This window comes from Croceibacterium xixiisoli (genome assembly GCF_009827305.1).
Taxonomy (GTDB): Bacteria; Pseudomonadota; Alphaproteobacteria; order Sphingomonadales; family Sphingomonadaceae; genus Croceibacterium_C; species Croceibacterium_C xixiisoli.
This window is the reverse complement of the sequence record NZ_WTYJ01000002.1, coordinates 339953-455295: the sequence shown is the minus strand read 5'-3', so window position 1 is coordinate 455295 and position 115343 is coordinate 339953. Positions and strand designations below refer to the sequence as shown.

Here is a 115343-nt window from a genome sequence, read left to right as displayed (position 1 = left end):
GGATGAGCCGGCTGGACGACATGGCCTGGGCCTATGCCTATGAAAACGCGACCGGCACAGAGATCGATCGGGCCAATGTGCCGCTCGACGCGGCATTCATCGCCGAACGCGATGCCTGCACCGATGTCGATTGCCTGCATCAAGTGCTGATCCGTCATACCAATGACAGCCTTGGTGGTGAAACACCCTATCGGTAATCGACAGGCCTACAGAGGGAGAATGCTTTGATGAACCGACATCTGCTTGCCCTGGCGCTGACCGGCGCGCTTTTTCCCCTGAGCGGCTGCAGCGCCGCCGAATCCGCCGCAGTTGCGCCGGTGAATGAGGAAGAGGCGCAGGCCGTGCGCGAAGCGGCCAATGCCGCGCAGGCCGCACGCGCCCCCAGCCGTGCCGAAGCTCCGCCGCTGACCGAATATGTGGGCAAATATCCGTTCGATGAAGTTGCCGGGATAGCCTGGAACGATCACCCGCTGGTGAAGGCCGGTATCGCCAGGACGGTGACCGACCCTGCGGTGCGCGACGCCATGGCCACGGTCAAAGGCCCGTCCGCCCCGATCGCGCTGCAGGATGGCAAGGTGGCGGCATGGTCATGCCAGCAGCACCGCTGCGGCGAACATTCCTGGTCGGTCATGGTCGATCCTGCCAGCGGCGCGACCGATGTCTGCTATATGAAGGACCCAGCGATGGAGAACCAATCCCGCTGGTTCCTGGCCGATGGGACGCAGGAAACCCGCCAGACCGATTGTTCGCTCAAGAGCTGACGCAAGGGGAGCGGATGGCCGGCAAGCCATCCGCTCGATGCTATTCCGCAGCACTCACCGGCGGTTCAACCAGCCATTCCAGCCGCAGACTGCCCGCCGCAGCGCCGGCTTCCGCCTGGCCGCCGCGCGTGACGATGCCCGCTGCCACAGCCTCACGCTGCGCCGCCGTGCCGCCCAGCACGGCAATCCGCCGCCCCAGCCGCGCCGATCCCCAGCCTGCCAGATCAAGCGCCAGCCCGTCGACCACGCCCTGATCGATGGACATGGCCGGCGGTTCGACATTCGCCGGTGGCGCCAGTTGCACCGTCCAGCCCGGCAGCCCGCGCGCGCTGCGCTGTTCCAGCGCACGATAGCCCTCCAGCCCCAGACCGGGCAGCGGCGCGGCGACGGCCTGCAGGTTGCGTGCAGTCTGGTCGGCCCGCACGGCTGAGGGTTCGATCCCGGCAATCAGCGCCAACTGGGCTGCTGCCGCCTGCTGGCTGCCGGCGGCACCACGGCCAGCCTGATCCGCAGCGCGCGCAATCTGTTCCACCTCGGCAGAACTGCCTTCCGGGGTGATATGCAACTGATCGACATGCAGATCGACCTTGCGCGCCAGCCGCTCCGCCAGGGCAGCGGTGATGGCGTGATCCGCCCGCCCGTCCAGCCTTGGTGTCAACATCACCGCCCTCACCCGAATGGGGTCGGTGGTGTAATCGATTTCCAGCTGTGACAGTCGCGATCCATCAGGGAAATGCCCGCGCACGGCATCGCGCACCTGCCTCTGCGCCACCGCTTCGAACGCGATCTGCTTCAGCGCGGCCACCAGCGGCACGGACAATATGCTCAGCGCGCCGATGAACAGCACCAGCTGCCAGCCGGTGTGATGCGGCGAAAGATGGCTGCCGAAGCCATAGACCCGCGCCACCAGCGCCGCCGTCAGCGCGATGGTGACGGCATTGGTCAGGAACAGCAGCAGCGAGCCGGAAAACACCGTCCAGTTCCAGGTCGCAATGCCGAAGCCGACCACGGCCAGCGGCGGCATCAGGGCAATGGCGATGGCCACGCCCACCACAGCGCCGCCCCGGCCCCGGATCAGCGCATAGGCCCCGGCGACGGCCGACAGCAGCGCCACCAGCAGATCGAACAGCGTGGGCCGCGTGCGGCCGGCAATCTCGCTGGTGATGGTCTGCACCGGCGATATCGAAACCAGCACCACCGACAACACGATGGCAATGGCCGAACCCAGGGCCAGCGCCAGCGCAGCACGGCGGATCTCGACGAAATCGAAGGTCGCAATACCGAAACCCAACCCGATGATCGGCATCATCAATGGGGAAAGCAACATGGCGCCGATCAGCACCGCGACCGAGGGCATCAGCAGCCCGAGCAGCGACAGTGCCGCAGAGATGACGATCAGGAACAGATAGCGCCCGCTCCAGCCGGAATCCTCGGCAATCTGGCGCAGCGTGGCATCATGATCGACCCCGCCGACCACCCACATGTTCCACCACCGGCGCATGCGGCTGCGGCCCCGTTCATCAACCAGGTCGTTGTTTTCCGTCAGTTCCATCGGTGCTCCCTCGTGCGTGACGTCAGGGCGCTATGGCGACAGGAATCCTGTGTGTCATCCCCGCATGTCGTACCAGGGGCAAGCGCAGCGGTGCACCGGCTAGGCCATGCCGGGGGGCGCGGGGCGTTCCGCGCTTTCCAGCAGGAAAAGAAAATCGGCCCTCCGCCCCAGCACATCGGCCAGCGTATAGCCGTCCAATACAGCCAGAAAGGCCCGCAACGCCTCTGCCATCACACCTGTCAGACCACAGGCCGGCGCGATCACGCAATTGCCGCATTCCAGCAGGTCAAAGCCATCTTCCGTATGGCGGACCAGCGCGCCGATGTTGATCTGATCCGCCGGGCGGGCAAGCCGGATGCCGCCGCTGCGGCCACGTACGCTTTCCAGATAGCCCGCATTCACCAGATCGTTGACCACCTTCATCAGGTGGTTCTGGGATATGTCATAGGCACGCGCGATCCGCGCGATCGAAACAAGCTGTGCCTGCTGATCCCCAGGCGCATCCCGGCTGGATTGGGCGCAGTACAGCAGCACCCGCATCGCATAATCGGTGTAGCGCGTCAGGCGCATGCAGGTGGGACAGAATAAATCATATATTCTTGTTGCATGATTTAAGCCTCAGGCATAGATGCATCTTCAATGCATGATTTGGAGTCGCGGCGATGCCCGGCATTGGATTGGATCTGACGATGGACGATCAAGCCTATGAGCAGCAGCTCACGCAACTGATCGATACATTCTATGCTCGCGTGCGCGCCGATGCGCAGCTGGGCCCGATCTTCAACGACGCGGTCGGCGACTGGCCCGAACATCTGCAGCAGCTGACGCTGTTCTGGCATTCGGTGATGTGCGGCAGCGGGCGGTACAAGGGTCAGCCGGTGCCCGCCCATATGCGCCATCGTGACCGGATCACGCCCGAACTCTTCACCCGCTGGCTAACGCTGTGGGCGCAAACGACCGACGAGTTACTGCCGGCCGAGATGGCCCAGGGCCTGCAGGATCGCGCGTCCCGCATCGCCGAAAGCCTGCAGCTGGCGCTGTTCTTCCGGCTTGGGCCACCTGGTCAATCGGTCAGTACCGGCTGAGCCGGCCCAACCCACCCCGCAAAATTATCGAATGAATTTCCGGCGGTGCGCATAGGCGCGCTGCCCGGGCAGGAGCATCATGCCATGACCAATATTCCGATCGTCGATCTGACCATTCACCATCAGCCGCGCGACATGCGTGATCGCATCGCGCTGGGTTTCACCAAAGTGCTGCGCTGGTGTGCCGATACCTTCTTCGCCAAGCGTTATGGCCATCGCGCCATTGTGCTGGAAACCGTGGCCGCCGTGCCGGGCATGGTCGGGGCAACCATCACCCATTTGCGCTGCCTGCGGCGGATGTGCGGCGATCAGGGCTGGATCCGCACGCTGATGGAAGAGGCCGAGAATGAACGCATGCATCTGATGACCTTCATCGAGATCGCCAAGCCGACGCTGTTCGAACGCATGGTGATCCTGGGCGTGCAATGGGTGTTCTATCTGGCGTTCTTCACCCTCTATCTGGTCAGCCCGCGCACCGCGCACCGCATCGTCGGCTATTTCGAGGAAGAGGCGGTGATCAGCTACACCCACTACCTCCGCGAAATCGACGAAGGCCGCAGCGCCAATGTGCCAGCGCCAGCAATTGCCAAGCATTACTGGCAGCTGCCCGATGATGCGACACTGCGCGATGTGGTGCTGGTAGTCCGCGCAGATGAAGCCCATCACCGCGATGTCAACCACGGCTTTGCCAGCGAACTTGCCGGCCACGCCCCTGCGGCGGTCATGGCCCCTTACCCCGTCCATGCCGAACAGCTGCAGCCCGAAACCGTGAAGCTGGCCGCCTGATCATGGCGGAGATCCGCCCCTATCGCTCGACCCCGGTCTTCGATCAGGACAGGCTGCCCCGGGCCCTGCGCGCCCGGCATGATACCAAGCCGGGCGTGTGGGGGCTGATCCGGGTGATCACCGGGCAATTGAAGCTGACTTTGCTCGATGCCGCAGGCGCGCCGGTGGCAGAACTGATCCTCACCCCCGCCAGCCCCGGCCGCATCGCCCCGCAGCAGCCGCATTTCGTCACCCCGATTGGGCCGATGCAGATGCAAATCGACTTCTACGACCAGCCGCCACCCTGACCGGGCGCAGCGCCCCACCCTTTTGCCGGAACCGGAGTTTCCCATGTCGCAGCCCCTCAGCGCGCAAACCATCGCGCTCGTCAAAGCCACCGTTCCCGCTCTGGAAGCCCACGGGCTTGATATCGTGCGCGAAATGTATGCCCGCCTGTTCCAGAATGCCGCCATCCGCGATCTGTTCAACCAATCGCATCATGCCGCCGAGGGGGAAGATATTCCTGCCCAGCCGCGCGCTCTGGCCATGGCTGTGCTCGCCTATGCCGGGAATATCGAGAACCTCGCCGCCTTGGCCCCGGCAGTGGAGCGCATTGCGCAGAAGCATGTCGGACTGCAGATCCTGCCCGAACATTACCCCCATGTGGCCGAGGCACTGCTCGGCGCGATCAAATCGGTGCTCGGCGATGCTGCAACAGACGACATTCTCGCCGCTTGGGGGGAAGCCTATTGGTTCCTGGCCAATATCCTGATCGCCCGGGAAGACCGCATCTATGACGATCAGCGGCAGGCCACGGGCGGATGGAACGGCTGGCGGGAATTCCGTGTGGAACGGATCGTGCCGGAAAGCAGCCTGATCACCAGCTTCGTGCTGCGCCCCGTCGATGGCGGCCCGGTGATGCAACATCGACCCGGGCAATATCTGACCTTTGCGCTGGACGTTCCCGGCCACCCGCCGGTGAAACGCAACTATTCCATTTCCAGCGCTGCGAATGGGCAGACCTATCGCATTTCGGTGAAACGCGAAGAGCATGGCGTGGCATCGCGCTGGCTGCATGACCACGCCAGGGTGGGCACTGTAATGAAACTGGCTGCGCCGGCCGGGGAATACGTGCTCGGCGATGGCACATCGCCGCTGGTGCTGCTGTCAGGTGGGGTCGGGCTGACGCCGATGGTGGCCATGCTGGAAACGCTGGTCGCAGAGGGCAGCCGCCGCCCCGTGCATTACATCCACGGCACGCATGACCGGCACACACACGCGCTGCGCGAAGAGGTGGCTGCCCTAACCGACATGCTGCTGCAACGCGGCGTGGCCGCCCAAGTCAGCGTGTTTCACCAGAACCCCGCCGACGGCGAAGAACAAGGCCGTGATTACGACCATGCCGGGATTATCACGGAGGAATGGCTGATCGCCAACACTGACCCCGCCCGCGCCGATTATTACCTCTGCGGCCCACGCCCGTTTCTGCGCCACGCCGTCAGCGCCCTGTCGCTGGCCGGGGTGACGGCAGCACGAATCCACTATGAGTTCTTCGGACCGGCCGACGAATTGCTGGCGGCCTGAGCGAAGTGGGAATGGCGGACATCCAGCCAAGGCTGTCCGCTATCCTCCGAAAACCTAGGCCATCGATCGCAGCACATTGCTGGCCGCTTCCCGCATCCTTTGCAGATCGTCGGCATCCTGCGACTGGCGATATTCGCGCCAGGCACCGATCATCGATTCCGCCGATGCCACCACGCCATTGTCCAGCACAGCCTCATCGCCGGCCTTGCTGGCCTCTTCCGCACGCGCGGCGCGGGCCTGGTCCAGCAGCGGGATCAGCCGGTTGATGATGGTTTCCATGCGGCCGACCGCAGCATCGTCCATCGCACCATCGACCGGGATGCCGTCGCTCAGCTCGCGTGCTTCCTGCGCGATCTGCATGTCGTAATAGCTGGCCATGTGGCCTTCGGATTTCAGCCGCTGCATCAGATCGCTTTCCACCGCCGCGCGCACCGCGTTCACCTTGGCCTCCAGTTCGTCCGTGGCGGCGATAACCGCGTCGTAATCGGCGATCATCTGTGGCGCTTCCTGCCGCGCGCGGGCGAAATCATCGGTCAGATAGCTGCGCATGGTCAGATAGCTTTGCAGACCCTTGGCGCGGGAGGTGAGCCGCTGCAGCGGGGCCAGGACCTGATCCACCAGCGGATCGATCTCCGGCAGATTGCCCGGCATAGCGCGGGTCCGGCGCAGATCATCCCACGGATTTTCCACCCCCAGCACATCGACGAACGGCGTGTCCGCCGCCGTCGCCTTGCTGATATCGCGTTCTTCGAATTCGCGCTTCAACCGGCGGGGATCGAAATCGATCAGCGCGCGCGAATAACCGCTGAGCTTGGTCGACTGGTCATAGCTAAGACCGCCGGTCTGCATCGTGTCGGGCTGATCCCCGGCCATGTCGCACCCGCCCAGCACCACGACCAGCGCCAGCGCGCAGGCGCCGGCCACTCCCTTGAAATTGCTGCGAACCGTCATGCCGCCTCCTGATCTTACGCCCAACAACGCGCCTCACCAACGCTTAGGCGCCGGCTCCGGCTCCCGCGCTCAGCGCAGGATGCCAGCCTTTGCCGCCGCTTTCAGCCAGCCCGGATATTCCTTCATCAGCTTGTCGTAGAGTTCCGCATCGCTGTCGGCATCGGGATCGCTGACGGAGAAGAAGTCGCAATTGTCGACCTTCCGCCGGCTCAGATCATCCAGCTTTTCCAGGAATTTGAACCCGCCGGACTCGCTGCCGCCGATGCCCATGAACTGCCAGAAGATCCCTTCGGACGAAGCCGCGCGGATTTGCTTCTCGGTTTCCGAACGGTCCATCGTGTCGCCATCGGTGACGAACATCACATAGATTGGCACCCGCCCGAAATCGGCCTGGGTCGAAAAATCTTCCCGGATCATCTTGATCGTGGCGCCATATTTGGTGCCGCCTTCAAAATCATGCTTGCGGAGCATGTCGGGCACGAAGGTCTTGTAATTGTCGATATCGGCAATGCCCACGCGATGGGACCGGCTGCCGAAAGCATAGACTTCGATCGAGCCATCATCATCCATGTTCAGCCCCAGCCCGAGCACGCGCTGCACCAGCCGGTCGATCTCTCCGCGATGGTAACGGGTGTACATCGATCCGGAAATATCCAGCACCAGCACGACCTTTGCGGTCGTCCCGCCCAGCGATTTCTTCTCCAGGCTGACCGCAGCCGCCTTTGCCAGGCTGACCAGCTTGGGATCGCGCTTTTCTAGGTTGACGATCCGCTGCTTGCGCAGATCCACCGGGGCCGGTGCGGGAGAAGAGGCAGGCGCAGGCGCTCCCTCATCCGCCACCTCGATTCCGAAATGGCGGGAGAGCGGCGCCAGTCCGCCGTTGAAGCCCTGCGCCACGGCGCGGAATTTCCACTCGCCATTGCGGCGGTAGAATTCGCCGATGATGATCGCCGCCTCGGCCATGCCGGCGGTATCCTGGCTGAAACCGACCACGCCGGGCGCCTCGATATCGATCCGCCGCAGATCGGCCACGGTGCCCTGTTCGGGCGTGGCGCAGATGGCGATCCGTTCGACATGGCTCGCCACCCGCGCCAGATCGATGGTGAAATCGGCGCCGCTGAGGGCAATTGCCCCATCGGGCGTGGCCGGCTGATTGAAGAAGATCATGTCGGCATCGCCGCGCACCTTGCCGCTGCCATCCAGCACATAGGCCGAAACATCCGCCACCCCCGCGCCGAAGCGAACCGCTGGCCTGACCAGCCCGGTGGGCACCGTGGTATTTCCGCCCTTGGTGAGTTGCTGCATGTCCCGATCTTCTCCCAATGTTTGCAGGATGGGATAACCCACGGGCACCGGCTTGCCACCCCCTTCGGCCATCGGTGTGACGGCGCTGCGCCACCATCCGTCGCAACGACAGCCATCGCGCATGTGGCGGAAACCCGCGCTTTGGCGGGGCTGAACTGGCAGATTAGAGATACGATCCGCACTTGCTGGAGGACTGCCCCCGCCAGCCATGTGCAGCCGCAACCCATCCCGTACCCGTCAGCGAACCATGAGGGAGGCACCCTGTCGGTTATCCGAGGATATGTGCGGGATCGATGGAAAGGCCGGCCGGCGGCGGGGGCGATCCGGGCAGACGCAACTCGGCGAAGTTGCGCCTGCCCTTTCTAACAGTCTGGCGCTGTCAGAACTCTATCCGGGCGACGCTTTCCAGCGCGGCGCGGTCAATATCGGTTGAATCCTTGGTCATCGGATTCTTAATTGTCACGAACACCGCCCCGCTCGCCTGATCGAGCGCGAGGCTGTTGGGGTGGATCGGCAAATCGAAGCTCTGCAGCAGACGATGATCGCGGCTGTCATGCACGGTGACCGTGCCCGATCCCCGATTGGTGACCCACAGCCGGTTGCGCGGTTCATCGATCAGCAGCGCCACGGGCAGCTCCCCGGTGGAGGTGTGGCTCACCACATCGCCACTGATCGGATCGATCGCCACCACCCGGTGGCCAGGGCCGCGCACTTCATAGGCGATCTTGGCGAACTCAGCCCGCACCTTGTCCGGGTTCTCGCCGCCATGATCGGTGGCCAGCACATGGCCGGTGGCGCGATCCAGCGTGAGATTGAGCAGCTGATCGGCGGCGATTTCCTGCACGCGATCCAGTTCGAGGCTGGTGGTATCGACCGTCAGCAGCTGCCCCTGCATGTTGGAAACGTAAAGCTTGCCCGCATCCTCATCCAGCGCCGCCCCGGCCACGCCGAAACCAAACCCCGGCAGCACTTTTTCCAGCGCCAGCGTTTCGGTGTTCATGACATAGAGCACGCTGTCGGTGATCCAGATGCCGGGGGCGAACAGACGGTTGTGGCGCCGGTCGAGCACCAGTTCGCGCAGATTGTGCGGATAGCGTTCGGTCGGCTGGCCGTCGAAACCGGGCGCGGTGACCTTCTCCGCCAATTGCGCCACGCCAATCAGCTGGTTGGTGGCGATATCGATCACCGTGACCGAGGCATGCAGCGCATTGCCGACATAGAGCCGCCCCGCCGCATCATCCAGCGTCAGGCCCAGCCCGTTGCGCTCCATCGGAATTTCCGCCTCCACCGCCAAAGTCCGGGGATCGAGCCGATAGATAACCGATGGCCGCGTATCGCCACCCCACCCGCCGGCCGCAGCCACGAACACGGCATCCACGCGCGCGGAATAGGCAATCTGATACAGCGCTGGCGCCAGCTCCACCCGCCGCATCAGCGCAGCACCTTCGCCATCCTGCGTTTCCGGGGCCTGCGAAGCGAGATCAGTGGAATTGAACATGCCCGAAAGCTAACCAATGTGCTGATGCGAAGCAATATCATTAATTTGGATTTGGTTTATGCACTGGCGGGATTGTCCGAGATTACAGCCCCTTGGCATCCAGCCAAGCTAGCGTTGCTGGCCAGTGATACTCGACCGCCCTCGCCCGCAGCGCTCCGACGCCGGCACCCGCATGCGGATCGGCACCCGCACGCAGGAGCGTGAGCGCAATGCGATCGTCATCGGTGCTGAGCAGCGCCGTGGCACCATCGCCCGCCTGCGCATCAAGCCTGGCTCCCGCCCGGATCAGGCCGCGCGCCAAGGCCAGGGATCTGAGGCTATGCAGCGGCATGTCCCCCGCTTCATTCACGGCCCCCGGGGAAACCCGCGCGGCGATCATAACATCCACGAATGCGTCCATCCGCGCCTCCACGTCTTCGCAAAATCCGGATCGAGCGCCCAAGGCGTGCCAGGCGTTGCCCCATTCTCCCTGCGCCTGGGGATCGGCTCCTGCCGACAGCAACCCGCGCGCCACGGCGACATTGCATCCGGCCCCCGCGGCAAAGGCGGAGTCCCTTTCCTCCGCCGTCATTCTGGCGACATAGCCTCGCCTGTTCATCTCCGAAAACAGCGCCTCATCGCCCGTCATCGTGGAGAAATGCGCGATCAGGCGCCCCAAGGGCAGCTTGGGCGGAATGGTCTCGCCCGTCCTGCCATTCACGGGCATCTCCAGCGCCGCGCCTTGTTCCACCAATCCGCGCAGGAAGGCGCCCACGTCACGCTGGCGTTCCAAGGGGGCATCGAAGCTGTGACGGCGGATGACGCTGGCTGCGATCTCGGCAATCTCGGCGGAGGCGAAATCCATGCCCTGCGCCTTCATCGCAGCGATCGTCTGCGCATTGCCATATGTCCACCGATCCGTGTCGGTGACCCGATCCACTTCGCTCTGCAAGGTCCGCAACGCCTTAGGCGTGGTGACAAATCCCCCGGTAAGATCTGTCACCCGGATCGTGCGACCGCCCCGCTTCAGGGTCAGTATGATGGTCGCGGTATCGCTCAGATCGGCGCGATACATGGGCTGCAGCCCGGCAAAATGATGGTCGCGGAAGGCGTCGATCAGTTCTGTGGCCGCTTGCGGGGAAATCTGCGCGTCATGGACCCCGGGCAAGGCAACGTGCGATGTCGCTGGGTCGGCCGAAAACCGCACCCGCCCCTCTCCGTTGACGGTGACCGTGTACATGGGGCAGCCGACAAAACAGCTGGTTCGTTCCAGGGTTATCTCCGTATCGGCCGGGCTGCCTTCGGGAAACACCGCCTGCTCATCCACCGGCTGCTCCGGCACCGGATAGCCGATGCGGATCGCGCCAATGGCCTGCACCGGATGCCCTTCGAACTGTTGCGGGCGAAATCTCCATTGCCGCGCTGCCGCTATGGCCGGGCCAGGCGGCGGTTCAGCACCGCGCCAAACCAGCGGTGGGGGAAGGTTTCGCATGGAATGCTCGCCCGGCTCAGCCGCAATCACGCGCCCATCCCTGTCCACGGTGACGATGACGGTGACGCTGTCCAGAATGCTGTGCCCTTCCACCCCGCTCGCAAAGAGCGGGCCGGACAAGCGCTCACCCTCCAGCGTCGCGACCCCAACCGTCCCGGGAATATCCGGCTTGGCCCGCGCGCCAGCCGACAAACCCAGCATTCCCGCTGCAACAACAAACCAGATCGCCGATCCTGTCGAGCGCATGGAATTTCTCTACAGCCCCTTCGCGTCCAGCCAGGCGAGCGTCGCCGGCCAGTGATACTCCCGCGCCCTCGCCCTCAATGCTCCGACGCTGGCGCCGGCATGCGGATCGGCGCCAGCGCGCAGAAGGATCAGCGCCACGCGATCGTCTTGCGTCGTCATCAGCGGGGTTTCTCCACCAGAACCTTTTGCATCGAGATCGGCGCCGGCGCGGATCAGGCCGCGCACCACTGCGGGGGATTCGATGTTGTGAAGTGGGATACGTCTCTGCCCATTGGCTCTGCCAGGTGAAACTTGCGCAGCGATCAGCACCTCCGCCAGCTCTGCCCTGCGCGTTTCCCCCGCCGCATGGCAAACACCGTAAACCTCGCCCAGAGCATGCCATGCGTTGCCATTTTCGGATTGCGCGTGAGGATCAGCCCCGTTCGATAGCAAAGTCCGCGCAATGGCGGCGCTGCACCCGGCTGCGTTGGCAAATGCCGTGTCGCGCTCTGCCCCCGTCATGCTGGCCACATAGCCCCGGCTCGCCATCTGCGCGAACAGCCCCTCTTCTCCGAAGCGCGCCGCAAAAAGGGCGATCATGCGTCCGAGCGGTATCGATCCCGCGTCCATATCCTCTGCACTTCCATCAACTGGCAGATCCAATCTTGCACCAGCATCCACCAGCCGGGTGAGGAATTGTGCGATATCGGGTGTTCGATTGCGATCGCCCCAGCTGTTGCGGATGGCCTGCGCCGCGATATTCGCCACCTGTGGCGACGCAAGATCCAGGCCTTCCGCCTTCATTGCAGCGACCGTGTCCACATTGCCGATGATCCAGCGCCGCGTCCCGGCGAGCCGATCAATCATATCCTGCAGCGCCGTCACGCTGGCCGGCATGCCGTCTAACTGGCAAAGATGATCTTCCACCCTGATCGTGCGCCCACCCCGTCGCAGGGTCAGCAAATAGGTTGGACTATCGATCGCAGCCACTTCGCAGGCAGGCCGCAAGCCGGCGAAATGGGCGCTGCGAAAAGCCTCGATCAATTCAGCGGCCACCTGCGGGCTTACCCGCGTTTCGTGAATGCCGGACCAAGCGACATAGGAATGCGCTCCATCGGCGGAAAAACGCACCCGCCCCTGCCCGCTGATGCTGACCTTGTAAGCAGGGCAGCTCCCATAGCAGCCCGTCCGCTCCAGCATCATTTCCGTGTCCGCAGGCGTACCATTCGGGAATTCCGCAGCAGGGCTGGCGGCAATCTCTGGCTGCAGATATTTGATCGTGATGATGCCTACCGCCTGCACCGGGCGCCCATCGAATTGCTGAGCGCGAAACCGCCATTGCCGCGCTGCCTCCAGCGCCTGTTCGGTCCGTGATGCTTCGCCATTCCAGAACGACAGGCTGCGGATCATCCGTTGCCAGCCGCTCTCGGCCAGGGCAGCATCTATCACCCGTCCGTTCCGATTTATGGTGACGACGATCCGGACGCTGTCCAACAGGCCGCTTCCCGCCGCGCTGATCGTGGTCGGACCTGACAGGCGATCATCTTGTAGGGTTGCGAAACCGACAATATTCGGCCTGTCCGGATCAACGGGCTCCCCCGCACAGGCGCATAACGCCAACGCCGCAGCCATCATCAGCTTTCCGCCAACCCGCCCTGACCGCATGCTATTCCCCTGCCGGTCTGGATGCCGGATTTCCTCGGCAGCATGGGGCAAATTCGTCTGCCGTCACACTGTAACAATCACCCCGGGCCATTCGCGCGGGTGATGTCCTCGCGCAGGGTGCGGATGGCGGCGTGGAAGTGCCAGGCGGCCCAGAAACCCGCGATTGCCGATAGGGAAAGAGCGATGCCCAGGGCGTCGCCGGGGTTACCGAGGGTGGTGGCCAGGGTGTCGGACAGCAGGCCGATGATCTGGGGGGCCAGCGCCAGATTGGCCATGTTGGTGGCGAAGAGGAAAATCGCCACCACCAGCCCGCGCATCGCCGAAGGGGTGAGGTTCTGCAGCAGGGCGAGCGCGGGGCCGACGTGGAAATTGGCGAAGGGGATGAACAGCCACAGCAGCAACAGCGCCAGCCAGCTATCCCCCACCAGATAGGCCGCAATGCCTGGCAAGGTAACCAGAGCACTGAAAATGGCCAGAAAACGACATGGCCAACGCGGATCGCGACCCATCATGCGGACCATGACCAGCATCACCGCCACCAGCACCAGTGCGCCCCCCAGGCCGCTCATCAAACCCACCTGCAGCCCGGCGCCGCCGGTGGTGAAGCCGTGCGATCGGGCGAGGAAGGCGGGGGTCCACCAGGCCAGCCCGCCCTTGGCAAAATCGGCGATCGCGCCGCCGGCCAGGATGTGTAGCAGCGCGCGCTGCCCCCGCATGAAACGTGCCACCTCCGCAAAACCACGTGCGGCGGGCGCATGGCCGGGCGCGGGCGGCGCCGGATCGGATGCGCCACGCGCGGGTTCGCGCAGGCACATCAGCATCGCCAGCACGGGCAGGTTGAACAGGGCGAACAGCAGCATGGTCGATCGCCAACCGAAGCTTTCCGACACCAGCCCGCCGATGATCCCACCCATGGCCGAACCGATCGCGATCCCAAACGCGAAGACCGACATGGCGATGGTCCGTTCGGAGGCAGGGAAGTAATCGGCCAGGATCGAATGGGAGGCCGGGGTCGCCCCTGCTTCGCCCAGGCCGACGCCGACCCGGGCGATCAGGAAATGCCAGAAATTGTGCGCCAGGCCACCAAGCGCCGTGAACAGCGACCATACGGTGATGGCCACGGCCAGCATGTTGCGCCGGTGGGCCCGATCCGCCAGCAGGCCGAGCGGCAGGCTGGCGAAGGCATAGCACAGCGCGAAGGCCACACCGGTCAGGAAGCCAACTGCCGCGTCGGTCAGACCGAATGCCGCCTTGATCGGTTCGATCAGCGTGGAGACCACGAAGCGATCGGCCACGTTGACGGCATAGACCAGCGTCAGGATCAGCAGGACGCGATAGCGTTCCGGCAACCGGGAGCCCGCGCCGGAGGTATCGTCGGACGATGAATTCAACCCTGATCCGGTAGCTGCGCCCATGCGCCCCTGTTCCACGCCATGTTTCGGTGACGCTGTGCCACGCCAAGGTCACAGCTTTGTGACGGCTTGATCCGGAACACTTTTCAACTTTCGCAAAATGCGGAAAATTTTTTGCCGCGGGGGCATTTTCCCGCTATCGCAACAGCCCGCCTTTCCATTCCCGCAGGCAAATTCACCCATGATCGAAGCAGACGCCGACAGCAGCAGCCACGACAGCCGGATGATTGCCGATCCGGCCGCAGCCTTGCGCGCGCTGCGCGCGGCGAAGGGCTGGACACTGGCCGATGTGAAGGATCGCACAGGCATGTCGATCTCCACATTGTCGAAACTGGAAAACGGCAAGATGGGCCTGAGCTATGACAAGCTGTTGAAGCTGGGCCATGGGCTGGGCGTGGACATTGCGCAATTGCTGTCCGGCGGGGAGATCGTGCGGGGGGAGATCGTGCGGGGGGAGACTGGCGCCATGTTTCCCTTCAACGGTGCCGGCCTGCAGCCTGGCGGCGCCCCGCAGCTGGTAAGCGGGCGCCGGTCGATCACCCGCAAGGGGGAAGAAAAGAACATCGGCACGCCCTTTTACGACTACGCCTGCCACGCCCCGGAACTGCTGAACCGGTCGATCCACCCGATGCTGGTGGATGTGAAGGCCCGATCGATTGAGGATTTTCCGGAATTCACCCGCCATGCCGGCGAGGAGTTTTCCTATGTCGTTGACGGAATTATAGAATTCCACTGTGATCTGTATGCCCCCGTGCTGCTGCATGAAGGGGATTCGATCTATTTCGATGCTGGCATGGGCCACGCCTATATCGCTGCAGCCCCAGGTCGATGCCGGATCATGTCGGTCTGCACGAGCATTCCGCACGTCTGATACCGGGGCGGCGGCACAGCATTGTTGAGGGCGGGCAGGCCAGCCCGCCACCCCTGACAATCACCTGCCATTGCCGCACCAGGCGGTATGCCCGCTCGTGCCCGCGAAGCAGCCGGCCCCCTCGCTTCGGTTCATCGTGAAAATTTTTCATTTCACGAAACTGTCGCAAAATTCCCATACGATTTTCCGTATTGGAAACTGATCTGAGCGACTCGCAACAGAGACATGGGCTAAAACCTTAGATTTTCGAACATTGTCTGATCACCACAGGCGTCTGCCACCCGCAGGCGCTTGCCGCTGTCGTGCGTCAGTTTTCCAGAACCGAAACATACATCACACTCAGGGGTCTCTATGAAAACCGATAATCGTGTCTTTACCCGCTTGCTGCATGGGGCCAGCGCAACGGCGGTGCTGGCAGGGATGCTGATGCTGTCCCCGATGGCGCAGGCAAGCACTGCTCTGACCGCCGATGACGCCGCGGCCGAAGCAGCCGATGATGCAACCGGCGACAACAGCGCAGGCGACAGCGCATCGGATGAGGGCGGCAGCAATGCCATTATCGTATCGGGTTCGCGCATCGTGCGCGACGGATATCAGGCCCCCACCCCCACCACCGTGCTCGGCGCCGATGAAATCCGCCGGGCTGCGCCGCTGAACCTGTCCGACACGATCAACCAGTTGCCTGCCCTGGCCGGCAGCACGCGGATGAACACCAGCACGATCAGCGCCGGCCTGGTCGGCGTCAACGCACTGAACCTGCGCAATCTGGGCACGCAGCGCACGCTGGTGCTGCTGGACGGGCAGCGCATGCCCGCATCCACCACCGGCGGGCTGGTGGATGTCAGCACCATTCCGGATTCGCTGGTCGAACGCGTGGAAGTGGTCACCGGCGGGGCATCGGCTGCATGGGGTTCGGACGCGGTGGCCGGTGTGGTCAATTATGTGCTCAACACCAGCTTTACCGGGCTGAAGGGGGAAGTATCGGGCGGCATCACCACCTATGGCGATGATCCCAACTATCGCCTGTCGCTGGCCGCCGGAACCCATTTTGCCGATGGCCGGGGCCATATCATGGCCAATATCGAACAGACCTGGAACGAGGGCATCCACGGCATCCCGCGCGATTGGTATGTCGGCGCCAAGCAAATGTTCAACCCGGCCTACACGCCGGCCAATGGCCAGCCGGAAATGCTGGCCGCCACCAATGTCGGTTACACCACCGTGGCCCCGGGCGGCATCATCACCAGCGGCCCGCTGCGCGGCATCTATTTCGGTCCAGGTGGCGCACCGGCGCAGCTCAACTTCGGTTCGGTGGTCCGCGATCCCTACATGATCGGTGGCGACTGGCAGGTAACCGATTTCGGCAATGGTCCGCAGGCGCTGAACAATCCGATGGTGCGCCAGAACGCCTTCGTCCGGGCCAGTTTCGAAGTGGCCCGCGCGCTGGAAGTCTATGGCCAGTTCGGCTGGTCGCGCGCGAAGACCGACATGATCACCACCCCGATGTTCCAGTTCGGCGGTTTGACCATCACGCGCGAAAATCCGTTCCTGCCGGAATCGATCGGCGCCCGGATGGATGAGCTTGGCCTCACCACGCTGGATGTCGGCACCTGGAACCAGGATATCGGCGGCCTGCCCTACAAGGCAGATCGCAATCTCTATCGCTATGTGATCGGCACCAAGGGGGAATTCGACATGCTCGGATCCGATTGGCAGTGGGATGCCTATTGGAACCGCAATGTCAGCGATTTCAAGCAGGAACTCTATATTCCGATCAATGCCAATTACCGCCGCGCGATCGATACGGTGATGGGCCCCAATGGCGTGCCGATCTGCCGTTCCACGCTGACCGATCCGAACAATGGCTGCGTGCCGCTCAACATCCTGGGTACCGGGGTCGCATCGACCGGCGCGCTCAACTATGTCAACGGCACGGCCTGGCTGGACGCGACGATCACCCAGGATACCTATGCCGCAACGCTGCAGGGCGAACCCTTCGCCACCTGGGCCGGGCCGGTTTCGCTGGCCGCCGGCATCGAGCACCGTCGGGAGGCGTCGAAGGGCAATTCCGACGAACTGTCCAAGGTGAACAGCTATTGGGCGGGCAATTTCAAGGCCATCGTCGGCAGCTATACGGTAACCGAAGGCTTCGTCGAAGTCGCCCTGCCGCTGGCAGCAGAACTGCCGTTTGCCCATGCGCTGGATGTCAACGCCGCCATTCGCGGCACGGATTACAGCTCTTCGGGTTTCGTCACGACCTGGAAACTGGGAGCGACCTGGGCGCCGGTGCCGGATATCCGGTTCCGCATCACCCGTTCGCGCGACATTCGGGCCGGCAATCTGGCCGATCTGTTCCAGCCGGGCCAGACGCTGACCTCCACCTTTTCCGATCCGTTCGTAAACAATGAATCCTATGCCATGTTCTACACGGCGGTGGGCAATCCGGTGATCAATCCGGAAAAGGCGGATACGTTCAATGTCGGCGCCGTGTTCGAACCGCGCTTCATTCCCGGCTTCAGCGCCTCGGTCGATTACTGGGACATCTCGGTCAAGGATGCGATCGCATCGATCAGCGTGGGCACCTTGCTCAACGAATGCTTCGCCGGCGATCAGTCGCTGTGCCAGTTCATCGAACGCGGAGCGGATGGGCGCGTGTCCAACATCACGCTGCGTCCGGTCAATCTGGCATCGCAGGTGGTTCGCGGGATCGATTACGAAGCCAGCTATCGCACCGATCTTGCCATGCTGGGCCTGCCCGACAGCCAGCTGACGTTGCGCGCGCTGGCCACCAATTACCTGGAAAACTCTTCACTGACCGGACTGGTCGGTGCCAATCCGACATCCTCGCTCGGCACCTTCGCCGGCACGCCGGAATGGCGTTATCTGCTGCAGGCATCGCTGACGGCGGGCAAGCTGACCACCTCGCTCACCGGCCGGGGCATGAGCGACGGCGTGCTGAGCAACACCTACGTCGAATGCCGGGCCAATTGCCCGACCTCTTCGGCGACGGCGCGGACCATCGACAACAATCATGTCGACGGGTTCTTCTACATCGATCTGTCCGCCAGCTATCGCTTCCGCCCGGAAGTGGAAGCGTTCTTCTCCGTCAGCAATCTGGCCAACAAAGCCCCGGCGGTCATCCCCAACCCCACCGGCATCGGCAGCCAGCAATGGGGTGTGAACCAGCTCTATTATGACGTGATCGGCCGCAGCTTCCGCGCCGGTTTCCGCTTCAACTTCTGAGCCTCCACCGGCGGCGGCACGGGCACCCCCGTGCCGCCGCCCCCGGTTTTCCTCCCTTTGCAGGATCAGCCATGACCAAGACCCGCCGCGCCGCCGCCCTGTTGCTGGCCGCCACCACCATCATCGCCGCGCCCGCCGCTGCCCGCCCGCTGCTGCTGATCAGCATCGATGCCATGAACCCGGAATATGTGACGCAGGCGGAACAGCATGGCTTCGACCTGCCCAATCTGCGCCGCTTCATCAGCGAAGGCAGCCATGCCAGCGGTGTGCGCGGGGTGGTGCCGACCATCACCTGCCCCAGCCACGCCACGCTGGTGACGGGTGTTTCCCCTTCCCGCCATGGCATCACCGGCAATGATCCGCTGGTGGCCGAAGGTTTCAGCAGTTCGATGTGCACCTTCGCTGCCGATATCACCGCAGACACGCTGTGGGATGCCGCGCACCGCGCAGGCATGACCAGTGGCAGCGTAGGCTGGCTCAACACCGCCGGCAGCCGCGCCATCACCTGGAACCTGCCGCATGTCGAACCCTATCAATCGGCAGCAACCGTCAAGTTCCAGGCCGCCATGGCCCGGCCCGAAGGGCTGCTGGACGACATGCAGGCCCGGCTCGGCAGCTTCTATCAGGCGTCGGACATAGCGGGCAGCACGCTGCGCACCCGCTATGCCGTCGATATCCTGCAGCGGCACCAGCCGGAATTCATGCTGGTGCACATGGTGTCGCTGGACGCCGCGGCCCATGCCAATGGTCCGTTCACCGCCGAGGCGAAGGCGGCGGTCGAGGCAGAAGACCGGCTGGTGGGCCAGCTGATCGATGCTGCGCTGGCCAATGACCCCGATACGGTCGTGGCCGTCGTGTCCGACCATGGGCAGGCGCCCTTTACCCGCGCGCTCAACCTGCGGGTGCCGCTGGTCGCCGCCGGGCTGATCACGATCAAGGAACCGGTACCGGGCCGCGCGGTCAAGGTGACCGACCGCAAGCTGGATGTCTGGGGCCAGGCCATCAAATTGACCGATCCGGGGGATGCCGCCACCCGCGCCCAGGTGGCCGCGCTGCTGCACCGGCTGGCGGCCGATCCGGCCAATGGCATCGCCCGCGTGATCGAAGGGGAAGAGGTGGAAGCACTCGGGGGTTGGCCTGGCGCGCAATTCGTGATCGACATGCAGCCGGGCACGGTGATCGGCGGCATGTATCTGGGCGAACAGGTGACCACCTTCCCGACCACGCGCGGCCATCACGGCTATCTGCCCGGCACGCCCGGAATGGACGCCAGCTTCTTCATCAAGGGCACCGGCATTGCCGCCGGGCGCGATCTGGGCGTGGTCGACATGCGCCAGATTGCCCCCACGCTGGCGCGGGTGATGGGCGTGACGCTGAAGGATGCCGATCAGCCCGCCCTGCCCGTGGCAGCCACACGCTGAGCCCCCATACCGCCCTGTTTCATTCGATTGCCACACGGCCTCTCCACAGGATCATCATGTCTAAATCCTCCCCCCTTCGCCCAATCCCCCTTCGCGGCCGGCGGACCTTCGCCGCTTTCCTGCTGGCTGGCCTGGCGGCAAGCGGCACCATCACCGCGACCGCCCCGGCCCAGGCCCGCACGGTGGTGATGGTCAGCATCGACGGGATGAACCCGGAATATGTGACGCAAGCCGAACAGCGCGGCCTGTCCATGCCCAATCTGCGCGCGATCATGGCTGAAGGCAGTCACGCCGAAGGCGCGCGGGGAATTGCCCCCACGGTATCCTGGCCCAGCGCGGTCACGCTGATGACCGGCACCAGCCCGGCGCAACACGGCGTGCTGAACAATGAACGCTTCGAACCGGCCGACCGCAACACCGCCGGCGGGCTCTATCTCTATGATGCCGATGTGAAGACCGACACGCTGTGGCATGCAGCCGCGCGTGCGGGGCTGATCACGGCCAATGTCGACCAGCTTTCGACCGTGGGCGGCACGGCCGTGCACTACGACATTCCCCGGTACCAGCCTTCGCCTTGGGACGATGAAAATCGCAAGGCAATCGGCAGCGCGGCACGCCCGGCCGGTCTGCTGGCCGCACTGGAGCGTGATTTGGGCCCCTACAACGGGATCGATTTCCGCACCGACGATTATGACGCCACCCGCGTGCGTTACGCGGTGGAAATCCTGCGCCGTTATCGCCCGCAGTTCCTGACCCTGCATTTGTCCGCCGTGGATGTGGAGGCGCATGAACACGCCCCCTTCAGCCCGCAGGCGAACCGCGCCGCGCAAGACGTGGACATGCTGATCGGGCAATTGTGGTCTGCCACCAAGGCGGTGGATCCGGACAGCGTGCTGGTGGTCGTGTCAGACCACGGCCAGGCCCCGGCCACCAAACGGCTCAATCTGAGGATTCCGCTGATCGAAGCCGGGCTGATCACGGTGACGCCGAGTGGCAATGGGCGGGCGGCGCGCATTACCGACTGGCAGGCCGATATCTGGGCAGCATCGGATGCGGCGATCATGCTGCGCGATCCTGGGGACGAGGCGACCCGACGCCGCGTGCGCGAAGTGCTGGGCCGGCTTGCCGCTGACCCCGCCAATGGGATCGCCCGGATTATCGAAGGGCAGGATATCGCCGCGCTGGAAGGCTACACCGGTGCCAGCTTCGTGGTGCAGATGCAGAGCGGCACGGTGGTGGGCGGCGCATTGGCCGGCGATCTGGTGCAATCCATGGCCGCCCCTGTCGGCGTGCATGGCTATCTGCCGGACAATCGGCAGATGGATGCGGCCTTCTTCATCACCGGCAGCGGCATTCGCGCCGGGCAGAATCTCGGCCGGATCGATATCCGCCAGATCGCCCCGACCGTGGCACAGGCGCTGGGCGTCAGCCTGCGCGACGCACGACAGGCCGCGCTGCCGGTGTTCACGCAGGCGCCTGCGCCGGCCCATGCCTCGACCGGCGCTGCGGCGGGATCACCGGAACGCCGCCCGTGAAGATCCGCAGCATCGTCTCCACGCCGCTGCGGCTGCCGTTCCGCCAGCCGTACCATTGGGCACAGGGTGTGCTGCACGCCGCCGAATGCGTGCTGATCGAAATAAACACGGATGAAGGGATCATCGGTTATGGCGAAGTCATGGCCATGGCCCGCGCCGACGCCACGCTGGATTTGATCCGCGCGGCGGCAGATGTCGCGATCGGGCGAGATCCGCTGAGCATAAATGCCATTCTGGCCGATATTTATCAGCAGCTGTTCGCATCACGCGGCAATCTGGCCGACATTCGTTTCGCCGCCACCCTGCTGGCCGGGATCGACATGGCCTTGTGGGATATTTCGGGCAAGGCTGCGGGGCGACCGGTTCACGCGCTGATCGGCGGGGCCCAGCGTGACCACCTGCAATATTTCGGGTTTCCGCAGGGCCATTCCCCGGAAGAGATCGCACGCGACGCGGCACGCTGGGTCGAGGCCGGGTGCCAGGTGATCTATGTGAAGGTCGGGCGCGGCGATGCACTGGATCGGGATATCGTGCGCCAGGTGCGCGGCGCCATCGGCGACCGCCGCCTGCGGATCGACGCCAATGAAGCCTGGGACGTGCTGACCGCGCGGCGGATGATCGCCGCTATGGCGCCCTATGATGTGGAATTCATCGAACAGCCGACACCACGCGGCAGCCTGACTGCGCTGGCGGCGGTCCGCGCGCACAGCCCGATCCCCGTGGCGGCGGACCAGATCGCCTATACCCCCGGCGACGTCGCGCAATTGTGCGCCGCTGGTGCAGCCGATCTGGTGGTGATCGGCCTGCATGAGACCGGGGGTTTTTCCCGTTTCCTGCAATGCGCGGCAATTGCCGGGGCAGCAGGCGTCAATCTGTGCCTGCACGGCCTGTACGAAAGCGGCATTTCCACCTGTGCCACGCTGCATGCCGGGGCGGTGATCGCCAATCTGGACGACGGCAATCAGTACATGAACCACTTCCTTGCCGAAGATATCATCACCGGCCCTGACCTGCGGCTGCAGGAAGGCACGCTGCCTTTGCTGACCGCCCCCGGACTGGGTTTCGACATCAACCCCGATGCCGTGGCGCGCGCGGCGGAGAACTACCGCCAGAACGTAGCGGGATAGGCTGGGCTCGCTGTTCCCGATCAAGCTGCGCAGCGGCGCAAACGCGCCCTGACCGTCAGTCTTCCGCCGGCGGCGGCAGGCCCTGCAGATGCAGCCTGGGGAAGACATCTTCCAGCGGCTTCGTATCCGGCAGGATGTAGATTATCCCGCCCTTCCCGCGAAACAGCGGGCGGATATGCCGGGTGTAGAAGGCATTGGTCACATTGATACAGCCGAAGGTGATGCGGTTGTCATCCGGATCGGGCGATTGCAGCCGCTGCGCCCTGCGTTCGCGGCGGTTGGCGGGCGGCACCGGGTGCAGCGCCACCGAGGTGCTGTAATCGACCCACAGCACCTGTTGCCGGCCGACGGCGCGGCCATAGCGGGCCAGATATCGCCCGGCCGGAGTGGTCTTTTCCGCCGGCCCCAGTTGCGACAGGCTTTTGCCCGCGACACCGGGGGTGGCATCATCGCCCACCGCTACGCCGATCAGCACCGGCGCCTGGGCCAGCAATTCGCCGTCTGCGGCATAGATGAACAATTGCGCCGCGTGCTTGTCGATCACCGCATAGGGCAATGCGCCATTGTCGCCCTCTGCCGCGATCCAGTCGGCAACCCGGCGCGCAGCGGGGGAAAGCGTGTCGCGTGCTGCCGCATCGATCCCCGACTGCGGCGCAGTGTCCGCCGCGGGGGAAGATGCGGGCCACATCGCCCCTGCCAGGACTGCAACCAGCAGGGGAAAGGCGACCCGCACCCGCACGTGCCGCGAAAGCAGAGGGACCGACGAGGGGGACTGCCGGGGAGAATGCGAGTAGGGATGCATTCAGTGCAGGGCAGCGCCAGCCCGCCTGCCTTCGCGAACCTCGATCATCAGTTGCGCGGCCGGCGCTGGGTCATCCGCTGCTCTATGCCATCGACCCGGCTGTTGAGCTGGTCGATCCGCTGGCCGTTGTTCTGCGCCTGCCCGGCAGCGGCACGGGCCTCTGCCCGGGCGGCCTGCCCTTCGCTGAGCGCCGATTTGGCGGTGCCGTCAGTGGTCTGCAGGCGGCTTTCCAGCCCCTCGATCCGCTGGTTCACCGTCGCGATCTGTTCATTGACATAGCCTTTGGTGGCGCAACCACCCAGGCCGACGGTTCCCAGTAAAATCAATGCAGTGGAAGCGATCTTCCGCTTGTGCGACACCATATGTCGTTCCTTGTCCGGCGCCCCCGGACCACCTGGGAAGCACGCTGCCGCCACCCCCGCAATGCAGCTTCCGGCCAATTGTGCCGCGCTTCCGATGGGCGGATCGTCCTGCGGATGAGGCGCCCGAGGGGTGCGGTGGATGGGGAAAGGCGGTGACGCGGGCGCCGCTTTTGAACGGGCGGCCAAAAACATTGGCGGCCTTTGCCCGCGCGTGTTCTAAAGCCGCGCGATCATGACCACGCGCACGCCATCATCATCCGCCCCGCCCGCCATCGGCTTTCTGGTGCTGGCCTGCGCGCTGACCACCTTTCCCCCGGTTACCGGGGACATCTATCTGCCGGCCCTGCCGCAGCTGGCGCAGGATCTGGGCGGCAGCACGGCGCAGGCCCAGCATACGCTGGCCGGCTATTTCCTCGGCCTTGGCCTGGGTCAGCTGTTCTATGGTCCGCTGGCCGATCGGCTGGGGCGGCGGCCGGTGATGCTGGCGGGGGCCGCGCTCTATCTGGTGGCGACGCTGTGCTGCCTGCTGGCGCAGAGCATGGATCAGATGATCGCGCTGCGGTTCGTCCAGGCGCTCGGCGCCTGTGCCGGCATGGTGATATCGTCGGCCATGGTGCGCGACCGGCTGGATCATCAGGAGGCGGCGCGCGCCTTTTCCATGCTCTTGACCGCACGCAGCCTGGGCCCGCTGATCGCCCCGATTGCAGGCGGGCTGATCGCGACCTTTTTCGGCTGGCGCGGGGTGTTCGGCGCGCTGGCGATATTCGGCGGCAGCCTGCTGCTCGCCGTGGTGCTGGCCATGCCGGAAACCCGGCCCGAAGCGGTGGCCCAACGCGCGCGCGAGGAATCGGTGCTGCGCGCCTATGCCGCCGTGTTCGGCAATGGCCGGATCGTGGGCTATGTCATCACCAATGGGCTGAACTTTGCGGCGCAGTTCGCCTGGATCACCGCCGCGCCGTTCCTGATCATCGAAGCCTATGGCATTTCGGAACTGTGGTTCGGCTGGATCTTCGCCGCCATGGCGCTGGCGCTGATGTTTTCCGCCCAAATCAACCGCCGCGCGCTCGGCCGCCATGCGCCAGACCGGCTGATGCTGGGCGGCGCGCTGATGGCGCTGGCGGCGGCCCTCGCCCTGCTGGCGGCGGCGCTGACCGGATGGGGCGGATTGCCCGGCATCCTGGTGCCGCTGTTCTTCGTCATCGCTTCCATCGGATTCGTATCCACCAATGCCATGGCCGGGGCGCTGGCCGTGGATGCCAGCCGCACGGGCAGCGTATCGGCGGTGGTTGGCACCAGCCAGTTCGGCTTTGCCGCGCTGGTTGCCTGGGCCACCGGGCTGGTCGGCGCGCGGCCCGAAGTGGCGCTGGCCGTGGCCATTCTGGCCTGTGCGCTGGGCGCGCTGGTCTGGCCGCTGCTGCTGGCCCGGCGTCATACGGGCAAAAGGCCGGGCTGAACCGATTAGAACCAGTTTTGAACGTATCAGTCGCTCGCCTTGTCGCCAAAAGCGTGAAACAGTTTGCGCCTTGCAGGAATTCGACAGGGGCAATCACGGGAACAGGCGCATGGGCAGAAACGGACGGCTGGCAGCTGGCGGGAACATCGTCCGTCGTATTGGCGGCAGGATTGGCGGCCCGATCGGCGCCAAAATCGGAGGGGGAATAAGCGGGCGGATCACCGGCCCGATCACCCGGCTGATGGAACCGCCGCCCGGAATGGCGTTCGATTTTTCGCAGCCTGCGGGCGAACCGGCGCTGACCCCGCGCGATTCCATCAGCTGGCGCGTGTTCGCCAATCCGGTCACGCTGTTCATCGGCGGGGTGGCGGCGGTCATTCTGGAACTGGCCGAACCATCGGTGCGCGCGGGCGTATGGGAACACAGCAGTTTCCGCACCGATCCCGTATTGCGCCTGCGCCGCACCGGCGCCGCCGCAATGATGACCGTCTATGGCCCGCAGAGCGCCGCGCGGGAGATGATCGCCCGGGTCGTGCGCCGCCATGACCAGGTGCGCGGTGCACTGCCTGATGGGACGCCCTATTTCGCCAACAATTCCCGCCTGCTCGACTGGGTGCAGGCCACCGCATCCTACGGCTTCATCGAAGCCTATTCCGCCTTCGCCGCGCCGCTGACCCCGGCGGAAAAATCGCGCGGCTTTGCCGAGGCGGAAAAGGCGGCCCGGCTCTATGGCGCGAACAATCCGCCGCTGACGCTGGCGCAATGGCATTTCATGCTGGCGCAGGTCAGCACCACGCTCGAACCTTCCGACATTCTGCTCGATTTTCTCGATACCATGCGCACCGCGCCGATCCTGCCGCGCATGCTGCGCCCAATGCAGCGGATGTTCGTGCGCGCCGCGATCGACATGTTGCCGGCCGATATCCGGTCCCGCCTGCTGCTGGTCGGTCGCGGGCTCGGCCCGGCCGATCGCGCCGCCGTGCGCGCCATGGCCCGGCTGGCGGAACGCCTGCCGCTGCCCGGATCGCCCCCCGCCCAGGCGCGGCTGCGCGTGGGGCCGGCAGAGCCACAACAGGATGATTTTTCAGCCCATGCTCTGGGCTAGATAGTTACAAAGCATATGGTTAATCGGCATCACCGATCTGGCAATCGCCGTGCCGACATCAAATACAACAAATTGCAACATCGGCGGCCCTTGACCCGCCCAGATCCGCCGGTTTTAACGGTGCGGGGGTATCAAGGCATGGGACAGGTCGGTTGACGGTCGAGGGGGTTCGGGCGCTGCTGCATGGGGCGGCGCTGGGCGATGGCAGCTGGATGGACGCGCTGAATGCGCTGGCCCATGCGACCGGCACGGAACGGGGCCAGCTGATCGGGGTTGGCCCGGCGCATGTCAATTTCAACTGGGTCATCGGATTTTCCGCACAGGAACTGACCGAGCTGGAACAGGTCGGCGGCTATGATCCGGACATCAATTTCCGCATCGCTGTCGGCACCAGCACCCCGCCCTACACACTGTGCCACGAAGGCCATTATGCGGAAGCGCGCAAGACATTGCGCCAGGATATCTATCTCGATTATTGCGAACGCTTCGACATGTTCCACGGCTGCCAGGCGGTGGTGGCGCAGGACGATACCGGCTTCGTCGGCCTGGCCACGCTGCGCTCCACCGCTGACGGGATGAGCAATCTGCAGGAACGGCGCAATTTTACCCGGCTGATCCCGCATGTACGCCATGCGGTGGAACTGCAGAGCGCACTGGAAGGGCAGAGCCGCAAGCTGTTGCTTGGTTCGTTCGATGTGCTCGGCAAGGCGGTGCTGTTTCTGGACCGGCACGGCCGCTGCCTGGCGCAGACCCAGGCGGCCGATGTTATGCTGGCCGCTTCGGATACGCTGAAGATGAAGCATGGCCGCCCCATCTGCGGGGATCAGCGCGATCAGGCTGCGCTCAACGCCATGATCCACGCCGTGATCGCCCGCCGCACCGATCAGGCGACCGCGATCATCCGCCGCGCTGCGGGTCAGCCGCTGCTGGCGACGATCCATGCCTTCAACCCGCCCGAAACCAACATCGGTTTCCGCCCGCATGCCATCGTGGTGCTGCGCCATCCGATGGAATCCTCGACCGATCTGCGCGGCTGGCTACGGGCGATGGGGCTGACGGAGGCGGAGATTCAGATCACCCTGGCCCTCTCCACCGGTGTATCGCGCGCCGATATAGCCGATCAGCGCGGCGCGACGCTAGGCACGGTGCGACAGCAGATCAAGGCGATCTACAACAAGCTGGGCGTCGGGCGGGAGGCGGAGCTGGTGGCTATGCTGGGCACGCAGGGCAAACACTGAGAAATCAGGAAAAATGGAGCCGCCCCCGATCATGCCGGTGGCGGCTCCAGTCACATGACGTCCATGAAAGGCTGGGGATGCTGAAGCTCCCGCAACCTGTCTGATCCACCCATCGGGTCGCAAGTAACGGGCGGGCGCCTGCCGGCTTTCGCCGGGCAGGCTGGTCGTCAAAAGTCAGATCGCAAAAATCGCCGAAAACGGATCAGAAGCGATAGCCGAGGCCGAACTGCAGGATCGGGAACACCTTCACCTTGTCGACATCGTCTTGCAGAGAGACGCGTTCCGCTTCCAGGCTGGCCATGAAATCCGCGTCATCGCGGGCCGTGCCGGTGGCCTGGATCGGCCGCAGCCGCGCCGCGCCCTGGAACAGCACGCCGGCATCGGCGCTGAAGACGAAGCCCTTGCGGTTGCTGCCGCCGAAACCGATCGTGACGGCGGGCGAGAAGCGCTTGAAATCCGCGCCGCTGGACAACGTGCCGACTTCGGCCGCAGTGTATTCGTCGCCACCGATTTCCACGATGCCGCTGGGCGTGCTGGTGACGTCGATTGTGTTGTTGTTGATGCGCGCGCCGCCGGAAATGCGGAAGGCGCCGCCGAACGGATAGACATCCAGCATCGCGCCGAAGGAATTGAGCTTCACATCGCCTTCATAGGCAAGGTCGTCGGAATCGAAATCGGCCCCGATGCCGACGAAGGTGGCGCTGCCGCGCACGCCGATCCGTTCGGACGGGCGCCAGCCGAGTTCCGGCCCGATGCCCAGCGTGCCGCCGGTCAGCGCGACCGAAACCGTGCTGCCATTGTCGGCGTCCTGGGCCATGGCCGGCGTGGCGATGGCTGTTGCGAGCAGAGCCGCTGCGTAACGAATGTTCAAGATAACCCCCATCTCAATATGCTGGCGGCCCGCTGCCGCCGGCGTGACGAACGGCGCGATCCCCACGCCGTTTCGCCGCCCATTCGCAGCCCTTCGCAACTGCAGCATCTACCAGCTGGGATATGCCGGAATTTTTGCGCAAAAGCGCAGCTTGCATGCCAAAGGCCTGCACTATCAATGCCTCATGTTTTTGTAGAAAAAGGGAAATATACGGCCACCCGCCCGGCTGGGCAGACCCGGACTGCAAGGGTCGGCCAGCCAGGGGGCGGGTCAGTGCGGGCACGCGCGGGTCGCATCGGCGGGCATCGCAAGGCGCTGACATCGGAAGCAAGCTTCCGGATGAGCACTGCCGTTGCCACCGCTATCGCAGAGCATGGCAGCGCCCGCATCTACCAGATGGGATATGGCCGCCGATTTTCGCTGAAGGTTGACAGCGCAAGCCGCATTTCCGAAAACAATCCCAGGCGTGTGCTGCGTGCGCCCGGACGGCCCGCCCGTCTGAATACGGAGAATCTTGGATCCGTATTTGTCAGGAGGCTTCCCATGCCGTCTCTCGCACGCCGCCCCTATTCGATGCTCCGCGGCTTCCTGGATCACACCGCGTCCGGCGGGCTGGTGCTGATGGGCACCGCCGCGCTGGCCATGGTGGTGGCCAATTCGCCGCTCGCCCCCGCCTATTTCGCCGCGCTGGACCGCCACATCGGCCCGCTCAGCCTGCTCCATTGGATCAATGATCTGCTGATGGCCGGGTTTTTCCTGCTCGTCGGGCTGGAGATCAAGCGGGAGATGCTGGACGGTCAGCTGTCGAGCTGGAACCGCCGCATCCTGCCCGGCATCGCGGCGGCGGGCGGCATGGCGGTGCCGGCGCTGGTGTTCGTGGCCTTCAACGCCGGCGATCCGACCACCCTGCGCGGCTGGGCGATCCCGTCGGCCACCGATATCGCCTTTGCCCTGGGCGTGTTGTCGCTGCTGGGCAGCCGGGTGCCGACATCGCTGAAACTGTTCCTCACCACGCTGGCGATCATCGATGATCTGGGCGCGGTGGTGATCATCGCGCTGTTCTACACCAGCACGGTCTCCCTGCTGCACCTGGCGCTGGCCGCCGGGGTGTTGGCCCTGCTGGTGATGCTCAACCGCCGCTGCGTGCAGTCGCTGGTCCCCTATCTGATCCTGGGCGCGCTGCTGTGGTATCTGGTGCTGCAGTCGGGCGTGCATGCCACCATCGCCGGCGTGCTGCTGGCGCTGTGCATTCCCCTGCGCCACACGCCCGCCGCGCCCGATGACATGGTCACATCCCCGCTGCACCGGCTTGAGCACGGGCTGCATGGCTGGGTCACCTTCCTGATCATCCCGATCTTCGGCTTCGCCAATGCCGGCGTCTCGCTCGCGGGCGTCACGGCCGAAGTGCTGGTCAATCCGCTAACCCTGGGCGTGGCGCTGGGGCTGTTCGCGGGCAAGCTGGTCGGCGTGTTCGGCAGCGCCGCCGTCGCCATCCGCCTGGGGCTGGCCGACATGCCGCTCGGCGCATCCTGGGCGCAATTGCTGGGCGTGGCCCTGCTGTGCGGGATCGGCTTTACCATGAGCCTGTTCATCGGCCTGCTCGCCTTCGCCGGCCATCCGCTGCTGCAGGAAGAGGTGAAGATCGGCATCATCGGTGGCTCGCTGCTGGCCGGCATCGCCGGATGGGGTGTGCTGCGGCTGGCCCCGGCCACCGGCGCCCGCCCGCTCCACCCCGCCTGAACAGCCGTTCCTTGCGCAACAATGGTGCAGCGCAGCGATATTGTCAGTGCAATCCCGCTCAATAGGCCATAGATGGCTCGCCCCATGGCGACATGCCGGGCTGCCTGTAAGTGAGGGATGACACCAGAGATGCATTGGCTGGACGCGATCATACTTGGCCTGATTCAGGGGCTGACCGAATTTCTGCCCGTATCCTCCAGCGCGCATATCCGCATCGCCGGTGAATTCCTCCCCGCCGCCACCGATCCTGGTGCGGCCTTCACCGCGATCATCCAGATCGGCACCGAAGCCGCCGTGCTGATCTATTTCCGCAAGGATATCTGGCGCATCGCCATGTCCTGGCTGCGGTCCCCGATGGGCCGCATTGCGGCAGAGGCGCCCGATGTGCGGCTCGGCTGGCTGGTGCTGATCGGCACGCTGCCGATTTCCATCCTGGGCCTGCTGCTGAAGGATTTCATCGAAGGATCGCTGCGCAATCTGGCGATCACCGCCGCCATGCTGATCATTTTCGGCATCGTGCTGGGCGTCGCCGACCGGTTCGGCCGCCGCATAAAAGAACTCAACCAGATGACCATGCGCGATGGCATTCTGCTCGGCTTTGCGCAGGCCATGGCGCTGGTCCCGGGCGTCTCGCGTTCGGGCGGCACGATCAGTATCGCCCTGTTCCTCGGCTACACCCGAGAGGCGGCTGCGCGCTATTCCTTCCTGCTGGCGATCCCCGCCGTGCTGGCATCGGGCTTCTATCAGCTGGCCCGTCACTGGGGCGATTTCGGCCCGTTCGGTTTCGCCGAAACCGCGCTGGCCACCGCCGTCGCCTTCGTGGTCGGCTATGGCGTGATCGTGGTCTTCCTCAAGCTCGTGTCGAATTACAGCTACATGTCCTTCGTCTGGTACCGCCTGGCGTTGGGCGCGGGCATTCTGGCCCTGCTGGCAACGGGCACGCTCTCGGCCATGTGATCCCTTGCGGCAGGGCGGCCCCGCCCTGCCGGCTTCCCTAGCCTGCACTCCCCTCAGGACAACCAACACCGATGCCAACGCCTCAAAAGGTCTGGTTCAATCAGTCGTTTTCCATGCGCAATTTCGTGCGCCGCATCCTGCTCGACCGGCCGCAGACCGATCTGAGCATCAGCGCGCTGGATGCCGCCTCCCCCGTGCGCGACATCGCCCCCGCCTTCTGGACGGAACCGGCCCGTGGCGCGGTCGATTACACCGCCTGGCTGATCGAAACCGCGCAGCAACGCGGCATCGATGTGTTGGTGCCGCAGCGGGGCAAGATGGATGTCGCCCGCAATCTGGACCTGTTCGCCGCCGCCGGCCTGCGCGTCGTCATCGCCGCCGATGCGGACACGCTGGACTTGCTGGATGACAAGGCCGCTTTCTCCGCCTCGCTGGCCGGCTCACCCTATCTCTGCCCCACCCGGGTGGTGACCACGGCCGCCGAATTCACCGCCGCCGTGCCCGCCATGGCCGGGGCGCAGGGCGCCGCCTGCGTCAAGCCGAGCCGGGGCGTCTATGGCGCCGGCTACTGGACGCTGGACGCCACCGCCCCGCTCACCCATCTGGCCGATCCCGATGCCCGCTGCATCAGCCCGGATGCCTATGCCGCCGCGCTGCGTCAGGCGGAAGATCAGGGCCAGAGCTTCTCTTTGCTGGTGATGGAACATCTGCCCGGCCTGGAATCCTCGGTCGATATCGTGGCCGACAATGGCACCGTGCTGCTGGCCGCCGTCCGCACGAAGCTGGACGCCAACCGCCAGCGCATCCAGACCCGGCACGATCTGATCGCCCACGCCACCAGCCTGGTGCAGCAGCACCGACTGCACGGCGCGCTGAACGTCCAGTACAAGCAGAACCGCCAGGGCGAATGGCGCATCCTGGAAATCAACGCCCGCGCCGCCGGCGGCGCTTCCTATTGCGACGAGGTCGGCATTCCGTTTTGCGCGACCTGGATCGATCTGATCACCGGGGCGGCCCAGCCCTTCGATTCGGAGATTGATGCGGAGATCACCACGGTGACGCTGGCTGAGCCGAGCCGAAGCCTGCGCTGATCGGCTCAGCCAATGTCAGCGGCACTACCCGATCAGAACGGATCGACCGGCACCAGCCAGGCATAGGGCACATGCTCCGCCTCCTCCGGCGTAGAGCGCCAGCGGCGATGTTCGGTATGGCGGCTGGGTGGCAAATCGCCCGCTTCCGGCACGATGCCACGCGCGGTCAGCACTCCGGTCAGTTCGTCGATCACGCCCTGTTGATCGCGGATGAAGCGAGAGGCGAAGCAACGCCACACGGTCCATCCGGCGCGTTCCAGCATGCGTTGCCGGGCCATGTCATCGGGCCATTGTTCGGGCCCATGATAGCGGTCGCCATCGCATTCGATGGCCAGACGGCTGTCATCTGCCCCTTCGACCACCAGATCGATCCGCTTGGTGCCCACCGCCACCTGCGTGTCCACGCGATATCCGCGTTCGACCAGCAGATCATACATGGCGGTTTCGAACGGGGATTCGCAGCGGGCCCGGCGTTCGGCCACCAGCGTGCTTTCGGCAGCGAAGGGCGCGTGGAAGTGTTCGATCAGGCTGCGGCGCAGCTTGTCCGTAGGGCGCAGATCTTCCAGCTCCACCGAACGGACCAGCACCATCCGGTCCCGCGCGCGCGATGCCGCCACGTTGAAACGCTGTTCATAGGCGAGCCCGGACAGGCCGGAACTGCCGCGTTCCGCCACCAGCGAGATGAACATGATGTCGCGCTCGTCGCCCTGGAAGGCGGCGGGCTCGCCCACGCGGATGTCATGCCGCAGCATTACCTCCGCCCCCAGCACCTGCTCGATTGCGGTCAATATGGCGACCGCCTGTTCCTGCCCCAGCAGCGTGGTGACACCGATGGTCCGGGGCTGCATCGCCGGATCGTCGGCGATCCGGGAAATGGCATCGACAATGCAGTCGACCTCCGGCGGATTGACCTTGCCCTTGCGATAACCGTCCTCGACCAGAATATCGATCAGCGGCGGATCCAGCCGCTCGGATGCGGAGGGCAGGCGCAGCGGCACCAGCTGATGGGCATAGAACTGCGCCTTGGAATATTCGATGATCGCACCGACGCAGCGAAAATGCTCTTTCAGCAAGATCGCCCCACCGGCAAACACCACCGTGCCCAGATCGTAGAGCGATTTTTCTTCCCGCATGGCTGACCGGTAATCGATCAGCTGCCCGCCCAGATGACGCTCTGCCAGCAGGTTCATCCGCGCTTCCTCGCGGAAACCGGCATCTGGGCTGACCTGCCGATCATCGCCCACGATCAGGATTTGCTTGGCCCGCAGCAGCGCCGGCAGGGCGGCCAGCGTCGATTGCGACGCCTCGTCGATCACCACCAGGTCAAACAAACCCAGTTCGGCCGGCAGCGATTCCGAAACCCGGTAATGCGGCATGATCCAGCAGGGCAGCGCATTCTTGGCCCGATCGGCGGCGGCGCGGGCATCATTGCGATAGCGCCCGGCACGAATGCCCGTGCCCCGCCCGACCTTGCGCATGGCCTGGGCATAGGCGGCCAGGGCGGAACGCACCTGATCGCTCGCCTTCTCGGCCAGCCGGCACCAGGTGCGCTGTTCGATGGATTCCTCATACGCGCGGCGCAACTGATCCTCATGCTCGGGGCGTTCGGCGCCCAGCGCCCGCAGCCGATCATGTCGGTCTACCCGGGCCAGCCAACCGGCCAACCGGCGCAAGGTCCAGCGTTCGCGCCAATCGCCCGGGGTCAGCGGATCATCTTCCCCGATCACCGGTTCGCTGCGCAGCTGTTGTGCCCATTGGGGCGCGCCGTTTTCCTCGATCAGGCCGGTGCCGTGGCGAATTTCGGCAAAATGCGGCGCCAGCGATCGCAGCAGAGCGGCTTCTCCCAGCGCGGCGCGCCAGCGTTGGCCCAGCAGATCGGCATCGGTTTCAGCCGCGCCCAGCGCGCTGTCCGCCATCGCCTGCAGCTGCTCGCCGATCGGCCCCTGGATACCCGCGACCATCGTGCGCAGCTGGTCGCGCCCGTTTTCTGCCATCGACAGCCGGATGCGCAGCAGATGGCGATCCAGCAAATCCCCCAGTTCGGCCAGACCCGCAGCATTGCCCGCCACACTGCCGCGCCAGCCGGGCAGGATCTGCCGGGCAACCGCCTGCAGGTCCCGTTCCTGCCGGGCCAATCGGCGCAGCGCCATGACATGGTCCAGCTGTCGCCGCATCGCCTCGGCAATCGCCGGCTGATCGTTTATCGCCGCATCCAGACCGGCATGCATGCAGACATTGTTCCATGCTGCGGCCAACCGCTGCGCCTGATCCAGCACAGACAGGAAGCGGACGACTTCGGCCCATTCTGCTGCATCCGCTGGAGCCTGACCAGACAGTCGCACGGCGGCAATCTGGGCCTTCAACTGGCGGGCGAACAGGTTCTGCAACAGCCCGATCTCTTCACCACGGGCGAAATTTTCGACCGCCTCCCGGAAACCGGTGTCGCCCAGCGCCCCATCGGGCAGGATGACCGGTCGGACCAGGAAATGACGCGCCTCTGCCGCGACGGCGGCGATCTGCGGTTCCAGCCCGGCGAGTGCCGCCAGCACGGCATCGTCATCATCGCTACGCCAGCGCTGCAATATGTCGCGCGACCAGGCGAAGGGCGCGGCGTCAGGCCCATGGATCGCCTGCTGCAGTTCCGCCGCCTCCGCCCGGATGGCCGATATCTGTTCGGTCGGCACACCAGGCGCCAGCCCATCGGCGCCGCTGGTTTGCGCTTCGATCCGTTCCGCTTCGATCAGATCCCTGTGCAGGTCGATCAACACGCCGGATTCGGGCAGACTGTCCGGCGGCGGGGCCAGATTCAGCGCACTCAACCGGTCACCCACCGCCTTGCGTGCCGCCCGCAGGCTCAGAATGGTGGCATCGTCGAATTCGGGATCATGCGATGCAATCACATCGATCGCATCGGGCAGCCAGCGGGCCAGATCACCCGCCGCCACCAATCGCCGGGCCGCATCGGCCGGTTCGATGCGGGCGCCTTCCAACGTCACCGCCGTCATCGCGCCCCGCCCGATATCCTCCACCTGCCGGTCGATCCGGGCCAGCCCGCGATGGAGCGCTTCGATCCGGGCATCCAGCGCCTCGATCTGGCGCGCCAGTTCTGCCGGGCGCGTCCGCTGCAAACGGTCGGCAATGATATCGACCGATTCCTGGAACTGCCGCAGCCCATCCCGATCGCTGTCCACCAGGCTGACGGCCAGCGGGCGCACCGCGGCGGGCAGCTTGTCGCGCAAAACCTTCAGCGGCGGCGCCTTCTGCGACGTCACCAGCACGCGTTTGCCCTGGGCCAGATAATGGCTGATGATATTGGCGATGGTATGGGTCTTGCCCGTGCCTGGCGGTCCCTGAACCACCACGCCGGGGCGGGTGGCCAGGCGCTGGATCACCTCCACCTGTTCGCGGTTGAACGGCTTGGGGAAAAACAGATCCTGCCCCGCCCCATCCGACGATGTCACGCCCGGGATGGTCGAAACCCCGCGATAATCGGGATATTCGACCGGCGCGGCGGCATCGGCCGGCGCTTGCAACAGAGCCAGCACCGCCGGGGGCAGCTGATCGGGCTGTTCAATCCCTTCGATGGCAGAGCGGAACCGGCGCAGATCATCCATCAATTGCGTGGCCCGGCGCGTCCGCTCGATCAGCACCCAGCCACCGTCAACCTGCAGGCTGTCGGCGCCCGGCGCGCGCCGTTCGCCCAGATCCGGCAGATAATGCCCATCGGGGTCGAGCAGCGCCACGGCCCGCCGGAGTACCGGGGCAAAGCTTTCGCTATCGAAGGGGCTGAGCCCTTCCCCTTCGGAATTGTCGAAATGCCGCTGCGCGCCCTTGCGCCATTCATCAACCGAAGGCAGGCCCAGCGCATCGAGTGGACCGGCCTCGATGCTGGTCGGCGCTTCGCTGCGCGGGCGCAGCACGATGGCATGGCTCTGGTCTTCGAGCGAAAGTTCGACCGGCACCGCCAGCAGCGGATGATTCAGCCGCGCGTCGGGCCGGGTCCAGCGGGCCATGCCGATGCCCCAGACCAGTTCAACCGGCTGCTCGGATGCGCCATCCAGCGCCTGCCGCAGGGAAAACAGATTGTTGTAGAGATCGATCGCCTGCCGACGCGGTCTTTCCTCCAGCGCCCAGGGGGACCAGATTTCCCGCAGATAGCCGGCCAGCAGCGCTTCCAGCACCTCCCGATCGGGATGATCCTGCAACCGCAGCGTGGGCTCGCCATCGCGGGCATCATCCGGATTGCCGAACCGGGGATTGGGGATTTCGGATCGCAGTGTCGGCTGACTGGTCACATCATCGGCCAAATCGATCCACGGCCGCAGGATCGCGCTTTCAGGCGGCGGCGGGGCGCGACGGACCAGCCGTTCCACCCGCAGCCACAGATGATCGTCCCCTTCACGCAGATTCACCAGCACGCCCGGCAATTTGATGATGTCATCGCCCAATCGGCGGAAGCCGCGATAATCTGCCATGTCCACTACAGTGGGCAAACGGTCGCGTTCGGTCGCCTCAACGTAATCCAGCAGCGCGAGAAGCCGGTCAGTTTCCACCATCATCGGCGTCGCAGATCCATTCCTGGCCAAAGGTTCATCCACACAGTCCCGTGTCAAAAAACTGCCGCGGTAAACCGGATAAGGGGAATGACGCGATAATAGGGCAGGTCAGCCGATGGGAAGAGAAATTTCATTTCTCTCGCTATTGCGAAGAGACAGCGCTTGGACCTAGTCTGCGTGCGTGGTGGGTGTGGATCAAAGATCGGGAGTGACACGTGGTTAGTCTGACAAAGGGACAATCGGTCCGTCTGGAAAAATCCGGCGGTGGCACACTGACGCGCGTAGCCATGGGGCTCGGCTGGGATGTCCGCCAGCCCAAGGGTTTCTTTGCCAAGCTGACCGGCGGCACCGCCGAAATCGATCTCGACGCATCCTGCCTGCTGTTCAACGCGCAGGGTCAGCTGCTGGATCAGGTGTGGTTCCGCCAGCTGGCCAGCCAGGATGGCAGCATCATCCACAGCGGTGACAACCGTACCGGGGCGGGCGACGGCGATGACGAGGTGATCAATGTCGATCTGACCCGCGTGCCGGCCAATATTCAGACCCTGCTGTTCACCGTGAACAGCTTCCTGGGTGACAGTTTCGACCGGATCGAGAACGCCTATTGCCGGCTGGTCGATTCGACCAATGGCGCGGAACTGGCGCGTTTTGACCTGACGGGCGCGGGCTCGCATACCGGCCAGGTCATGGCCAAGCTGGTGCGCAGCGGCGATGGCTGGGACATGAAGGCGCTGGGCGATCGCACCAGCGGCCGCACCTTCCAGGACATGATGCCTGCCATCCAGAACGCTCTTTGAGCGCGGACCGGAAAAGAGCCCTGACATGACCGAACTGCAGCAAGGCGGCAACGCGCCCGTGCCGGGCGACGCATTGGCCGTATCCTTTGCCTGGAATATCGCCGGTGGCCGCGATGTGGATGCCGATGCCTCCGCCTATCTGCTGACGGCGGCGGGCAAGGTCCGCAATGATGCGGACATGGTGTTCTACAATCAGCCGCAGGGCGGCAATGGCGGGGTGCGCTTTTCGGCCGGATCGGGCCGGGGCACCTTCGACATCGATCTTGCCCGCCTGCCCGCCGATATCGAGCGGGTGGTGTTCTGCGTCACCATTCACGAAGCCCAATCGAAGGGCCAGACGCTGGCCCTGCTGGAAGGCGCCAGCCTGTCGGTCGCGTCGAGCGGCGGGCCGGTGGCGCTGTCCTATCGCCCGCAACTGACCGGGGCGAGCGAAGCGGCCATGATCTTCGGCGAGCTGTATCGCCGCAACGGGCAGTGGAAATTCCGCGCCGTCGGGCAAGGGTTCAACGGCGGGCTGGCCCCGCTGGCGCGATCTTTCGGGATCGATGTGGCGGAAGAGGCACCCGCCGCACCGCCCCCGCCTCCGCCCCCTCCGCCACCACCACCTCCGGCCCCGCCCCCTTCCGCTCCGGTCAATCTGAGCAAGGTGACGCTGGAAAAGCCGGGCCAGGCGGTCAGCCTGGAAAAGCGCGGCAGCAGCTTTGGCGAAATCGTCGTCAATCTGAACTGGTCGCGCGGGCGCAAGAGCTTCTTCGGCGGCGGATCGGCGATCGATCTGGATCTGGGCTGCCTGTTCGAACTGGCCGACGGCCGCAAAGGCGTGGTCCAGGCGCTGGGCAATGTTTTCGGGTCGTTCCACCAGCCGCCCTATATCGCGCTGTCCGGCGATGATCGGACCGGCGATGTGTCGCAGGGGGAAACCCTGCGCATCAATGGCGCGAACTGGAACGAAATCCGCCGCATCGCCGTTTTCGCGAATATCTATTCCGGCGTGCCCAATTGGCAGCAGACCGATGGCGTGGTGCTGATCACCATGCCCGATCAGCCGCCGATCGAGGTGCGCATGACCGAAGGCCGCAATGACAAGCGGCTGTGTGGTGTCATTCTGATCGAAAATGACGGTGGCAGGCTGAAAGCGACACGTATTGTGGACTACGTACGCGATCAGAAGGTGCTGGATGAAAGTCTGGGCTGGGGCCTGCGCTGGACGGCCGGCAGCAAGGATTGACGCGATTTTCCAGCAGGTGGAAACCTGCTGACTGGAAAATCGCGACGGACACAAGGCTGCAGGATTTTTGCCGCATGCGGCATCGGGGGTTTGCGTGTTAAAGTATTACAAAGGTTCGTTTCTCTTCACCGCGATCTGTCTTGGTCTGGCCGGCTGGCTGGGCTGGGAAACCACCGGCACGGTCGGCGGCACGCTGGGGATCCTGTGGATCGTCGCCGTGCTCGGCGTGCTGGAGGTATCGCTGTCGTTCGACAATGCCGTGGTCAATGCCACGGTGCTGCGCGACATGGATGAAGTCTGGCGCCGCCGCTTCCTGACCTGGGGGATCCTGATCGCCGTGTTCGGGATGCGGATCATCTTCCCGCTGGCGATCGTGGCGATCGCCGCAAAAATGGGTCCGATCGACGCGGTCATTCTGGCGGCCAGCGATCCGGCCCGATACGAAGAGATCATCACCGGCGCCCATATCGGCATTTCCGGTTTCGGCGGGGCGTTCCTGGCCATGGTCGGCCTCACCTTCTTCCTCGATGAAGACAAGGATGTGCACTGGATCGGCATGATCGAACGGCCGTTTTCCGACCTTTCCAAGATTTCGGGGCTGGCCATCGGCCTGGTGCTGCTGGCGCTCTATCTGCTGTCGCGCTCGCTCAGCCCGTCCGATGCGATGACCTTCATCACCTCCGGCATTTTCGGCCTGCTAATCTACATCGCGGTCCAGTCCGTCGGCGCGCTGCTGGAACAGGAAGGCGAAGAGGGCGTGGGTGATGCGGTGACGGGCACCGTCGTCAAATCGGGCCTTGCCAGCTTCCTCTATCTCGAAGTGCTCGACGCGTCCTTCTCCTTCGATGGCGTGATCGGCGCCTTCGCCCTGTCAAACAATCTGTTCATCATCGCCCTGGGCCTGGGCATCGGCGCGATGTTCGTGCGTTCGATGACGATCATGCTGGTCGAAAAGGGCACGCTGGCCGAATATCGCTTCCTCGAACATGGCGCGTTCTACGCCATCATCGCCTTGGCCGCGATCATGCTGATGTCGGTGCAGTTCCATATCCCCGAAACCATCACCGGCCTGATCGGCGCGGCGCTGATCGGGATCTCGCTCTACGCATCGCTGCTTCACAAGCGTCAGGAACAGGCGGCAGAAGCCGCCGCCCCTGGCGACACGTCCAACCACAACTGATCCGGAGAGAAATTCATGTCGGTAAGCCTGTCCAAAGGCGGCAATGTCAGCCTGTCCAAGGAAGAACCCAATCTGTCGAAGATCCTGATCGGGCTCGGCTGGGACACCCGCGCCACCGATGGCGCGGATTTCGATCTGGATGCCAGCGCTTTTCTGCTGAACACCAGCGACAAGGTCCGTGCGGACAGCGATTTCATCTTCTACAACAACCTGCGTTCCTCGGACGGGTCGGTCGAACACACCGGTGACAACCGCACCGGCGAAGGCGACGGCGACGATGAAGCGCTCAAGGTCGAACTCAGCCGCGTGCCGGCCGATGTGCAGAAGATCGCCATCGCCGTGACCATCCATGATGGCGAAAGCCGCCGCCAGAGCTTCGGCATGGTGTCCAACGCCTTCATCCGGATTGTCAATGACGTGACCGGGCGGGAAATTTCCCGCTACGATCTGGCCGAAGACGCATCCACCGAAACCGCGATGATCTTCGGCGAAGTCTATCGCCACAATGGCGAATGGAAGTTCCGCGCCGTGGGCCAGGGTTACCAGGGTGGCCTCGGCCCGCTCGCCCGCAATTACGGCGTCAGCATCGGCTGAAGCCGGGCTACACCACATAAAGGGAGTAAAGACAGATGGCAGTATCGCTTTCCAAGGGCGGCAACGTCAGCCTCAGCAAGGAAGCACCGGGCCTCACCGCCGTAAGCGTGGGCCTTGGCTGGGATACCCGCGTCACCGATGGCAGCGGGTTCGATCTCGATGCCAGCGTGTTCCTGCTCAATGATGCCGGCAAGGTCGGCTCGGACGCGGATTTCGTGTTCTACAACAACAAGAACGGCGGCAATGGCTCGGTCGTCCACCAGGGCGACAACCAGACCGGCGAAGGCGATGGCGACGATGAAGTCGTGGCCGTCGCGCTGGACAAGATTCCGGCCGAGATCACGAAGCTCAGCTTTGCCGTCACCATCCACGATGCTGACAACCGCAAGCAGAACTTCGGCATGGTTTCCAATGCCTATATCCGCGTGGTGAATGCCAGCGGCGGCGCGGAAATCGCCCGTTACGACCTGTCCGAAGATGCATCGACCGAAACCGCGATGATCTTCGGCGAACTCTATCGCCACAATGGCGAATGGAAGTTCAAGGCCATCGGCCAGGGATTTGCCGGTGGGCTCGGCCCGCTTGCATCGTCCTTCGGCGTCAACATCTGATCTGCGTCGCGCCCGCATATGCGTGATCTTGTTGCGGGCGAACGTGCCCCCATTGCCGGCGAGTGCAGCTTCGTGCTCTCCGGCAATGGGGGCCAGCTGCCGACCCTGGCGCTGATCGCCCTCGGTGCGGATCGGCAATCACTTGCCGATTTCCCGCCCATCGATAGCGTGACGCGCGAAATGCGCCCGGCCGCCCGGTTCGAAGATGCCGACCGGCTGGCGCTGACCATCCCCGACATTCCCGCTGCGGTGGAACGGCTGCTGCTGGTCGCCTTCGACAGCGGCAACCGGCCGATCGCCGCCCCGCTGACATTGACCATCGGCAGCGGAGAGATGCGCTTTACCGCCGATCTGCGCGGGCGCGATGATGCCGCCGTCATCCTGATCGAATGCTACCGCCATCAGGGGGCCTGGCGCCTGTCGGCCAATGGGCAGGGTTTTGCCATGGGCCTCAATGCCATCGCCAGCGCGCATGGCATCGATCATGGCTGGGTCCAGCGGATGATCCCCCGTCTGCAGCCGCCCGAACGTGAATTTGGCGGCCATGACAGACCGCGCGGTGGCACCTCCACCGGCAGCGGCGTTGCCATCGATGCGCATCATATCCTCACCAATGCCCATGTGGTCGACGGCGCCCGATCGGTCACCGTCCATGCCCATGGCCGCCCGATCGAAGGGGTGGTGGTGTTCGCCGATCCTCGCAACGATCTGGCGCTGATCCGGGTTGAAACCACCCTGACCGCCCACGCCCAGTTCCGCTCCGAAATCGGGCTGCATCTGGGCGAAGACATCGTCGCGCTCGGCTTCCCGCTGCAGGGCCTGCTCGGCACCGGGCCGCAGGCGAGCGCAGGCAATATCGCCGCGCTGTGCGGCATCGGCAATGACAGCACGGTGTTTCAGTTCACCGCCCCGATCGCCAGCGGCAACAGCGGCGGCCCCATTCTGGATATGGCCGGCCAACTGGTCGGGCTGGTCAGTTCCTCGCTCAATCTCGAAAGCATCCGCCAATCCGGCGGCAGTGCGGAAAACATCAACTTTGGCATCAAGGGGGCCATCATCCTCAGTTTTCTCGATTCCTTCGGCATTGAACCGCCGATGGCCGGTCCAAACCCCCATATCATCGGGCGGGCCGCCGTGGTCCGCCAGGCGCGTGACGCCATCGCGCGGATCAGTTGCGAATGCTGACACTGCAGGACAATGTCCGATCGATAGAACTGTCGACGGGTCGCCTTGATATTACCATTGAAGATGCAATCTGGCCGCTGGACGATCTGTGCGATTTCGCCTCTCGCGAAAATCCCCGCCGCAGCCTGCTGATCGTGTCGCGCGTGCTGGGCCGGCATATTCCGGTCGCCCCGCACACCATGCGGCGCAGCGTGCGGGATCTGGCGGCGCAAATCCCCGCCGATCTGCCCGGCCCGGTGATGGTGGTCGGGCTGGCCGAAACGGCGGTGTGCCTGGGCCAGACCATTCATGAGGAACTGCGGTTGGCCAGCGGGCGGGATGACATTTTCTTCATCCATTCCACCCGCCAGCTGCTCGATCATCCGCTGCTCTGCCGGTTCGAGGAACCGCACAGCCATGCTTCGGCCCATCTGATCTATCGCCCGGATATCGCAGGACTTCCCGAAAACGGCCCGCGTTCGCTGGTCATCGTCGATGATGAAGTCTCGACCGGCACGACGCTGCGCAATCTGTCCGAAGCGCTCGTCACCGCATGGCCGGCGGTGGAAACGATCGTGGTCGCGACGCTGACCGACTGGTCGGTCGGGCGCGACTGGCAGGCGAAGATGCCCCGCCCCACCACCATCGCTGCCCTGCTGCGCGGCCGGCTGGAATGGACCCAGGGGCAGGTGATTGCGGCCAGCAATGCCTTCGACGTGGCCGCCGCCTCACTGGGGCGGATGGAAACGCATCGCAATTTCGGTCGCCTCGGGCTCGATGCGCCCGTCGGCACCGCGCCGGAGAGCGCCCTGCCCCCACTTCAAGGCGCCCTGCGTGTGGTTGGCACCGGCGAGTTCACCTATCTGCCCTTCCGCCTGGCCGAACGCATGGAGCAACTCGGTCATGATGTGGTGGTCCAGTCGACCAGCCGCAGCCCCGCCCGCGTGACAGAGGCGATGAAGACCCGGCTGTGCTTCGCCGACAATTATGCGACCGGCGTGCCCAACTATCTCTACAACGCCGATCCGGCAGATCACCGCACCAACTGGATCGCACATGAAACCGGGGCCGGCACGATCGACCCCGCATTGGTCGCCGCGCTGGATGCCACGCTGATCGGATGGGACAAGTAATGCAGGCTATCGCCCTGGTCGATCTGGATGACACGCTGTTCCAGACCATTCGCAAATGCCCGCCGGACATTCCGCATGACCGGCTGACCCCGCTCGGCTTCGCGGCCGATGGCTCGCCGCTCAGCTATGCCACGCCCCGCCAGATGCGTTTCATTCAGTGGCTGGCCGAAACCACCCATCTGGTGCCGGTGACCGCCCGCAGCCTGGACGCGCTGCGCCGGGCCCACATCCCCTTCACCGCCGCCGTCTGCGCCCATGGCGGGGTGGTGCTGGATGATACCGGCGCCGTCGATCCCGAATGGGAAGCGATCATCACCGGCAAGGCCGCGCAATATGCCGACGAACTGGCCGGCCTGGCCGAAGCGATCTCTGCCGAGGCTGCGGCGCAGAATGTCACCATCAATGCCCGCGTGCTGATGGAAGGCGAGTTGCCGCTCTATACGCTGGCCAAGCATACCGACATGGATCACGATGCGCTGTTCGCCGTGGTCGATGCGGCGGTGCCGTCCCTGCCCCTTGGCTGGACCGATCATCGCAATGGCAACAATGTCGCGCTGATGCCGCCCTATCTGGGCAAGGAACATGCCGTCGCCCACATCCTGCCGGGCCTGCGTGCCCGTTTCCCCGATGCGCCGGTGATCGGCATCGGCGACAGCCTGACCGATGCGCCCTTCATGGCGCTGTGCGATTACGCGATGATGCCGCCGCGTTCGCAGCTGGCCGGGACCATGTTTCATGGAGGCTGATGCTTTGCCGAATGCCCAGGCCGGATTTTCCGGCAGCTACGACCCCGCCGACGTCACTTTCCTTCTGAAGCCCGTCACCATGGCGGCGACCGATGTCGCAGCCAAGGAGGCGGCGATTCAATCGGGCCGGCGGCATTATTCGGAAATGATCGCGCCCGAGGATATTCCCGATGCGGCGTATCTGGCGCTGTATGATGCGGCGCTGGCGCGTAACGGCGCGCGGCTGGCGCGTGATGTGGCGAGCCTGGCGGCGGCCCTCGCCGCGCGTCGACCGGGGCGGGAAATCGTGCTGCTGTCGCTCGCCCGCGCCGGCACGCCCATCGGCGTCCTGCTCACCCGCACCCTGCGCGCCCAGGGGCACCAGGCTGTCCATTATTCGGTCAGCATCATCCGCGATCGCGGCATCGATCACGTCGCCCTGGCCCATATCGCCGCCCGGCATGATCCGCGCGACGCCGTCTTCATCGACGGCTGGACCGGCAAGGGCGCCATCGCCCGCGAACTGCGCGCCACGCTGGCCGATAATCCGCATGGATTTCAACCTGTTCTGGCCGTGATCGCCGATCCTTCCGGACAGGCTGACATTGCCGCAACCGATGATGACTATCTGATCGCCTCCGGTCTTTTGAACGGCATCGTTTCCGGCTTGGTCAGCCGTTCGATCCTGAATGATACGGTGGTCGGGCCCGGGGATTTTCACGCCTGTGTCACCTATCCGCAATATGCACATGCTGATCTGTCGCGTGACTTTATCGAAGCGATCGCCCCGATGGCCGCACAGGCCGTGCCGCAGCCGATTTCCGGCCATGCAGACCGGCGCGCGCAATTGACCCAAGCCTGTGAGAACATGCTGGAAACGCTGCTGAAACAGGCAGAAACCGGCGACCGCAACCGGATCAAGCCCGGCATTGCAGAGGCGACCCGCGCCCTGCTGCGCCGCATGCCCGAACGCCTGCTGATCCGTGATCCGCAGGATGAAGACATTGCCCATCTGATCCATCTGGCAGCCGGCCACGGCATCCCGGTGGAACCGCTGGGCGATAACGCCCGATATCGTGCAGTCGCGATCATTCGCAGCCTGGGGAACGACGCATGAGTATTACCGGTTCGATTTCGCCCATGTCGCTGGGCGCCACGCTGTATATTCCCTGCATGCGGGGCGATCTGTTCGGATATGTGCTGGGCCCGCGCCGGCCGGCCGGACTGCGTTCCGTCGTGCTGTGTCTGGAAGATTCGGTGCGGGAAGAAGACCTGCCGATGGCGATGAGCCATCTGTCTGTATTCCTTCGTCAACTTCTGGCCCGCGATGCCGCGCCGGCCGATCCGCTGATCTTCATCCGCCCGCGCTCCGCCGTGATGCTGGAACACATCCTCTGCATGCCGGGGATCGAGCATGTCGATGGTTTCGTGGTGCCCAAGGCGCATGCCGATACCCTGCCCGCCTATCTGGCCCTGCCGCTGCATGACCGGCACCGGCTGATGCCGACGCTGGAAACCCGCGAGGTCTGCGATCCGCAGGAAATGCGCCGTTTTCGCGATCAATTGCTGGCGGTGCAGGATCGCATCCTGGCCCTGCGCGTGGGCGGCAATGATCTGTTGCAGGCCATGGGACTGCGCCGCAACCCGCACCGCACCGCCTATGACGGGCCGCTGGGCAGCGTGATCGCGCAACTGGTGGCCGGCTTCGCCCCCTGGGGCTTCGCCCTGACGGCGCCGGTGCTGGAACGCTATGCCGACACCGCCCTGCTCCGCGAAGAGGTGATGCGCGACATCGAACATGGGCTGATGTCCAAGACGGCGATCCATCCGTCACAGATCCCCATCATCCAGAATGCCCTGGCGGCAGAGGCGGATGAGGTGGAAGAGGCGCGGCTGGTGCTGGCCGAAAGCAGCCCGGCCGTGTTCGGCCGCGACGGCGTGATGTGCGAACCGGCAACCCATCGCCGCTGGGCCGAACGGCTGCTGGAACGTGCCGCCCAGTTCGGAATTGCCGATGCCCTGGTGCTGAGGGCGTGATCAGAAAACGGAGGATGCCATGAGCGACTATCGCGTAAAGACCGACGAACAGGGCAGCGCCAGCACCCGTTTTGAACTCTATGAATTCCGGCGCAAATCCTATGCCCTGGGCCATCATTCCCCCTTGGCTGATGGCTCGCCCGGCGGCATCGCCACCCCGTTTGCCTTCCCTTCCCCCAATGCCGTGACCGCACGGCAGGTGCGGATCGTGCTGGAAGGCGGCGCCGCCTTGCTGGAACCGGGCGCGCTGCAATATGCGCATGGCCGGCTGCAGGTCGATATCCAGAAGAACACCGGCGCCGGCGGGTTCCTGAAGCGGGCGATGACATCGGCCGGAACGGGCGAAAGCGCCTTTGCCACCCGCTATTCGGGTCAGGGCGAGGTCTGGACCGAAGCGACGGCACAGCATTTCATCCTGGCATCCATGGATGGGCCGGAAGATGCGCTGATCCTGGATGATGGCGCATTCTACGCCTGCGACGCCAATATCGAGCTGTCCACCCACATCCACCGTTCGGTGCAGGGCGTGCTTTCCGGCAATGGGCTGATGCAGCCCAAGCTGACCGGGCGCGGCGCCTTTGTCGTCGAGGCGCCGGTGCCGGTCGAGGAAATCGAGGTGGTGGAGCTCAACGGCCAGGACGAACTGATCGTCGATGGCGATCTGATGCTGATGTATTCGGCCGGTCTGCAGGTGGAACTGCGCCCGCTCGTCAGCGGATTGCGTAATGCGATGCGCAGCGGCGAAGGGCTGGTGTTCGTGTTCCGCGGGCGCGGCACCGTGTGGCTGACCCCGACCCTGCGCCTCGGATAAACAGGTGAAAATGGGTGAGCGGGGGCGCGAAATGGCGCCCCCGCCTACGCCTCAGCGCAAGGGGTCATCACTGCCATAGCGGTGATCGATGAAGCGCAGATTGTCCGAAAAACTGTCTATGTCTTCCTGCGCCAGAGAGCGGGACAGGGTTTCGAGCCGGGCGATCATCTTTTCGATGCCCTGGTTCAGATTGTAGCTGGCCGAATGCCCGGTGGTGCGGAAGATTTCCGCCCGGTGGGACGCCGGAATTTCGGCATAGCTGGTGATGAGCAGCGGCAGATGCCGGTCACGCAATTGCCGCACCTCTGTCAGCGCCGACACCATCAGCGCATCATCTTGCGTGCGCGCCTCAATATCCGCCACCAGCACCAGCAACCGCGCCACGAGCGGACGCGAAGTGTCGGGCAGGCGCGGATCCTCCGCATTGATGGCCGGTTCGGCGCGGGCAGGTTCCGGCAGGGGAGCGGGCACGGCGGGCGGAGTGCCACCGTTGATCCATTGCACAAATCGGTCGAAAAAGCCTGTCACGCAGACATAGTAAGCGAGGGTTTCGCCAGATGCCAGCCGCTAGAAAGCGGCGGAGCGGCTTTGCGTGGCGTCCACCGCACGGCGGACCTGTTCCACCGCATCGGCCAGCGCGCGTTCCGCGTCGCGGTGGGAACCGAGCGCTTCGCGGGCCGCCTGGGCGCTGCGGTCCAGTGCATCGGCCTGTTCCAGCAGATCGCGGTGGCCGGCCACCGCCTGACGGGTGGCGATGGCGGTGCGCAGCACGGCGATGGTGGTTTCGCAGGCGCGTTCCAGGCTTTGCCCCAGCACCCGCTGCCCTTCTTCCACCAGTTGCAGCGCCAGCACGCCCTGGTTGGTAACCGTCTGCTGGGTCAGCACATCCTGTTCGCGGACCAGAAGTGCGGGGGTCACGGTCTGATCAAGGAAGGCAGAGCGTCCCGGCTGATCGTGCGCGAGTTCGCGCACCCCGGCCGCTACCACAGTGCCGAGCCTGCGGATGAGTTCGAGCGCCTGATCCAGATCGGCCTGACTTTCCTGCAATTTGTCCCGGTCTGCCGCCAGCACGATCATGCGGTGGGCAATGGCATCGCGTTCCCGTTCCAGCCGCTCGACCAGAGTGTTGAGATTTGGTGGAGATGGTTCGGGTGCCGGGCGCGCGCCGAACCATGATCGGCGACGCGGTGCGGGATCGCCGGAGAAGCTGGCGGCAAATGCTTCCAGTTCGGCCAGCACGCCGCCTGCCGGCGCGGATGAATCCGAACTGCGCGACAGCCGAACGGTCGCATTGGCCGCTGCGCGAATGGCCGCCCGTCCGAGCAGATCGATCGACCGTAGAACCTCTTCATCTGGGGAATTGAGCCATTGCCGCAGCAATTGCCGGGCCATGGCGGCAGGATCGCTCATCGACCCGACGGTCCCTGCATGATTGTTCTTGCCCTCGTTTGCTGATGCCGAAGGCCAATCATCTAGGAGACGGCAAAACCATTCTCAACCCCGCGCCCGCGCAGGATCGCCTCTGGCGCACACCAACGATGTCTGTGGAAATGGTGGGCGGTAACGGGCTCGAACCGCTGACCCTCTCGGTGTAAACGAGATGCTCTACCAACTGAGCTAACCGCCCCGGCGCACCGGATGCGGCGCAATACCCCAATCTCGCGGTACGTCAACCCGCCTGATAGCGGAGCAGGATGGAACGACACGGGCTCCGGATTTCCAAGCCAAGTCTGGCTGGAATTCCATGAATGATCGGACCGTGGAAACAAATGCGAAATTCCCGAGAGCCGGTCGCACCTGGCTCTGCCTTGCCCATAGATTGTTGTTAAGCGCGGATCAGCCCTCTCGACAATTGCATTTGCGATCAGCAAATTGCCTAGAAACATGTGAGGGAGATTATGTTGGGTTGCCATTCCATGCTGGAAAAAAGAAGCGCGCACAGCGTTGCTCAGGATTGGCAGATGGCGGTGCCGGAGGTTCACCCCCCGACACTGGCCACGCGGGCAAGGAACCTGCTGCAGACAAGACGGGACCTGGCCAAAATCATGCCCAAGGGCCTTTTTCGCGATTCTGGTTGGGATATCCTTCTTGAACTGTATGCGGCCGATGCCGAGGGGGGCGTGGTCTATGTGAAGCAGATGGTCATCGCATCAGGTGAGCATGGCGCCACCGCAATTCGCATCATCGATCGGCTGGAACAAGGCGGGCTGTTGCAGCGGGCGGAAGACAAGGCAGATAGCCGGCGGATCATTCTTTCCCTCACCAGCGACGGCCGCCGTGCGATCGAACTGGTCCTTTCGGAGCTCTGAAACGGAGCCGGTTTTTGCCTCGGATGCCCATGGGGGTCACCCTGTGGCCGATTGATCCGCGATGGCGGCTGGGCCGGTTTGCCGCTCCACCCGCCGCATGGCAGAATTTTGACCTCGTCAATATCAGTATAAGTGTGTAAGCTCGGCTGGTCGGGGGAAACAGATCGCGCAAAGCGGCTGATGAGAGGTATTCCTATGACGTCCCCATTTCGATCCCTTCCAGGGTTGCGCCAGCGCGCTGCGAAAGCTGCAGCCGAAGATCAGACCCTGCCCGCCAGCTGCATCCGGCGGATCATATCGGGTGAGAGCCCCTTGCGCGTCTATCGCGAGCATCGCGGCATGAGCCGGGAGGATCTGGCGAGCGCATCGGGCGTGCAGTCCGAACAGATCGACCGGATCGAATCGGGTCGGGTGGAAGTGGCAGCCGGCACGATCATGGTGCTTGCGGCGGCGCTTTCGATCTCGCTCGACAAGCTGAGCTGAGCTGAACCGATCCACGGCGGAACCCGATAAAGTCTGTCGCATAGAGGCCACGGCTGATCCGATTGACCGAAGTATACGGGATAACATGCTGGATTTGCTGGTTGAGGGTATGTCGCAAGCATGCGGCATGGACAGAAAGGAGAGCCTTCATGGCTAACCCCAACGACCAGCACGACCGTCAGCAAAACCAGCAAGGCAGGCGGCCCGATCAAGCCGGCGAAGGGCGTGATCGCAGCGGCCAGCAACAGCAGGAAGAACGCGGCACGAGTCGACAACCTGACGAAAGCAAGCACCGCAATCAGTGACTTGCCACAGCAGAGCTGATATCCGGTCATGAAACCGGATCAGGGCCGCCCATTGGGCGGCCCTGTGGTTTGGTAACATGGTTATGCGCAGCCATTAGCGTATTCGCGGCGCTGGGCCTCTCGGCGGCCCATAGCGGCACCACGTGCCTGCCATTTTCTGAAGGTTTCCTCGGCTGCGGCTTCACAGAAAATGGCATCGAGTTCCGTGAGGTCGCGCGTGCCGTCATCGGCCAGGCAATCATGGGCGCCCTGTGCGGCCTGCATGACCGTGTGATCGGGCGGATGGCGTGAGGCGGCGTCGTGGATCAGGCTGTGCAGGCAGGCCAGCAGGTCCTGATCAGGGGAGTCTCGAAAAACGTCCAGACGTTCGGGCCAGCTCTCCCAGCAGCTGAAATCGTGCCTGGTGGTGTGTGCTGGCAATGGCTGTCCCCCCGTTGCGGGAGGAATGACTGGCCTGAGGCGGCTGCGGGTTGAATCGGGTGGTGCGTGCTGAGGGCTGGTGGCTGGCCTTCGACGGGCTCGGGCCAGACGGAATAAGGTGCAGAGGCGCGATGAGCGCGAGAGGCGGGATCGGCGAAGCTTCCGGATCGTCCAGAACGCGGGAAGGACGCTGCCCTTCCCGCATTCCATTGCGCAATTGTCAGATGACGCCCAGCGCGTCCATGGCTTCGGCCACGCGCACGAAGCCGGCGATATTGGCGCCCAGGACGTAATCGCCCGGTGCGCCATATTCATCGGCGGTCTCGGCGCAGAGATCATGGATATTGTGCATGATCGTGGCCAGCCGCTGTTCGGTCTGTTCGAAGCTCCAGCTATCGCGCGACGCGTTCTGCTGCATTTCCAGTGCCGAGGTGGCGACACCGCCGGCGTTGGCAGCCTTGCCCGGGGCGAACAGCACGCCGGCTTCCTGGAACAGCTTCACCGCGTCCGGCGTGGTCGGCATATTGGCGCCTTCGCCCACGGCCTTCACGCCATTGGCGATCAGCGTGCGGGCATCCTTGCCGGTCAGTTCGTTCTGCGTGGCAGAGGGCATGGCCACATCGCAGGCAACATCCCACACCGATCCGCCGGCGACATAATGCGCGCCTTCACCGCGCAGCCGCGCGTATTCGCTGATCCGTTCGCGGCGGACCTCCTTCACTTCCTTGATCAGATCCAGATCGATGCCGTTTTCATCGACGACATAGCCGTTGGAATCCGAACAGGCGACGATGGTGCCGCCGAATTCCAGGATCTTTTCCATGGTATAAATGGCGACATTGCCCGATCCGGAGACCACCGCGCGCTTGCCTTCGAAGCCTTCACCACGGGTTTCCAGCATCCGCTGCACGAAATAGGTTGCGCCATAGCCGGTCGCTTCCTTGCGCGCCCGTGATCCGCCGTGGAACAGCGCCTTGCCAGTCAGGACACCGGCTTCATAGCGGTTGGTCAGTTTCTTGTACTGGCCGAACATATAGCCGATTTCACGCCCGCCCACGCCGATATCGCCCGCCGGAACATCGGTATATTCGCCGATATGCCGCGACAATTCGGTCATGAAGGCCTGGCAGAAACGCATGATTTCCGCATCCGAGCGGCCGCGCGGATTGAAATCCGATCCGCCCTTGCCCCCGCCGATCGGCAGGCCGGTCAACGCGTTCTTGAACGTCTGTTCGAAGCCGAGGAACTTGATGATCCCGACATTGACCGACGGGTGAAACCGGATGCCGCCCTTGTAGGGCCCGAGCGCCGAATTGAACTGCACGCGGAAGCCACGGTTGATCTGCACCTGGCCGCTGTCATCCAGCCACGGCACGCGAAAGATGATCTGGCGTTCGGGTTCGCACAGCCGTTCGATCAGCGCATTGTCCGCATATTGCGGGCGCTTGGCGATCACCCGGCCGAGGCTTTCGAGCACCTCTGTCACCGCCTGGTGGAATTCGGTTTCGCCCGCATTGCGCGCGAACACATCGTTGAGGATCGGCTGAAGCTTCTCGTCGATCATAGTGGTGTTCCTCCTGAAAGAACGGGGAGCCCCGCCCGATTTTCGGGTCAGGGCCGGTGGATGGCCACTGTGCGCGGCCGGTTTGCACCGCTCCATGCGAGAGCATCGCAATAAAGACAATGCACATGGATCAGATTGTGCAGAATTATTGCGTACAATGTTGATGAGGCGCAGATTTGCAAAATGCTACTGTCGAACCGGATGATTATCTCGCGAAACAGGATGTCCAAGGTGGTAACAGGGCTGGCCATGCGCAAAACTGTGATCGAACCTGTCAAGTTGCTGCGGGGTGGAGGCTGAAATGCGGGTTTTGTCAGGCGCGGGATTTGGGCTGACAGTGCTGTTGGGGGGCGCGTTGGCCCATCCTGCAGCAGCGACGCCACCCGACATGCTGACCGTGCGCGATGTGTTGTTTGGCAGTACGCCCAACCAGGTGATGGTGCTGCGAACGACGCAGGACAATCTCGGCCAATATTATGCCGAACAGCGCGACACCATCCTGATCGTCATCGACCGGGCGACCGGCAGGGAGCAGCAATATCCGGTCTATCGCATGCGATCAGAGGCGGATTTCGATATCGATCCGATGGGCGACCGGCGGATCGCCCGGGCTGTTCCGCTAGCCAACGCCGTCGATCCCTTCGCCCTGCTCACCGCCGCTGGGGGAATGCCGCTGATCGGCGATGGCGATCCACCGGCCGAGGGCTGGAACACGGGTACGGCAGCCGATGTCGATGGCGTGATGGTGCTGACCTTTGCCGATGGACGCACTGCCCGTGCCCCGATGGCGGCGATCCTGCAACAGATGGATGCCACGCTGCAGACCACGGCGGGCGTGCTGGGCGATTACAGTCGTATCGCGCCGATCGGTACCGCTGACCTGCTGTCAGGCCGGACGCACGCATGCAGGCCCATCAGCGCCCGGCGCATCGATGACCGAAGCGGCACAGCCGCGACGGCCATCCTGCGAGTGGATTGCGAGGAGGACGGAGACGCCGGGATATCATTGCTGACGGTTTTGACGATGGATTCGGCCGCAGACGGGAGTGCGGCGGACTGAACCAGCCCCGTCGCTCCTTCAGCCCGGCTCGTGCATCGGGCACAGGTTCATCCGCGCCCGAAAGTCGGCGCTATGGCGATAGGTGTCCCGCCGGGCGCGGTTGACCTGGCCGAGCGGCCGGTGTGCTTCCAGTCCGGTCCAGGGGCTGAAGCGCATTTCTTCATTGATGGCCTGCACCTGCGCCTGATCCCAGCTGTCCTGCGCCGGAACGCGCAGCAGGCCTACCCGCTGATAGGGGGAAATATGCCGCGGCCATTCGACCGAGGCATCTTCCACCGGCTGGCGTTCGGGATCACGCAGCAGCTGGACGCAGAATTCCCATTCCGCATCCCCGCGCTGCATTTCCGCGCGAACATCTTCGCGGATGGCGTTCTCACGCCCCACCGGATCGATGGTTTCGCCTGACAATTGCTCCATCCATTCAGCTGCAGGGCGCAGCATGAATTTGGCGACGTGATCGCCATAGCGGAACGGGACCGCCGAATAATAGGTTTCGCCCAATGGTTCGACATTGGGCATTCCGCCCAGCATGGTGAGCGAAGACGAAGGATCAGCGCCCACCGCTTCCAGCACAGCATTACCCGCACGCGCCATGCCGGCCGCAACCTTCTTCAGCCCTTCGACGCGGTCAGTCGTCTTTGCCAGCAGCTTGAGATCCTTGCCGAAAGACTGCGCATCGGGTGCGGCAAAGGCCGGGCTGTTGACCATCACGAAATCCTGCGCTTCGCCCTCTGCGTCCGGCAGCCTTTCCCCCGGCACATCGCAGATCTTCATGGCAAGGCCACGCGGCAGGGCAATGGTATCGTCCAGAATATCGCCCGCATTGGTGGAAAGCCGGACATAGGCGGCATGTTCACCGGGGCGGGCAAAAGCACCCTGCGCGAGTTCGGGCGGCAGATCACTGTCCACCACGAAGGTCCCCTGAAGCACACCATGCGATTTGGCATGGACCGCGCGCAGGGCATGGCCGCAATCGCGGTAGGTGGTTTCCATGATCTCGTCGAAACTTTCGTTCAGATCGGCCACCACGCTTGCTTCCTCTTCGGTGGGCTGTTCCAGCGCGGGGTCGAAACGGATCGGGGGCGGGAGCGACATGGCATGGCCTTTCGTGAATTGGGGTTTGCCCAGACAACCGCCAACGCCGGGGCGCGGTTCCTTGCTCTGGCTGGGCGGCGCGGTCGCCTGCCCCGCCCATGACGGCTCTGCCTGGCCGCTTCAGGCAACGGCCCGCCGCAATCGCGCCCCTTGCCTGTTCCCCCTGCCGTGACCACGCGGAAATCGCCGCATAGTCTGACGATCAGGAGAAACGGATAGCGAGGTGAGGAATGCTGGATTGGCTGCGCAGGCTGATGGCCGGTGATCAAAGCGCGGCGCCCGCCGATGCCGAGGTGGAACGCGACGAGCAGGGCCGCGTGACCCGCGTGCAGCAAACGCTGTCCCCCGCCGGTCAGACATCGACCGACACCCCACCCCCTGCGACCAACCCTGCGCTTGCACCGGTTGGCGCACTCGCCCCCCGGCTGGATGCCGCATCGGCCTGGCTGGTGCAGCAGAACATCGCCCTGGCGCGCGATCATGGTATCGGGTTGGAGGAGAATTTCTCGGTCGATCAGACCACCGGCCTGCTGACGCTGCATTTTCCCGACCGGCCCGATCTGTCCCTTCCCGCCACCATCATCGGCAGCTTCGACCCGCGCGACCGCAGCTTCATGTGGGGTTGGGCGAATTCCTCGGTCCATCCCGAGATGATCCGCGATGCCGCTGCCCTGCGGGCGCTGGCCGACGAGGGCAGCGATCCGTCACTGGCCAGGCACCCGGCGCTGACCACCCCGGTGCAGACCGTCACCTTCGACACGCTGATGCCGCTGCTGGCGCTGGCAGCACAGGTTGGCGGGGCCGATGGCGTCTATCGCTGCATCACCAATGGTTCGACGTCGATTTTCCTGGCGATCCGCGCCGGCACGGCGGCTGCGCAGACGCCCGCCGATCCGGCGCTGCTGGAACAAGCCGGCGAACTGGTGAGAGCGCAGGATGCGGAAATGCTGCCGATCGACGCCGAATATCACGCGGGCAAGCATGATGGCGGCAACCCGCAAATGGGCGGGCTGATCGAACGGAAGGTGGAAATCTACCACCGCTATTGGGCGCGTGAGGATGATTACTGGCTGCCGTCCTCGCTCGGCTGGCCATCCGACCATGATGCATCCCGCCACCGGATCAATTTCACCGTGCCCCATCCGGGCGGTGGCGCGCTGGTGGTGGCGGTGTTCAAAACCTTCGGCGATACGATCCACCGCGTGGAACGGATCGACGGGGCGCCGAAGATCACCGATATTCTGCTGGATTGGGGCAAGGGTTTCGTCTGGCCCAAGCCGGTGGCCGAAGAGGAATGAGCGCTGTTGCGCCCCGGCGACGACCGGGGCGCAACATACATCTGAACTAGAACCGCATTCCCAGACCGATGCCGCCGCGATGGCGGGTCTGATCCTGGTTGAAGCTGCCGTCATAAGTTGCCGTGAGGCGCAGCGTGGGCGTGAGCGAATAGCCCAGCCCGACACCGACCGCGACACCACTGTCCCGCCGCACAGCCCCACGCGTGATGAAAGCATCCGGGCTGCCATCGAAGCGCGCGCGTTGCAGCGGCGTGCCATCGCCCAGTTCGTGCTCATAGATAACCCGCAGATGGCTATCCAGCGCCCCAGTGGCATATCCCAGCTCGATCCCGCCACCGGCACGGGCGCCGGTGTAGGAGGCCCGATCCAGCCGCAGGTTGAGCGCGCCGGCGCCGGTTTCCTGCGTGGCATCCAGCGTGACGCGCGTGACATCGAGCGTGGCGATCGGCGACAGGCGCAGAGACTGCAGATCGATATCGAAGCGCATCTGGGCCGAGACACCGATGCTGCGCGCGTCGCGCCGGTTTTCCACCGTCCGGTCGATCGCGCCGGCCAGCAGTTCGCGTTCCATGTCCAGCTTGTGCCAGCCCGCGCCAACCGCAGCCGACAGCTGGAACGCGCCGCTTTCCAGTGCCAGCCAGCCGCCCACCATGGTGCTGTCGATATCCGCCCGCGACAGGCGCGCATCGACATCGGCATCGCTGCGGATGTAGCCGCCCGCCAGCCCCGCCCGCAGGCTGCCGTCTGCGCCCAAGGCCATGTGGAGCAGATCCACGCCGCCATTGATGCCATAGCTGCGGGTGGCAAGATCGGCGGCATTGCCATCGCCGCTGCGCCGGCTGTCCTGCCCCAGCACGCCCAGCCACAGGCCGATGCCGCCCGGCGCCATGGCCGCCAATGCGCTGCGCCGCTGCAGATTGCGGGTGAACAGATCGCCCACATCGGCCAGCGCATATTGCATGGAGGCATGCGCTTCACCTGAGGCAAGATCGAAGATCTGCCGCGCCTGCGGCGTCGTCATGAACAGGATCTGGTTGTAGGCGAGCGCGGCATCGCTGCCCTCTGTCTGATCCAGATCGTCAAGCGCGCTGGCGGCAGACGTCTGATTGGCCGTTACCGCCGCAGTGGGGAACAGCGGGGTGGGTTCTTCCGGCTCTTCCGGTTCGACCGGTTCCTCCGGTTCTTCGGGATCGGGCGGGACATTGTTGGGGGTGAGCGTGAGCACAACGTCATTGCCGCTGCCGCCGGCATAGCTGACCGTCGGCGTCAAGAAGGCCAGCGTGTTGGTGACCGTGCCGAACTGGCCGGTGATCGCGTCAGCCCCGTCATTGTCGAGGATCGTGTAGACGAACGGATTGATGCCGCCGAAGCTGTTGCCGGCGATTTCCTGCACCGCCAGCGTCGCCCCGCCCAGCGCCACGGTGCCATTGACCACCAGCCGGTCACTGCCGCCCTGATCATTGACCTTGATCGCCAGCGTCGAGGCCGCATCAAGCGTGAGATTGCCGGTGGTCAGCGTGGCGATGCCCGCGCCCGAAGACGATCCGGGTGCCAGCGTGCCGCCCTGCATGGTGACCGCGCCCAGCCGGCCCGAACCACCGAGCGTGGCGCCGGGGCGGACGTTCAGCGCGAGATTGGCGACATTGCCGTCCATCACCAGCGTGCCGGCCTCCACCGTGCCGACGGGCAGGGGCAGATTGCCGGGTACCGTACCGGTGATCGTCCAGGTGCCGGCGCCCGTCTTGCGAATATCCTCGAAATTGGTGGCGCGGGCGGAATTACCGACGATCAGGGCGATGGTGCCGCTGGTGCCGGCTTCCCCATCCAGCACGAAAGTGTCGAAGCCGTCGCCGCCATCGATGACGCCGGTGACATCATAGGTGGGCAGCAGGGTGATGCGCTCATCCCCCGCCCCCAGATCGATCGCCACATCGGAGGTGGTCGCCCGCGCGACGGTGCCGGCGATCGTGATATGGGTGTTGAGCCGGCTGACCGAGGGATCGACCGGAGTTTCCGGATCATCCACAGTGCCAATGACAGCGGCATTGGTGGAGGACAGATGCGCGCCTTCATCGATGCGAATAACGGCTTCGCCCACGCCGGGGAATTCACCCGATGCGGCCAAAGCGATGGCATGGCTGTTCACGCCCTGCGCGGCTATCCGGGCGCCGGAGGTGAGGTGGATCGGCGCGCTGCCGCCGCCGGCCACGCCGATGAACAGCCCATGCGCCTGTTCCCCGCTGGTGGTGATCGCCCCGCCAATGGTGACGTTGCTCTCACTGTCGGGCGCGAAGCTGGCGAGGATGCCCGATGCGCCATCGCCGGTGGTGGTGATGGTGCCGGTGTGGATGGTGGTGGTACGGGTGGAAACGAGCCCTTCATCCACCGCATCGCGCGCGTCGATGCCATAGGCATAGAGCCCGGCGGTGGAAATGCTGCCCGCCATTGTGACCATGCGTTGCTGGCCTGCTTCCTCGAAGCTGGAGAGGACAATGCCGCTGGAATAATTGCCCTCTGTGCGGATCGATCCGGTGGAGGTGACCTCCACCTCGGCAGCGGCTTCCATATGGACGCCCTGCACCAGATCGCCCCGGGTGATGATGGAGCCGGAAATGCTGGCCTTGCCCTCGCCGCGCAGATTGATCGCGGCATAGTCATCCTCATCCGGAACATCGTCCGGATTGGTGATGGTGATCGATCCGTTGCGCAACAGATAGACCGAGCCGCTGCCGGCCAATACGCCAAAACCGCCCGATTCCACCCGGCCGGCGATCAGCACATCCGCATCCTCGCCCAGAGAAATCGCCGCCTCTGATCCGCTGACGAGCGTGCTGGTCAGGGTGGTGATGTGCGCGCCGTCGCCCAGGGCAATGCCGGTTTTGTCTCCCTCGACCCGGGCGCCCGTCTGCACATTCACCGTCACGTCATTTTCAGTACCTGTGCCATAGCCGTCATTGGCGCCCGAACAGCTGACGGTGACGCCATTGGCAGCGGCCGGAGTGCAGGCAAAGGCCGGCGCGGGCGCGGCCAGCACCGCCGCCAGCAGCGCGGCCTTCGATGTGCCGAGCAGCAGCAAGGCATGGATGGGCTTGCTGCGTGTCTTGATGATCATTCTGTCCCCCCTGGATATTCGTGCAATTCGCGGTTTCAACAATCCAATCGGTGGATCGCGGCAAAGCGGATCATCGGAGGGGTCATTTTTTCCTGGTCGGGCCGGCCGCGTCCGCTTTTGACGAAGCCGGCCTGCGCCTTTACGGGCATGGCATGTTTGCCCTGCTCTCCCCCGCCAAGACGCTCGATTTCGAGCGCGAACTGCCGCCGCTCAACGCCACCCGCCCGCATTTTGCGGCAGAAGCGGGCGATCTGGCGAAATCGGCGGCCAATCTGTCGCAGAAGAAGCTGAGCGAGTTGATGCATATCAGCCCGAAGCTGGCCAAGCTGAACGCTGACCGGTTCCGCGATTTTGCCGATCTGCCCGAACGGCCGGCGCTGTTTGCCTTTGCCGGGGATGTCTACACCGGGTTCGAGGTGCATACGCTGGACGAAGCCGGCGTGGCCTTCGCCCAGGATCATATGCGCATGCTGTCGGGCCTTTATGGCCTGCTGCGCCCGCTGGATGCGATCCGGCCGTATCGGCTGGAAATGGGCACGCGCTGGGCCCCGCGGCGCAAGAGCCTGACCGATTGGTGGGGCGACCGGATCGCCGCGCTGCTGCGCGATCAGCTGGCAGACGCCGGCACCGATGTGGTGCTGAACCTGGCCAGCCTGGAGTATTTCGCCGCCGTGAAGGGCCGGCTGGACGGGGTGCGCGTGATCGAGGTGGAATTCCGCGAGCCGGGTCCGGACGGGCCGCGTTTCATCAGCTTCAACGCCAAGCGCGCGCGGGGCATGATGGCCCGATATATGTGTGAAAACCACATCAGCGATGTGGATGCGATGCGCGGTTTCGACAGCGATGGCTATCGCTTCATCGAAAGCGAGAGCGATGCCGATCGCTGGCGGTTTCACCGGTCATGAGCAAGGACGCGCCGGCCAGTGCCGTGATCGTGGGCGCATCGGGCGGGATCGGGGCCGCGCTGGAAACGGCGCTGGTGGACGAAGGCGCCTTCGCGGCAGTGCATGGCTTCGCCCGGTCGCGCAGCGGAGCGCAGCATCTGGATCTGCTGGATGAAGCCAGCATCGCCGCCGCCGCCGCCCATGTGGCGCAGGGACCGGCGCCGACGCTGGTGATCGTGGCCACCGGGCTGCTGCACGAGGGCGAGCATGGCCCGGAAAAGGCGCTGCGCGATCTCGACCCGGCATGGCTGGCACAGGTGCATGCCGTGAATGCCATCGGCCCCGCGCTGGTGGCCAAGCATTTCCTGCCGATCATGCCGCGCAGCGGGCGGACGGTGTTTGCCGCGCTTTCCGCCCGGGTCGGATCGATCAGCGACAACCGCCTGGGCGGCTGGCACGGCTATCGCGCATCGAAGGCGGCGTTGAACATGCTGATCCGCACGATCGCCATCGAAGACCGCCGCCGCAACGACCGATCGATCGTGGTGACGCTGCACCCAGGCACAGTGGACACCGCGCTATCGCGGCCGTTCCAGGCGAATGTGCCGGCAGGCAAGCTGTTCGACCCCGAACGCGCGGCGCTGCAACTGCTGGATGTGGTGGAGGGTATCCGGGTGATCGACACCGGCAAGATGTTCGATTTCGAAGGCGTTGAAGTGGCATTTTGAGCGGGTCCTCACCGCCCTCGCGCATTGCGGACGAAATCCTGGCTGATGCGCTGGCCTGACTGGCCCAGGCGGCGGACTTCGGGCAGGCGACTGGCTTCATAGGCTTGCAGCGCGGTGACAGGATCGGTTGCCAGCGCGGCGGAATCGAGGAATTGCACCAGAGCCAGGGCATCGCTGGCGGCGGTGGCAAAGCCGTTGCCGGTCATGGGCGTGCAGACATGAGCGGCGTCGCCCACCAGCGCCATGCGCCCCGACACCAGGCGATCAGGCACATATTCCACCACCGGCGTGCCCAGCACCGCGCGCCGATCGATGCATTCCAGGATCGCCTCCCGCCACGGACTGGGCCAGTTCCGGCGAGCAAGGCGCGCGAGATCATCGAACAGAGCGTCCGGCATGTCACCGGGGCGCAGCGAATGGCGGACCAGCGAGCCTTCGACCGCGCCGGTGCGGCGCAAAATCTCGTTATGGCCGGCGTCATACCAGCCCCAGCCGACGCGGCGGCGGCCGCGCTGGGCGCTGCCATCGGCGGCGGTGAGCGGGAAGCCGAGCAGCAGATAAGGGCCGGATTCGAGAAATTCGAGATGCGGGGGGAAGCGTGCGGTCAGTTCGGATTCCTCCGCAAAGCCGACCCAGGCCAGATAGTTGGCGAAAACCGCATCGGGCCGTTCGGGGCTGATCTGCCGCCGAACCACGCTTTGATAGCCATCCGCGCCGATGAGGACTTCGGCTTCGAAGCGCAGACCATCCTGCGTCAGCGCCCACGCGGTATCGGCGTTCTGGCCGGTTTGCGTAACGCGGGCATTGCGGATGATCGCAATGCCCGCCCCCTCCGCCGCAGCGCAAAGACCTCGATGAACCGATTGCCAGGCCTGCACGCCGGTTTCCATGATCTCTGCCGCTTGCGGGCGCCCGGTCAGCCGTTCGAGCAGACCGAAGCCGACCTGCAGCGCAGCACCCGTGCGATCCGTATCAGTCGATCGTTCGAGCACGGTGACCGAAAATCCATGCCGTGTCAGGGCGAGCCCGGTCATCAGCCCGCCCAGCGAGCCGCCAACAATGAGAATATCGCTGCTGGCAGAAGCGGAGTTCATGCTGAGGCGATAGACGCGATGCCGGATCGTTTCCACGACATGATGCGTTGTAACAGTTCGAGGCCGCGAATGCAGTGGGCATGATCGATTGATCCGGTTCGCTGAAACCCGGCGTTACGCAAGAAAGGAAGTGTGATGGGCGAGTATGAGCCGGATGATTCCCGTATCGTGACCCAGAATCCAAGCCACACACCGATCGAGCCGGAAAGGACCGGCCCGCGCGAGAGCCAGACCCGCCCCGGGCGGAAGGATGACCAGCTGGCTGGCTCGAAAAAATCCGCCGACGACAAGGGCGATCGGTGGCAGACCGGAGCGAAGAAGGAGGACTGACTCAGGAGGTGCCATGGCTTCACTGTCCCTGATAAAGCCCCTTACCCAATCACCTCAGCAGATCGGGCGCGATCCGCGGATATCTGTCCATTTTGTTTGCCTGCAGGAACGCGGCACGGTGGCGTGTGTTTGATAGGCGCGCGCCATCATCAGCGCACAATGGAGTAGCATCTTGAAGCAGCGGGACGACTGGCATCTCACAGATATTCTGGATTATGAGCACGGGCGCGGCGACCCTTTCGCCGCAGCCGTGCGCGCCACCCGCATGCCCATGGTCATCACCGATCCAGCCCAGCCCGACAATCCGATCGTGTTCTGCAATGTCGCGTTCCAGGAACTTACGGGCTACGAAAAAGACGAAATTCTGGGCCGGAACTGCCGGTTTCTGCAGGGTCCGGACACCGATATGAATGCTGTCGCCAAGGTGCGCAGTGCAATCGCAAATGGCCATGATGTCGATGTCGATCTGCTGAATTACCGCAAGGACGGATCCACATTCTGGAATGCTCTGTATCTGTCGCCGGTGCGCGATCCGGATGGTGTCATCCGCTTTTTCTTCGCCTCTCAGTTGGATGTGACTGAACGGATCGAGGCCCAGAAGGTCATCATCGATCAAAAGATTCTGGTCGAACGGGAGGTGGAGCGTCGGACGGCCGACCTGCGGGCTGCATTGGAAGCGAAGACCATGCTGCTTCATGAGGTGGATCATAGGGTCAAAAACAATCTGACCATGATCGGATCGCTATTGCGGCTGCAGGTACGCACGATCGACGATCCTGCCACCACGGCCAAACTGGAATCCATGATGGAGCGGATCGATGCGCTGGCCGTCGTCCACCGCCAGCTCTACCAATCTTCAGACATTGCCCGTTTCGACATCGGCGATTTTGTGCAAAGCCTGGCAACAGATGTCGTGGGCGCAAGCGGACGAACCGACATAAAGCTGCATATCGAAACCCAGCCGATGTTCGTGGATTCCGTTCATGCGTCTGCCCTTGGTCTGATCCTGAACGAGATTCTGACCAACGCCATCAAGCACGCCTATCCGGACGGACGTTCCGGCCATCTGCGCGTGCTGGTGGAAGATGGAGAGCAGCGGGGGATTATCCGGATTTGCGACGATGGCCCGGGCTTACCGTCAACCAAACGAACCAAAAGCATCGGTACAGCGCTGATCACCCGGCTGGCGCGACAAGCCAATGCCGAAGCAAGCTGGAGCGACAATGCGCCCGGCACCTGCGTGACCATCAGCTTTCCACGCAGCGCGGTGGGTTCATGAACGAAATCATGGGAATATTGATCGTCGAAGATGAAATGTTGCTGGCGATGGATCTGGAAGCAATCGTCGAAGACAATGGCCATCGGGTGCTGGCGGAAGCGGCCAGCCTGCATGAGGTCGAGCAACTGCCCGATGACATCATGCCGCAATTGGCCTTTGTCGATATTAACCTGGCCCAGGGATCCAACGGGCTGGATGTCAGCCTGCTGATCCAGCAGCGCTGGCCCGATGCGCTGATCGTGTTTGTCACGGCCAATGTCGCCCGTATCCCGGAGGATTTCACCGGCGCGCATGGCGTGATCGCCAAGCCGTTTTCTCACGCCGGCGTTTCCAACGCACTCCGCTATCTTGCTGAGGGCGTGTTTGATCCCCCGCCCAGCACTCCGCGCCCGGCAAGCCTGGTTGCCTCGCCCCATCTCGAACGGCGCTGGGCCACCGTGTAGGGCTTCAGCCCTGCCGCTGGGGCCAATGCAGCAGGTTCGCCGCCCATAGCGGCCACCAGATCAGCACCGGCTGAAAGGCCAGACGCGGTATGTGATAGGCAAGACCCAGGCCCTGACCCGGTTTGGCCAGGTCGAGCAGCATATGCTGCACGTTAGCGGGCCAGACACACAGGGCATAGGCGGCCAGGCCGCAGGCGGCAGCAATGCGCAGCCTGGGGAGGGACGGTTGGACGAGACCAACGGCCCCCGCGATTTCTGCCCAGCCGGTGAGCATCACCACAAGCGCCGGGGCGGGTACCCAATCAGGCACAATCGAGAGGAAAGGGGCCGGGACCGCGAGGTGGAGTATGCCGGCGGCGATGTAGATCAGCGCGAGGATGAAGCGGGACGATGATCGGGCGGTCATGAACTGCGACCGCGCTTGGCACCGGCCGCTCCCGCGCTTCGCACAGTCCCTTCACCGTACAGCGCACGGCTTCCCTCCCCATTGGCAGGGAGAATTTGGTTACAGTCAGCGATAACGGGCTTCCAGCGCTATGCCGGCGAGATTCTGTTCGCGCTTGATCCAGCGGATGCGGGCTGGCCGTGTGTCTGCGATCAGGGCAAGCATGGTGGCGGCATGCCCGCCAGATGCGTGGCCGCTTCGCAGGGCGGCGTTGGCGGCCAGCACCACTTCCCGGGAATCGCCGATAAATTCCACATCGGTCAGACCGAGCGTGCGGGCGAGTTTCAGAGCGTGGATCAGGGCCAGCCATTCGGCATCAGTGTTGCTGCCCTGCCCCATGTCTTCGAACAGATGGACCGCACCACGGATCACCACCGCCGCTTCCATCTGGCCGGGATTGGGGCGCGCGCCGCCGTCAAAGAACAGTTTCAGCCGGGATCGTGCCACACCCCTGATGTAGCCGGAATGATGGATTTCACAATGCGTGTACCTGCCGGGCACATTGCCAAGTCACGCGCGTTGTGAGGTCATGAATGCGCTTTCAGAAAGACAGACCGCCAAGGTCGGCATGCGATTGGGCAAGCGAGTGAAGTTCGTCGCCCGGGCCGATCTGACACCCGCTGGTCTGCTGGCGATATCCGCGCTGGTGTGCGGCATATTGCTGTCGACCAGCGTCATCGTGAAAACCGCTCTGGATGGAAACGGAAGGTAACGACCCAATGGCCTCGACCTTCCTGCCTGTATCGCATTCAATTGAACCGACAGAGCGGCGGGATCGCGCCGGGCGGTTGATAAGCTTGCTGGAACATGGATGGCGCCAAGGGTGGAGCGACCGCCCCGCCCTTGATCCGCTGGCGATGATCGCAGCGGCGCGGGAGAGCACCGGGCTCTGCAATTTCGGGGAAGAGGACGATGGCTGGCGCCCCCGGCTGAACCTGCTGGCCGACGCCCTGCAGCAGGAAGCCGGACTGAATGCGCTTGGCCTGACGATTGCCTATGGCCAGATCGTTGCCGCCCTTTCCAACCGGCTGCGCGCAGCATCCCTGTGGCATCGCCATCCGGAAATTGCTGATGTGCCGATGACCGCGCCGATCATCATCGTGGGACAGATGCGATCCGGCAGCACGCTGATGCAGCGTTTGCTGGCCTGCGATCCGGCCTTCACCTTCACGCGATTCTTCGAAAGCTGGAACCCGGTTCCGCGCTGGGACTGGTTGCCGTTCGACGACCGCCGCTGGCGCTCACGCATGGCGTTGAGCCTGGCGCATTGGCTGAATCCCAAGTTCGCCGCGATCCACCCGACACAGGCAACCGACGCCGATGAGGAAATCGGGCTGCACAACATCAGCCTCTATGGCGCCGCGTTCGAGGCACAATGGCGCATCCCGAGCTTCGCCCGCCATGGGGAAGCCAGTGACAGCCGGCCCGTCTATCGTCAGTTTCGCCGCCATCTGCAGACCATCCACTGGCTGCGGCGCGACCGGACGGACAAACCCTGGATCATGAAGCTGCCGCAGTTTGCGCAGGATCTGGAGGCGGTGCTGGACATATTCCCGGATGCCAGACTGATCGTGTTGCAACGCGATCCGGTCGAGATCGTCGGATCATCCGCGTCGCTGGTACGCAACCAGATGGCGCTGCAGTCCGACCGGGTGGATGATCGCTGGATCGGCAGAGAGTGGTTGCACAAAGTCGCCCTGCGTGAGGAGCGAATGGCCCAGGCGCTCGTCCGGCACAGCGATGCGGCCCTGGTTGCCTATTCTGCGATGCAGGCCGATTGGCAGGGCGAGGTCCATCGACTGTATCACACAATGGGGTGGTCGCTGACGCCTGCAGTGCTGGACCGCATGACAAGTTTCATGCAGCAGCCGCGCCATGGCAGGCTGAGTGGGCATCAATATAACATCAGCGATTTCGGGCTGACCGAAGCGCAAATCAGAAACACCATGATGGGGCTGAGCCAAGCCGCCTGAGGCCCGGCGCCACTCGGAAGCAAGCTGGCGATGTTCCCCAATTGATACAGTTGCGAGGGCTTGCCCCGCAGCGAAACCTGCCCTAACGCTGTTGCGAATTATTCGCAACTTGCGCTTGATATGCGCGCTTGGACAAGAAGGCGGCGGTGCAGCAGGACAATTTGGCGATGCGGTTCTTCATGACGCACCGCGCGTCATTGACGGACTATGCCGCCAAGGTGCTGGGCGATCGCGGCCAGGCAGAAGATGTCGTGCAGGAAGCCTGGCTGACGCTGGCCGCCCGCAGTGGCAGCGCTGCGGCGGAGGTGCGCGCGCCGCTGGGTTATCTGCGCACCATGGTGCGCAATCTGTCCATTGATCTGCTGCGCCGCAAGGCGCGTGAGGGGCGGATCAGCGGTGGCGACATGGATGACGCCAGCCAGATCGTGGCCGATGACCGCCCCTCCCCCGAGACGGCACTGGGGGCGCGGCGGGATCTGGATTGCGTGCTGGGCGTGCTGCGCACCCTGCCGGAACGGCAGCAGGTGGCAATCGAAATGTACCGGTTCGGCGGATATAAGTTGCGCGAGATTGCCGACCATTTGCAGGTGTCGGTGCCGCTGGTGCATCTGCTGATTTCCGAAGGTCTGGCCGTGTGTGCCGATCGTTGCGGGCTGGACCGGGGGAAGGCGAAATGATGGTGCTGCATCGATCCGCCAATGTGCCCCAACCCGCCGCATGCGTGGACGAACGAATTTTTCTGAAATCTGCCCGACCCCGAACGTCTGACACATATGAGATGGCGTTCCCCCGAGCAGATCCGGCGACGGAGGCGGCAGCGTGCGCTGCGGCTGCGCGCCGTGGCGCTGTCGGGCGGAAAGCCTGCGCCGCAGCTCTATCTGGTGGCGGAAAGGAGCGTGCCGATGGACGCTGATCTGCACCCCGCCCACCGCCAGGCGGCCGACTGGCTGATCCTGCTGCGCGAAGAGCCTGAGGATGCGCCCACTCTGGCGCGGTTCGAAGCCTGGCTGGACGAGGATGCCAGCCATGCGCGCGCCTGGGCATCGGTCAGCGAAGTGTTCGACCTGCTGGGACAGGCCGAGCCGGAACTGGCCAGCCATTGGCGGGAAGCGCAGCGGCAGGATGATGCCACGGCCCCACCCCTGTCCGATCTGCGCCCGACACCAAAATCCCGCACGCCACGCTGGATGCGATCACGCAGAACGGCGGTGCGATCTGCCGGGGCTGCGGTGGCGGCCGCACTGGCGTTGGCCTGGATTGCGCCGTCTGCCGTGATCCATGCCCAGGCCGATCACAGGACCGGCGCAGGCGAGATGACCACGCTGGCACTGGCCGATGGCAGCCAGGTGCAACTGGGGCCCGACAGTGCAATCGCGGTCGATTATGCCAAGGGGCAGCGCCATGTGCGCCTGCTGGCCGGCCAGGCCTGGTTCGAGGTGGAGCGCGATCCGGACGCCCCGTTTCGCGTGCAATCCGGCGATGTCCGCACCACGGTGCTGGGCACCGGATTCGACGTTCGACAGATCGGCGATACCACTTCGGTGGCGGTGGCCCATGGGCGGGTGCGCGTGCTGGACCAGGGCATTGCCCCGTCCACGGCCCGCGAACTGACCGCCGGGCATTGGGTGCGGATCGATGGCGATCATCTGGTCGAAGACGGTCGCAGCAATCCGGCGCTCGTCGGGGCCTGGCGTGAAGGCCGGGTGGTGGCGCACAACCGCCCGATTGCCGAGGTGATCGATGAATTGCGCCCCTGGTATGGCGGGCGCATCCTGCTGACCAATAGCGACCTGGGCCAGCAACGGATGGATGGCGTCTATGATGCCCGCAATCCGCAAGCCGCCCTGCGCGCCCTGGTCGGCGAAGCTGGCGGAACCGTGCGCCAGATCACGCCCTGGCTGATCGTGATTTCCTGACCGGTCATGAATCCCTCACCCAAATTTCCTCTTTTATCCAGCGCCTTGCGGAAAATTTTTCGCAGCGCACAAAGATTTTCTGAAAAAGCCGCCTCACCACTCGTCTCACTTCCATCTCAGTTGATGCAAGCCATTCGCAATAGCATCGACAAGGTTCAGATGGAGAATTTCGATGGGTATGTTGATGCGCGGGCGTGATCTTTCCGCAAAGGCCCGGCTGGGCGCAATGGGAGGCATGCTGCTGACCACATCGGCGCTGGTCCCCTCGGCGTTGGCGCTGACGGCAGCGATGACGGTGACCGCCGCCGCGCAGGACAAGGCCGCCACCCGCAGCTTCGACATCCCGGCCCAGCCGCTGCAGGATGCGATCGTGCTGTTCAGCCGCCAGTCCGGCATTCAGGTGACCGCCAGCGGTGGGCTGACCGCCGGGCGGCAGTCTGCCGCCGTGCGCGGAGACCAGGCGCCGGCCCAGGCGCTCGGCCGGCTGCTGGCCGGAACCGGGCTGAGTTGGCGGATGGCCGATGACAACACCGCAGTGCTGGAAGCGGCTCCGCAGGCTCAGGATGGATCCGTCCAGCTGGGCACCCTGCGGGTCGAGGGCACGTCGGGAAATGGCGGTAACACCAATGGCACGGGCGGGACCGGTGACAATGGCCGCACCGCCGCCTAGGACGGGACGCAGGGCAGCGTCTATGCCACGCCCGGTTCCGTCAGCGTGGTGACCCGCGAAACGCTGGAACGCTACCCGGCGCAATCCCCGGCCGACATGCTGCGCGGGGCGACCGGGGTCATCGTGGGTGAAGCGCGCACCAGCGGCGGGCTGGACGTGAACATTCGCGGCATGCAGGGCCAGGGGCGCGTGCCGGTGACGGTGGATGGCGCGATCAACGGCACGACCGTCTATCGCGGCTATCAGGGCACCAGCAACCGCAGCTTCGTCGATCCCGATTTCATCAGCCATGTGGCGATCGAAAAGGGCCCGTCGATGGCCAATGCCATCGCCGGGGGCATCGGCGGATCGGTGAGCATGAGCACGCTGAGCGCCGATGACATCGTGCCCGAGGGCGACGAGATGGCGGTGCGGGTCAAGGCCAGCCTGTCCAACAATTCCAGCCAGCCACGGTCCGGCCAGACGCGCAGCCTGCTGGAGCCGAGAACATCGGGCGGCCTGCCGCTGGCCGGCACCCGCGAAAATGACCGGCCCGGATTTCTGGAGGCGACCGGCGGATCGGCCAGCCTGGTGTTTGCACGCAAGAGCGATGCGGTGGACATCATCGCCGGTTATTCGCTGCGCCGCACGGGCAATTACCACGCCGGCACGCGCGGAGATACCGCGCCGCAGGTGACCGGCACCCCATCAGCCTATTGCGCATCCAACCCGGGCGATGAGCGACTTGCCGCCCTGTGCGCGCGCGCGATCGAATATTACACCTGCACCGGATCGACGCCCTTCGTGGCCGGGGAAGAGGTGCTCAACACCTCCACCGATACCGAATCCGTGCTGGTCAAGGCGGTGATCCGCCCGGCTGACGATCATTCGATCGAGCTGGGTTATGGCGGATATTGGAGCCGCTTCGGCGAAAACTACCCCGGTTCGGTCGGCAGCGCCACGGCGACCGTGTTCCAGAACCCGCTGCTGTCGCACACCGCGCTCGACCGCTTTACCGCGCGCTATCGCTTCAACCCGGCCAGCGAATTGCTGGATGTGAAGCTGAGCGGCTGGAGGAATCCGCCCCATCGCTGGCCAATACCAACGCCCTGCCCCGCTATGTCGACAGCTGGGGGGCGGATCTGACCAATTCCAGCCGCATCAGCACCGGGCTGGGGCTGATTTCGGCCGATTATGGCGCATCCTATCTGCGCGAGGATGCCGGGCCGGTGGACGGCTGGGTAACCGGCGGCGCCATCCCCCCGGGCCGCGAAGGATCGCGGCGTGAGGTGAGCCTGTTCGGGCAGTTGAGCTATGAGCCAGTATCCTGGCTGCGGCTGGACGGCGGGCTGCGGTACCAGTCCTATGATCTGGACGACAAGCAGACCGGCACCACCTATCACACCGAGATCTTCAGCCGCAGCGAGGATGCGGTCAGCTTCTCCCTGGGTGGCGCGCTGATGCCGCTGGACGGGCTGCAGATTTTCGGCAGCTACAAGCAGGCCGCGCGGCTGCCGTCGCTGATGGAGGCGACGACCGGTTTCTTCATGATCGCCAACCCCGATCTGCACAAAGAAGAGGCACGCAATTGGGAAGCGGGCGTCAACTATCTGCACAATGGCCTGCTGGGCAGCGATGACCAGTTGGGGCTGAAGCTGACCGGCTTCGACAATGATATCAACGGCTACATCAGCCGACGCTATATCAGCCAGTATTTCGCCATGCAGATGTTCAACATCGACCGGGCGAAATTCCGCGGGCTGGAGGGCAGCCTGTCCTACAGCAAGGGCGGCTTCAAGCTGGATGCCGGGGCAACCTATTACGATCATGTCGAGTTCTGCCGCACGGCGGGCAATTGCGTGGAAAGCTCGCTCGCATCCGATTACGGCACCAATTACATCCCGCCGCGCTGGGCGGCCAATCTGTCGGTCAGCCAGACCTTCTTCGATGATCGGGCCATGCTGGGCGCGCGGGCGACCTATATGGGCAAGCGGATCGTCGGGGCCGAGGTGCCGCACAGCGGTTACATGCCGCTGATCACGGCGGTGACCTGGCAGCCCTATGTGGTGGTCGACATGACCGGCAGTTTCCGCGTCAGCGACGGGCTGTCGATCGACTGGAGCGTCGATAACATCACCGATCGTTATTACAACGAAGCCATGAGCCTGGCCTATGTGCCGGCGCCGGGGCGCACATTCCGCATCGGCTTCACCGGCACATTCGGTTCGGGCGAAGGCGGTACGGCACATGCCATGTGGCCGGCGAAATGGTTCGCCAGCGATGGCGAGACCACCGACTGGACTGGCCCCTATGTCGGCGGCAGCATCGGTTATGGCGTGGGCAAGACGCGCGGCGGTGTGACCGATCTGGCCGGCACGCCGACCGATCTGGTCAACAACAGCCGCATCGACCAGACGATGCGCAATTTCATCGGCGGGCTGCATGCCGGGTACAATTATCAGCTGCCGTCCAACGTGGTGCTCGGGATCGAGGCCGATATTTCCTCCGGCGATCTTGCCAGCACATCCAGCGTGGGGCTGACCGGCGACCAGCAGAACATCCCTTATCTGCAGAGCAATGGCGCGCTGGAATCCGACACCGAATACAAGTGGGACCGCATGCTCACGCTGCGCGGCCGGCTTGGCTATGCGGTAGGCCAGACGCTGTTCTACGGCACGGCGGGCCTCGCCTGGCTTACCGAAACCCAGACCCGCAACCAGTATCGTTCCTGGCCCACCAACAACGAAGAGCAGATGGGCGTCGGGCAGGCCGTGGAGCATCTGTTCTTCGAAAAGGACCGCCAGCAGCGCGCCGGCGCGGTGTTCGGTACGGGCATGGAACGCTCGCTGGGCCGCAACTGGTCCATGCGGGTGGATTACGGCTACGCCCGGTTCGACCGCAAGGATTTCACCTTCAAGGATGCGCGGGCCGGCATCGTGCTGGACCACGGATATTACGAAGTGGTCGGCTATCAGCAAGTGCCGGCGCAGATCATCGATTTCGGCGACGGCACTTTCTCGAAATCCCTGCCTATGAGGCGCCGATCAACGAATGGCGCGAAGTCACCGGATCGTCGAACGTCGTCAACGGCCGACGCCACAACACCAATGCCGATCTGCACACCGTGCGTGTGGGCATCAGCTATCGTTTCTGAGCACGGAACCCGAAGGACCTGTTATGACTGACGTTTGCGAAACATCCCTGTCGAAGCGGCTGAAAGCCCAGACGCACGACACGCATGACAAACTCGACAAATCGATTATGTCGGCAGCCTCCTTCGACAGTGTCGATGGCTATGTTCGGTTCGCGGAAGTGCAGTATCTGTTCCACCGCGATATCGACGCGCTCTATGACGTCCCGGCATTGCAGAACGCTCTGCCGGGGTTGGCAGACCGGCGGCGGCTGGCGCTGATCTCCGCAGATCTGACCGATCTGGACCGGACCCCGCCCGATGGATCGGAAGAAGGCCTGGCCTTCGTGGCGGCAGAGCCGGTGGATCTGCCCACCGCGCTCGGCTGGCTCTATGTGGCCGAAGGGTCCAACATGGGGGCGGCACTGCTGCGCAAGGCTGCGGCGAAGATCGGCCTGTCGGACGATCACGGCGCCCGCCATCTCGCCCCCGCAGCCGAAGGGCCTGCTGCGCATTGGCGGGCCTTCACCGCTGCACTGGATGCGGTGGCGCTTTCGGACGATGAACAGCGCCGCGCCGTGGCCGGGGCCGAAGCCGCCTTCACCCGGGTGCAGCGCCATGTCGATGCCCGCATCAGCTGACGCGCCCATCCCCACCCAAGAGCCGCCCCCGCCGATGCAGCGGGGGCGGCTTTCGCGTGCCTTCTGGCTGGTGCTGGGCCTGCTGATGGTGGGGATCGGCTTCATCGGCATTTTCGTGCCGCTGTTGCCGACCACCGACTTCCTGCTGCTGGCCCTGCCCTGTTTCGCCAAATCGAGCCCCCGACTGGAAGCATGGCTGATCAACCACCCGAAATTCGGCCCCAATCTGCGCGCCTGGCGGCGCAACCGCGCCGTCCCACGCAAGGCCAAGTGGATGGCCTGCATCGGCATGAGTTTTGGCTATGCGATGTTCTGGCTGCATGTTCGCCCCGAACGCGAATGGGTGTGGAACTGGCGCTGGGGCTGGAGCATCGGGATCGCGCTGTTCCTGATCTTCTGGGCCCGCTGGATCATCCGCAGGCCCGAACCCCAAGCTGACCCGGGCCCAGAACCGCAAGCTGAACCGGCCCGTGTGCCACAGGCCGGGCTGCTGCCGGCCACGCCCCCCGCCGCAATCGGAAGCGAAAGATCATGAGGCCTGCCGCCATGAACGCCCCCCGCTGGCCCGTGCCGGCCCATGATCCGTCGACGGAATACCGCCCAGTCCCGTTGGCGGATGCCCGGGCGGCGGGCGGACGCTACAGCGATCAGCCGACCGGCTGGCGCACGCGGATGGCAGGCCTGGGCGGGACCGGCGGGATCGGCCTGTTCGTGCTCGCCTGTATCTTCGTCACTTGGCACATCGTCCAGCCCACCCCACCCCCGCCCGAACCTCTGGTGGTGGAAAACCTGCCACTTTCCGCCCCGCCGGAACCGGTGGAGGAAGTGCCCGAAGGTCCGCGCCAGACGGAGCAGCAGGAACAGGCGCCCCAACCGCTCGAGGAAATACCCCCGCTGCCCAAGGCTATCGACGTGCCGCGCAGCACCATCATCCAGCCCCCGCCTCCGCCGCCCATGCCACCGGCGCAGGCGGCCGATCCGGTGCCGGAAACCACCGCTCCGCGATCCCTGCCCGCCCCGCCGGCCCGCCAGATGGCCAGCAATGCCGATCCCAGCTGGCAGGCGCTGCTGCTGGGGCATCTGGAAAAATTCCGCCGCTACCCCGCCGCCGCCCGCGCGCGGCGCCTGCAGGGCGTGGCCCATGTGCGTTTTCGTGCCGCGCGCGATGGACGCATCTTGTCGTCTTCTGTCGTCCAATCGGCCGGATCGCCGCTGCTCGATCGGGCCGCGCTCGATACGCTGCGCCGTGCCCAGCCGCTGCCCCCGATCCCGCCTGATCAGCCGGACGTGATGGAGGTGACCGTGCCGATAGAATTCTTCATTTCATGACTGCGGCAGTCCGTGCGCGGCCAGGGTCAGGCCGATGACGAAGCCATAGGCTTTGCCACGAGGCGGGTTAGCATATTGCGCCGAGAGAGTGGGAGAGCCCCAATGCGCCTGATCGTTTTCCTGTCCGCCATGCTGACGTCTCTTTTCGGCCTCGTCCCCGCACCGGCCGTGGCACAGAATCCTCCGCCGATTTACAACATGCCCTGCGCTGGCGGCCTGCCCTGCGTCTCCCCGCCGCCGGAAGTGATGTTCGGCACCGGCTATTCGGCGCCCGGCCAGGTGTTCGAAACACCCGCCGTGCGTGGGCCCGGCTATATGGCGCAATCCTTTGCCGCGATCGCTTTCTGGCAGACCGAAGATGGCAAGCACGACTATGCCTATGGCAGCCAGCGGGCCAGTTCGCGCGAAGAGGCGGAAAGATACGCCGTGCGCGAATGCGAATATCGTGGCGGGCGCAACTGCACCATCGGCCTGTGGGGCGGCAATGGCCATTTCGCCATCGCCCGCAGCAGCGACGGCCGGTTCCACGCCGGTTTCGCCGGCCGCGTCAATCAGGCGCGACGGCTGGCGCTGGATGCCTGCAAGGAGGTTTCCAGCGGATGCCGCGTCGTCGAAACCGTGGACAGCACCCCGTATTATTTCGAGTTCTGAGGGCGGGTTTTCGAACCGATGGCATCGGATCGCCGATCTATTTGCCTTTGTTTTCCGTAATTTTTGTCAGCTGATGGTCACTTACTTCGTCATGCCGGACTTGATCCGGCATCCATGTGGCCTTCGCCGCTGATGCTGCGCCGGATCGCTGCGTCAGCGCCCGAGGGAATGCCGTTTGGTTCATTTACAAACCCTCCCGTGGGTGACGAGGGATGGATGCCGGATCAAGTCCGGCATGACAACGTGGAGAGGGACTGCCGGCCTCAGCGGTTGTTGAGCAGGGCAGCGAGTTCAATCTGGCTGGCCACGCCGGCCTTTTCGAACAAGCGGCGGATATGGGTGCGGATGGTGCCCACAGCGACACCGCGCCGGGCGGCGATGGCACTGGCGGTGAGGCCGGCCTGCAGCCCGCTGGCGACTTGCGCCTCCGCGTCGGTCAGGCCGAACAGAGCCTTGGCCAGCGCCATGGATCGTTGGTCTTCCCCCCGCATGGGTCGCGCGATCAGCAGGGCCAGCGGGGTTATGGACAGATCGGGAGCAGCCGACAGGGGCAGAACCTCCAGCGGCAGCACCTGCCCATCATGGCCATGCATGACGAAGGACAGCTGCGATGCGCCATCCGGGCCGCACGCCTGCACCAGTTCGGCATGAAGCCGGCGGGTTTCTTCGGCACGGGCGGCGAAAAGGCGATTGTCGCGATGGGCCAGCCAATTGCCGGCCGATATCAGATCCTGCGCCAGCGGGGTCATTGCCCGTACTCGCCCTGTGATGTCGCAGACAAAGGCGCAGACCGACATGGTGGCCAGCGTATCGACCAGCCAGATCAGCGACTGGCCGGGGCGATCCTCCGCATCGGCCAGCAGGCGCGGCGCGGCGGGTGGCTGATGGTCATGGAAATGGCCGGCGATCAGACCCAGCATCAGGCCGCCTGCACCATTGGATCTGCCCTGTTACCACCCATGTCAGCCCCCTGATAAGCCTCGCTTCTCATGCGGCCCTGTCGCCACATGGGAAGCGATAGCTATCGCACTGCAGGCGCGGGTTCATATCCCAGCTGGTATATGGCCTATCCGGCAATGTCAGGCCGGGCCGGCGCCCCTGCGCCGGCCCGGCCCGTTACCGCTGAAGGGGATGGGCGGTTACCGCCTGCCGGTGATGGTGGTGGTGCCGAGGCACATCTTGCCAGAGGCGTTCCAGGTCCACAGATTGCGACCATGCAGCGTCTGGCTGTCCGGAATGCCGATGGTGACATTGCCGCTTTCGGCTTCGCCATCGTCTTCCACCGTGTAGGATCGCGCCCCGGCGAGCCCGCGCGGATCATCCTTCGATGCCATGGCGAGAATGATTTCCAGCCCGGCGTAATTCGCGCTGTAGGCACTGTCCGAAATCTTGGAGACGTTGACGACCACTTCATGCCGCTGATCCGGGCACAGGCCGGGGGTGGATTCCGATGTCGTGTCTTCCATGATGGTCAGCGTCCAGGTCCCTTCGAAGCGGCGCACGACATTGACCAGCACCGTGGCTTCTGCCGAAGTGCCATCTGCATTGCGGGCGACATATTTGAACTGGTCCTGCCCGAAGAACATGCCGGTGGGGGTGTAGCTGAAGGTGCCATCGTTCTGCAGGACGACCCGGCCGTTGCCCGGCTGGGTGGTGACCTGCAGCGTTTCTGCGCCCGAAGTGCGGACGGAAGAGGATGCCGCCTGCCCCTGGGTCACCTCGACCGCAGCGTCGAAGGCTTCAGGCAGCGCCATGGCCAGTTCGGCCGTGATCTGCACCGATTCTTCCCCTTCTCGCAGCAGGCTGAAACTGAAGGGCAGCTTGCCATTGGTGAGATCGGCCGGCTTGGCCGAGGTATTGAAGGTGAGCGTGACCAAATCGCCATTGGCTGCGGCCGATCCGGTGACGAGCCCGCTGGAAATGCCCGACAGCGACAGGCGCCCGGCAGGGACCGCTTCCGATCCGGTGACGCGGTATTGTTCCAGCTCTTGCTTCAAGTCAGGCCACAGGGAACTGAGCGTGCCGATCACGCCGCTGATGTCGGTCAGGAACTGATTGGCCTGGGCGCGTGCTTCTTCCACCGGGGCGAAGGCGCGTTCCAGCTTGAAGCTGCGCGACACCTTGGGACGGAAGGCCGAAGTGCCCGGCAGGGCAATCGCCGCGACCCGCTGCGTCGAGGTGAAGCTGTCCGAATTGAACGGCACGAGGTTGATTGTGGTTTCCGTCCAGCAGGATTGCCAGAACGCCTTGCGCGACGGATTGAACTGGCGGCCGTAATTGATGAACATGGTGGCACCCGCGCTGATGGAAACGCCGGCAGCCACCGCCCCCAGCCACGGCAGGCCGAGCAGCGCCGATCCTTCGAAGGCAGCAACCGAGCCCTTGCCCAGCAACAGGGCGCCGACCACCATGCCGGTCACCGTCTTGCCGAAATGGGTGCGATCGGATCGGCAGGTCGGCCCGGTGACGATGGGTTCGTAATTCGCCAGGCGGCGGGTGGCCGCCGGCGTGATCAAACCCAGTGCGGCGAGGCGGGACGCGAACTGGCCGACATCGGCATCCGATGCGGTGGCAATCCTGGTCAGCGCCTGATCCAGATCCGGCAGCGCGCCCTGCAGCGTGGTGCGCTCCGCGCTGCCGATGCCCGGCGTGGCGATCAGATCTTCCACATTCGCCTTTGCATTGCGCAGGAAGCTCGTCACCTGATCGCGGGCATTCGCCACGGTGATCGCAGCGCCGGTGGTAATGCGCGTGCGGATGACGCGCGATCCGATCTGCACCGTCAGATCGCCGGTGCCTGCCGGGGTATCCAGCGGCACGGCATAGATCAGCTCATTGCCGTTGATGCGATAGAGCGGGATAGCCTTGCCGTTGAAGCTGCCCTGATATTGCGCCTGATCCAGGGTCAGGTTTTCGGCGAACAGCAGTCCGATGCCGCCAGCCGCAAGAACCTCTTCGCTGTCAGTATAGGATATCAGCGACACGCTGGCCGGACGGACCGCAATGGTCTTCTTCGCCGTGCCGACATTGCCCTTCGAATCCGTTGCCGTGGCCGTGCATTCGACATTGGTGCCAGCGGTCACGGCCGGCAAGGTGAGCATGGTGCCGGTCAATGCGCCGCCATTGCAGGCGAGCGAATAGGTCAGGCCGCGATCCTCATCATCGGTGACGGTCACGCCGATGGGAATGATTTCCCCGCTTTCGGCAGAGGCTGCCATGTTCAGCGTCAGCGTGGGCGCCGCGCCCTTGGAAGGTGTATCGCCCTCCCCGTCACAACCGGTCAGGGCGCCAAGAGTCATCAAGGTTACAATGGTTTTCCGCATCTCATCCCCCGCAGCATTTATGGCTGAGAATTAGGCGAGATCGGTCGAACGGGCGTCTATCAAATTGTAGAGATGGCGGATGGGGATTGGCTAATCGCCAATTCCCGACGTCATGCCGGACTTGATCCGGCATCCATGTGGCCTTCGCTGCGGATCAGGCAAAAGATCGTGGGGTTGGAGTCGCTGGGCGCGGCAATGTGAGCCTGCGATCCATCCCTGCGCGGCGAGAAATGGATGCCGGATCAGGTCCGGCATGACGGTTATATTTTTTGTCGCTGCGCTTTTGTTGATCGGGATCAAGGCAAGTGCGGTGGGCAGGCCTCACAGAGAGGAGGCTCTCGGACCACCGGCACCCTGCCGGTGGAATGAACCTTCTCTTCCCAACTCGGCCCCGCTTCGGCGGGGTCTTTTATCCGACGATGCGCACGGGCACGCTCTTGGCGGCAGGGGTCTTTGACGCCCGATCGTGATACCACAACGGCACCAGCGGATTGAGTTCGGGGAAATACCCGGCCAGCGTACCCGGCGGCAGATCATAGGGGGTGACGGAGAGGCCGGTCACGCGGCGATCTATGCCATCCCCCGCGTCCGAACCCAACACCACCCGGTCCCCTTCCTGCAATGCCATCCGCTGCATGTCTTGCGGACTCATCAGCACAATCATCCGGTTGCCCTCCAACCCGCGCAGACGGTCCGAATAGCCGTAGACGGTCGTGTTGAACTGATCGTTGGAGCGCAGCGTAACCAGATGGAAGCGCCCCTCTGCATCACCGATGCCAGCAGCATTGAGCACGGTGGGATTGGTGAATTGGGCAAGCCCGCTCTCCGTTTTCCAGATCCTTTCATGCGCGGGATTGCCGCGATAGAAGCCACCGGGTTGATCCATGCGTTCTTCCATGTGGTGGAACTGATCGGGGAAGGTCGCGGCGATCAGTGCACGAATACGGCGATAATCGCCGGTCCATTCCCGCCAGGGCAGGCGCGGGTCGGGACCAAGGGTGGCCTGCGCCAGCCCACAGACGATCGCCACCTCGCTCTTCAACAGATCGCTGGCCGGTTCGCGGCGGCCGATGGAACCATAGATGTGGCTGAAGCTGTCTTCCACGGAGACCTGCTGCGGGCCGGTTTCCTGCTGGTCCTGCTCCGCCCGCACCAGACAGGGGAGGAGCCAGGCCGCTTTCCCCGGCAGGCAATGCGTGCGGTTTAGCTTGGTCGCCACATGTACGGTCAGATCCAGGTCGCGCCAGGCGGCATGCACTCGATCATGGTCGGGCACCGCACGCGCCAGATTGCCGCCAAGACCAATGAACGCCCTTGCCTTGCCAGCCAGCAATTCTTCCAGGAAGCTGACGGTGGTGTGCCCGTCTTCATCAGGCGTTTCGACGCCGAAGAGCTCGCGGTATTTCTCGACCGGGGCCAGCTCGACCTTTTCCGTTATGCCCACGGTGCGCTGCCCCTGAACATTGGAATGACCGCGAATGGGGCTGCAGCCAGCGCCGGGGCGGCCGATGTTGCCGCGCAGCAGCAGCAGATTGACCAGCAGGCCGATCGACTGCGATCCATGAACATGCTGAGTCAGCCCCATGCCATAGACGCCGATCACCCGCTGCGCATCGGCATAGACATCGCCCGCCGCCTGAAGATCTGCGCGCGACAGGCCGCACGCCTGCTCGATATCAGCCCACTCGGTGGCTTCCAGTTTGGCGATGAAATCCGGCAGGCCGGTGGTGTGGCGGTCGATGAAATCCGTGTCGAGGACACGCCCGGTGCCAGCGGCCAGCGCCATGGCATCGCGCTCCAATACCCGCTTGCACACCCCCATCAGCGCCGCGATATCGCCGCCGGGGCGAACCTGCAGATACATGTGGTTCATCTGTGTCGGTTCACCGATGGTCATCTGCAGAGGATCCTGCGGATTGACGAATTCGATCAGCCCCTTTTCGCGCAGCGGATTGAACACCACGATCTTGCAGCCGCGCTTCACTGCATTTTGCAGCTGATGCAGCAGGCGCGGCGAATTGGTGCCGGGGTTCTGGCCGAGATAGAAGATCGCGTCGCATTCATCGAAATCATCGATAGTGCAGGTGCCGACCGGCGATCCGATCACTTCCTTCAATGCCACAGAGGTGGTTTCGTGGCACATGTTGGAGCTGTCAGGCAGATTGTTGTGACCATAGGCCCGGGCGAACAGCGCATAGAGATAGGATGCCTCCAGCCCTGCCTTGCCCGAAGCGTAAAAAGTGGCAGCCTTGGGATCGATGGCGCGCAGTTCCGCCCCGATCTCTGCGAAGGCCTCCTCCCAGCTGGCTGAAACATAGTGATCCGTTTCCGGATCATAGCGCATGGGGGTGGTCAGCCGGCCCTGCATTTCCAGGTCGTGATCCGACCAGCGGCTGAGTTCGCTGACCTTGTGGCGAGCGAAAAATTCAGGCGCGCAACGTGCCGTCGTCAGATCCCAAAGCGTTGCCTTTGCGCCGTTTTCGCAGAATTCCAGCGGCTTGGGTTCGGGCAGTTTGGCAAAGGCGCAGGAACTGCACATGTAGCCGCCCGGCTTGTTCTGCTCCTGCAGGGTGCCCAGCGCGCTGGGCAAAGCCTGTTCGCGCAGTTGCGTGCTGCCGATGCCGCGCAACGATCCCCAGCCGCCAGCAGCACTGTGGTATTCCCGGGGTTCGATCGGCTTGCTCGACACGCTGAATCTCCTCGATGACAGGGAGAGAACGCGTGGGGAGCAAAATGTTTCTGCCTTATTCCTCGATCACCCGTGCCGGACGCCAGGATTCGAGTTGGGTCAGCACATCATGCGCAATGCGCTCGACAGAAAATCCGGTAAGATCGCGCTGGCGGTGATCACCGTCGACCCGGGCGGACAGGGTCCAGGTCAGGCTGCGACGGGATTCCGGGGCATCCATGGCCGTATAGGCGGCCAGTGGGCGGGATCGCGGGATTAGCCGATAGACGAACACGCGGTCATCGGCGAACTGGATCGACAGCGACGCGATGCCATCTGCCAGCGTGACATGGCTTTCGGCCCAGCCTTCTTCCAGCATGGCATCGCGTACCGAGATCAGCGCCGGTTCGCCCACGGCGGCGATCTGGCGTTCGATTTCCCGTCGACTGGCGGGCACGAACATCCGCTTCAGCCGCTCCCCTATGGAGGGGGCATCATCGGAAATCGGTTCTCCGCCCAGATCGGCATTGGCCTGCCGCATCAGCCCGATCGCCAGCAGCATCATGATGAAGCAGAACGGCAGCGCGGCAAGCAAGGTTGCGGCCTGCAGCGCGCCCAGCCCGCCCGCCACCAGCAGCGATGCTGCAGCGACACCCAGCAGCACACACCAATAGACGCGCTGCCAGCGGGGATTGTCTTCCGACCCGCCAGAGGCAAGCGTATCGATCACCAGCGCGCCGGAATCCGCCGACGTGACAAAGAACACTGCCACCAGCAGGATCGCGAGCGTGGCGGTGAATTGCGCGCCGGGCAGATATTCGAGGAATTTGAACAGCGCGGTCGAAAGATCGGCATCCACCGCCTGCGCAATCGCACCCTGCGCGCTGCCCAGGTCGAAGGCGATGGCGGAATTGCCGAATACCGTCATCCACAGGAAGGTGAAGCCCGCCGGCACGAACAGCACGCCGGACACGAATTCGCGGATCGTTCGCCCGCGCGAAATGCGGGCGATGAACATGCCAACGAAAGGCGACCAGGCGATCCACCAGGCCCAGTAGAACAGCGTCCAGTCCGCCATCCAGGCGCGCGGCTCATAAGCGTAAAGGGTGAAGGTCCTGACGACGAAATGATCGAGATAGAGCCCGAAATTCTGCACCAGTGCGCGTATCAGAAAAAGCGTGGGCCCGCTGAACATCACGAACAGCATGAGCAGGATGGCCAGGATCAGATTGAGTTCGGACAGGCGCCGGATACCGCGATCCGCGCCGCTCAATACCGAAAGCGTGGCCGCCCCCATTACCGCTGCGATCACCCCGATCTGCAGCCCGAGCGTATCGGGCATACCGTAATTGTAGGCCAGTCCCGCCGTCATCTGCGACACGCCGAAGCCAAGCGAGGTGGATACGCCGAACACCGTGCCGCAGATGCCGAAGACATCGATCGCATCACCAATCGGGCCGTTGATCCGCTTGCCCAGGATCGGATGGAGGCCGGATCGCAGGGTGAGCGGCAGGCCCTTGCGATAGGTGAAGAAGGCCAGGCTCAGCCCCACAAGCGCATAGATCGCCCAGGCATGAACACCGTAGTGGTGAAAGGTGATGGCCATCGCTTCCCGCGCGGCAAGGAAGGTGCCGGGCTGCACGTCTGGCGGGGCGGTGTAATGCTGGACGGGTTCGGCAACGCCGAAATACATGAGCCCGATACCCATGCCTGCGGCGAACAGCATGGCGAGCCAGGAGACGAAGGGAAAATCCGGTTCCGCATCGTCAGGGCCCAGCTTCAGCTTCCCCGCCGGACCGAAGCCGAGCAGCAGCACGATCACCAGAAAGGCCGCCACCGCAGTGACATAGAGCCAGCCGAAGGTTTCTATTGCCCAGCTTTGCGCTGCGCGGAATATCTGGTCGGACCGACCAGGGGCGAGAAGCGTGCTGGAAAGCATGACGGCAATCACCGCCGACGCGCCCCAGAACACGCGTGGGTTCATCTTGCTTTGCAGCATGCGCGCCGGATTACGCCGGTTTGCGCGAAAACTCAAACCTGGGGATCGGAGGGCCCGCCGCCAGACACAGAGAGAGCTCTGAACGCCAGTGTGGTGCGCCTTGCAGGCCGGCCTCTCCACCATGCTGCGCATGGTCCCCTCCCCGGGCAAGCCCCCGGGAGGATGAGAGAACTATTCCTCTCCTTCGCCACCACCCAGCGCGCGGTAAAGGCCGGTGGCGCTGGAGAGTTCTTCGCGGCGCAGGTCCAGATAGGTCTGGCGCGCGCTGTAGAGGCTGCGCTGCGCGTCGAGCAGTTCCAGCCGACTATCCACCCCCGCGCGATAACGCAGATTGGACAGTTCCACCCGGCGCGCTGCGGCATCAGCCGCCGCCTGCTGCGCGTCGGATTGCTTGCCATAGGTGGCACGCCCGGCCAGGCCATCGCTCACTTCACGGAAAGCTGCCTGGATCACCTGCTCATACTGCGCGATGGCAATCGACTTGCGCACTTCGGCAAGTCGCAATTCGCCCTGCAGGCTGCCGCCCCGGAAAATCGGCTGGCTGATCTGCGGGGAGAACGACCAATTGCCATTATCCGTGTCGAACAGCCGGTCAAAAGCCAGACTGGTGACACCAAGCAGCCCCGTAATCGACAAGCGTGGGAAGAAGGCGGCACGGGCCGCACCGATATCGGCGTTGGCGGCCACCAGTTCGCGTTCGGCCTGGCGGATATCCGGGCGATTGGTCAGCAGATCGGACGGCAGGCCGGCCGGCAGCTGGGTCAGGATGGGCTGTTCAAGCAGGCTCACTGGCGGCGGCAGATCGGCGGGCAGCGGCGCGCCGGTCAAAAGCTGGAGCGCATTGGTCGCCTGCGCTTGCGCGCGCAGACGAGCCTGCAGATCGGCTTCCGCCTGACGCACCAGCCCATCGGCCTGCGACACCTCCAGCCCGCTGGCCTGACGCGCTTCGCGCAGCAGCCCGGTGATGCGCGCCGATTCCCGCCAGTCGATCAACGTGCGTTCGGTCAAAGCCAGCTGTTCGACCGCCAGTCGTTCGGCCAGATAGGCATCCACCACGGCGCCGATCAGGGCGATGCGGGCGGCGCGACGCCCTTCGTCCGACGCGAGATAGCGTTCGAACGCCGCCTCGCTCTGCGAACGAAGCCTCCCGAACAGATCGATCTCGAAAGCGGTCAGGGCGACATTGGCCGAATACTGCCCGAACTCGATGCCCGATGGCGCTGCGCCATCGGACGGCAGACCCAGCCCCGCCCCGGCCGTTTCCAGCGGAATGCGCTGGCGGGTGTAGCTGCCATTGGCATCGATGCTGGGCAGTTGCGCCCCCCGCGCCATGCGGAACTGCGATCGGGCCGCCTCCACATTCAGCGTAGTCACGCGCAGATCGCGGTTGTTTTCCAGCGCCAGGGCGATGATCGCCTGCAGCCGGGCATCGCCGAACATCTGCCGCCAGGGAATGGTCGCAGCGCTTTCCGGCTCGGCCTTATCGGCCCCGGCGAATTGCGCTGCCACCGGCGGAGCGGGAATGTCCAGCTTCGGGTTCATCGAACAGCCGCTGGCCAGTGCAAGCACGGACAGGGCCGCAGTCAGGGTTGATTTACGCATGGGATCCCTCCGGCGCGGAATGGTCTGCGATTGCGGATTGTTCCTCTTGATCCGGCTTGCGCTTGCCGCCGATCCGCTCGGCCAGGCTCAGCACCACGACGAAGAACACCGGGACGAAGAAGACCGCCAGCACCGTGCCGGTGATCATGCCACCGAACACGCCGGTGCCGATGGCCCGCTGCGTTTCCGAGCTGGCCCCGCTGGCAATCATCAGCGGCACCACGCCCAGGGTGAAGGCCAGGCTGGTCATGATGATCGGCCGCAGCCGCAGCTTGGCGGCGTGGATGGCCGATTCCACGATCGACATCCCCCCTTCCCGCGCAGCCTTGGCGAATTCGACGATCAAGATGGCGTTCTTCGCCGACAGCCCGATGATCGTGATCATCCCCACCTTGAAGAACACATCGTTCGGCATGCCCGCCAGCATCACGGCCGCGACCGATCCGATCAGCCCCAGCGGCACCACCAGCATCACCGAAAGCGGGATGGCCCAGCTTTCGTACAGGGCGGCCAACACCAGGAACACCACCATCATGGACAGGACGAGCAGCATGGTGGATTCATTGCCGGAGGTTTTTTCCTGCAGCGAAACTCCGGTCCATTCGACTTCGAAACCGGCAGGCAGCTGTTCGACAAGACGTTCCATTTCCGTCAGCGCATCGCCACTGGAATAGCCGGGTGCAGCCATGCCGCTGATCCGCACGGCGGGATAGCCGTTGTAGCGAACGAGCTGCAGCGGGGCGTTTTCCCAGCGCGGGATAACGACTTCGGACAGCGGCACCGATCCGCCGGCACTGTTGCGGACATAGAGCTTGAGCACATCGTCCAGCTTCATCCGGGCGGAAGCGTCGGCCTGCACGATCACCTGCTGCAGCCGGCCGTCATTGGGGAAGTCATTGACATAGGACGATCCCATCGCGGCGCTGACCGTATCGGCAATGGCATCATAGGACACACCCATGACCTGCGCCTTCTGCCGATCGATTTCCAGCTTCACGCTGCTGCCCGGCGGCAGACCTTCGGGATAGACATTGCTGACAATCTTGCTCTGCGCGGCCAGCGCGATCAGCTGCCCTTGGGCCGCCATCAGCGCATCATTGCCACGGTTGCCTCGATCCTGCAGCCGCAGGGCGAAGCCCGCAGAGGTACCCAGCCCATCGATCGACGGCGGCAGCAGGCTCATCACCGTGCCTTCGCGGATAGCGGCGGTGGCCCCCATAGCGCTCTGTACCTCGCCCGCGCTGGTCGCATCACCTCGCTCACTCCAGTCTTTCAGCGTGACGTAGGCCATTGCTGCATTGGGACCGGAACCGGCAGCGCCATACCCGAGGATTCCGATGGTATCGGCCACGGCGGGACGCTGCTTGTTATGGTTCTCCAGAACGTTGAGGGCTTCCTTGGTTCTACCCGTGGTCGCGTCAGCCGGCATCTGGAAGATGGTCATGTAATAGCCCTGATCTTCTTCCGGAACGAACCCCGACGGCAGGTTCACGAAACCGACCGCCAGCAGGGCGACGACGACAGCGAAACCGGCCATCATCCGCCCGCCACGCTTGAGCAGCCGGGTGACCCAGTTTTCGTAACCCTTTGTCATCCGGCCAAAATGGCGATCGAACCAGCCGAAGAAGCCCTTCTTCTCCTCATGCCCATGGATCGGCTTGAGCAAGGTGGCGCAAAGAGCAGGCGTCAGCGTGAGTGCAAGGAAGGCGGAGAACAGGATGGAGACGGCCATCGACATGGTGAACTGGCGATAGATCGCCCCTACCGATCCGCTGGCGAGTGCCATGGGAATGAACACCGCCGTCAACACCAGGGTGATGCCGATCACCGCACCGGTGATTTCCTTCATCGCCTTCTTCGTGGCTTCCTTGGGCGGAAGGCCCTCTTCGGCCATGATCCGTTCGACGTTTTCGACCACCACGATCGCGTCATCGACGATGATCCCGATCGCCAGCACCATGCCGAACATGGTCAGTACGTTCACTGAAAAGCCGGAGGCGAGCATGATGGCAAAGGTGCCGAGCAGCGCGATCGGCGCCACAATGGCCGGAATGAGAGTGTAACGAACCTTCTGGAGGAAAAGGAACATTACCAGGAACACCAGCACCATGGCTTCCAGCAAGGTCATGACGACCTTTTCGATCGATATCTTGACGAATGGCGCCGTGTCGAAGGGTATCCGATAACTGATCCCGGCCGGCATCGAGCGGGACAGTTCTTCCATGCGTTCCGCCACAGCAGCAGAGGTGCTGACGGCATTGGCGCCTGGCGCCAGCTGCACCGCGACCATGGCCACCGGCTTGCCGTTGGAACGGGTCGCAAAGCTGAAAGTCTGCGCCCCAAGTTCAACCCGGGCAATATCTGCCAGAGTAACGTCCGACCCGCTGGTATCTGCGCGCAGGATGATGCGTTCAAATTCTTCCGGGGTCTGCAATTGTCCTTCGACGGTCAGCGGGACAGTTACCCGGGTTTCCTCAAGCGTGGGTGCACCCCCGAGGGCGCCGGGCGCAATCTGCCTGTTCTGCGACGCGATGGCAGCCGTGACATCACTCATCGAAAGGCCGAAAGACAGCAGCTTGGCCGGATCGACCCAGATGCGCATTGCACGCTCGGAAGCGAACAATTGTACGCGACCAACGCCCGGTACGCGCTTGAGTTCTTCTACCACATTGCGGGCGGCGTAATCACCCAGCAGAGTTTCATCGACTTCCGGATCGGAAGATTCGATATTGACCAGTGCAAGGAAATCGGACGACGCCGCCTCGACCATAACGCCAGTCTGGCGAACCACCTGGGGCAGACGAGGCTCGGCTGTTTTCAAGCGATTCTGCACGTCAACCTGCGCCAGTTCCGGGTCTGTACCGGGCTGGAAGGTGGCCGTGATCGTAGCCGTTCCGGACGTGTCAGTTGAGCTTTCGAAGTAGAGCATGTTTTTCACGCTCGACAGTTCACGCTCGATCAGACTGACGACGCTGTCGGTCATGTTTTTGGGCGTTGCGCCGGGATAGGTGGCGGTGATGCTGATGGTCGGCGGCGCGATCACGGGGTAGCGTGCCACGGGCAGCTGCGGGATGGCGATCAGGCCCATCAGGATGATGCCGATGGCAACCACCCAGGCGAAGACCGGCCGGTCGATGAAGAAGCGAGGCATGGGAAATCCTTCCGATCAGCGCTTGGCTGCGGCGGGGCCGGCAGGCGCGGCGGCGGCGGGATTGCGCCAGGCGACGGGCTTCACCGTGGCCCCGGCGGCGACCCTGTCCTGCCCTTCGACGATGACGACATCCCCGGATTTCAGCCCTTCCGTGATGACAATCTGCCCATTGCGTTCGTCGCCCGTGGTCACGCGGCGGCTGTGGACCTTGCCCTGCGCGTCGACCACGCTGACCTGTTCCTTGCCCGCTGCGTCGCGGGTGACGGCCTGGCGGGGGACGACCAGGGCGGCCGGGAGGGAGAGGCGGGGGAGGCGGGCGCGGACGAACATGCCGGGCAGCAGGGTGCGGTCGGGATTGGCCACCTCCACACGGGCGATTACATCGCCGGTGCCGGGATCTACGCTGATGCCGGAGAACAGCATGCGCCCGCGCACGGGGTGGATGCGGTCATTGCCCCAGCGGATTTCCACCTCCGCCCCGGCATTGCCCTCACCCGCGCGAGCGGCTTCGCGCAGGGCTTCGAGCCGGGCGGCGGGCTGGCGTACGTCTATGTAAACGCGGTCGATTTGCTGGACGGTAGCGAGCGGCTGGGTGTCGCCGGCGACGGCCAGCGCCCCCTCCGTGAAGACCGCCTGATCGATCCGGCCGCTGATCGGCGAGCGCAATGTGGCGAAGCCGAGATCAACATTGGAGCGGCGCAGCTGGGCCCGACTCTGGGCCAATTCGGCCATCGCCTGGTCGCGGGCGGTGACGGCATCGTCATAGGTCTGGCCGCTGATCGCATCGGCTTCGACCAGCGGAGCGAGCCGCCGTTCCTGCGTACGGGCGCGCGCTGCCACCGCCTGAGCACGCCGCACCGCCGCATCGGCCGATGCCACATCGGCGCGGAACGGAGCGGCATCGATCTGGAACAAGGCCTGCCCGGCCCGCACTTCGCTGCCCTGTTCGAACATCCGCCGCTGGATCACCCCGCCCACCTGCGGGCGGATCTCGGCAACGCGAAAAGCGACTACCCGACCGGGCAGTTCATCGGCGATATCGACCTGCGAAGGCTGGACCTTGACCACCGATACCTCCGGAACGGCGGTGGGGGCAGCCTCTTCCTGTTGCGCGCAGGCGGACAGGGCGAGCGAGGCGGCGCCGATGAGCAGAGCGGCGCGACGACGCCACGAAGGGGAGAAGATCATTCCGGGAATCCAGTGCCAATGCTGCAATTGCGAAGGCCTCTGATCCTGTCGTGTCGAGCCTTTGTGGAGGAAGTGTTGAGGAAGTGTGGAGACGGATGGCCGACCCCGTCCACCGGGCGTATGGAGGGCGGCGGAGGCGACAATGAATATCGATAACGCGCTGGTGCTGGTGACCGAGGACGAGGCCGAGATCGCCGAGGTGATCATGGCCTATCTTGAACGGGAAGGGTTTCGCACGATCCGGGCGGCGGACGGGCGGGCGGCGCTGGAAATCCATCAGACGCTGAAGCCGGACCTGGTGATCCTGGATGTGCAGATGCCCCGAATGGATGGATGGCAGGTGCTGGCCGAGCTGCGCCATCGCGGCAGCACGCCGGTGATCATGCTGACCGCGCTGGACCAGGATATCGACAAGCTGCAGGCGCTGCGGATCGGGGCGGATGATTATGTAGTCAAGCCGTTCAACGCCGCCGAAGTCGCCGCGCGCGCCCGCGCGGTGCTGCGCCGGTCGGCCGCGAGCGATGGCACGGTGTTGCGGCTGGGCGGGATCGAGATCGATTTGGAAAGCCATATCGCCCGCGTCATGGATGAGGCGAGCGGCCAGCAGTCGGGCGAATTGCCGCTGACGCTGACCGAGTTCCGCCTGCTGGCCCATATGGCCCGCGCGCCGCGGCGGGTGTTTTCGCGCGGGGAACTGGTCGATGCCTGCCTGCCCGGCGGTGACGCGCTGGACCGGACGGTGGACAGCCATCTGAGCAAGCTGCGGCGCAAGCTGCAGGATGCCGGTGCGCCGGGCATGGTCAGCAATGTGCGCGGGGTCGGTTTCCGGCTGGCGGGCGGTTGAAGGAGCGCGGCGGATGAAGAGCGTTCAGGGGATCGGGCGGCAGATCGCGGTGTCGATGGTGACCGCGACCGTGACATCGCTGGTGATGGCCTTCGCCGGATTGTACCTGTTCTATGCCCTGCTGCTGCGATTTGCCCCTTCGCTGATTTCCGAAGAGGCTGGCCTGCCCGGCGGCATCGAGTGGATGATGATGATCACCCTGCTGGCGGTGGGCGCGGGCGTGGCCTTCGTGTTTGCGGTGCGGCTGGCCCGCCATATCGTGCAGCCGATCGTGACCGTGGCGGCGAGCGCGCGGCGGCTGGCCGATGGCGATCTGACATCGCGCGCGGTGCCGGCCCGCACCCCCACCGGGGAAGTGGCCGGGCTGGTCAATGACTACAATTTCCTGGCCGACCGGCTGGAGAAATCGGCTGAGGCGCTGCTGCGCTGGAACGCGACCATCGCGCATGAGCTGCGCACGCCCGTCACCATCCTGAGCGGGCGGTTGCAGGGGCTGGCCGATGGGGTGTTCCAGCCGGAACCGGCGCTGTTCACATCCCTGGTCAGCCATGTGAACGGGCTGGCCCACCTGATCGAGGATCTGCGGATCGTGAGCCTGATGGACGGCGGCCATCTGGAAGCGGCGATCCGCCGGGTGGACCTCGCCGCCGAAACGGAGATCATCACCGGGCTGATGCGCGATCCGCTGGCCGATGCCGGGTTCCAGCTGATCCTCGATCTGGAGGATGGGACAGCCGATGTCGATATCGCCCGCATCCGGCAGGCGCTGATCGCGCTGCTGGAAAACATCCGCCGCCATGCCCGCCCGGGCCTGGCGCTGGTGCGGCTGCGGCTGACGAGGGATCAGGTGCGGATCGAGGTGCAGGACGAGGGGCCCGGCCTGCCGCCGGACTTCGTCGAATATGCCTTCGAGCCGTTTCGCCGCTATCGCGACATGAACGATCCGATCAAGGGCAGCGGGCTGGGGCTGGCGGTGGTGCAGACCATTGCGCAATTGCATGGCGGCATGGCCGGTTATGCCCAGGTGGATGGCGGGGCCTGTTTCAGCATGGTGTTCCCGCGATTCCGCGCGCCGGTCGCCAACTGACATTGAGGCGCGTTGGAAGCGCATAAAAATGCCCTGGCGCAAAAAGTTCCAGCCTGCGTAAAATAATAAATCACCGGAAATCCGCGAGATGGGCCCCGCCTGGAAATCGATGATTGTTATTGTTGACGGTGGATTCGCTATCCTCACCCAACCGTGTTACAAGCTGATATTGTCAGCGACGAAATGACGAGCTGATAACTGAGAGAGACGATAGTCGCGTGCTCCCGTCTTGGTCAGGAGCCTTTTCATGCATCATTTTCAGATATTGCCGATAGACCAAGCGGTAGAACCGATGGATTTCATCGGCTTCGACGCTGCTGGCGTTTTGCAGGCGGTACAGCATCTGGCCTGCACCGGCGCGCGGGTGTTGCGCGACGGCGCGTATTGCTTTGATCTGCGGCTGGATGGCAGCGGCGTCTGGCATGTATCGCAGCAGGCAGATGCCACCGCGCCCAGGCTGGTGTCGCAATCGGCATCCCTGCCGACAATGTCGGCGGCAACGCCGATGCCGCCCCAACTCTAAAAGCGGGTTGCCGGGTAACACCCGCGCAAGGGGGCATCAGCGCCCTATGGATGAAAACGGGGCTGCCGAAGCAGCCCCGCCCCCGTTCTTACTGATGCAGATAGACGGCGCGTTCGTGGGAGAACGCCTTGAACCCGAAATAGCCGTGGTAGCTGCCCGTGCCGCTCTGGTTCACGCCGCCGAACGGCAGGTGGTTTTCCAGATAATGCGAGAACACGCCATTGACGGTGACCCCGCCCGATGAGGTGCGGTTGAGCACCCGATCGACATTGTCCTGATCCTTGCTGAAGATATACAGCGCCAGCGGCTTGTCCCGCGCGGCGATGTAATCGATCGCATCGTCCAGCTTGTCATAGGTCATGACCGGCAGCAGCGGGGCGAAGATTTCTTCCTGCAGAATGGCCATGTCCGGCGTGACATCGGTCAGCAGGGTCGGGTGGATGGTCAGATCGCCCTCTTCCAGTTCGCCGCCCACGGCCACGGTCGCGCCCTTGGCCACGGCATCATCGAACAAGGTCTTCACGCGGGAGAAATTGCCGGCGTTGACGATCTGGGCGATGCCTTCCTTGTTGATGCTGCCTTCGGCGTAGAGGTTTTCCTTCACCTTGGCGCCGAACACCTCGACCAGCCGATCCTTTTGTTCCGGCTTCACGAAGACATAATCGGGGCAGATGCAGGCCTGGCCGCCGTTGAACTGCTTGGCACCGGCCAGCGCCGCGCCGATGGCGTCGATATCGGCCCCGTCATCGATGATGACCGGCGATTTGCCACCCAGTTCCAGCGTGACGCTGGCGAGATGCTTGGCCGCTGCGGCCGCGACGATCCGGCCCACGCGGGTGCTGCCGGTGAAGAAGATGTGGTTGAACGGCAGTTCGAGCAGTGCGGTGGCGACGCTGACATCGCCTTCGAACAGGGCGACCTCGTTTTCATCGAACACTTCGCGCAGGATCACCCCGGCGATGCGTGCGGTGGCCGGGCACAGATCGGTGAGCTTCACCATGCAGCAATTGCCGGCGGCGACCGCGGCGGCCACCGGGCCGAGCGTGAGGCCGAGCGGGAAGTTCCATGGGCCCAGGATCAGGCAGACGCCGCGCGCTTCATAGACGATCTGCGCGCGATCCGCCGGGTTGAGCGAGGGGGTGACCTCGGTCGGGGTCATCCAAGCATCGAGATTGTCGATATTGCGCTGGATATTGGCGGTGATGTTCATCACTTCGGTGACGCGGATTTCGCCGACCGGCTTGCGCGTGTCTTCGCGCACGGCGGCGACGATGTCATCGGCATGGGCCTCTACGGCGGCCTTCAGCTTCGCCAGCTTGGCCTTGCGATCGGCGGCGCTGCTGGCCTTCACATTCCACTGATTGGCCTGCTGTAAGGCGAAGATGCGTGCGATATCCTGCGACTGATCCTGCGTGGTCATGGGGGTAATGCGCCTCTCACTGTGATGAACAGGGTTGATGTTATGCCGCGCCTTGTAGGTGGTCAGCGCGGGCAAAGACAAGCGTTGTAGATGCGGGCGATTGTGGTGGTTGTGGGCTTGGGGTTGTGGGCTTGGGGTTGTGGGCTTGGGGTTGTGGGCTTGGGGTTGTGGGCTTCGAGGTTGCGCTGGCCCACCCCCGGCCCCTCCCGCAAGCGGTAGGGGAGTCAGGTTGTGCTGTGTTGCGCCTGGGTGCCCCCTCCCCGTTCACCCTGAGCCCGTCGAAGGGTGCTGGCACCATTGTCGCGTGGGCGCGGGTGTTGGTGGCTGGCCTTCGACGGGCTCAGGCCGAGCGGGGGTGGTGGTTGGACACGCGGGAAACGTGTTGAGGGGCTGGCATGTTGGGCAAGCGGGATCGGTCCCACCCGCTCAGCCTGCCATCAGCAATTGGCGATGCAGCAGCGCGGCCAGCCAGTCGGCGAAGACGCGGACCCGGCCCGAGACATGGCGGCGGTGGGGGAACAGCAGGCGCATGGGCATGGGTTCGGCGCGGAATTGGGGCAGCACCTCCACCAGTTCGCCGGCATCAATGTGGGCGCGGACGTCATAGGCGGGGATCTGGATCAACCCGAGCCCGGCCAGGCAGCAGGCGATGCTCGCCTCCGCACTGTTGACCGTGACCCGGGCGGGCAGCCGGGCGGTGTGCAGCGTGCCATCGGCCAGCCATTCCCAATCTTCCACCCGGCCATTCGATGGGGAGGCGTAGGCGACGGCGTGGTGGTTCTGCAGCAGAGCATCCGGGCTGGCGGGCACGCCGTGGCGGTCCAGATAGGCCGGGCTGGCGACATTGATCAGCGGCAGCAGGCCGATGTTGCGGGCGATCAGCGGGGAATCGGCGAGCGGGCCGATGCGCAGCACGCAATCCACGCTGTCTTCGACCAGATCCACCGCGCGATCGGTCACCCCCAGCACGACATCGATGTGCGGATGGGCGTCGAGAAATTGCGGCAGGGCCGGGGCGATGACCAGCCGGCCAATCCGGCCCGGCACATCCACCCGCAGCCGGCCCGCCTGCTGGTCTGCCGAGCGCTGAAACAGGTTTTCGGCATCTTCCACCTCGGCCAGGATCCGCTGACACCGTTCGTAAAGCGCCATGCCATCCTGGCTGAGCGAAACCCGCCTGGTCGTGCGGTGAAGCAGGCGCGCACCGACCCTTTGTTCAAGCTCCTGCACCGCCGCAGAAACCGAGGATCGGGGAATGTCCAATGTATCCGCGGCCCGGGTAAAGCTGGCGCATTCCACCACGCGACTGAAAACACGAAACAAATCAATTCGATCCATCGGACGTGCCCCCGATTGTCCAGATTTTCCGACCACTGATGTCAGAGTGGTCGGCTTTATCGGTCAATGCCAGCCGGATATTCCATTGTCAGCCGTATGCAATTGTAAAAATTGTAAAAAGGAGAACGCCGATGGCTGATCATGGTATTGCACGAAAGACCGTTCTGATTGCCGGGGGTGGCAAGAATCTGGGTGGGCTGATCGCGCGCGATTTCGCTGCGCTGGGCGCCAAGGCGATTGCCGTGCATTACAACACCCCGGGCAGCAGGGACGAGACCGAGGCCACCGTGGCCGCGATCCGGGCCGCCGGCGTTGAAGCGGTTGCCTTCCAGGCCGATCTCACCACAGCCGGGGCGAATGAGAAGCTGTTCGCCGACACGATTGCCGCGATCGGCCGGCCCGACATTGCCATCAACACCGTGGGCAAGGTGTTGAAGAAGCCGATGATCGAGATCAGCGAAGCCGAATATGATGCGATGACCGACGTCAATTCGAAGGCCGCGTTCTTCTTCATCAAGGAAGCCGGCAAGGCGCTGAACGACAATGGCAAGATCTGCACGCTGGTGACGTCGCTGCTGGGCGCCTATACCCCGTTCTATTCCAGCTATGCCGGGACCAAGGCGCCGGTGGAACATTTCACCCGCGCGGCATCCAAGGAATTCGGCGACCGGGGCATTTCGGTGACCGCGATCGGCCCGGGCCCGATGGATACGCCGTTCTTCTACCCGGCGGAAAGCCCGGAAGCGCAGGCTTACCACAAGACGGCGGCGGCCCTTTCCCCCTCCACCCCCACCGGGCTGACCCATATCGAGGATATCGTGCCCTGGATCCGGTTCCTGGTATCCGAAGGCTGGTGGATGACCGGGCAGACCATTCTGGTCAACGGCGGTTATACGACCAAGTAGGGTGTGGGCGGCTTGGGCTCGGGTGGAGGTGATTGGCCTTCGACGGGCTCAGGCCGAGCGGGTGTGGGTGGTTGGGGGCTGGTGGTTGACCGGCGCTGAGGTTGCGCTGGCCCACCCCCGGCCCCTCCCGCAAGCGGGAGGGGAGGCAGGTTGTGCTGTGCCCTTCCCCTTAAGCCGCCGGCCAGGTGATCGTGTGGGCCTCGGTGAATTCAAACAGACCCTCACGGCCCAGTTCGCGGCCGACGCCGCTGGCGCGGAAGCCGCCGAAGGGGGCGCGGTCGTCCTGGGCGACGGCGTTGGCGTTGTTGATCCAGGTGGTGCCGGTGCGCAGCGAGCGGGCCACGCTGGCGGCGCGATCGGGATTGCCGCTCCACACTGACGAGGTGAGGCCGGACCAGTGATCGTTGAGTTCATCGACCAGCGGATCAAGATCGTCGAAGGGCAGGATTGGCACGCTGGGGCCAAACTGTTCCTGATCGACGATGGCCAGCGCCCGATCCGGGTTCAGCACCAGGCTGGGGCGCATGTACCAGCCGCCGCTCTGTTCCGCATCATCGGACAGGGTGCCGAATTCGCGGACTTCATGGCCGGCGTTGCGCGCTTCATCCAGCATCTGGCGGACGATATCACGCTGCCGTTCATTGTTGAGCGGGCCCATGGAGGATTGCGGATCGAGCCCATGGCCGATGCGGAAGTGGGACAGCACGCCCGACATCCCTTCCACCACTTCATCGTAGCGTGAGCGGTGCACATAGATGCGCTTCACGCCCATGCAGACCTGCCCGGTGGTGAGGAAGGAACTGATGGTCAGCCGCTGAATGGCGGCGGCATCCAGATCAGCATCATCGAGGACGAGAGCCGGATCATTGCCGCCCAGTTCCAGGGTGACGCGGGCGAGATTGCCGGCGCACATTTCCATCATCCGCTGGCCGGCCGGCGTGCTGCCGGTGAACACCAGGCGGCGGATGCGCGAATCGACGATCAGCGGGGCCACCGCATCATTGCTGCCATGGACGACGCTGAGCACGCCCGGCGGCAGGCGGCGGGCGAGATCGCGCAGCACCAGCGTGGTGGCCAGCGGCGTAGCCGGGGGCGCCTTCACGATCACGGTGTTCCCGGCGACCAGCGCATAGGGCAGGCTGGCGGCGAGGATCGCAAGCGGCCAGTTGTAAGGCACGATGATCGTCACCACGCCGAGCGGCAGATGCGACACTTCGGACCGCAGCGGGATCGGCGGGCGCGTGCGCGGGCGGCCATTGGCGTCGATGCCGGGTTCCGGTTCCTGGGTTTCGGGCGCCAGCACCTGCACCTTCGAGAGTTCGGGCGCGAGTTCAGCGGCCATGCGGCAGCGGCCGGCAAAGACGTGCATTTCGATGTTGGATTCCATCAGCACCTTGCCGTTTTCGCGCGTCAGGATGCGCGCGCGGGCGGCAGCATCGGCAGTCAGGCCATCAATGGCGGCCAGCAGCAATTCGGCGCGATGTTCGGGAGCATGGCGGCTCCAATCCTTCCACGCGCGCGCGGCGCCATCGACGGCGCGTTCGGCCTGATCGCCGGTGGCGGAAATGGCGCGACCGACCACTTGCGACGGACGGCCCGGATCGTGGACGTCGAAACTGTCGCCGGTTTCGATTTCATCCCCGTCGATCACCAGCGGGGCCAGCGTCTGCAGGTGATCGGCGGAGGTATCTGCCGGGGCTTGTGCTGTCATATCCGCCATGATGGGGTTCCTTGCCTGGGGACGAGAAGTGTGAGTCGGCCAAATAGCGCAGGTGAAGGCTGAATGCGCCATGGATCGGTCGATCCGTTCGCTCAGCCGGACGGCCATGGTCATGGAAGCCGGTCACCTGCTGACGATGGTCGAGCCGCCTGGTGATGCCGTTTGTCGAGACGTTGCAACTGGATTCCCGCCTGCGCGGGAATGACCAATCAAAACGATCACGTACCCTTGGCATTCCCGCGCAGAGCGGAATCCACACCGGAGTGGCTGGCCTCGGACAGGTTCAGGCCGAGCGGATAAAGGTGGTTGGGCGCGGGAGGGACATTGGAGACGCCCCGCCCTGTTTGCCCCGCCCTGTTTGCCCGTCCTACTCCCCGGCGACCTCTGTCGGATAGACGCCGCGCAGCACCTCTTCGAAATGGGCGCGGACGGCGGCGTTGCATTCGCAGCCCAGCGCCTTGAGCAGATCGCGGTCGCGCACGCGCAGGGTGCGGCGGCCGATGTCCAGCGCGCCGGTGGATTTGAGCGCGTGCAGCACCCGGCTCATATAGCTGCGGCCCACGCCCAGCATGCTGGCCATCTGTTCCTGCGTCAGCGGGATCACGTCATCTTCGGTGCGTTCGACCACAGAGAGCAGCCATTTGGCCGCGCGCTGTTCCACCGAATGGGCGGCGTTGCAGGCGGCAGCCTGCAGGATCTGGGCGACCACGCAATCCGAATAGCGGGCAAAGAGATAGCGGATGCCGGGCGCCTGATCCTTCAATTCTTCGAGCGTGGCCGAGGACAGGAACAGGAAATCGCCAGCGGCCTGCACCACGCTGTGGGCATAGGCGGGCAGGCGGCCCTGGCTGACGATGCCGCCCACGGCCCCCTCCCGCCCGATCAGCGCGGTTTCGACGAATTTGCCGCTTTCCATCAGGATCATGAAAGAGGCGAGCGAGGCGCCGCAGGGGAAATACACCGTCTCCACCTGATCGCCGGGATGATAGAGCGTGCGTTCCACGGGCATTTCGCGGTGGCGCAGATGCGGCAGCAGCAGGGCCAGATCCGCCGGCCGCAATGCCGCGAGCAAATTGTTCTGCGCGGCGATGTCTTCAATCGTCAATGTTGCCCCCCTGGCTGAGCCGCCGCCTTAATGGCGCGGCTCGCACGCTACTGTCCACTAATAGACAGACCGCAGCGCACCGCCCTTCTACCGCAGTTTTCTGAATGCGACATGGAGGATTGTGCGGTGGACGAAGACAGCACATTCCCCGATCGCTTAACCCCCGCGGTTCGACCCGCCGAGCCCGAGGGAACCGGATTGATTAACACATTGGACGCCATACCCCAGCTGGTGTGGAGCGCCCGGCCCGACGGGCGGCACGATTTCTACAACCGGAAATGGTTCGAATTCACCGGCCTTGGCGCGCGACCGGATGCGGCGGGTCCATGGGGCGCGGTGATCCACCCCGACGATCTGGCCGGTGCGCAGGCCGCCTGGCGCGAAAGCCTGGCCAGTGGCGCGGATTTCGAAGCCGAATACCGGTTGCGGCATCACAGCGGCGCATGGCGCTGGATCCTGGCGCGGGCCCTGCCCCTGCGCGAGGCCGACGGCACGATCATGCGCTGGTACGGCACCTGCACCCCGATCGAGGCGATCATCCAGCGGCAGGGCCGGCTGGCGGTGCTGGCGGGCGAATTGTCCCACCGGATCAAGAATGTGTTTGCGGTGGTGAATTCCATCATCACCCTGTCTGCCCGCGACGCCCCGGAAGCCCGGCCGTTTGCCGCGGCGCTGAGTGAGCAGATCAAGGCGCTGGCGCGGGCCAACAGCCATTTGCGCGCCGATCGACCCGGTGACCCGGCAGAAGGCCCGCAGCCGGCGGCGCCCGGGCTGTTGCCGCTGCTGCAGGCGTTGATGGAGCCCTATTCCCAAGGCGAAACCAGCCGCGTGCTGGTGCGGGGGACAGATCATGCGATCGGTGAGCAGGCCGCGACCGGGCTGGCGCTGATCATCCACGAGCTGGCCACCAATGCGGTGAAATATGGCGCCTTGTCCGTACCGGATGGGCGGGTGCGGATCGATCACGCGGTGGATGAAGTATGCCTGCAGCTGGTCTGGCAGGAAAGCGGCGGCCCGTGGCAGGCCGCCCCGCCCACCGGCAGCGGTTTCGGCACCAGCATGACCGAACGGGTCAGTCGCGACCAGTTGCAGGCCGAGGTGACGCGCAACTGGCGGCCCGAGGGGCTGGAGCTGACGATGCGCATTCCGCTGGAACGGCTGGCGGGTTAGCGGCCCTGCGCGGCGATTGGCAAGGGGCGCGGTGGCTTCGCCTGGCCACCTTCCTACACGCATCCTATTTGTGAAGTATTTTTCCTAGACATGTAGGAAAAAAGGGAACAAACAGGGATCAACGCACCACCGGAGTCCCCTGCTGGGTTGACGACGGTCGCCCCTGTTCCTTCGCCCGTGGGAGATTCCGCCATGCTGCGCCGCCTTGCCCGCCCCCCTGTTGCGCCTGCAGCAGAGGACCTTCCCTGCGATGATGCGCGCCCGAACCCGGCGCTCGCCCCCGCGATCCTGGCGCCGCTGCCACGCAGCGAAGAGGTGATCTATCGCGCCCTGGTGGAGGCGGCCGAGCGCGGGGAACGGTGCCCGCTGAATATCGATCTGGAAATGCTGGCCGGGTACAATTCCTGCAGCATGGGCGCGGCGGTGCTGCGGCGGCTGGAACGGCGCGGGCTGATCGTGGTGCGGCGATTCCAGCGGTTCCGCGAGGTGCAGATCACCGCCAATGGTCAATGGACCACCCGGCCGGAGAGTCAGCGGTCGCAGATCGCGCATGTGCCCAAGGGGATGGGGCGTGCGCGGCTTGAAGCGCAGGCGGGGCATCTGGGGGCTTCGCGCAGTCCGGCGCCGACCGAGCGGAAGCTCTATCGCAGCGGGGTGGCGCTTTGAAGCCGCCCAAGGCGCTTTCGGCGCAGCAATTGCGCTTCATCGAGGAATATCTGCGTGGGGCGCATCCCAGGAAAGCGGCGGAGCGGGCGGGATATCGCGATTGTTCTGCCTATGGAGCGCAGCGGATGCTGGCCCGGCCCTTCATCCAGGCTGAACTGGCGCGGCGGACCGAAAGTGTTCAGCAGCGCGTGATCGGCACCGATTGGGTGCTGGCGCGGCTGGCGGCTGAGGCGGAGGCGGATCTGGCCGATCTCTATGCGCCCGATGGCACGATCCGCCCGGTCAGCGAATGGCCGCTGATCTGGCGCCAGGGGCTGGTGGCCGGGGTCGAGACCACGAAACGCGGCACGGGCGAAGCGGCGGCCGTGGTGGAGAAAATCCGCCTGTGCGACCGCATCCGCCGGATCGACATGATCGGCAAGCACACCGGGGTGCAGGCGTTTCGCGAGAAGGCGCCGGAGGGGGATGATGGGGCGCTGAAGGCAATGGTCGAGGCGGCGCGAAGGCGGGTGGTTGAGAAGAAGATGTGAAGGAAAAAGGGACACAGCCTTTCGCCCGGCGCTTTCACCTGTCCCTCCGCGCGAGACGACAAATGGATGCCGGATCAAGTCCGGCATGACGAAGAGGGTAAGACACTGCTGAAAAAACACCGCTCGACAGACGCTGGCACATATTCCGCAACCAGGGCGCGGCCCCTGAACACAAGATCCGTCATGCCGGGCTTGATCCGGCATCCATGGTGCCGCCGCTGCAGGTCTGACGCAGGCTTGGGGGGCATGCCGGGTCACCGACCCTGACGAATTGAAAGGATCATCACGATGACATCGCAGGCTCGGCTGGCGGAGGATATTGGCGGGTTTACGCATGATCCGCTTGGCTATGCGCTGTATGCCTTTCCCTGGGGCACGGGGGAATTGGCGGGCGTTGATGGGCCGCGCGCCTGGCAGCGGGAGCAGTTGGGGATTATCGGGGCGCATCTGGGCGATCCAGAGCGGCGGCATCGGCCGTGCCGGATTGCGGTGGCGTCCGGTCATGGGATCGGCAAATCGGCGCTGATCGGGATGATCGTGAAATGGGGGCTGGATACCTGCCCCGACGCGCGCGTGGTGGTGACGGCCAATACCGAGCGGCAGCTGACCACCAAGACCGGCCCGGAAATCGCCAAATGGGCGCGGCTGGCGGTGACGGCGCCGTGGTTCAGGGCGCAGGCGCGCAGCCTGGTTTCGACCATGCCGGGCAGCGAGCAGAGCTGGCGCGCCGATCTGGTTGCCTGGTCCGAACACAGCACCGAAGCCTTCGCCGGGCTGCACAATCAGGGGCGGCGGATCATCGTGATCTATGACGAGGCGTCGGGCATTGCCGACAAGGTGTGGGAGGTGACGCTGGGCGCGCTGACCGATGAGGCGACGGAGATTTTGTGGATCGCCTTCGGCAATCCGACGCAGAACAGCGGGGCGTTTCGCGAATGTTTCGGCCGGCAGCGGCATTTGTGGCACACGGCGCAGATCGACAGCCGTACGGTGGAAGGGACCAACAAGCCCTATCTGGACGAGTTGATCGCCACCTATGGCGAGGACAGCGATATCGCGCGGGTGCGGGTGCGCGGGCAGTTTCCTGCGGCCGCGAGCATGCAGTTCATCGCCGGGGACATGGTGACGGCGGCGCAGGCGCGCGTGCCCGCGGGGGACAGCGTGCTGGCTGGCGACCCAGTGATCTTCGGGCTGGATTGCGCGCGGTTCGGCGATGACCATTCGGTGCTGGCGATCCGGTGCGGGCGCGATGCGGTGAGCCGGCCCTGGCAGCGCTGGCACGGGGTGGATGCGATGACGCTGGCCGGTGATGTGGCGCTGGCGGCGGGGCGCTGGCACCCCGATGCGATCATGGTGGATGCCGGCAATATCGGCGCGGCGGTGATCGACCGGCTGCGCCAGCTGGCGCCCGATGTGCCGGTGTATGAGGTGTGGTTCGGTGGCAAGGGCCGCGATGCGGAGCTGGAGCCGGGGATGAGCCTGCGCTGCCGCAACAAGCGGGCGGAGATCTGGGCGCAGATGCGCCACTGGCTGCGCCATGGCTCGATCCCGTCCGATCAGCAGCTGCATGACGATCTGACCGGGCCGCATTACGGCTTCGACGCGGATCAGCGGCTGACCATCGAGCGCAAGCCCGACATGAAGAAGCGCGGGCTGGCCAGCCCCGATGCGGGCGATGCGCTGGCCTGCACCTTTGCCGAGCCGGTGCTGCCGCGCAGCCTGCCCGAATGGATCGGCGCGATGGAGCGTCATGGCGATGGTGATGGGCGGGCGACGGACCGTTATCGGGAATTGTGACGGGATGGGCGCGGCGGGTGCATATCGTTCATGCGCTTGACCCTGCGGCCACGGCACCCCACTGTTTGCGGATATGGCACCCCCGAACCGACCCCCGCCGCGCCTGTTGCAGGTTCTCGACCGCACGCAGGTGACCCCCAACATGCTGCGGCTGACGCTGGGCGGGCCTGGGCTGGAGGGCTTCCCCGCGGGCCAGGCCGGCGGCTATGTGAAGCTGCGCCTGCCCACGGACGGCGGCAAGGTGGTGGTGCGGACCTACACCATCCGGGCGCAGACCGCCGAGACGATCGATGTCGATTTCGCGCTGCATGCCGCCGAGGATGGTGCCGATGGGCCCGCGACCGCCTGGGCGCTGGGCGCACAGGTGGGGGATCCGATCGAGCTGGGCGGACCGGGCGCGGCCAAGCTGCTGCCCGATGGCCATGATTTCTATCTGCTGCTGGGCGACATGACCGCCCTGCCCGCGATCAGCGTGAACCTGGAACTGCTGCCCGCCGATGCGCGCGGGCTGGCGGTGATCGAGATCCTGACCGACGAAGACCGGCAGGATCTGGCGCGGCCCGAGGGCGTGGAAATCCGCTGGCTGGTGAACCCGCATCCCGGCACCGGGCTGGTGCTGCCGGCCGAGGTGGCGCAGCTGGCCTGGCCCAATGGCAATCCTTATGCCTGGAGTGCCAGCGAGTTCTCCTCAATGCAGGCGCTGCGCCGGATCCTGCGCGATGAGCGCGGGCTGGGGCCGGATCGGCTCTATATCTCGTCCTACTGGAAATCTGGGCTGACCGAAGAGGCGCACAAGGTGATCAAGAGCGAGGATGCGTTGAGTTTGTAGGAGCCTCAGGCGCCGGCGCGGCCCATCCGGGCCGCTTGGCTATCCTCGCGCCTGCGGCGCTGCGGGCGGCCGGTCGGCCTTGCGGACCCCTGAGGGATCCGTTTGTTTGGAGGGTCCTCGCGCCTTGCGGCGCTGCGGGCGGCCGGTCGGCCTTGCGGACCCCTGCGGGGTCCGTTTTGCTTTGGGGGGTCCTCGCTCCTTTGGTGGTGCTGGGTCAGGTTTTGACAGGCCTACACCGCGCTTTCCGGGGGCGGATCGCGGCGGACGGCGGCGCCCCAGTCGAGGTTGCGGGTGGCGTACATCACGCCGGCCAGGGCCAGGAACAGCAGCACCGCGCCGATCAGCAGTGACCATGCTTCCAGGTTCAGCAGCACGAACAGCAGCGCATAGAGCGCGGTCAGCATGGCGCCGATGAAGCCGCCGCGTTTCCAGCTTTTCAGCACCGCAGCGCTGTAGGCGGACAGCAGGCCGATCACCGCCGCCGCAGCCGCCAGATAGGCGAGCGTGAAGCCGATCACCTCCGCAAAGGCGAGCAGCAGCACGAAGAACAGCACCAGCCCCACACCCGTGAGCAGATATTCCGCCGCCGCCACCCGCGCGCCGCCGACGATGTCAAACAGCAGAAAGGCGAGGAAGGTGAAGCCGATGAACAGGAAGCCGTATTTCACCGAACGATCGACCTTGCTGTAGAGATTGACCGGTTCGACCAGCCCCACGGTGACCGCCTGCGATTGCCCGCCGATCATCTCGCTGCGGGAATCCACCGGATAGGCGGCGGCGGTGACATTCATGGAGGAACTGGCGTAGCGGGCGACATCGGGAATGTCGGGCGCGCCGAGATCTTCGGTGGCGACGGGCGGCTGGCCCAGGGCGAGCTTGTCCACCGTGTAGCTGGCGCGGAAGCCGTCTTCGCGCAATTCGCGCTGTTCGGGCAGGAAGGCGCCGCTGAAGCTGGGACTCTGCCAGGCGGAGCTAACCTGCCATTGCGTCTGCCCGCCGCGCGGGACGAGGCTGAGCGAGCGGCTGCCGCGCAGGCCGAAGCTGTAATCGATGGCGATGCGCCCCTCCCCCGTCCAGGGAAGGAAGGCAAAGAAGCCCTGCCCGCTGGTGGCGCCCGGCCCCTTGCCCGGCTGCACGGTCAGCGGATTGCCGTTGATTCGGATCACCCCGCCCTTCGTCAGCCCGCGCGCATCCGACGCGCCGATCCGCAGTTCCGCCCGATCCCAGATCAGCCGTTCGCGGGTGACGCCGAAGCGAGCCAGATCGGCCGGCAGTTCGAAGGTGGCGGCGCCGGTGATATCGGCTTCATAGAGAACGCTGGAATAGATCGAGATGCGCCGTTCCTGCGGTTCCACCTGGGTGGTGACGCGGTTGGCGATGGGGGAGATATAGAGCAGCCGTTCAACCTCCACCACGCTGGTGACGGTCTTGCCATCGACCTGGCGCTGCTCGGTCTGGGTAGTGCGGAAGGGGACGGAGATGATCGGCCCGGCAATGACCTGCGGCCCGCCCCAGCCGGCGTTGATGGAGGCCTGCGCGGTTTCGGACTGCTGCTGACGATCCCACACCAGCGCGTAGGACACCATCAGCGGCACGATCAGTGCGAGGCCGATCAGCACCACGAACAGGAGCTTGATCCCGGGCGAGCGTTCGCGGCGCGGGGCCGGCTGGGTGCTGTCCGGATCGTGCCGTGTGCCGAATGCCATGATCGTGCTCTCCCCGGGGCCTGCTGGTTCTTGGCCGGGCGGGAATGTTTCGTTTGCAGGATTGATATAGGATTAACGGAAGGGGGTTGGGAGGTTTCTACTCCACCGGAAAATCGAAATATTCGTCGGTGAAGGGTTCTTCGCGCAGGGTGTAGTGCCACCATTCCTGCGCATAGGGTTTGAAGCCGTGGCGGGAGAGGACTTCGGCCAGCAGGGCGCGGTTGCGGGTGGCGGTGGGGGTGATGCCGGCGGCGCCGTGGTGGGATTTTTCGTCGAAACAGTCGTAGCCGGTGCCGAAATCGAGGCTGCCATCCTGATAGCGATCGGGCCCGGCGCAATCGGCCAGCGGCTGGGTGGCGTTCCAGCGGGGGAGCGGCGGAGCATCGATCGGGCGCAGGGTGAGATCGACCGTGCTGCCCCGGCTATGGCCGGAACGGCGGGCGATATAGCCGGCGTCGAACAGCACGCGCTTGTCCACCCGGGGGTAGAATTCGGCGCGCATCTGCGTCTGGCCGAGGTCTTGCGCCCAGGCGGCGAAATCATCGACCGCGCGCTGCGGGCGGTAGCAGTCGAAGATCTGCAGCGTCAGGCCCTGGCGGCGGAATTCGGCATCGGCCGCGGCCAGTGCCTGCGCCGCCGGGCGGGTGAGCACGCATTCGCCCGCCTGATAGCCCGCGATCGGGCGGCCCATGAAATTGTGCGACCCGGCATAGCGAATGTCCTGCACCACCGACGGCGCAAGATCGCGCAGATGGACGAACCCGGCGGGGAGCTGGCTGGCGGGCGGTGACGGCGGAGGATCGGTTGGGTCAGCAGAATCAGTTGGGGCGCAGGCGGCAATGACGCCAGCGAGCAGCAGTGCCGTGAGCGGGCGGAGGAGCATATGCGCGGCAGCAGCCATGGTGGGACGGTACCGCATCGCCGCGCCGAGGCAAGACTTGCGGCAGAAGGAGGGACCGATATGGTCGCGCCATGTTTGTGACCGCTCGCTTCGCCCCCTGTTGGATCCTGGCCATGCTGCTGCCGGCCGGTGTGGCTGCGCAGGAGGGTCAGATACCGCCCATGGTGACGCCGCGCCCCGCGCCTGAGCTTTCGGGCATGGATGCGGTCGAGCGGCTGATCGGCAATACGCTGGTAGTGACGATGACCTTCGAGGCCGACAAACCGCCGTACAAGGTGTTCATGCATCTGAAGGAGGATCGGTCCGCCCTCGCCACGACGGATCTGAACGCGAAGGCGCAGCGACGGGTGTGGTTCATCGATGATAGGGGCGAGCTGTGCTTTGCGGAGGACGTGGCGCGGCTGGTTTCCAACGATTGCATCCGGTTGGAAATCACCGGCGACACGGTGGTGTTGCTGGATGATGACAAGCGTTCGGACGAAGAACCGTGGATCCAGGTGGAGCTGTTGCCGGGCAATCCCTACGGGCTGTGATCGGCGCCTGATCAGCCCCCCGGCTCCAAGCGCTGGAGCCAAGCCTGGGCCTGCTTGGGTTCGCCCACCGCCTGCGGGCTCGGCTTGCCCCGGGCGGCCAGGAATTCGCGATGCAGGGTGAATTCGGGCAGGGCAAGCCGTTCGCGCGCATCGTCGATGGCGTCGGCCAGTTCCTGCAATTCGGCGATCACGGGGGCGATGGCGGCTCGGGTGGATCGATCCGGCTTGTGATCAAACAGACCCGCCTTGCCCGCCGCCGTGACGCGCAGCGCCGCCAGCAGTGCGGCGGTATATTCCGCCTCCATATCTGCGCGGCGGATTTCAAGCCGTTCGAGACGATCTGCCCTTGCCATGATTGCCCCGTGCCATGCCGGGCGGCAGGTGGCAATCATCCGCTTTGCGACCCGATACGAAGCGGATAGGCTGCATTCCCGGCTGAGGCCGGGCGAGTCCGGGCCCTGGACAAGGAGTGAAAGGCGATGCGCGGTGTGCTGCTGAGTGGTTTGTGCGCCGCGATGGTTGCGGCGGCCTTGCCGGCGGCGGCGCTGGCGCAGGCGGAGCAGCGCAAATCGGCGCCCGTGACCGAACGCAAGAAGGCCCCGAACGGCAGGGCCGGCAGGGTGCCGATCCCCCCACCCAGGCCCTATCCACGTGCCGATCGTCCGCAGACAGGCGCCCGGCCAGCCGAAGCGCGGCCCCGGGCGATCATCCCCCCGCTCCCACCACGGCAGGCACAGCCGCCCGCCAAGCCCCCGCGCGACGATCGCACCCGACAGACCTGGCCGGAGAATGACCCATCGGTGGTGTAATAAAAGTTTCCATCCCCAACTGTTCACTACGCGACGAACCGCTTCGCCCATGGTATGTTACATTTCGTTCCGGCAATGGCCGGCACACGAAGGGGCGGGTTGGAACAATGCAGGGGACAGGTGGCAAGGGATCGCCCGATTACGCGGCGGTGACATCGCGCGAGGCGGCGCAGCGGCTGGTGGAACAGGGGCTGCTGGTGCCCATGCTGCTGCTGCCGGAAATATTCGGCGGGGATGCGCATCCGGCCAATGTGGTCTTCGTGCCGCCCTTTGCCGCCGGGATCAAGCAGCAGGCGGATGAGGATATCATCCGGCCGCTGGTGCAGGCGGGCAAGGTGACCCGATACAATGCCCAGCCCGAATACAGCGGGGACAGCTTCGTGCCGGTGACCATCCGCGTGCATGCCAGCGATCCGGAGGAGTTCAGCGAAACGATCCGGGTTTGGCGCGGGGTTTGATGATTTTTTGATCAGTCGCACCGGTGGCAGCGTTGTTCCGGCCTAGTGGCCGGCCCCTCCACCATGCTGCGCATGGTTCCCCTCACCCTGCGAACTGGGGGGGATTTGCCTGCTTCTCATGGAACTGCGCTAGCCATTCTGCGCAGCCGCCGGATGGCCCAGCGGCAGGCGCGCACGGGCATGCGCCGCGATCGCATCGGCCACCGCAGCAGTATCCTGCAAAACCTCACTCGCCGGAATGCGCAAAGTCGTGATGCCGTTCTGCCCCAGCCATGCATCGCGTTCACGGTCGCGGACCGCCCTTGCCCCATCATCATGCGCGCGACCATCCACTTCCACCGCCAGCCGCGCATCGGCGCACCAGAAATCCAGCACGAAGGCCCCCGCCGGGTGTTGCCGGCGGAACTTAAGTCCATGCGGACGGCTGCGCAACACCTGCCAGAGCAACACTCCGGGCAAAGACATGATGCGGCGCAAGGCGCGGGCCTGGCGGATGGTTTTACGGCCGGTGGCTGGCGTGATGTCCCTGAGCATCGGCGGATTCCCCCTTCCGCGCTGCGCGCGGCCCCTCCACCATGCTTCGCATGGTCCCCCTCCCCGAACAAGTTCGCGGAGGATTTTCTTCCGGGCGGTGGAGGGGCCGGCCGCAAGGCCGGAACTGCGCTGGCTGTCCCGCGCTGCACGCGGCGAGTTCGGGGAGGATTCGAGAGCTAGTACGCCCAGTCGGCCTGGAGCCACAGCTTGTCCGTATCGGACGAAAACCGGGCCGCGTCATAATGGGCATAGCGCAGCGACAGCGTCGTCTTTGCCCATTTGCCCGAAGCGAGCAGGTTGATCTCATCGCCATAATGCCGGCTCAGCCGATCACTGCGCAGGCGGTGCCAGGCGGCTTGCAGGCTGATGCCGGTCAGCGGCCCCAGCTTCGACCAGCCATAGCCGCCGCTGACATAGAGATCGCGCACGCCATCGGGCGGTGTGGTTGCGAATTTGTCGGCCCAGCCCTGAAACTTGAAGATGCTGCCCAGCGGCGTCTGGAAACTCGTGAAGGCCGTGCCATCGCTCGCGCCCAGCACCTCATAGCCGGCGTTCAGCTTCCATCCGCGCCAGTCGATCGCAGCATCGGCCAGCCAATAGGAGGCGGCATAGTCATTGGGATTGTTGTGATGATCGGACTGCCGCGCATGGCTGAGCTGATACGACAGCTTTGTCCCTGTCGCCAATTCGCGCGCGCCCGCCAGCCGCACCCCATAGCTCTGGTTCGACAGGCGATAGCCCTGCACCTGCGCTTCGTTCTGATCAACGATATAGGCAAAGGCGCTGATCTTCCCGATCGGCGTGGCATAGCCCAGGATGGCAAAGACATTGTCCCCCCCCACACCCTGCTGCCGCGCGCCATGGCCGTGCGAACCCCAGATGGTGCGCGCGTTCCAGGCATAGGTCAGGTCGATCGTCAGCCCCTTGGCCGGCGCCAGTTCGGCCCGTACCGCGTCGAAACTCTGGGCATTGTTGCGGAAGAAGGCATTGCCGACGAAGCGTTCATCTTCGAGCAGCAGCTTCTGCCGCCCGGCGGTGATCGCGAGGCCTTCATCCGCATAACGCAGTTGCGCCACATAGAGGGCCAGATTTTCCGGATCACCGATCTGCGGCCGGGTCTGCGTGCCGTGCAGCCCGTCAAAATAGTGGTCGACCAGCGCCAGATTGCCCTGCCCGATCACCGTGGCGGTCAGCTTTCCGGCGCTTGCCTGCGCGCCCAGCCGCACCCGCGCGGTGACCGCATCCGATGCCTCGGCAAAGCTGGCTTCATCGACATGTTCATACCGCAGCCGGGCCTCTGCCACGGGCTGCACATCGATGTCCTGGGCCTGGCCGTGGCTGGCCCATCCCGCCATGGCGATCATGGCGGCTGGCACAATTGCCGTCTGTTTCATGAAAATATCCCGTTGCGACACAGTTCTGTTCTGAGCCGAAGGGTGGCATCCCCTGCCCGCAGATGCCACCCCGTTTCGGATAAATTATACGGCGATCAGATCCGGGCCGCCGTGTCCCATTGGGCGCGCCAGTTTCCCTTCACCGCCAGAATTCCCATCAGCGCGGCCAGCGCCAACCCGGCAAAGATCAGGAAGCCGGAGGAAAAACTGCCGGTGAACTGCTTGGCGAAACCGAGCGAGGAGGCGAGGTAGAAACCGCCCACGCCACCGGCCATGCCGACCAGCCCGGTCATGATGCCCAGTTCTTCCCGGAAGCGCTGCGGCACCAGCTGGAACACCGCGCCATTGCCGGTGCCCAGCGCCAGCATGGCGGCCACGAACAGGCCCAGTGACGACAGCAGCGTGGTGGCCATGCTGACCCCGGCCAGCGCCAGCGCGGCGACGATGAACACCATGATCAGCGCATTGACGCCGCCGATCCGATCCGCCAGCGCCCCGCCCATCGGCCGCACCAGCGAACCGGCAAAGACGCAGGCCGCCGTGCAATAGCCGGCAAAAACAGTCGTCAGCCCATATTGATCGGTGAAATAGATGGTGAGCGAAGAGGCAAGGCCGGAAAACCCGCCGAAGGTCACGGCATAGAACCCCATCAGCCACCAGGCATCGGCCGTCTTGAGCGGGGTGAAATATTCCGAGAATTTCTTGGGCGCCGGCTGATCGGGCGAATCCTTGGCCATCACCATATAGGCGATGAACACCGCCACCAGCGGAATGCAGGCGAGACCCAGCACCGCATTCCAGCCAAACAGCTTGGCCAGCGTAGGCGCGAACAGGGAAGCCAGCACAGTGCCCGAATTGCCCATGCCAGCCAGGCCCATGGCCTTGCCCTGATGTTCGGGCGGATACCACCGGCTCGCCAGCGGCAGGGCAATGGCGAAGCTGGCCCCGGCAAAGCCGAGCACCACGCCCAGCACCAGCGTGCCGGCGAAGCTGTCCACGCCATAGATCCAGGCCACGAACAGCCCGGCGATCACGATGATCTGGCTGATCGCGCCCGACAGCTTGGGCCCGATGCGATCGACCAGCAGGCCGTTCACCACCCGCAACAGCGCGCCCATCAGCGTGGGCGTGGCCACCATCAGCCCCTTTTCCGCCGGGGTCAGCGACAGGGTCTGTGCAATATCGGGCGCCAACGGGCCGAGCAGCACCCAGACCATGAAGGCGAGATCGAAATAGAGAAACGAGGCGATCAGCGTGGGTTTGTGCCCCGCGCGCCAGAAACTGTTGTCATCCGCGCCTGAAGCAGTGCCTGAACCCGTGCCTACGCTGTCCCGCATGATTGTAGCCATGTCAGCCCCCTTGGGAGGTGGAAACGAAAAAAGCCGCCAACGGACATGCGCACAGGAAGAGCGCGAAATCCGTTCAGCGGCGTTGCTGCAAATTTTTGAGGAGGGTAGCGCAGGCTTCTACGGCGAAGCTGGCTGCCCAATCACCGCGCCCCGTTGCGCGATGGACCATTTATCCCGCGATTCGCCCCATGTTGCAAGGCACAATTTTCAAACCCGATGCGGTCCCGGGCCGAATTGTCGCGTCAGGCCTGATCGGCCTGATGCTTCATCATGAGGCAGGCGGCGTTGCGGGCCTCCGCAGGCAGGGTTTCGAGGTGGCGGAGCGCCTGCTTGTAGGTGAGCAGGGGCTGATCATCCAGCAGGATGGGCACGGTGCGGCCGTTGAAGATGCGCCGGAGCATGCGCCTTTGCGGACGGTCCACTATGGGTTCGGGCGCCGGTGGGGTTTGGTTGTCCGTCATGGCGGGCGATCTATCAGGCGGGCGTGGCGGCGGCAAATTGCCGCGATTCAATGCGGGATTTGGCCGGTATAGATGAAGTGCCTCTGACAGGAGGCGCGTATCTGCATCGGCACACCCCATATCCCTTCGGTACCCGAACGCCAGGCGGCCAAGCTGCCCGACAATGGAGCGCCCGACAGTGCGCGGGATTATGCGCGGCGGCGGCGGGCGATCATGGCCGGGCTGGCGACCGCGCCAGGCGGCGCAGTGGGTACGCCCGGGCTGGGCCGGCCGACGCTGGGCGGCGGGTTAGTTGGCAGCGCCAACTCCACCGGCGGTTCCGGGATGGGAGGATCGCGCTGATGGCATCGCTGCGACAGCATTGCGAGCAGCGGCTGGCCGGGCTGAAGGCGCTGCGCAGCGATTACGAGAGCGAGTGGCAATCGATCGCCCGCTATGCCCAGCCGGCCCGGTCCCGCTTTCTTGCGGGTGGCCGGGATAAGGGTGGCAAACGGCGGGCGCATAACAGCCGGTTGCTGGACCCGCATGGGATCGAGGCGTTTCGCACGCTGACCAATGGGATGATGAGCGGGCTGACATCGTCTTCCCGCCCGTGGTTCAAGCTGCGGCTGGGCGATCCGGCGATGGACGAGGAAGCCGGGGCCCGGGCCTGGCTGGGGCAGGTGGAAAGCGCGCTCTATGGCTTTCTGGCGCGGACCAATTTCTACAGCGCGGCCAAGGCCGGCTATGCCGAGATGGGACTGTTCGGCACCGAAGCCTGCGTGATGGTCGACCATGCCGAGCATGGCGCGGTGTGCCACAGCCTGACGGCGGGGGAATACTGGATCGCCCTGTCCGATGCGATGGTGCCCGATACGCTGATCCGCATCGCGCCGATGAGCGCGCGGCAGGCGGTGCAGGCGTTCGGTGAAAAGGCGCCGCGCAGCGCGCGGGCTGCGCTGGACAGTGGCGATGGCGAAAGGCTGGTGGAAATCCATCAGTTGATCGAGCGTGATCCCGACTTCAAGCCCGACCAGGGTGCGCGGATCGACAGCAAGCCGTGGCGATCGATCTATTGGCATGCCGAGAGCGGGCGCGATGCGGTGATCCGCGTGGCCGGTTATGACGAACAGCCGTTCTGGGCGCCGCGCTGGGACGTGGTCGGCGGCGATACCTGGGGCGTGTCCCCCGGCATGGAAGCGCTGCCGGCGCTGCGAGAACTGCAGATGCAGGTGAAGCGCCGCAATGAGGCGATCGACCAGATGGTGAAGCCCGAAAAAGTGGTGAAGCCGGGGCTGCGCCTGACCGGCGAGCCGGGCCGCACGGTCAGCGCAGCAGGATTTGATCGGGACAGCGTGCTGATCCCCTACCCCATGCCATATCAGGCGGTGGCGGTGATCGGGGAAGAGATCGAGAAATGCCGCCGGCAGATCGACGGCCTGTCCTTTGCCGGATTGTTCAACGCCATCACCAATATGCGCGGGGTGCAACCGCGCAATATGGAGGAAATCGCCGCGCGCAACGAAGAGAAGCTGACCCAGCTGGGCCCGGTGATCGAGAATGTGACGCGCGAGAAGCTGTCGATCGCGGTAGAGCGGGCCTATGGCATCATGGCGCGCGGGCAATTGCTGCCGCCACCGCCCGAAAGCATCGCCGGCCAGGCCATAGATGTCGAATTCGTTTCCATCCTGACACAGATGCAGCGCGCCGTGGGCGTGGACCAGATCGAGCGCACGGTGGGCTTCATCGGCGGGCTGGCGGGCGCGCAGCCCGAGGTGATCGACAAGCTGGATACCGATGCGCTGATCGATGAATTCGCCAGCCGCGCCGGCGTGCCGGGGGCGATCATCCGCGGGGCGGCCGATGTCGCGGCGCTGCGGGCGCAACGGGCCGAAGCGGAACAGGCGGCGCAGCAACAGGCGCAGATGGCGCAGATTATGGTGGGTGCCGGTGGTGGTGCCGAAGCGAGCGGCGTTGGTGTTCCCCTCGATCCAACGGGCGGCGGGGATCCGGCCGGTGCGCTGATGCAGGCGCTGGGGGTGGCATGATGGCGGACGGAAACCACACGCAGGCCGATAGCGGCAGCCCCTTCACCCGCGCCGATGGCGAGGCCCTGATCACACAAGGCGCGTTCCTGCGGTTCCTGTTCGCAGCGTTCGAGACCGCCGGGCTGTTCGACCATGCCGGGCCGGCCCAGGGCCAGAGCCCGCGCGATCTGAGCTTTGCCGAAGGACGCCGCAGCCTGGGTTTCGACCTGCTGCAGCTGGCGCAGAGCGGCCAGCCGGCGGCAATCCGCGCGGCGGACCCGACGGCCATGACCACCATGCATGCCGTGATTGGCGAGACACTGAATCCCAAGGAGAAAATGCGTGACCGAAGAAGCGACGAACTTGGCCGATACGGTGATCTTGGGCCCGGGTGACACCGGTGCCGGCCCTGCAGCGGAGATGCTTGGTGGGCAGGATGTTGCGCCTGCCCCTGACCCTGCCCTGGCGCCGGCCCCCGCCGTCCGGGCCGGGGCGCCCGAGCGCTATGAGCTGGCGCTGGGCGGGATGGCGATGGATGCCGGGCTGATGGCCGAGGCCGAGCCGGTATTGCGCGAGCTGGGGCTGAGCAATGACGAGGCCGGGCGGTTCATGCCGCTGGCGCAATCGCTGATCGACCGCACGGCCGACCGCACGCTGCAGGACCTGATCGACGCCGGGGCGCAGCAGCGCCGCGAATGGCTGGATGCCTATCGCGCCGACCCCGAGATCGGCGGCGCACGCACGCGCGAGACCGAGCATCTGGCGGCGCGCGGGCTGGATGCGCTGGGCTTCACCGCCGGGCACCCGTTCCGCGCGGCGCTGAGCGACAGCGGTTTCGGCAATCACCCCGACATGATCCGCGCCTTCCGCAAGATCGGCGAGCTGGTGTCCGAAGACGGCTTTGCCCGCAGCACGGGCGGGCCGGCGGGCAGCATGCCGATCGAGAAGCGGCTGTATCCGAATGATTAGTTTATTTGGGGGGATCATTTGTTTGGGGCTCCTCGCGCCTAGCGGCGCTGCGGGCGGCCGGTCGGGATAATTTGTTGTGAAGCCTCAGGCGCCGGCGCGGCCCGTCCGGGCCGCTTGGCTATCCTCGCGCCTGCGGCGCTGCGGGCGGCCGGTCGGGATGTTTTGTTTTGGGGCCTCAAGCGCCGGCGCGGCCCATCCGGGCCGCTTGGCTGTCCTCGCGCCTTGCGGCGCTGCGGGCGGCCGGTCGGCCTTGCGGACCCTTCGGGTCCGGGGGGCGAGGCGTGAGGTGTTTTTTGGGGGTGGCTTCCCCTGCTTCGTCATGCCGGACTTGATCCGGCATCCATGTGGCCGCCGCCTCAGGTCTGGCGAAGGCGCGCTGGGGAGGCGTTTCCGGGCGGCGGCGTAGCGCTTTTGGCGGCTCCATCCGTGCGGGGCGAGGGATGGATGCCGGATCAAGTCCGGCATGACGGCGGAGAGGATGCAGGTCGTCCGCCCCCTTTGGAAATTCTGATTTTCGGTTTTCTTGGAAAGGAAATAGCATGGCCATTCTCGGCACCAGTTACTGGAATCTGATCGATGTGCTGAAGGCGGGCGGCGATGGCATTGGGGATGTCGTCGAGGCGCTGACCCAGCTGACGCCCTTCATGAAGGACGCCAATGTCATCACCTGCAACAAGGGCACCAAGCATGTGTCCAGCATTCGCACCGGCCTGCCCCAGGTCAGCTGGGGTGCGCTGTATCAGGGTATCGCCCAGGGCAAGGGCGATTACACCCAGGTGGAGGATACCACCGGCTTCGTCGAAGGGCTGTCCGCCGTGGATACCCGCCTGCTGGCGCTCAAGCCGGCGCAGGCGGCCAAGCTGCGGCTGATGGAGGGCCAGGGCTTTCTGGAAAGCATGGCCCAGACCATGGAAAGCGCGATCTGGTATTCCAATGTCCAGCTGAACGGCAAGCAGTTCCACGGGCTGGCCCCGCGTTACAGTGCGCTGGCCAATGGCAATGTCATCAATGGCGGCGGCACGGGTTCGGACAATGCATCGATCTGGTTCGTCACCCATGGCGACATGCAGACCAGCGTCATCACCCCGGAAAACATCGCCGCCGGCGTGCAGCGGGACGACAAGGGCGAACAGCGGGTGATGGATGGCGCGGGCAATCCCTATTATGTGAAGGAAGAGCTGTTCACCCAGCATGCCGGCATCGCGGTGAAGGACTGGCGATACAACGCGCGGATCTGTAACATCGATGTGTCCGACGTGATTGCCGGAACGGTCAACATCAATGCCCTGCTGCGCAAGGCCTATTATCGGCTGCAGGGCCGCCGGTCTTACCAGATGGAAAAGCCGGGCCAGGTGAGCCCGGGCCGCACCGTCATCTACATGAACAAGACGCTGGCCGAAGCGCTGGATGCGGAAGGCACCAATGGCCGCAGCGGGGCGGACAATTTCATCCGCCTGTCGCCCCGGGAAATCCAGGGCGAGGAAGTGCAGAGCTGGCGCGGGATGCCGATCCGCGAAACCGATGCGCTGCTGAACACCGAAACACGGGTGAGCTGATCACGCGCAGCAAAAGCGTGCAGCATAGATTTGCCAGACAAGGATTTTTCCATGATCGAAGACAACAGCCTGCGCCTGAGCGATGCTCAGGCGATTACCGCCACTGCGCCATCCACCCATGTGATCGACCTGGGGCAGCGCGGCGGCAGCATGGCGCGCGATATCGGGATCGGCAGCGCCGTGCCCCTGTCCGTGCGCGTGGTGCAGAGCTTCAACAATCTGACCAGCCTGACCGTGGCAGTGCAGACATCGCCCGACAATATCAGCTGGACCACCATCGCCAGCGGCCGCGCCGTGCCGCTGGCCGAACTGGTGGCCGGGCATCAGTTCGCCGTGCCGGCCAGCTTCCCCGAAGGAACGCGGGCCCGTTATGTGCGGCTGCATTACACCGTGGCCGGCACCGCCCCGACCAGTGGAGCGGTGAGCGCGGTGGTGGTGGCCGACCGCCAGACGGCCGGCTGAGGAGCGCGCGATGGACGAAAAGGAACCGCAGACATTCTATCGGGCGGCGAGCCCGGTCTATCTGTCGCACGCGAGCCGGCTGGTGCCGGCCGGGCAGAGGTTCGGCGTGCCGGTGAACACGCCGCCCGGCGATGGCTGGATCGCGAGCGATGGCTTGGTTGCGCCGGTGAAAAAGGGCTGAGCGGTGGCGGGGTGCGGGGTATTGCCCCGCCCCCGCGTCAAGAGCGATTTCCGAGTCAGCAGGTGATTCCACCTGCTTGGAAATCGCTCAAGGCT

At 64.7% G+C, this 115343-nt stretch carries 105 protein-coding genes, 1 tRNA gene and 1 pseudogene (1 of these 107 cut by a window edge); 67 read left to right on the top strand and 40 right to left on the bottom strand.

The annotated features are described in order from the left end of the window. Both GRI97_RS11250 and GRI97_RS11245 read left to right on the top strand, forming a co-directional pair. Positions 1-197, top strand: the end of a protein-coding gene (locus tag GRI97_RS11250) for a hypothetical protein (RefSeq protein WP_161391274.1). The gene continues 262 nt to the left of window position 1, outside the view; 197 of the gene's 459 nt are visible here — the last part of the coding sequence; its start codon lies beyond the left edge, outside the window; it ends in the stop codon at positions 195-197. Positions 198-227: 30 nt separating this feature from the next. Continuing rightward, a complete protein-coding gene (locus GRI97_RS11245; RefSeq protein ID WP_161391273.1) occupies positions 228-761 on the top strand; it encodes a hypothetical protein in 534 nt (177 codons plus the stop codon). Positions 762-801: 40 nt separating this feature from the next. Here GRI97_RS11245 and GRI97_RS11240 read toward each other — a convergent pair whose 3' ends face one another. After that, a complete protein-coding gene (locus tag GRI97_RS11240; RefSeq protein ID WP_235917767.1) occupies positions 802-2313 on the bottom strand; it encodes a DUF389 domain-containing protein in 1512 nt (503 codons plus the stop codon). Positions 2314-2412: 99 nt separating this feature from the next. Continuing rightward, positions 2413-2883 (bottom strand): RrF2 family transcriptional regulator, encoded by a 471-nt coding sequence (locus GRI97_RS11235; protein WP_161391272.1) that lies wholly within the window; start codon positions 2881-2883, stop codon positions 2413-2415. 119 nt (positions 2884-3002) lie between these two features. Between GRI97_RS11235 and GRI97_RS11230 the strand changes: the two genes are divergently transcribed. The 4 genes from GRI97_RS11230 to hmpA all read left to right on the top strand — a co-directional run bounded on the left by GRI97_RS11230 (position 3003) and on the right by hmpA (position 5747). Then, positions 3003-3398, top strand: coding sequence for a group III truncated hemoglobin (locus tag GRI97_RS11230; RefSeq protein WP_161391271.1), 396 nt, complete (start codon positions 3003-3005; stop codon positions 3396-3398). Between the two features lie 84 nt (positions 3399-3482). Beyond that, positions 3483-4184: an alternative oxidase gene (locus tag GRI97_RS11225; RefSeq protein ID WP_161391270.1), complete on the top strand. Its 702-nt coding sequence runs from the start codon at positions 3483-3485 to the stop codon at positions 4182-4184. 2 nt (positions 4185-4186) lie between these two features. Beyond that, positions 4187-4471: a DUF1971 domain-containing protein gene (locus tag GRI97_RS11220; protein ID WP_161391269.1), complete on the top strand. Its 285-nt coding sequence runs from the start codon at positions 4187-4189 to the stop codon at positions 4469-4471. A 43-nt stretch (positions 4472-4514) separates the two neighbouring features. Then, complete coding sequence (gene hmpA / locus GRI97_RS11215; RefSeq protein ID WP_161391268.1) at positions 4515-5747, top strand: NO-inducible flavohemoprotein; 1233 nt, start codon at positions 4515-4517, stop codon at positions 5745-5747. Between the two features lie 54 nt (positions 5748-5801). On the opposite strand, the gene GRI97_RS11210 is transcribed toward hmpA, so the two are convergent. From GRI97_RS11210 to GRI97_RS11185, 6 genes are all read right to left on the bottom strand, one after another. Beyond that, positions 5802-6698 carry a DUF3829 domain-containing protein gene (locus GRI97_RS11210; protein ID WP_161391267.1) on the bottom strand — a complete coding sequence of 299 codons (897 nt, stop codon included), beginning with the start codon at positions 6696-6698 and terminating at the stop codon, positions 5802-5804. 69 nt (positions 6699-6767) lie between these two features. Further along, complete coding sequence (locus tag GRI97_RS11205; protein WP_161391266.1) at positions 6768-8126, bottom strand: VWA domain-containing protein; 1359 nt, start codon at positions 8124-8126, stop codon at positions 6768-6770. 256 nt (positions 8127-8382) lie between these two features. Further along, positions 8383-9501: a YncE family protein gene (locus tag GRI97_RS11200; protein ID WP_161391265.1), complete on the bottom strand. Its 1119-nt coding sequence runs from the start codon at positions 9499-9501 to the stop codon at positions 8383-8385. Positions 9502-9583: 82 nt separating this feature from the next. Continuing rightward, the gene (locus GRI97_RS11195; protein WP_161391264.1) at positions 9584-11173 is read right to left on the bottom strand and encodes a DUF6438 domain-containing protein; all 1590 of its coding nucleotides are present in this window, start codon (positions 11171-11173) and stop codon (positions 9584-9586) included. A gap of 54 nt (positions 11174-11227) precedes the next feature. Beyond that, positions 11228-12646, bottom strand: a complete 1419-nt coding sequence (locus tag GRI97_RS11190; protein ID WP_161391263.1) for a DUF6438 domain-containing protein — start codon at positions 12644-12646, stop codon at positions 11228-11230. Between the two features lie 293 nt (positions 12647-12939). After that, positions 12940-14277, bottom strand: a complete 1338-nt coding sequence (locus GRI97_RS11185) for a spinster family MFS transporter (RefSeq protein ID WP_161391262.1) — start codon at positions 14275-14277, stop codon at positions 12940-12942. 178 nt (positions 14278-14455) lie between these two features. Between GRI97_RS11185 and GRI97_RS11180 the strand changes: the two genes are divergently transcribed. The 5 genes from GRI97_RS11180 to GRI97_RS11160 all read left to right on the top strand — a co-directional run bounded on the left by GRI97_RS11180 (position 14456) and on the right by GRI97_RS11160 (position 22471). Then, positions 14456-15145 (top strand): helix-turn-helix domain-containing protein, encoded by a 690-nt coding sequence (locus GRI97_RS11180; RefSeq protein ID WP_161391261.1) that lies wholly within the window; start codon positions 14456-14458, stop codon positions 15143-15145. Positions 15146-15496: 351 nt separating this feature from the next. Then, a complete protein-coding gene (locus GRI97_RS11175) occupies positions 15497-18388 on the top strand; it encodes a TonB-dependent receptor plug domain-containing protein (RefSeq protein WP_161391260.1) in 2892 nt (963 codons plus the stop codon). 71 nt (positions 18389-18459) lie between these two features. Further along, positions 18460-19809, top strand: coding sequence for an alkaline phosphatase family protein (locus GRI97_RS11170; protein ID WP_161391259.1), 1350 nt, complete (start codon positions 18460-18462; stop codon positions 19807-19809). A gap of 56 nt (positions 19810-19865) precedes the next feature. Then, the gene (locus GRI97_RS11165) at positions 19866-21344 is read left to right on the top strand and encodes an alkaline phosphatase family protein (protein WP_161391258.1); all 1479 of its coding nucleotides are present in this window, start codon (positions 19866-19868) and stop codon (positions 21342-21344) included. Then, positions 21341-22471, top strand: coding sequence for a mandelate racemase/muconate lactonizing enzyme family protein (locus tag GRI97_RS11160; RefSeq protein ID WP_161391257.1), 1131 nt, complete (start codon positions 21341-21343; stop codon positions 22469-22471). Before GRI97_RS11165 ends, GRI97_RS11160 begins: the two co-directional genes overlap by 4 nt. Before the next feature lie 55 nt (positions 22472-22526). Here GRI97_RS11160 and GRI97_RS11155 read toward each other — a convergent pair whose 3' ends face one another. Next, positions 22527-23210 (bottom strand): hypothetical protein, encoded by a 684-nt coding sequence (locus GRI97_RS11155; protein WP_328598538.1) that lies wholly within the window; start codon positions 23208-23210, stop codon positions 22527-22529. Positions 23211-23320: 110 nt separating this feature from the next. After that, entirely contained in the window at positions 23321-23635 is a 315-nt protein-coding gene (locus GRI97_RS11150) for a hypothetical protein (RefSeq protein WP_202392717.1), read from the bottom strand. Between the two features lie 232 nt (positions 23636-23867). Here GRI97_RS11150 and GRI97_RS11145 point away from each other — a divergent pair, with 232 nt between their 5' ends. From GRI97_RS11145 to GRI97_RS11135, 3 genes are all read left to right on the top strand, one after another. After that, on the top strand, positions 23868-25088 hold the full coding sequence (locus GRI97_RS11145) for a multidrug effflux MFS transporter (protein ID WP_161391256.1): 1221 nt from the start codon (positions 23868-23870) through the stop codon (positions 25086-25088). Between the two features lie 109 nt (positions 25089-25197). After that, entirely contained in the window at positions 25198-26193 is a 996-nt protein-coding gene (locus tag GRI97_RS11140) for an oxygenase MpaB family protein (protein ID WP_202392716.1), read from the top strand. Positions 26194-26345: 152 nt separating this feature from the next. Next, a complete protein-coding gene (locus GRI97_RS11135) occupies positions 26346-27431 on the top strand; it encodes a helix-turn-helix transcriptional regulator (protein ID WP_161391255.1) in 1086 nt (361 codons plus the stop codon). A gap of 202 nt (positions 27432-27633) precedes the next feature. Here GRI97_RS11135 and GRI97_RS11130 read toward each other — a convergent pair whose 3' ends face one another. Next, on the bottom strand, positions 27634-28302 hold the full coding sequence (locus tag GRI97_RS11130) for a hypothetical protein (RefSeq protein WP_161391254.1): 669 nt from the start codon (positions 28300-28302) through the stop codon (positions 27634-27636). A 543-nt stretch (positions 28303-28845) separates the two neighbouring features. On the opposite strand from GRI97_RS11130, the gene nhaA reads away from it, so the two are divergent. From nhaA to GRI97_RS11115, 3 genes are all read left to right on the top strand, one after another. Then, positions 28846-30042 carry a Na+/H+ antiporter NhaA gene (gene nhaA, locus GRI97_RS11125; protein ID WP_161391253.1) on the top strand — a complete coding sequence of 399 codons (1197 nt, stop codon included), beginning with the start codon at positions 28846-28848 and terminating at the stop codon, positions 30040-30042. Between the two features lie 129 nt (positions 30043-30171). After that, the gene (locus GRI97_RS11120) at positions 30172-30999 is read left to right on the top strand and encodes an undecaprenyl-diphosphate phosphatase (RefSeq protein ID WP_161391252.1); all 828 of its coding nucleotides are present in this window, start codon (positions 30172-30174) and stop codon (positions 30997-30999) included. Between the two features lie 71 nt (positions 31000-31070). Continuing rightward, a complete protein-coding gene (locus tag GRI97_RS11115) occupies positions 31071-32090 on the top strand; it encodes an ATP-grasp domain-containing protein (RefSeq protein ID WP_161391251.1) in 1020 nt (339 codons plus the stop codon). Positions 32091-32122: 32 nt separating this feature from the next. Here GRI97_RS11115 and GRI97_RS11110 read toward each other — a convergent pair whose 3' ends face one another. Beyond that, positions 32123-36649 (bottom strand): AAA domain-containing protein, encoded by a 4527-nt coding sequence (locus tag GRI97_RS11110; protein ID WP_161391250.1) that lies wholly within the window; start codon positions 36647-36649, stop codon positions 32123-32125. Between the two features lie 212 nt (positions 36650-36861). Here GRI97_RS11110 and GRI97_RS11105 point away from each other — a divergent pair, with 212 nt between their 5' ends. From GRI97_RS11105 to GRI97_RS11055, 11 genes are all read left to right on the top strand, one after another. Further along, positions 36862-37443, top strand: a complete 582-nt coding sequence (locus GRI97_RS11105) for a TerD family protein (protein WP_161391249.1) — start codon at positions 36862-36864, stop codon at positions 37441-37443. 25 nt (positions 37444-37468) lie between these two features. After that, a complete protein-coding gene (locus GRI97_RS11100; RefSeq protein ID WP_161391248.1) occupies positions 37469-38671 on the top strand; it encodes a TerD family protein in 1203 nt (400 codons plus the stop codon). Between the two features lie 94 nt (positions 38672-38765). Next, positions 38766-39851 (top strand): DUF475 domain-containing protein, encoded by a 1086-nt coding sequence (locus GRI97_RS11095; protein ID WP_161391247.1) that lies wholly within the window; start codon positions 38766-38768, stop codon positions 39849-39851. 15 nt (positions 39852-39866) lie between these two features. Beyond that, positions 39867-40445, top strand: coding sequence for a TerD family protein (locus GRI97_RS11090; protein ID WP_161391246.1), 579 nt, complete (start codon positions 39867-39869; stop codon positions 40443-40445). Positions 40446-40480: 35 nt separating this feature from the next. Continuing rightward, positions 40481-41056: a TerD family protein gene (locus tag GRI97_RS11085; protein WP_161391245.1), complete on the top strand. Its 576-nt coding sequence runs from the start codon at positions 40481-40483 to the stop codon at positions 41054-41056. An 18-nt stretch (positions 41057-41074) separates the two neighbouring features. Then, positions 41075-42241 (top strand): trypsin-like peptidase domain-containing protein, encoded by a 1167-nt coding sequence (locus GRI97_RS11080; RefSeq protein WP_161391244.1) that lies wholly within the window; start codon positions 41075-41077, stop codon positions 42239-42241. After that, complete coding sequence (locus tag GRI97_RS11075) at positions 42235-43353, top strand: phosphoribosyltransferase domain-containing protein (protein WP_161391243.1); 1119 nt, start codon at positions 42235-42237, stop codon at positions 43351-43353. Before GRI97_RS11080 ends, GRI97_RS11075 begins: the two co-directional genes overlap by 7 nt. Next, positions 43353-44099 (top strand): HAD family hydrolase, encoded by a 747-nt coding sequence (locus GRI97_RS11070; protein ID WP_235917766.1) that lies wholly within the window; start codon positions 43353-43355, stop codon positions 44097-44099. The genes GRI97_RS11075 and GRI97_RS11070 overlap by 1 nt, the downstream gene beginning before the upstream one ends. Then, positions 44089-45195: a cysteine protease StiP domain-containing protein gene (locus tag GRI97_RS11065; protein ID WP_161391241.1), complete on the top strand. Its 1107-nt coding sequence runs from the start codon at positions 44089-44091 to the stop codon at positions 45193-45195. The genes GRI97_RS11070 and GRI97_RS11065 overlap by 11 nt, the downstream gene beginning before the upstream one ends. Continuing rightward, positions 45192-46115, top strand: a complete 924-nt coding sequence (locus tag GRI97_RS11060) for an HpcH/HpaI aldolase/citrate lyase family protein (RefSeq protein ID WP_161391240.1) — start codon at positions 45192-45194, stop codon at positions 46113-46115. Before GRI97_RS11065 ends, GRI97_RS11060 begins: the two co-directional genes overlap by 4 nt. 19 nt (positions 46116-46134) lie before the next feature. After that, positions 46135-46926 (top strand): AIM24 family protein, encoded by a 792-nt coding sequence (locus GRI97_RS11055; protein WP_161391239.1) that lies wholly within the window; start codon positions 46135-46137, stop codon positions 46924-46926. Between the two features lie 51 nt (positions 46927-46977). Here GRI97_RS11055 and GRI97_RS11050 read toward each other — a convergent pair whose 3' ends face one another. The 3 genes from GRI97_RS11050 to GRI97_RS11040 all read right to left on the bottom strand — a co-directional run bounded on the left by GRI97_RS11050 (position 46978) and on the right by GRI97_RS11040 (position 48553). Next, positions 46978-47454, bottom strand: a complete 477-nt coding sequence (locus tag GRI97_RS11050; protein ID WP_328598537.1) for a hypothetical protein — start codon at positions 47452-47454, stop codon at positions 46978-46980. 39 nt (positions 47455-47493) lie between these two features. Further along, positions 47494-48336 carry a toxic anion resistance protein gene (locus tag GRI97_RS11045; RefSeq protein ID WP_161391238.1) on the bottom strand — a complete coding sequence of 281 codons (843 nt, stop codon included), beginning with the start codon at positions 48334-48336 and terminating at the stop codon, positions 47494-47496. Between the two features lie 141 nt (positions 48337-48477). After that, a tRNA-Val gene (locus GRI97_RS11040) sits at positions 48478-48553 on the bottom strand. 334 nt (positions 48554-48887) lie between these two features. Here GRI97_RS11040 and GRI97_RS11035 point away from each other — a divergent pair. From GRI97_RS11035 to GRI97_RS11025, 3 genes are all read left to right on the top strand, one after another. Further along, complete coding sequence (locus GRI97_RS11035; RefSeq protein ID WP_161391237.1) at positions 48888-49235, top strand: helix-turn-helix domain-containing protein; 348 nt, start codon at positions 48888-48890, stop codon at positions 49233-49235. Between the two features lie 225 nt (positions 49236-49460). Further along, a complete protein-coding gene (locus GRI97_RS11030; protein ID WP_161391236.1) occupies positions 49461-49718 on the top strand; it encodes a helix-turn-helix domain-containing protein in 258 nt (85 codons plus the stop codon). Positions 49719-49867: 149 nt separating this feature from the next. Then, complete coding sequence (locus GRI97_RS11025) at positions 49868-50023, top strand: hypothetical protein (protein ID WP_161391235.1); 156 nt, start codon at positions 49868-49870, stop codon at positions 50021-50023. A gap of 81 nt (positions 50024-50104) precedes the next feature. Here GRI97_RS11025 and GRI97_RS11020 read toward each other — a convergent pair whose 3' ends face one another. Both GRI97_RS11020 and gdhA read right to left on the bottom strand, forming a co-directional pair. Beyond that, positions 50105-50443, bottom strand: coding sequence for a hypothetical protein (locus GRI97_RS11020; RefSeq protein ID WP_161391234.1), 339 nt, complete (start codon positions 50441-50443; stop codon positions 50105-50107). 220 nt (positions 50444-50663) lie between these two features. Then, the gene (gene gdhA, locus GRI97_RS11015; protein WP_161391233.1) at positions 50664-52007 is read right to left on the bottom strand and encodes an NADP-specific glutamate dehydrogenase; all 1344 of its coding nucleotides are present in this window, start codon (positions 52005-52007) and stop codon (positions 50664-50666) included. 355 nt (positions 52008-52362) lie between these two features. Here gdhA and GRI97_RS11010 point away from each other — a divergent pair, with 355 nt between their 5' ends. Further along, positions 52363-53067 (top strand): hypothetical protein, encoded by a 705-nt coding sequence (locus GRI97_RS11010; protein ID WP_161391232.1) that lies wholly within the window; start codon positions 52363-52365, stop codon positions 53065-53067. Between the two features lie 18 nt (positions 53068-53085). Here the strand turns inward: GRI97_RS11010 and GRI97_RS11005 are convergent, their stop codons facing one another. Then, a complete protein-coding gene (locus tag GRI97_RS11005; RefSeq protein WP_161391231.1) occupies positions 53086-54162 on the bottom strand; it encodes a catalase family protein in 1077 nt (358 codons plus the stop codon). A 230-nt stretch (positions 54163-54392) separates the two neighbouring features. On the opposite strand from GRI97_RS11005, the gene GRI97_RS11000 reads away from it, so the two are divergent. Continuing rightward, positions 54393-55460, top strand: a complete 1068-nt coding sequence (locus tag GRI97_RS11000; RefSeq protein WP_161391230.1) for a DUF6882 domain-containing protein — start codon at positions 54393-54395, stop codon at positions 55458-55460. A 46-nt stretch (positions 55461-55506) separates the two neighbouring features. Here GRI97_RS11000 and GRI97_RS10995 read toward each other — a convergent pair whose 3' ends face one another. Further along, the gene (locus GRI97_RS10995; protein WP_161391229.1) at positions 55507-58572 is read right to left on the bottom strand and encodes an autotransporter outer membrane beta-barrel domain-containing protein; all 3066 of its coding nucleotides are present in this window, start codon (positions 58570-58572) and stop codon (positions 55507-55509) included. 152 nt (positions 58573-58724) lie between these two features. Between GRI97_RS10995 and yaaA the strand changes: the two genes are divergently transcribed. Both yaaA and GRI97_RS10985 read left to right on the top strand, forming a co-directional pair. Further along, positions 58725-59477, top strand: a complete 753-nt coding sequence (gene yaaA, locus GRI97_RS10990; protein WP_161391228.1) for a peroxide stress protein YaaA — start codon at positions 58725-58727, stop codon at positions 59475-59477. Continuing rightward, on the top strand, positions 59474-60184 hold the full coding sequence (locus tag GRI97_RS10985) for an SDR family NAD(P)-dependent oxidoreductase (RefSeq protein WP_161391227.1): 711 nt from the start codon (positions 59474-59476) through the stop codon (positions 60182-60184). Before yaaA ends, GRI97_RS10985 begins: the two co-directional genes overlap by 4 nt. A gap of 8 nt (positions 60185-60192) precedes the next feature. Here the strand turns inward: GRI97_RS10985 and GRI97_RS10980 are convergent, their stop codons facing one another. Then, the gene (locus tag GRI97_RS10980) at positions 60193-61314 is read right to left on the bottom strand and encodes an FAD-dependent monooxygenase (RefSeq protein WP_202392714.1); all 1122 of its coding nucleotides are present in this window, start codon (positions 61312-61314) and stop codon (positions 60193-60195) included. A gap of 99 nt (positions 61315-61413) precedes the next feature. On the opposite strand from GRI97_RS10980, the gene GRI97_RS10975 reads away from it, so the two are divergent. From GRI97_RS10975 to GRI97_RS10965, 3 genes are all read left to right on the top strand, one after another. Next, positions 61414-61608 carry a hypothetical protein gene (locus tag GRI97_RS10975; RefSeq protein ID WP_161391226.1) on the top strand — a complete coding sequence of 65 codons (195 nt, stop codon included), beginning with the start codon at positions 61414-61416 and terminating at the stop codon, positions 61606-61608. 172 nt (positions 61609-61780) lie between these two features. Further along, positions 61781-62887: a histidine kinase dimerization/phosphoacceptor domain -containing protein gene (locus GRI97_RS10970; protein WP_161391225.1), complete on the top strand. Its 1107-nt coding sequence runs from the start codon at positions 61781-61783 to the stop codon at positions 62885-62887. Beyond that, entirely contained in the window at positions 62884-63330 is a 447-nt protein-coding gene (locus GRI97_RS10965) for a response regulator (protein ID WP_161391224.1), read from the top strand. Before GRI97_RS10970 ends, GRI97_RS10965 begins: the two co-directional genes overlap by 4 nt. A 4-nt stretch (positions 63331-63334) precedes the next feature. On the opposite strand, the gene GRI97_RS10960 is transcribed toward GRI97_RS10965, so the two are convergent. After that, positions 63335-63736 carry a DoxX family protein gene (locus GRI97_RS10960; protein ID WP_161391223.1) on the bottom strand — a complete coding sequence of 134 codons (402 nt, stop codon included), beginning with the start codon at positions 63734-63736 and terminating at the stop codon, positions 63335-63337. 105 nt (positions 63737-63841) lie between these two features. Then, a complete protein-coding gene (locus GRI97_RS10955) occupies positions 63842-64222 on the bottom strand; it encodes a ribonuclease HI (protein WP_161391222.1) in 381 nt (126 codons plus the stop codon). Between the two features lie 82 nt (positions 64223-64304). On the opposite strand from GRI97_RS10955, the gene GRI97_RS10950 reads away from it, so the two are divergent. The 12 genes and pseudogenes from GRI97_RS10950 to GRI97_RS10895 all read left to right on the top strand — a co-directional run bounded on the left by GRI97_RS10950 (position 64305) and on the right by GRI97_RS10895 (position 74064). After that, positions 64305-64487: a hypothetical protein gene (locus GRI97_RS10950; protein ID WP_161391221.1), complete on the top strand. Its 183-nt coding sequence runs from the start codon at positions 64305-64307 to the stop codon at positions 64485-64487. A gap of 76 nt (positions 64488-64563) precedes the next feature. Further along, positions 64564-65748: a sulfotransferase family protein gene (locus GRI97_RS10945; RefSeq protein ID WP_161391220.1), complete on the top strand. Its 1185-nt coding sequence runs from the start codon at positions 64564-64566 to the stop codon at positions 65746-65748. A gap of 128 nt (positions 65749-65876) precedes the next feature. After that, on the top strand, positions 65877-66425 hold the full coding sequence (locus GRI97_RS10940; protein WP_161391219.1) for a sigma-70 family RNA polymerase sigma factor: 549 nt from the start codon (positions 65877-65879) through the stop codon (positions 66423-66425). A 96-nt stretch (positions 66426-66521) separates the two neighbouring features. Then, a complete protein-coding gene (locus tag GRI97_RS10935; protein ID WP_161391218.1) occupies positions 66522-67664 on the top strand; it encodes a FecR family protein in 1143 nt (380 codons plus the stop codon). A gap of 6 nt (positions 67665-67670) precedes the next feature. Beyond that, complete coding sequence (locus tag GRI97_RS10930; protein ID WP_161391217.1) at positions 67671-67862, top strand: hypothetical protein; 192 nt, start codon at positions 67671-67673, stop codon at positions 67860-67862. Then, positions 67837-68334, top strand: coding sequence for an STN domain-containing protein (locus tag GRI97_RS10925; protein ID WP_161391216.1), 498 nt, complete (start codon positions 67837-67839; stop codon positions 68332-68334). The genes GRI97_RS10930 and GRI97_RS10925 overlap by 26 nt, the downstream gene beginning before the upstream one ends. Positions 68335-68367: 33 nt before the next feature. After that, positions 68368-69459 (top strand): annotated as a pseudogene (locus GRI97_RS18615) (TonB-dependent receptor plug domain-containing protein); the annotation flags it as partial. Continuing rightward, the gene (locus GRI97_RS10915) at positions 69360-71498 is read left to right on the top strand and encodes a TonB-dependent receptor domain-containing protein (RefSeq protein ID WP_328598556.1); all 2139 of its coding nucleotides are present in this window, start codon (positions 69360-69362) and stop codon (positions 71496-71498) included. The pseudogene GRI97_RS18615 and the gene GRI97_RS10915, both read left to right, overlap by 100 nt. After that, complete coding sequence (locus GRI97_RS10910) at positions 71491-72084, top strand: biliverdin-producing heme oxygenase (RefSeq protein ID WP_161391213.1); 594 nt, start codon at positions 71491-71493, stop codon at positions 72082-72084. Before GRI97_RS10915 ends, GRI97_RS10910 begins: the two co-directional genes overlap by 8 nt. Next, entirely contained in the window at positions 72068-72619 is a 552-nt protein-coding gene (locus GRI97_RS10905; protein WP_161391212.1) for a YbaN family protein, read from the top strand. Before GRI97_RS10910 ends, GRI97_RS10905 begins: the two co-directional genes overlap by 17 nt. A gap of 11 nt (positions 72620-72630) precedes the next feature. Next, the gene (locus GRI97_RS10900) at positions 72631-73413 is read left to right on the top strand and encodes an energy transducer TonB family protein (protein ID WP_161391211.1); all 783 of its coding nucleotides are present in this window, start codon (positions 72631-72633) and stop codon (positions 73411-73413) included. Between the two features lie 102 nt (positions 73414-73515). After that, positions 73516-74064 (top strand): DUF4189 domain-containing protein, encoded by a 549-nt coding sequence (locus tag GRI97_RS10895; RefSeq protein WP_161391210.1) that lies wholly within the window; start codon positions 73516-73518, stop codon positions 74062-74064. Between the two features lie 263 nt (positions 74065-74327). Here GRI97_RS10895 and GRI97_RS10890 read toward each other — a convergent pair whose 3' ends face one another. The 7 genes from GRI97_RS10890 to GRI97_RS10860 form a co-directional block, all read right to left on the bottom strand. Beyond that, on the bottom strand, positions 74328-74984 hold the full coding sequence (locus GRI97_RS10890) for a helix-turn-helix transcriptional regulator (protein WP_161391209.1): 657 nt from the start codon (positions 74982-74984) through the stop codon (positions 74328-74330). A gap of 219 nt (positions 74985-75203) precedes the next feature. Beyond that, positions 75204-77363, bottom strand: coding sequence for an Ig-like domain-containing protein (locus GRI97_RS10885; protein WP_161391208.1), 2160 nt, complete (start codon positions 77361-77363; stop codon positions 75204-75206). Positions 77364-77796: 433 nt separating this feature from the next. After that, positions 77797-80076: an FdhF/YdeP family oxidoreductase gene (locus GRI97_RS10880; RefSeq protein WP_161391207.1), complete on the bottom strand. Its 2280-nt coding sequence runs from the start codon at positions 80074-80076 to the stop codon at positions 77797-77799. Positions 80077-80131: 55 nt separating this feature from the next. After that, positions 80132-82039 (bottom strand): BCCT family transporter, encoded by a 1908-nt coding sequence (locus GRI97_RS10875; RefSeq protein WP_235917765.1) that lies wholly within the window; start codon positions 82037-82039, stop codon positions 80132-80134. 186 nt (positions 82040-82225) lie between these two features. Continuing rightward, a complete protein-coding gene (locus GRI97_RS10870) occupies positions 82226-83656 on the bottom strand; it encodes an efflux transporter outer membrane subunit (RefSeq protein ID WP_161391205.1) in 1431 nt (476 codons plus the stop codon). Next, positions 83649-86807, bottom strand: a complete 3159-nt coding sequence (locus tag GRI97_RS10865; protein WP_161391204.1) for a multidrug efflux RND transporter permease subunit — start codon at positions 86805-86807, stop codon at positions 83649-83651. Before GRI97_RS10865 ends, GRI97_RS10870 begins: the two co-directional genes overlap by 8 nt. Before the next feature lie 15 nt (positions 86808-86822). After that, positions 86823-87995 (bottom strand): efflux RND transporter periplasmic adaptor subunit, encoded by a 1173-nt coding sequence (locus GRI97_RS10860; protein WP_161391203.1) that lies wholly within the window; start codon positions 87993-87995, stop codon positions 86823-86825. 142 nt (positions 87996-88137) lie between these two features. On the opposite strand from GRI97_RS10860, the gene GRI97_RS10855 reads away from it, so the two are divergent. The 3 genes from GRI97_RS10855 (at position 88138) to GRI97_RS10845 (ending at position 90449) form a co-directional block, all read left to right on the top strand. Further along, a complete protein-coding gene (locus GRI97_RS10855; RefSeq protein WP_161391202.1) occupies positions 88138-88839 on the top strand; it encodes a response regulator in 702 nt (233 codons plus the stop codon). A gap of 13 nt (positions 88840-88852) precedes the next feature. Then, a complete protein-coding gene (locus GRI97_RS10850) occupies positions 88853-89926 on the top strand; it encodes an ATP-binding protein (RefSeq protein WP_235917764.1) in 1074 nt (357 codons plus the stop codon). A gap of 247 nt (positions 89927-90173) precedes the next feature. Further along, a complete protein-coding gene (locus GRI97_RS10845; RefSeq protein ID WP_161391200.1) occupies positions 90174-90449 on the top strand; it encodes a hypothetical protein in 276 nt (91 codons plus the stop codon). Between the two features lie 88 nt (positions 90450-90537). Here GRI97_RS10845 and GRI97_RS10840 read toward each other — a convergent pair whose 3' ends face one another. Together GRI97_RS10840 and GRI97_RS10835 are read right to left on the bottom strand one after the other, a co-directional pair. After that, complete coding sequence (locus GRI97_RS10840; RefSeq protein ID WP_268891194.1) at positions 90538-91944, bottom strand: aldehyde dehydrogenase family protein; 1407 nt, start codon at positions 91942-91944, stop codon at positions 90538-90540. Positions 91945-92295: 351 nt separating this feature from the next. After that, the gene (locus tag GRI97_RS10835) at positions 92296-93192 is read right to left on the bottom strand and encodes a LysR family transcriptional regulator (RefSeq protein ID WP_235917763.1); all 897 of its coding nucleotides are present in this window, start codon (positions 93190-93192) and stop codon (positions 92296-92298) included. Positions 93193-93338: 146 nt separating this feature from the next. Between GRI97_RS10835 and GRI97_RS10830 the strand changes: the two genes are divergently transcribed. Beyond that, positions 93339-94112, top strand: coding sequence for an SDR family oxidoreductase (locus tag GRI97_RS10830; RefSeq protein ID WP_161391197.1), 774 nt, complete (start codon positions 93339-93341; stop codon positions 94110-94112). 169 nt (positions 94113-94281) lie between these two features. Here the strand turns inward: GRI97_RS10830 and GRI97_RS10825 are convergent, their stop codons facing one another. Beyond that, positions 94282-95832: an aldehyde dehydrogenase family protein gene (locus GRI97_RS10825; protein WP_202392713.1), complete on the bottom strand. Its 1551-nt coding sequence runs from the start codon at positions 95830-95832 to the stop codon at positions 94282-94284. Between the two features lie 367 nt (positions 95833-96199). After that, positions 96200-96937, bottom strand: coding sequence for a Crp/Fnr family transcriptional regulator (locus GRI97_RS10820; RefSeq protein WP_202392712.1), 738 nt, complete (start codon positions 96935-96937; stop codon positions 96200-96202). A 198-nt stretch (positions 96938-97135) separates the two neighbouring features. Here GRI97_RS10820 and GRI97_RS10815 point away from each other — a divergent pair, with 198 nt between their 5' ends. The 5 genes from GRI97_RS10815 to GRI97_RS10795 all read left to right on the top strand — a co-directional run bounded on the left by GRI97_RS10815 (position 97136) and on the right by GRI97_RS10795 (position 101929). Further along, positions 97136-98107 carry a sensor histidine kinase gene (locus GRI97_RS10815; RefSeq protein WP_161391196.1) on the top strand — a complete coding sequence of 324 codons (972 nt, stop codon included), beginning with the start codon at positions 97136-97138 and terminating at the stop codon, positions 98105-98107. A gap of 192 nt (positions 98108-98299) precedes the next feature. Next, complete coding sequence (locus GRI97_RS10810; RefSeq protein WP_161391195.1) at positions 98300-98773, top strand: hypothetical protein; 474 nt, start codon at positions 98300-98302, stop codon at positions 98771-98773. After that, positions 98770-99303, top strand: coding sequence for a terminase small subunit (locus GRI97_RS10805; RefSeq protein ID WP_161391194.1), 534 nt, complete (start codon positions 98770-98772; stop codon positions 99301-99303). The genes GRI97_RS10810 and GRI97_RS10805 overlap by 4 nt, the downstream gene beginning before the upstream one ends. A gap of 288 nt (positions 99304-99591) precedes the next feature. Next, entirely contained in the window at positions 99592-101100 is a 1509-nt protein-coding gene (locus GRI97_RS10800; RefSeq protein ID WP_202392711.1) for a terminase, read from the top strand. Positions 101101-101173: 73 nt separating this feature from the next. After that, positions 101174-101929 carry a siderophore-interacting protein gene (locus tag GRI97_RS10795; RefSeq protein WP_161391193.1) on the top strand — a complete coding sequence of 252 codons (756 nt, stop codon included), beginning with the start codon at positions 101174-101176 and terminating at the stop codon, positions 101927-101929. A 230-nt stretch (positions 101930-102159) separates the two neighbouring features. On the opposite strand, the gene creD is transcribed toward GRI97_RS10795, so the two are convergent. Together creD and GRI97_RS10785 are read right to left on the bottom strand one after the other, a co-directional pair. Continuing rightward, a complete protein-coding gene (gene creD / locus GRI97_RS10790; RefSeq protein WP_161391192.1) occupies positions 102160-103635 on the bottom strand; it encodes a cell envelope integrity protein CreD in 1476 nt (491 codons plus the stop codon). Between the two features lie 97 nt (positions 103636-103732). Further along, positions 103733-104518, bottom strand: a complete 786-nt coding sequence (locus tag GRI97_RS10785; protein ID WP_161391191.1) for a M15 family metallopeptidase — start codon at positions 104516-104518, stop codon at positions 103733-103735. Between the two features lie 131 nt (positions 104519-104649). On the opposite strand from GRI97_RS10785, the gene GRI97_RS10780 reads away from it, so the two are divergent. Further along, positions 104650-105069: a hypothetical protein gene (locus GRI97_RS10780; RefSeq protein ID WP_235917762.1), complete on the top strand. Its 420-nt coding sequence runs from the start codon at positions 104650-104652 to the stop codon at positions 105067-105069. Between the two features lie 11 nt (positions 105070-105080). Here GRI97_RS10780 and GRI97_RS10775 read toward each other — a convergent pair whose 3' ends face one another. Beyond that, positions 105081-105422 carry a hypothetical protein gene (locus GRI97_RS10775; protein ID WP_161391189.1) on the bottom strand — a complete coding sequence of 114 codons (342 nt, stop codon included), beginning with the start codon at positions 105420-105422 and terminating at the stop codon, positions 105081-105083. Between the two features lie 563 nt (positions 105423-105985). Here GRI97_RS10775 and GRI97_RS10770 point away from each other — a divergent pair. Continuing rightward, positions 105986-106336 (top strand): hypothetical protein, encoded by a 351-nt coding sequence (locus GRI97_RS10770; protein ID WP_161391188.1) that lies wholly within the window; start codon positions 105986-105988, stop codon positions 106334-106336. A gap of 129 nt (positions 106337-106465) precedes the next feature. On the opposite strand, the gene GRI97_RS10765 is transcribed toward GRI97_RS10770, so the two are convergent. The 4 genes from GRI97_RS10765 to GRI97_RS10750 form a co-directional block, all read right to left on the bottom strand. Beyond that, positions 106466-106870, bottom strand: a complete 405-nt coding sequence (locus GRI97_RS10765) for an endonuclease domain-containing protein (protein WP_161391187.1) — start codon at positions 106868-106870, stop codon at positions 106466-106468. 176 nt (positions 106871-107046) lie between these two features. Next, on the bottom strand, positions 107047-108264 hold the full coding sequence (locus GRI97_RS10760) for a hypothetical protein (RefSeq protein WP_202392710.1): 1218 nt from the start codon (positions 108262-108264) through the stop codon (positions 107047-107049). Positions 108265-108359: 95 nt separating this feature from the next. Beyond that, positions 108360-109601, bottom strand: a complete 1242-nt coding sequence (locus tag GRI97_RS10755) for a nitrate/nitrite transporter (protein ID WP_161391740.1) — start codon at positions 109599-109601, stop codon at positions 108360-108362. A 254-nt stretch (positions 109602-109855) separates the two neighbouring features. Next, positions 109856-110074 (bottom strand): hypothetical protein, encoded by a 219-nt coding sequence (locus tag GRI97_RS10750; RefSeq protein ID WP_161391186.1) that lies wholly within the window; start codon positions 110072-110074, stop codon positions 109856-109858. Between the two features lie 341 nt (positions 110075-110415). On the opposite strand from GRI97_RS10750, the gene GRI97_RS10745 reads away from it, so the two are divergent. The 6 genes from GRI97_RS10745 (at position 110416) to GRI97_RS10720 (ending at position 115248) form a co-directional block, all read left to right on the top strand. Then, entirely contained in the window at positions 110416-112101 is a 1686-nt protein-coding gene (locus GRI97_RS10745; RefSeq protein ID WP_161391185.1) for a portal protein, read from the top strand. Next, positions 112098-112475, top strand: a complete 378-nt coding sequence (locus GRI97_RS10740) for a hypothetical protein (protein WP_161391184.1) — start codon at positions 112098-112100, stop codon at positions 112473-112475. The genes GRI97_RS10745 and GRI97_RS10740 overlap by 4 nt, the downstream gene beginning before the upstream one ends. Next, complete coding sequence (locus GRI97_RS10735; protein WP_161391183.1) at positions 112423-113049, top strand: hypothetical protein; 627 nt, start codon at positions 112423-112425, stop codon at positions 113047-113049. The genes GRI97_RS10740 and GRI97_RS10735 overlap by 53 nt, the downstream gene beginning before the upstream one ends. A gap of 539 nt (positions 113050-113588) precedes the next feature. Continuing rightward, positions 113589-114605, top strand: coding sequence for a major capsid protein (locus tag GRI97_RS10730; protein ID WP_161391182.1), 1017 nt, complete (start codon positions 113589-113591; stop codon positions 114603-114605). 51 nt (positions 114606-114656) lie between these two features. Continuing rightward, on the top strand, positions 114657-115067 hold the full coding sequence (locus tag GRI97_RS10725) for a Bbp16 family capsid cement protein (RefSeq protein ID WP_161391181.1): 411 nt from the start codon (positions 114657-114659) through the stop codon (positions 115065-115067). A gap of 10 nt (positions 115068-115077) precedes the next feature. Beyond that, complete coding sequence (locus GRI97_RS10720) at positions 115078-115248, top strand: hypothetical protein (RefSeq protein WP_161391180.1); 171 nt, start codon at positions 115078-115080, stop codon at positions 115246-115248. Positions 115249-115343: the final 95 nt, after the last annotated feature.

What these genes read in the sequence shown, in the direction of transcription:
- hmpA (WP_161391268.1), top strand. Translation starts at nt 4,515, where the DNA reads ATGTCGCAGCCCCTCAGCGCGCAAACCATCGCGCTCGTCAAAGCCACC.
- yaaA (WP_161391228.1), top strand. Translation starts at nt 58,725, where the DNA reads ATGTTTGCCCTGCTCTCCCCCGCCAAGACGCTCGATTTCGAGCGCGAA.
- GRI97_RS11115 (WP_161391251.1), top strand. Translation starts at nt 31,071, where the DNA reads ATGCCAACGCCTCAAAAGGTCTGGTTCAATCAGTCGTTTTCCATGCGC.
- GRI97_RS11175 (WP_161391260.1), top strand. Translation starts at nt 15,497, where the DNA reads ATGAAAACCGATAATCGTGTCTTTACCCGCTTGCTGCATGGGGCCAGC.
- GRI97_RS11100 (WP_161391248.1), top strand. Translation starts at nt 37,469, where the DNA reads ATGACCGAACTGCAGCAAGGCGGCAACGCGCCCGTGCCGGGCGACGCA.
- GRI97_RS10985 (WP_161391227.1), top strand. Translation starts at nt 59,474, where the DNA reads ATGAGCAAGGACGCGCCGGCCAGTGCCGTGATCGTGGGCGCATCGGGC.
- GRI97_RS11150 (WP_202392717.1), bottom strand. Translation starts at nt 23,635, where the DNA reads ATGGTGTCGCACAAGCGGAAGATCGCTTCCACTGCATTGATTTTACTG.
- GRI97_RS10810 (WP_161391195.1), top strand. Translation starts at nt 98,300, where the DNA reads ATGCTGCGCCGCCTTGCCCGCCCCCCTGTTGCGCCTGCAGCAGAGGAC.
- GRI97_RS11240 (WP_235917767.1), bottom strand. Translation starts at nt 2,313, where the DNA reads ATGGAACTGACGGAAAACAACGACCTGGTTGATGAACGGGGCCGCAGC.
- GRI97_RS10975 (WP_161391226.1), top strand. Translation starts at nt 61,414, where the DNA reads ATGGGCGAGTATGAGCCGGATGATTCCCGTATCGTGACCCAGAATCCA.
- GRI97_RS11140 (WP_202392716.1), top strand. Translation starts at nt 25,198, where the DNA reads ATGGGCAGAAACGGACGGCTGGCAGCTGGCGGGAACATCGTCCGTCGT.
- GRI97_RS10900 (WP_161391211.1), top strand. Translation starts at nt 72,631, where the DNA reads ATGAACGCCCCCCGCTGGCCCGTGCCGGCCCATGATCCGTCGACGGAA.
- GRI97_RS11145 (WP_161391256.1), top strand. Translation starts at nt 23,868, where the DNA reads ATGACCACGCGCACGCCATCATCATCCGCCCCGCCCGCCATCGGCTTT.
- GRI97_RS11110 (WP_161391250.1), bottom strand. Translation starts at nt 36,649, where the DNA reads ATGATGGTGGAAACTGACCGGCTTCTCGCGCTGCTGGATTACGTTGAG.
- GRI97_RS11060 (WP_161391240.1), top strand. Translation starts at nt 45,192, where the DNA reads ATGAGTATTACCGGTTCGATTTCGCCCATGTCGCTGGGCGCCACGCTG.
- GRI97_RS10750 (WP_161391186.1), bottom strand. Translation starts at nt 110,074, where the DNA reads ATGACGGACAACCAAACCCCACCGGCGCCCGAACCCATAGTGGACCGT.
- GRI97_RS10745 (WP_161391185.1), top strand. Translation starts at nt 110,416, where the DNA reads ATGGCATCGCTGCGACAGCATTGCGAGCAGCGGCTGGCCGGGCTGAAG.
- GRI97_RS10905 (WP_161391212.1), top strand. Translation starts at nt 72,068, where the DNA reads ATGCCCGCATCAGCTGACGCGCCCATCCCCACCCAAGAGCCGCCCCCG.
- GRI97_RS10800 (WP_202392711.1), top strand. Translation starts at nt 99,592, where the DNA reads ATGACATCGCAGGCTCGGCTGGCGGAGGATATTGGCGGGTTTACGCAT.
- GRI97_RS11055 (WP_161391239.1), top strand. Translation starts at nt 46,135, where the DNA reads ATGAGCGACTATCGCGTAAAGACCGACGAACAGGGCAGCGCCAGCACC.
- GRI97_RS10925 (WP_161391216.1), top strand. Translation starts at nt 67,837, where the DNA reads ATGGGTATGTTGATGCGCGGGCGTGATCTTTCCGCAAAGGCCCGGCTG.
- GRI97_RS11245 (WP_161391273.1), top strand. Translation starts at nt 228, where the DNA reads ATGAACCGACATCTGCTTGCCCTGGCGCTGACCGGCGCGCTTTTTCCC.
- GRI97_RS11080 (WP_161391244.1), top strand. Translation starts at nt 41,075, where the DNA reads ATGCGTGATCTTGTTGCGGGCGAACGTGCCCCCATTGCCGGCGAGTGC.
- GRI97_RS10860 (WP_161391203.1), bottom strand. Translation starts at nt 87,995, where the DNA reads ATGATCTTCTCCCCTTCGTGGCGTCGTCGCGCCGCTCTGCTCATCGGC.
- GRI97_RS11185 (WP_161391262.1), bottom strand. Translation starts at nt 14,277, where the DNA reads ATGGGCGCAGCTACCGGATCAGGGTTGAATTCATCGTCCGACGATACC.
- creD (WP_161391192.1), bottom strand. Translation starts at nt 103,635, where the DNA reads ATGGCATTCGGCACACGGCACGATCCGGACAGCACCCAGCCGGCCCCG.
- GRI97_RS10795 (WP_161391193.1), top strand. Translation starts at nt 101,174, where the DNA reads ATGGCACCCCCGAACCGACCCCCGCCGCGCCTGTTGCAGGTTCTCGAC.
- GRI97_RS11170 (WP_161391259.1), top strand. Translation starts at nt 18,460, where the DNA reads ATGACCAAGACCCGCCGCGCCGCCGCCCTGTTGCTGGCCGCCACCACC.
- GRI97_RS10780 (WP_235917762.1), top strand. Translation starts at nt 104,650, where the DNA reads ATGCTGCTGCCGGCCGGTGTGGCTGCGCAGGAGGGTCAGATACCGCCC.
- GRI97_RS10895 (WP_161391210.1), top strand. Translation starts at nt 73,516, where the DNA reads ATGCGCCTGATCGTTTTCCTGTCCGCCATGCTGACGTCTCTTTTCGGC.
- GRI97_RS10825 (WP_202392713.1), bottom strand. Translation starts at nt 95,832, where the DNA reads ATGGCGGATATGACAGCACAAGCCCCGGCAGATACCTCCGCCGATCAC.
- GRI97_RS10775 (WP_161391189.1), bottom strand. Translation starts at nt 105,422, where the DNA reads ATGGCAAGGGCAGATCGTCTCGAACGGCTTGAAATCCGCCGCGCAGAT.
- GRI97_RS11000 (WP_161391230.1), top strand. Translation starts at nt 54,393, where the DNA reads ATGCTGGATTGGCTGCGCAGGCTGATGGCCGGTGATCAAAGCGCGGCG.
- GRI97_RS10885 (WP_161391208.1), bottom strand. Translation starts at nt 77,363, where the DNA reads ATGACTCTTGGCGCCCTGACCGGTTGTGACGGGGAGGGCGATACACCT.
- GRI97_RS11025 (WP_161391235.1), top strand. Translation starts at nt 49,868, where the DNA reads ATGGCTAACCCCAACGACCAGCACGACCGTCAGCAAAACCAGCAAGGC.
- GRI97_RS10830 (WP_161391197.1), top strand. Translation starts at nt 93,339, where the DNA reads ATGGCTGATCATGGTATTGCACGAAAGACCGTTCTGATTGCCGGGGGT.
- GRI97_RS10740 (WP_161391184.1), top strand. Translation starts at nt 112,098, where the DNA reads ATGATGGCGGACGGAAACCACACGCAGGCCGATAGCGGCAGCCCCTTC.
- GRI97_RS10850 (WP_235917764.1), top strand. Translation starts at nt 88,853, where the DNA reads ATGAAGAGCGTTCAGGGGATCGGGCGGCAGATCGCGGTGTCGATGGTG.
- GRI97_RS10870 (WP_161391205.1), bottom strand. Translation starts at nt 83,656, where the DNA reads ATGCGTAAATCAACCCTGACTGCGGCCCTGTCCGTGCTTGCACTGGCC.
- GRI97_RS11035 (WP_161391237.1), top strand. Translation starts at nt 48,888, where the DNA reads ATGGCGGTGCCGGAGGTTCACCCCCCGACACTGGCCACGCGGGCAAGG.
- gdhA (WP_161391233.1), bottom strand. Translation starts at nt 52,007, where the DNA reads ATGATCGACGAGAAGCTTCAGCCGATCCTCAACGATGTGTTCGCGCGC.
- GRI97_RS10865 (WP_161391204.1), bottom strand. Translation starts at nt 86,807, where the DNA reads ATGCCTCGCTTCTTCATCGACCGGCCGGTCTTCGCCTGGGTGGTTGCC.
- GRI97_RS10965 (WP_161391224.1), top strand. Translation starts at nt 62,884, where the DNA reads ATGAACGAAATCATGGGAATATTGATCGTCGAAGATGAAATGTTGCTG.
- GRI97_RS11220 (WP_161391269.1), top strand. Translation starts at nt 4,187, where the DNA reads ATGGCGGAGATCCGCCCCTATCGCTCGACCCCGGTCTTCGATCAGGAC.
- GRI97_RS11210 (WP_161391267.1), bottom strand. Translation starts at nt 6,698, where the DNA reads ATGACGGTTCGCAGCAATTTCAAGGGAGTGGCCGGCGCCTGCGCGCTG.
- GRI97_RS11075 (WP_161391243.1), top strand. Translation starts at nt 42,235, where the DNA reads ATGCTGACACTGCAGGACAATGTCCGATCGATAGAACTGTCGACGGGT.
- GRI97_RS11200 (WP_161391265.1), bottom strand. Translation starts at nt 9,501, where the DNA reads ATGTTCAATTCCACTGATCTCGCTTCGCAGGCCCCGGAAACGCAGGAT.
- GRI97_RS10720 (WP_161391180.1), top strand. Translation starts at nt 115,078, where the DNA reads ATGGACGAAAAGGAACCGCAGACATTCTATCGGGCGGCGAGCCCGGTC.
- GRI97_RS11005 (WP_161391231.1), bottom strand. Translation starts at nt 54,162, where the DNA reads ATGTCGCTCCCGCCCCCGATCCGTTTCGACCCCGCGCTGGAACAGCCC.
- GRI97_RS10760 (WP_202392710.1), bottom strand. Translation starts at nt 108,264, where the DNA reads ATGAAACAGACGGCAATTGTGCCAGCCGCCATGATCGCCATGGCGGGA.
- GRI97_RS10845 (WP_161391200.1), top strand. Translation starts at nt 90,174, where the DNA reads ATGCATCATTTTCAGATATTGCCGATAGACCAAGCGGTAGAACCGATG.
- GRI97_RS11070 (WP_235917766.1), top strand. Translation starts at nt 43,353, where the DNA reads ATGCAGGCTATCGCCCTGGTCGATCTGGATGACACGCTGTTCCAGACC.
- GRI97_RS10730 (WP_161391182.1), top strand. Translation starts at nt 113,589, where the DNA reads ATGGCCATTCTCGGCACCAGTTACTGGAATCTGATCGATGTGCTGAAG.
- GRI97_RS10950 (WP_161391221.1), top strand. Translation starts at nt 64,305, where the DNA reads ATGAATGCGCTTTCAGAAAGACAGACCGCCAAGGTCGGCATGCGATTG.
- GRI97_RS10935 (WP_161391218.1), top strand. Translation starts at nt 66,522, where the DNA reads ATGAGATGGCGTTCCCCCGAGCAGATCCGGCGACGGAGGCGGCAGCGT.
- GRI97_RS11195 (WP_161391264.1), bottom strand. Translation starts at nt 11,173, where the DNA reads ATGCTGGGTTTGTCGGCTGGCGCGCGGGCCAAGCCGGATATTCCCGGG.
- GRI97_RS11180 (WP_161391261.1), top strand. Translation starts at nt 14,456, where the DNA reads ATGATCGAAGCAGACGCCGACAGCAGCAGCCACGACAGCCGGATGATT.
- GRI97_RS11165 (WP_161391258.1), top strand. Translation starts at nt 19,866, where the DNA reads ATGTCTAAATCCTCCCCCCTTCGCCCAATCCCCCTTCGCGGCCGGCGG.
- GRI97_RS10770 (WP_161391188.1), top strand. Translation starts at nt 105,986, where the DNA reads ATGCAGGGGACAGGTGGCAAGGGATCGCCCGATTACGCGGCGGTGACA.
- GRI97_RS10930 (WP_161391217.1), top strand. Translation starts at nt 67,671, where the DNA reads ATGAATCCCTCACCCAAATTTCCTCTTTTATCCAGCGCCTTGCGGAAA.
- GRI97_RS11045 (WP_161391238.1), bottom strand. Translation starts at nt 48,336, where the DNA reads ATGAGCGATCCTGCCGCCATGGCCCGGCAATTGCTGCGGCAATGGCTC.
- GRI97_RS10765 (WP_161391187.1), bottom strand. Translation starts at nt 106,870, where the DNA reads ATGCTCAGGGACATCACGCCAGCCACCGGCCGTAAAACCATCCGCCAG.
- GRI97_RS11230 (WP_161391271.1), top strand. Translation starts at nt 3,003, where the DNA reads ATGGACGATCAAGCCTATGAGCAGCAGCTCACGCAACTGATCGATACA.
- GRI97_RS10725 (WP_161391181.1), top strand. Translation starts at nt 114,657, where the DNA reads ATGATCGAAGACAACAGCCTGCGCCTGAGCGATGCTCAGGCGATTACC.
- GRI97_RS11090 (WP_161391246.1), top strand. Translation starts at nt 39,867, where the DNA reads ATGTCGGTAAGCCTGTCCAAAGGCGGCAATGTCAGCCTGTCCAAGGAA.
- GRI97_RS11235 (WP_161391272.1), bottom strand. Translation starts at nt 2,883, where the DNA reads ATGCGCCTGACGCGCTACACCGATTATGCGATGCGGGTGCTGCTGTAC.
- GRI97_RS10960 (WP_161391223.1), bottom strand. Translation starts at nt 63,736, where the DNA reads ATGACCGCCCGATCATCGTCCCGCTTCATCCTCGCGCTGATCTACATC.
- GRI97_RS10995 (WP_161391229.1), bottom strand. Translation starts at nt 58,572, where the DNA reads ATGATCATCAAGACACGCAGCAAGCCCATCCATGCCTTGCTGCTGCTC.
- GRI97_RS11120 (WP_161391252.1), top strand. Translation starts at nt 30,172, where the DNA reads ATGCATTGGCTGGACGCGATCATACTTGGCCTGATTCAGGGGCTGACC.
- GRI97_RS10890 (WP_161391209.1), bottom strand. Translation starts at nt 74,984, where the DNA reads ATGCTGGGTCTGATCGCCGGCCATTTCCATGACCATCAGCCACCCGCC.
- GRI97_RS11065 (WP_161391241.1), top strand. Translation starts at nt 44,089, where the DNA reads ATGGAGGCTGATGCTTTGCCGAATGCCCAGGCCGGATTTTCCGGCAGC.
- nhaA (WP_161391253.1), top strand. Translation starts at nt 28,846, where the DNA reads ATGCCGTCTCTCGCACGCCGCCCCTATTCGATGCTCCGCGGCTTCCTG.
- GRI97_RS11205 (WP_161391266.1), bottom strand. Translation starts at nt 8,126, where the DNA reads ATGCGCGATGGCTGTCGTTGCGACGGATGGTGGCGCAGCGCCGTCACA.
- GRI97_RS10910 (WP_161391213.1), top strand. Translation starts at nt 71,491, where the DNA reads ATGACTGACGTTTGCGAAACATCCCTGTCGAAGCGGCTGAAAGCCCAG.
- GRI97_RS10755 (WP_161391740.1), bottom strand. Translation starts at nt 109,601, where the DNA reads ATGCGGGACAGCGTAGGCACGGGTTCAGGCACTGCTTCAGGCGCGGAT.
- GRI97_RS10875 (WP_235917765.1), bottom strand. Translation starts at nt 82,039, where the DNA reads ATGAACCCACGCGTGTTCTGGGGCGCGTCGGCGGTGATTGCCGTCATG.
- GRI97_RS11225 (WP_161391270.1), top strand. Translation starts at nt 3,483, where the DNA reads ATGACCAATATTCCGATCGTCGATCTGACCATTCACCATCAGCCGCGC.
- GRI97_RS11085 (WP_161391245.1), top strand. Translation starts at nt 40,481, where the DNA reads ATGGCAGTATCGCTTTCCAAGGGCGGCAACGTCAGCCTCAGCAAGGAA.
- GRI97_RS10855 (WP_161391202.1), top strand. Translation starts at nt 88,138, where the DNA reads ATGAATATCGATAACGCGCTGGTGCTGGTGACCGAGGACGAGGCCGAG.
- GRI97_RS10785 (WP_161391191.1), bottom strand. Translation starts at nt 104,518, where the DNA reads ATGCTCCTCCGCCCGCTCACGGCACTGCTGCTCGCTGGCGTCATTGCC.